Source organism: Nocardiopsis sp. iso_40, assembly GCF_056173285.1.
Map to the genome: position 1 here is coordinate 1,375,233 of NZ_CM149666.1, position 113,823 is coordinate 1,489,055.

106 protein-coding genes (1 of these 106 cut by a window edge) are annotated in these 113,823 nt (G+C 71.5%); 44 read left to right on the plus strand and 62 right to left on the minus strand.

All coding sequences use genetic code 11. The features are described 5' to 3' along the window. On the plus strand, positions 1-736 hold the 3' portion of the coding sequence (locus AC0VYD_RS06045) for a 5-oxoprolinase subunit C family protein (protein ID WP_475478965.1). The gene continues 134 nt to the left of window position 1, outside the view; the window shows 736 of its 870 coding nt (coding positions 135-870); its start codon lies beyond the left edge, outside the window; it ends in the stop codon at positions 734-736. A gap of 331 nt (positions 737-1,067) precedes the next feature. Here AC0VYD_RS06045 and AC0VYD_RS06050 read toward each other — a convergent pair whose 3' ends face one another. Both AC0VYD_RS06050 and AC0VYD_RS06055 read right to left on the minus strand, forming a co-directional pair. After that, on the minus strand, positions 1,068-1,748 hold the full coding sequence (locus AC0VYD_RS06050) for an ABC transporter ATP-binding protein (RefSeq protein WP_475478966.1): 681 nt from the start codon (positions 1,746-1,748) through the stop codon (positions 1,068-1,070). Then, on the minus strand, positions 1,745-2,842 hold the full coding sequence (locus tag AC0VYD_RS06055; RefSeq protein WP_475478967.1) for an ABC transporter permease: 1,098 nt from the start codon (positions 2,840-2,842) through the stop codon (positions 1,745-1,747). Before AC0VYD_RS06055 ends, AC0VYD_RS06050 begins: the two co-directional genes overlap by 4 nt. A gap of 168 nt (positions 2,843-3,010) precedes the next feature. Here AC0VYD_RS06055 and AC0VYD_RS06060 point away from each other — a divergent pair, with 168 nt between their 5' ends. Together AC0VYD_RS06060 and AC0VYD_RS06065 are read left to right on the plus strand one after the other, a co-directional pair. Then, a complete protein-coding gene (locus tag AC0VYD_RS06060; protein WP_475478968.1) occupies positions 3,011-4,246 on the plus strand; it encodes a sensor histidine kinase in 1,236 nt (411 codons plus the stop codon). After that, positions 4,243-4,920 (plus strand): response regulator, encoded by a 678-nt coding sequence (locus AC0VYD_RS06065; RefSeq protein ID WP_475478969.1) that lies wholly within the window; start codon positions 4,243-4,245, stop codon positions 4,918-4,920. Before AC0VYD_RS06060 ends, AC0VYD_RS06065 begins: the two co-directional genes overlap by 4 nt. On the opposite strand, the gene AC0VYD_RS06070 is transcribed toward AC0VYD_RS06065, so the two are convergent. Beyond that, the gene (locus tag AC0VYD_RS06070; RefSeq protein WP_475478970.1) at positions 4,904-5,548 is read right to left on the minus strand and encodes a hypothetical protein; all 645 of its coding nucleotides are present in this window, start codon (positions 5,546-5,548) and stop codon (positions 4,904-4,906) included. The genes AC0VYD_RS06065 and AC0VYD_RS06070 overlap by 17 nt on opposite strands. Before the next feature lie 175 nt (positions 5,549-5,723). Continuing rightward, positions 5,724-6,494, minus strand: coding sequence for an alpha/beta fold hydrolase (locus AC0VYD_RS06075; RefSeq protein WP_475478971.1), 771 nt, complete (start codon positions 6,492-6,494; stop codon positions 5,724-5,726). 57 nt (positions 6,495-6,551) lie between these two features. On the opposite strand from AC0VYD_RS06075, the gene AC0VYD_RS06080 reads away from it, so the two are divergent. Next, entirely contained in the window at positions 6,552-6,902 is a 351-nt protein-coding gene (locus AC0VYD_RS06080; protein WP_452546962.1) for a MerR family transcriptional regulator, read from the plus strand. A gap of 331 nt (positions 6,903-7,233) precedes the next feature. Here AC0VYD_RS06080 and AC0VYD_RS06085 read toward each other — a convergent pair whose 3' ends face one another. The 4 genes from AC0VYD_RS06085 to AC0VYD_RS06100 all read right to left on the minus strand — a co-directional run bounded on the left by AC0VYD_RS06085 (position 7,234) and on the right by AC0VYD_RS06100 (position 12,749). Continuing rightward, complete coding sequence (locus tag AC0VYD_RS06085) at positions 7,234-8,208, minus strand: arsenic resistance protein (protein WP_475478972.1); 975 nt, start codon at positions 8,206-8,208, stop codon at positions 7,234-7,236. Positions 8,209-8,558: 350 nt separating this feature from the next. Continuing rightward, positions 8,559-9,734 (minus strand): glycoside hydrolase family 1 protein, encoded by a 1,176-nt coding sequence (locus AC0VYD_RS06090; RefSeq protein ID WP_475478973.1) that lies wholly within the window; start codon positions 9,732-9,734, stop codon positions 8,559-8,561. A gap of 16 nt (positions 9,735-9,750) precedes the next feature. Next, the gene (locus AC0VYD_RS06095) at positions 9,751-11,997 is read right to left on the minus strand and encodes a glycoside hydrolase family 3 C-terminal domain-containing protein (RefSeq protein WP_475478974.1); all 2,247 of its coding nucleotides are present in this window, start codon (positions 11,995-11,997) and stop codon (positions 9,751-9,753) included. Then, the gene (locus tag AC0VYD_RS06100) at positions 11,994-12,749 is read right to left on the minus strand and encodes a TetR/AcrR family transcriptional regulator (protein WP_475478975.1); all 756 of its coding nucleotides are present in this window, start codon (positions 12,747-12,749) and stop codon (positions 11,994-11,996) included. The genes AC0VYD_RS06095 and AC0VYD_RS06100 overlap by 4 nt, the downstream gene beginning before the upstream one ends. 243 nt (positions 12,750-12,992) lie before the next feature. Here AC0VYD_RS06100 and AC0VYD_RS06105 point away from each other — a divergent pair, with 243 nt between their 5' ends. Genes AC0VYD_RS06105 through AC0VYD_RS06125 form a run of 5 tightly spaced genes read left to right on the plus strand, consistent with a single transcriptional unit; the run spans position 12,993 to position 19,830 of the window. Next, positions 12,993-14,519, plus strand: coding sequence for an ABC transporter substrate-binding protein (locus AC0VYD_RS06105; protein WP_475478976.1), 1,527 nt, complete (start codon positions 12,993-12,995; stop codon positions 14,517-14,519). Positions 14,520-14,524: 5 nt separating this feature from the next. Next, complete coding sequence (locus tag AC0VYD_RS06110) at positions 14,525-15,466, plus strand: ABC transporter permease (RefSeq protein ID WP_475478977.1); 942 nt, start codon at positions 14,525-14,527, stop codon at positions 15,464-15,466. Further along, positions 15,463-17,280, plus strand: coding sequence for an ATP-binding cassette domain-containing protein (locus AC0VYD_RS06115; RefSeq protein ID WP_475478978.1), 1,818 nt, complete (start codon positions 15,463-15,465; stop codon positions 17,278-17,280). The genes AC0VYD_RS06110 and AC0VYD_RS06115 overlap by 4 nt, the downstream gene beginning before the upstream one ends. Continuing rightward, positions 17,277-18,272, plus strand: coding sequence for an ABC transporter ATP-binding protein (locus tag AC0VYD_RS06120; protein WP_475478979.1), 996 nt, complete (start codon positions 17,277-17,279; stop codon positions 18,270-18,272). The genes AC0VYD_RS06115 and AC0VYD_RS06120 overlap by 4 nt, the downstream gene beginning before the upstream one ends. Next, complete coding sequence (locus AC0VYD_RS06125) at positions 18,256-19,830, plus strand: family 20 glycosylhydrolase (protein WP_475478980.1); 1,575 nt, start codon at positions 18,256-18,258, stop codon at positions 19,828-19,830. Before AC0VYD_RS06120 ends, AC0VYD_RS06125 begins: the two co-directional genes overlap by 17 nt. A gap of 133 nt (positions 19,831-19,963) precedes the next feature. Here the strand turns inward: AC0VYD_RS06125 and AC0VYD_RS06130 are convergent, their stop codons facing one another. The 3 genes from AC0VYD_RS06130 to AC0VYD_RS06140 all read right to left on the minus strand — a co-directional run bounded on the left by AC0VYD_RS06130 (position 19,964) and on the right by AC0VYD_RS06140 (position 21,422). Beyond that, complete coding sequence (locus tag AC0VYD_RS06130; protein ID WP_475478981.1) at positions 19,964-20,152, minus strand: DUF397 domain-containing protein; 189 nt, start codon at positions 20,150-20,152, stop codon at positions 19,964-19,966. 222 nt (positions 20,153-20,374) lie between these two features. Further along, on the minus strand, positions 20,375-20,563 hold the full coding sequence (locus AC0VYD_RS06135; protein ID WP_475478982.1) for a DUF397 domain-containing protein: 189 nt from the start codon (positions 20,561-20,563) through the stop codon (positions 20,375-20,377). 10 nt (positions 20,564-20,573) lie between these two features. Further along, entirely contained in the window at positions 20,574-21,422 is an 849-nt protein-coding gene (locus tag AC0VYD_RS06140; RefSeq protein WP_475478983.1) for a helix-turn-helix domain-containing protein, read from the minus strand. 203 nt (positions 21,423-21,625) lie between these two features. Between AC0VYD_RS06140 and AC0VYD_RS06145 the strand changes: the two genes are divergently transcribed. Then, a complete protein-coding gene (locus AC0VYD_RS06145) occupies positions 21,626-21,859 on the plus strand; it encodes a hypothetical protein (RefSeq protein ID WP_191268175.1) in 234 nt (77 codons plus the stop codon). After that, the gene (locus tag AC0VYD_RS06150) at positions 21,859-22,578 is read left to right on the plus strand and encodes a hypothetical protein (protein WP_475478984.1); all 720 of its coding nucleotides are present in this window, start codon (positions 21,859-21,861) and stop codon (positions 22,576-22,578) included. Before AC0VYD_RS06145 ends, AC0VYD_RS06150 begins: the two co-directional genes overlap by 1 nt. Before the next feature lie 126 nt (positions 22,579-22,704). Here the strand turns inward: AC0VYD_RS06150 and AC0VYD_RS06155 are convergent, their stop codons facing one another. Together AC0VYD_RS06155 and AC0VYD_RS06160 are read right to left on the minus strand one after the other, a co-directional pair. Further along, complete coding sequence (locus AC0VYD_RS06155) at positions 22,705-23,577, minus strand: RpnC/YadD family protein (RefSeq protein ID WP_475478985.1); 873 nt, start codon at positions 23,575-23,577, stop codon at positions 22,705-22,707. Positions 23,578-23,749: 172 nt separating this feature from the next. Continuing rightward, positions 23,750-24,604 carry a Rossmann-fold NAD(P)-binding domain-containing protein gene (locus AC0VYD_RS06160; RefSeq protein WP_475478986.1) on the minus strand — a complete coding sequence of 285 codons (855 nt, stop codon included), beginning with the start codon at positions 24,602-24,604 and terminating at the stop codon, positions 23,750-23,752. Between the two features lie 86 nt (positions 24,605-24,690). Here AC0VYD_RS06160 and AC0VYD_RS06165 point away from each other — a divergent pair, with 86 nt between their 5' ends. The 5 genes from AC0VYD_RS06165 to AC0VYD_RS06185 all read left to right on the plus strand — a co-directional run bounded on the left by AC0VYD_RS06165 (position 24,691) and on the right by AC0VYD_RS06185 (position 29,455). Further along, the gene (locus tag AC0VYD_RS06165; RefSeq protein WP_475478987.1) at positions 24,691-25,722 is read left to right on the plus strand and encodes a cupin domain-containing protein; all 1,032 of its coding nucleotides are present in this window, start codon (positions 24,691-24,693) and stop codon (positions 25,720-25,722) included. 40 nt (positions 25,723-25,762) lie between these two features. Next, a complete protein-coding gene (locus tag AC0VYD_RS06170) occupies positions 25,763-26,563 on the plus strand; it encodes a class I SAM-dependent methyltransferase (protein ID WP_475478988.1) in 801 nt (266 codons plus the stop codon). Positions 26,564-26,645: 82 nt separating this feature from the next. Beyond that, on the plus strand, positions 26,646-26,804 hold the full coding sequence (locus tag AC0VYD_RS06175; protein ID WP_452547145.1) for a hypothetical protein: 159 nt from the start codon (positions 26,646-26,648) through the stop codon (positions 26,802-26,804). Positions 26,805-26,952: 148 nt separating this feature from the next. Next, positions 26,953-27,435, plus strand: coding sequence for a DUF1269 domain-containing protein (locus AC0VYD_RS06180; RefSeq protein ID WP_475478989.1), 483 nt, complete (start codon positions 26,953-26,955; stop codon positions 27,433-27,435). Positions 27,436-27,634: 199 nt separating this feature from the next. Beyond that, complete coding sequence (locus AC0VYD_RS06185) at positions 27,635-29,455, plus strand: alkyl/aryl-sulfatase (RefSeq protein WP_475478990.1); 1,821 nt, start codon at positions 27,635-27,637, stop codon at positions 29,453-29,455. A gap of 52 nt (positions 29,456-29,507) precedes the next feature. On the opposite strand, the gene AC0VYD_RS06190 is transcribed toward AC0VYD_RS06185, so the two are convergent. The 4 genes from AC0VYD_RS06190 to AC0VYD_RS06205 all read right to left on the minus strand — a co-directional run bounded on the left by AC0VYD_RS06190 (position 29,508) and on the right by AC0VYD_RS06205 (position 32,604). After that, positions 29,508-30,407: a GlxA family transcriptional regulator gene (locus AC0VYD_RS06190; RefSeq protein ID WP_475478991.1), complete on the minus strand. Its 900-nt coding sequence runs from the start codon at positions 30,405-30,407 to the stop codon at positions 29,508-29,510. 65 nt (positions 30,408-30,472) lie between these two features. Then, positions 30,473-31,081 (minus strand): isochorismatase family protein, encoded by a 609-nt coding sequence (locus tag AC0VYD_RS06195; RefSeq protein ID WP_475478992.1) that lies wholly within the window; start codon positions 31,079-31,081, stop codon positions 30,473-30,475. A gap of 117 nt (positions 31,082-31,198) precedes the next feature. Further along, a complete protein-coding gene (locus AC0VYD_RS06200) occupies positions 31,199-31,648 on the minus strand; it encodes an N-acetyltransferase family protein (protein ID WP_475478993.1) in 450 nt (149 codons plus the stop codon). A gap of 53 nt (positions 31,649-31,701) precedes the next feature. Next, the gene (locus AC0VYD_RS06205) at positions 31,702-32,604 is read right to left on the minus strand and encodes a LysR family transcriptional regulator (RefSeq protein WP_475480201.1); all 903 of its coding nucleotides are present in this window, start codon (positions 32,602-32,604) and stop codon (positions 31,702-31,704) included. A 171-nt stretch (positions 32,605-32,775) separates the two neighbouring features. Between AC0VYD_RS06205 and AC0VYD_RS06210 the strand changes: the two genes are divergently transcribed. From AC0VYD_RS06210 to AC0VYD_RS06220, 3 genes are all read left to right on the plus strand, one after another. Then, positions 32,776-33,783, plus strand: coding sequence for an NADP-dependent oxidoreductase (locus AC0VYD_RS06210; protein WP_475478994.1), 1,008 nt, complete (start codon positions 32,776-32,778; stop codon positions 33,781-33,783). 246 nt (positions 33,784-34,029) lie between these two features. Further along, a complete protein-coding gene (locus tag AC0VYD_RS06215) occupies positions 34,030-34,848 on the plus strand; it encodes an aldo/keto reductase (protein ID WP_475478995.1) in 819 nt (272 codons plus the stop codon). A 378-nt stretch (positions 34,849-35,226) separates the two neighbouring features. After that, the gene (locus tag AC0VYD_RS06220) at positions 35,227-36,114 is read left to right on the plus strand and encodes an alpha/beta fold hydrolase (RefSeq protein ID WP_473036239.1); all 888 of its coding nucleotides are present in this window, start codon (positions 35,227-35,229) and stop codon (positions 36,112-36,114) included. Positions 36,115-36,267: 153 nt separating this feature from the next. Here AC0VYD_RS06220 and AC0VYD_RS06225 read toward each other — a convergent pair whose 3' ends face one another. Next, positions 36,268-36,867 carry an HAD family hydrolase gene (locus AC0VYD_RS06225; protein WP_475478996.1) on the minus strand — a complete coding sequence of 200 codons (600 nt, stop codon included), beginning with the start codon at positions 36,865-36,867 and terminating at the stop codon, positions 36,268-36,270. 324 nt (positions 36,868-37,191) lie between these two features. Here AC0VYD_RS06225 and AC0VYD_RS06230 point away from each other — a divergent pair, with 324 nt between their 5' ends. Both AC0VYD_RS06230 and AC0VYD_RS06235 read left to right on the plus strand, forming a co-directional pair. After that, positions 37,192-38,868, plus strand: a complete 1,677-nt coding sequence (locus AC0VYD_RS06230) for a BCCT family transporter (RefSeq protein ID WP_475478997.1) — start codon at positions 37,192-37,194, stop codon at positions 38,866-38,868. Between the two features lie 70 nt (positions 38,869-38,938). Next, entirely contained in the window at positions 38,939-39,721 is a 783-nt protein-coding gene (locus tag AC0VYD_RS06235; protein ID WP_475478998.1) for a nucleotidyltransferase domain-containing protein, read from the plus strand. 89 nt (positions 39,722-39,810) lie between these two features. On the opposite strand, the gene AC0VYD_RS06240 is transcribed toward AC0VYD_RS06235, so the two are convergent. The 7 genes from AC0VYD_RS06240 to AC0VYD_RS06270 all read right to left on the minus strand — a co-directional run bounded on the left by AC0VYD_RS06240 (position 39,811) and on the right by AC0VYD_RS06270 (position 46,908). Beyond that, a complete protein-coding gene (locus tag AC0VYD_RS06240; RefSeq protein ID WP_475478999.1) occupies positions 39,811-40,782 on the minus strand; it encodes a GNAT family N-acetyltransferase in 972 nt (323 codons plus the stop codon). 285 nt (positions 40,783-41,067) lie between these two features. Continuing rightward, entirely contained in the window at positions 41,068-42,714 is a 1,647-nt protein-coding gene (locus AC0VYD_RS06245) for an OmpA family protein (protein ID WP_475479000.1), read from the minus strand. 130 nt (positions 42,715-42,844) lie between these two features. Continuing rightward, positions 42,845-44,047: a benzoate/H(+) symporter BenE family transporter gene (locus AC0VYD_RS06250; protein WP_475479001.1), complete on the minus strand. Its 1,203-nt coding sequence runs from the start codon at positions 44,045-44,047 to the stop codon at positions 42,845-42,847. Positions 44,048-44,198: 151 nt separating this feature from the next. Beyond that, complete coding sequence (locus AC0VYD_RS06255) at positions 44,199-44,552, minus strand: antibiotic biosynthesis monooxygenase (RefSeq protein WP_473036232.1); 354 nt, start codon at positions 44,550-44,552, stop codon at positions 44,199-44,201. A 54-nt stretch (positions 44,553-44,606) separates the two neighbouring features. Beyond that, a complete protein-coding gene (locus AC0VYD_RS06260; protein WP_475479002.1) occupies positions 44,607-45,455 on the minus strand; it encodes a lysophospholipase in 849 nt (282 codons plus the stop codon). 90 nt (positions 45,456-45,545) lie between these two features. Continuing rightward, positions 45,546-46,367, minus strand: a complete 822-nt coding sequence (locus AC0VYD_RS06265; RefSeq protein ID WP_475479003.1) for an SDR family oxidoreductase — start codon at positions 46,365-46,367, stop codon at positions 45,546-45,548. Between the two features lie 121 nt (positions 46,368-46,488). Continuing rightward, positions 46,489-46,908 (minus strand): hypothetical protein, encoded by a 420-nt coding sequence (locus tag AC0VYD_RS06270; protein WP_452547128.1) that lies wholly within the window; start codon positions 46,906-46,908, stop codon positions 46,489-46,491. Positions 46,909-47,123: 215 nt separating this feature from the next. Here AC0VYD_RS06270 and AC0VYD_RS06275 point away from each other — a divergent pair, with 215 nt between their 5' ends. Continuing rightward, positions 47,124-48,197: an ArsO family NAD(P)H-dependent flavin-containing monooxygenase gene (locus tag AC0VYD_RS06275; protein ID WP_475479004.1), complete on the plus strand. Its 1,074-nt coding sequence runs from the start codon at positions 47,124-47,126 to the stop codon at positions 48,195-48,197. A gap of 180 nt (positions 48,198-48,377) precedes the next feature. Here AC0VYD_RS06275 and AC0VYD_RS06280 read toward each other — a convergent pair whose 3' ends face one another. The 9 genes from AC0VYD_RS06280 to AC0VYD_RS06320 all read right to left on the minus strand — a co-directional run bounded on the left by AC0VYD_RS06280 (position 48,378) and on the right by AC0VYD_RS06320 (position 57,229). Next, the gene (locus AC0VYD_RS06280; protein ID WP_475479005.1) at positions 48,378-48,683 is read right to left on the minus strand and encodes a hypothetical protein; all 306 of its coding nucleotides are present in this window, start codon (positions 48,681-48,683) and stop codon (positions 48,378-48,380) included. A 276-nt stretch (positions 48,684-48,959) separates the two neighbouring features. Next, on the minus strand, positions 48,960-50,147 hold the full coding sequence (locus AC0VYD_RS06285) for an ADP-ribosylglycohydrolase family protein (RefSeq protein ID WP_475479006.1): 1,188 nt from the start codon (positions 50,145-50,147) through the stop codon (positions 48,960-48,962). Between the two features lie 82 nt (positions 50,148-50,229). After that, positions 50,230-51,078 carry an alpha/beta fold hydrolase gene (locus tag AC0VYD_RS06290; protein WP_475479007.1) on the minus strand — a complete coding sequence of 283 codons (849 nt, stop codon included), beginning with the start codon at positions 51,076-51,078 and terminating at the stop codon, positions 50,230-50,232. Between the two features lie 100 nt (positions 51,079-51,178). Continuing rightward, on the minus strand, positions 51,179-52,087 hold the full coding sequence (locus AC0VYD_RS06295) for a F510_1955 family glycosylhydrolase (RefSeq protein WP_475479008.1): 909 nt from the start codon (positions 52,085-52,087) through the stop codon (positions 51,179-51,181). A gap of 86 nt (positions 52,088-52,173) precedes the next feature. Next, positions 52,174-52,851: a DUF305 domain-containing protein gene (locus tag AC0VYD_RS06300; RefSeq protein WP_475479009.1), complete on the minus strand. Its 678-nt coding sequence runs from the start codon at positions 52,849-52,851 to the stop codon at positions 52,174-52,176. Positions 52,852-52,959: 108 nt separating this feature from the next. Next, entirely contained in the window at positions 52,960-53,487 is a 528-nt protein-coding gene (locus tag AC0VYD_RS06305) for a hypothetical protein (RefSeq protein WP_475479010.1), read from the minus strand. 146 nt (positions 53,488-53,633) lie between these two features. After that, positions 53,634-55,286: a glycoside hydrolase family 10-like protein gene (locus AC0VYD_RS06310; RefSeq protein WP_475479011.1), complete on the minus strand. Its 1,653-nt coding sequence runs from the start codon at positions 55,284-55,286 to the stop codon at positions 53,634-53,636. Positions 55,287-55,503: 217 nt separating this feature from the next. Then, a complete protein-coding gene (locus AC0VYD_RS06315; RefSeq protein ID WP_475479012.1) occupies positions 55,504-56,085 on the minus strand; it encodes a type I-E CRISPR-associated protein Cas6/Cse3/CasE in 582 nt (193 codons plus the stop codon). A gap of 139 nt (positions 56,086-56,224) precedes the next feature. Next, positions 56,225-57,229, minus strand: coding sequence for an iron-siderophore ABC transporter substrate-binding protein (locus tag AC0VYD_RS06320; RefSeq protein WP_475479013.1), 1,005 nt, complete (start codon positions 57,227-57,229; stop codon positions 56,225-56,227). A gap of 175 nt (positions 57,230-57,404) precedes the next feature. Here AC0VYD_RS06320 and AC0VYD_RS06325 point away from each other — a divergent pair, with 175 nt between their 5' ends. From AC0VYD_RS06325 to AC0VYD_RS06335, 3 genes are all read left to right on the plus strand, one after another. Next, positions 57,405-58,307 carry a PP2C family protein-serine/threonine phosphatase gene (locus tag AC0VYD_RS06325; RefSeq protein WP_475479014.1) on the plus strand — a complete coding sequence of 301 codons (903 nt, stop codon included), beginning with the start codon at positions 57,405-57,407 and terminating at the stop codon, positions 58,305-58,307. Positions 58,308-58,813: 506 nt separating this feature from the next. Continuing rightward, complete coding sequence (locus tag AC0VYD_RS06330; RefSeq protein WP_475479015.1) at positions 58,814-59,785, plus strand: TauD/TfdA dioxygenase family protein; 972 nt, start codon at positions 58,814-58,816, stop codon at positions 59,783-59,785. A 132-nt stretch (positions 59,786-59,917) separates the two neighbouring features. Further along, positions 59,918-60,310, plus strand: coding sequence for a RidA family protein (locus AC0VYD_RS06335; protein ID WP_475479016.1), 393 nt, complete (start codon positions 59,918-59,920; stop codon positions 60,308-60,310). Between the two features lie 270 nt (positions 60,311-60,580). Here the strand turns inward: AC0VYD_RS06335 and AC0VYD_RS06340 are convergent, their stop codons facing one another. Together AC0VYD_RS06340 and AC0VYD_RS06345 are read right to left on the minus strand one after the other, a co-directional pair. After that, positions 60,581-62,107: a sodium:solute symporter gene (locus AC0VYD_RS06340; protein WP_475479017.1), complete on the minus strand. Its 1,527-nt coding sequence runs from the start codon at positions 62,105-62,107 to the stop codon at positions 60,581-60,583. Positions 62,108-62,203: 96 nt separating this feature from the next. Continuing rightward, positions 62,204-63,382: an anhydro-N-acetylmuramic acid kinase gene (locus AC0VYD_RS06345; RefSeq protein ID WP_475479018.1), complete on the minus strand. Its 1,179-nt coding sequence runs from the start codon at positions 63,380-63,382 to the stop codon at positions 62,204-62,206. Between the two features lie 190 nt (positions 63,383-63,572). Here AC0VYD_RS06345 and argG point away from each other — a divergent pair, with 190 nt between their 5' ends. After that, positions 63,573-65,018 (plus strand): argininosuccinate synthase, encoded by a 1,446-nt coding sequence (gene argG, locus AC0VYD_RS06350; RefSeq protein WP_475479019.1) that lies wholly within the window; start codon positions 63,573-63,575, stop codon positions 65,016-65,018. Between the two features lie 94 nt (positions 65,019-65,112). On the opposite strand, the gene AC0VYD_RS06355 is transcribed toward argG, so the two are convergent. Next, entirely contained in the window at positions 65,113-65,622 is a 510-nt protein-coding gene (locus AC0VYD_RS06355; RefSeq protein WP_475479020.1) for a hypothetical protein, read from the minus strand. Between the two features lie 152 nt (positions 65,623-65,774). On the opposite strand from AC0VYD_RS06355, the gene AC0VYD_RS06360 reads away from it, so the two are divergent. From AC0VYD_RS06360 to katG, 3 genes are all read left to right on the plus strand, one after another. Further along, positions 65,775-66,281 (plus strand): HIT family protein, encoded by a 507-nt coding sequence (locus tag AC0VYD_RS06360; RefSeq protein WP_475479021.1) that lies wholly within the window; start codon positions 65,775-65,777, stop codon positions 66,279-66,281. 87 nt (positions 66,282-66,368) lie between these two features. Then, positions 66,369-66,800, plus strand: a complete 432-nt coding sequence (locus AC0VYD_RS06365) for a Fur family transcriptional regulator (RefSeq protein ID WP_191268135.1) — start codon at positions 66,369-66,371, stop codon at positions 66,798-66,800. A 68-nt stretch (positions 66,801-66,868) separates the two neighbouring features. Further along, a complete protein-coding gene (katG, locus tag AC0VYD_RS06370) occupies positions 66,869-69,091 on the plus strand; it encodes a catalase/peroxidase HPI (RefSeq protein ID WP_475479022.1) in 2,223 nt (740 codons plus the stop codon). 243 nt (positions 69,092-69,334) lie between these two features. Here katG and AC0VYD_RS06375 read toward each other — a convergent pair whose 3' ends face one another. Beyond that, positions 69,335-72,031: a WD40 repeat domain-containing serine/threonine protein kinase gene (locus AC0VYD_RS06375; RefSeq protein ID WP_475479023.1), complete on the minus strand. Its 2,697-nt coding sequence runs from the start codon at positions 72,029-72,031 to the stop codon at positions 69,335-69,337. A 162-nt stretch (positions 72,032-72,193) separates the two neighbouring features. Here AC0VYD_RS06375 and AC0VYD_RS06380 point away from each other — a divergent pair, with 162 nt between their 5' ends. Both AC0VYD_RS06380 and AC0VYD_RS06385 read left to right on the plus strand, forming a co-directional pair. After that, positions 72,194-72,589, plus strand: coding sequence for an ArsR/SmtB family transcription factor (locus AC0VYD_RS06380; protein WP_475479024.1), 396 nt, complete (start codon positions 72,194-72,196; stop codon positions 72,587-72,589). After that, complete coding sequence (locus AC0VYD_RS06385) at positions 72,586-74,505, plus strand: heavy metal translocating P-type ATPase (RefSeq protein WP_475479025.1); 1,920 nt, start codon at positions 72,586-72,588, stop codon at positions 74,503-74,505. Before AC0VYD_RS06380 ends, AC0VYD_RS06385 begins: the two co-directional genes overlap by 4 nt. A gap of 15 nt (positions 74,506-74,520) precedes the next feature. Here AC0VYD_RS06385 and AC0VYD_RS06390 read toward each other — a convergent pair whose 3' ends face one another. The 5 genes from AC0VYD_RS06390 to AC0VYD_RS06410 all read right to left on the minus strand — a co-directional run bounded on the left by AC0VYD_RS06390 (position 74,521) and on the right by AC0VYD_RS06410 (position 79,829). Continuing rightward, the gene (locus tag AC0VYD_RS06390; RefSeq protein ID WP_475479026.1) at positions 74,521-75,666 is read right to left on the minus strand and encodes a hypothetical protein; all 1,146 of its coding nucleotides are present in this window, start codon (positions 75,664-75,666) and stop codon (positions 74,521-74,523) included. Positions 75,667-75,920: 254 nt separating this feature from the next. Continuing rightward, a complete protein-coding gene (locus AC0VYD_RS06395; RefSeq protein ID WP_475479027.1) occupies positions 75,921-76,826 on the minus strand; it encodes a universal stress protein in 906 nt (301 codons plus the stop codon). Positions 76,827-77,033: 207 nt separating this feature from the next. Beyond that, the gene (locus AC0VYD_RS06400) at positions 77,034-77,714 is read right to left on the minus strand and encodes a helix-turn-helix domain-containing protein (RefSeq protein WP_475479028.1); all 681 of its coding nucleotides are present in this window, start codon (positions 77,712-77,714) and stop codon (positions 77,034-77,036) included. Between the two features lie 175 nt (positions 77,715-77,889). Beyond that, a complete protein-coding gene (locus AC0VYD_RS06405) occupies positions 77,890-79,107 on the minus strand; it encodes a DUF418 domain-containing protein (RefSeq protein ID WP_475479029.1) in 1,218 nt (405 codons plus the stop codon). After that, entirely contained in the window at positions 79,104-79,829 is a 726-nt protein-coding gene (locus tag AC0VYD_RS06410) for an NAD(P)-dependent oxidoreductase (protein ID WP_475479030.1), read from the minus strand. Before AC0VYD_RS06410 ends, AC0VYD_RS06405 begins: the two co-directional genes overlap by 4 nt. Positions 79,830-79,985: 156 nt before the next feature. Between AC0VYD_RS06410 and AC0VYD_RS06415 the strand changes: the two genes are divergently transcribed. Continuing rightward, entirely contained in the window at positions 79,986-80,639 is a 654-nt protein-coding gene (locus tag AC0VYD_RS06415) for a TetR/AcrR family transcriptional regulator C-terminal domain-containing protein (protein WP_475479031.1), read from the plus strand. 89 nt (positions 80,640-80,728) lie between these two features. Here AC0VYD_RS06415 and AC0VYD_RS06420 read toward each other — a convergent pair whose 3' ends face one another. Next, positions 80,729-81,511 (minus strand): MBL fold metallo-hydrolase, encoded by a 783-nt coding sequence (locus tag AC0VYD_RS06420; protein WP_475479032.1) that lies wholly within the window; start codon positions 81,509-81,511, stop codon positions 80,729-80,731. 97 nt (positions 81,512-81,608) lie between these two features. On the opposite strand from AC0VYD_RS06420, the gene AC0VYD_RS06425 reads away from it, so the two are divergent. Beyond that, complete coding sequence (locus AC0VYD_RS06425; RefSeq protein WP_475479033.1) at positions 81,609-82,196, plus strand: CGNR zinc finger domain-containing protein; 588 nt, start codon at positions 81,609-81,611, stop codon at positions 82,194-82,196. A gap of 25 nt (positions 82,197-82,221) precedes the next feature. On the opposite strand, the gene AC0VYD_RS06430 is transcribed toward AC0VYD_RS06425, so the two are convergent. The 5 genes from AC0VYD_RS06430 to AC0VYD_RS06450 form a co-directional block, all read right to left on the minus strand. Further along, positions 82,222-83,217, minus strand: a complete 996-nt coding sequence (locus AC0VYD_RS06430) for a sodium:calcium antiporter (RefSeq protein WP_475479034.1) — start codon at positions 83,215-83,217, stop codon at positions 82,222-82,224. Positions 83,218-83,470: 253 nt separating this feature from the next. After that, positions 83,471-83,923 carry a hypothetical protein gene (locus tag AC0VYD_RS06435; RefSeq protein ID WP_475479035.1) on the minus strand — a complete coding sequence of 151 codons (453 nt, stop codon included), beginning with the start codon at positions 83,921-83,923 and terminating at the stop codon, positions 83,471-83,473. Between the two features lie 69 nt (positions 83,924-83,992). After that, the gene (locus tag AC0VYD_RS06440; RefSeq protein ID WP_475479036.1) at positions 83,993-85,030 is read right to left on the minus strand and encodes a hypothetical protein; all 1,038 of its coding nucleotides are present in this window, start codon (positions 85,028-85,030) and stop codon (positions 83,993-83,995) included. Between the two features lie 213 nt (positions 85,031-85,243). After that, the gene (locus tag AC0VYD_RS06445; RefSeq protein ID WP_475479037.1) at positions 85,244-86,062 is read right to left on the minus strand and encodes a PaaX family transcriptional regulator; all 819 of its coding nucleotides are present in this window, start codon (positions 86,060-86,062) and stop codon (positions 85,244-85,246) included. Further along, the gene (locus tag AC0VYD_RS06450) at positions 86,059-86,658 is read right to left on the minus strand and encodes a GNAT family N-acetyltransferase (protein WP_475479038.1); all 600 of its coding nucleotides are present in this window, start codon (positions 86,656-86,658) and stop codon (positions 86,059-86,061) included. Before AC0VYD_RS06450 ends, AC0VYD_RS06445 begins: the two co-directional genes overlap by 4 nt. A 35-nt stretch (positions 86,659-86,693) precedes the next feature. Between AC0VYD_RS06450 and AC0VYD_RS06455 the strand changes: the two genes are divergently transcribed. Beyond that, entirely contained in the window at positions 86,694-87,725 is a 1,032-nt protein-coding gene (locus AC0VYD_RS06455) for an alpha/beta hydrolase family protein (protein ID WP_475479039.1), read from the plus strand. Between the two features lie 49 nt (positions 87,726-87,774). Here AC0VYD_RS06455 and AC0VYD_RS06460 read toward each other — a convergent pair whose 3' ends face one another. The 8 genes from AC0VYD_RS06460 to AC0VYD_RS06495 form a co-directional block, all read right to left on the minus strand. Next, positions 87,775-88,437 (minus strand): SMI1/KNR4 family protein, encoded by a 663-nt coding sequence (locus AC0VYD_RS06460; protein ID WP_475479040.1) that lies wholly within the window; start codon positions 88,435-88,437, stop codon positions 87,775-87,777. Between the two features lie 230 nt (positions 88,438-88,667). Further along, entirely contained in the window at positions 88,668-89,087 is a 420-nt protein-coding gene (locus tag AC0VYD_RS06465) for a hypothetical protein (RefSeq protein ID WP_475479041.1), read from the minus strand. 604 nt (positions 89,088-89,691) lie between these two features. Then, positions 89,692-90,582 (minus strand): alpha/beta fold hydrolase, encoded by an 891-nt coding sequence (locus AC0VYD_RS06470; RefSeq protein ID WP_475479042.1) that lies wholly within the window; start codon positions 90,580-90,582, stop codon positions 89,692-89,694. A 315-nt stretch (positions 90,583-90,897) separates the two neighbouring features. Continuing rightward, positions 90,898-91,269 (minus strand): hypothetical protein, encoded by a 372-nt coding sequence (locus AC0VYD_RS06475; protein WP_475479043.1) that lies wholly within the window; start codon positions 91,267-91,269, stop codon positions 90,898-90,900. Positions 91,270-91,913: 644 nt separating this feature from the next. Continuing rightward, positions 91,914-92,543, minus strand: coding sequence for a hypothetical protein (locus AC0VYD_RS06480; protein ID WP_475479044.1), 630 nt, complete (start codon positions 92,541-92,543; stop codon positions 91,914-91,916). A 2-nt stretch (positions 92,544-92,545) separates the two neighbouring features. Then, positions 92,546-93,073: an RNA polymerase sigma factor gene (locus AC0VYD_RS06485; RefSeq protein WP_475479045.1), complete on the minus strand. Its 528-nt coding sequence runs from the start codon at positions 93,071-93,073 to the stop codon at positions 92,546-92,548. A 113-nt stretch (positions 93,074-93,186) separates the two neighbouring features. Beyond that, positions 93,187-93,954: a hypothetical protein gene (locus AC0VYD_RS06490; protein WP_475479046.1), complete on the minus strand. Its 768-nt coding sequence runs from the start codon at positions 93,952-93,954 to the stop codon at positions 93,187-93,189. A gap of 11 nt (positions 93,955-93,965) precedes the next feature. Further along, the gene (locus tag AC0VYD_RS06495; RefSeq protein ID WP_475479047.1) at positions 93,966-94,538 is read right to left on the minus strand and encodes a hypothetical protein; all 573 of its coding nucleotides are present in this window, start codon (positions 94,536-94,538) and stop codon (positions 93,966-93,968) included. Positions 94,539-95,582: 1,044 nt separating this feature from the next. On the opposite strand from AC0VYD_RS06495, the gene betT reads away from it, so the two are divergent. Next, positions 95,583-97,673 (plus strand): choline BCCT transporter BetT, encoded by a 2,091-nt coding sequence (gene betT, locus AC0VYD_RS06500; protein WP_475480202.1) that lies wholly within the window; start codon positions 95,583-95,585, stop codon positions 97,671-97,673. An 897-nt stretch (positions 97,674-98,570) separates the two neighbouring features. Then, on the plus strand, positions 98,571-99,398 hold the full coding sequence (locus tag AC0VYD_RS06505) for a transposase family protein (protein ID WP_475480203.1): 828 nt from the start codon (positions 98,571-98,573) through the stop codon (positions 99,396-99,398). An 885-nt stretch (positions 99,399-100,283) separates the two neighbouring features. On the opposite strand, the gene AC0VYD_RS06510 is transcribed toward AC0VYD_RS06505, so the two are convergent. From AC0VYD_RS06510 to AC0VYD_RS06520, 3 genes are all read right to left on the minus strand, one after another. Further along, positions 100,284-100,643: an ArsR/SmtB family transcription factor gene (locus AC0VYD_RS06510; RefSeq protein WP_475479048.1), complete on the minus strand. Its 360-nt coding sequence runs from the start codon at positions 100,641-100,643 to the stop codon at positions 100,284-100,286. Positions 100,644-100,667: 24 nt separating this feature from the next. Then, positions 100,668-102,032 carry an MFS transporter gene (locus tag AC0VYD_RS06515; RefSeq protein WP_475479049.1) on the minus strand — a complete coding sequence of 455 codons (1,365 nt, stop codon included), beginning with the start codon at positions 102,030-102,032 and terminating at the stop codon, positions 100,668-100,670. A gap of 808 nt (positions 102,033-102,840) precedes the next feature. Next, positions 102,841-103,515, minus strand: coding sequence for a haloacid dehalogenase type II (locus tag AC0VYD_RS06520; protein ID WP_475479050.1), 675 nt, complete (start codon positions 103,513-103,515; stop codon positions 102,841-102,843). 584 nt (positions 103,516-104,099) lie between these two features. On the opposite strand from AC0VYD_RS06520, the gene AC0VYD_RS06525 reads away from it, so the two are divergent. The 7 genes from AC0VYD_RS06525 to AC0VYD_RS06555 all read left to right on the plus strand — a co-directional run bounded on the left by AC0VYD_RS06525 (position 104,100) and on the right by AC0VYD_RS06555 (position 109,962). After that, complete coding sequence (locus tag AC0VYD_RS06525) at positions 104,100-104,792, plus strand: pyruvate phosphate dikinase (RefSeq protein WP_475479051.1); 693 nt, start codon at positions 104,100-104,102, stop codon at positions 104,790-104,792. Then, entirely contained in the window at positions 104,789-105,685 is an 897-nt protein-coding gene (locus AC0VYD_RS06530; RefSeq protein WP_475479052.1) for a hypothetical protein, read from the plus strand. Before AC0VYD_RS06525 ends, AC0VYD_RS06530 begins: the two co-directional genes overlap by 4 nt. Continuing rightward, complete coding sequence (locus tag AC0VYD_RS06535) at positions 105,678-106,337, plus strand: AAA family ATPase (RefSeq protein WP_475479053.1); 660 nt, start codon at positions 105,678-105,680, stop codon at positions 106,335-106,337. The genes AC0VYD_RS06530 and AC0VYD_RS06535 overlap by 8 nt, the downstream gene beginning before the upstream one ends. After that, a complete protein-coding gene (locus tag AC0VYD_RS06540) occupies positions 106,334-107,365 on the plus strand; it encodes a hypothetical protein (RefSeq protein WP_475479054.1) in 1,032 nt (343 codons plus the stop codon). Before AC0VYD_RS06535 ends, AC0VYD_RS06540 begins: the two co-directional genes overlap by 4 nt. Beyond that, positions 107,362-108,300, plus strand: a complete 939-nt coding sequence (locus AC0VYD_RS06545) for a DUF2797 domain-containing protein (RefSeq protein WP_475479055.1) — start codon at positions 107,362-107,364, stop codon at positions 108,298-108,300. The genes AC0VYD_RS06540 and AC0VYD_RS06545 overlap by 4 nt, the downstream gene beginning before the upstream one ends. A 13-nt stretch (positions 108,301-108,313) precedes the next feature. Then, positions 108,314-108,988 (plus strand): HIT domain protein, encoded by a 675-nt coding sequence (locus AC0VYD_RS06550; RefSeq protein ID WP_475479056.1) that lies wholly within the window; start codon positions 108,314-108,316, stop codon positions 108,986-108,988. A 77-nt stretch (positions 108,989-109,065) separates the two neighbouring features. Then, complete coding sequence (locus AC0VYD_RS06555; protein ID WP_475479057.1) at positions 109,066-109,962, plus strand: phosphotransferase enzyme family protein; 897 nt, start codon at positions 109,066-109,068, stop codon at positions 109,960-109,962. Here AC0VYD_RS06555 and AC0VYD_RS06560 read toward each other — a convergent pair. Then, positions 109,956-110,699: a hypothetical protein gene (locus AC0VYD_RS06560; protein WP_475479058.1), complete on the minus strand. Its 744-nt coding sequence runs from the start codon at positions 110,697-110,699 to the stop codon at positions 109,956-109,958. The two genes, AC0VYD_RS06555 and AC0VYD_RS06560, sit on opposite strands and share 7 nt — an antisense overlap. Before the next feature lie 78 nt (positions 110,700-110,777). Then, positions 110,778-111,278: a hypothetical protein gene (locus tag AC0VYD_RS06565; protein ID WP_475479059.1), complete on the minus strand. Its 501-nt coding sequence runs from the start codon at positions 111,276-111,278 to the stop codon at positions 110,778-110,780. A 1,001-nt stretch (positions 111,279-112,279) separates the two neighbouring features. Here AC0VYD_RS06565 and AC0VYD_RS06570 point away from each other — a divergent pair. After that, entirely contained in the window at positions 112,280-112,573 is a 294-nt protein-coding gene (locus AC0VYD_RS06570) for a hypothetical protein (protein WP_475479060.1), read from the plus strand. The last annotated feature ends 1,250 nt before the right edge of the window (positions 112,574-113,823 follow it).

Below are 113,823 nucleotides of genomic sequence, written 5' to 3' on the forward strand. Positions count from 1 at the left end.
CCTCGCCAACCGGCTCCTGGCCAACCCCCCGGGCGCCGCGGCCCTGGAGGTGACGCTCGGCGGACTGCGGGTCCGGACACACGGCACGGTCACCGTCACGGTGACCGGAGCCCGGGCGTCGGTCCGGGTGGACGGGCGCGGCGCGGCGGTTAACGAGGTCCTGCACCTGCCCGACGGAGCCGAACTCACCCTGGGCGTCCCCGACCGGGGGCTCCGTTCCTACCTGGGCGTACGCGGGGGAGTGGACGCACCGCCCGTGCTGGGATCGCGCAGCACCGACGTGCTCGCCGGACTCGGCCCCGCGCTCCCCGGGGCCGGGGCCGTGCTGCCGGTCGGACCGGCCCCCGCCGCCTTCCCGAACCTGGACCACGCCCCGGTCGGGCCGGTCGGCGGAGACCGGGTGGAGCTGCGGGTCGCACTCGGCCCCCGCGAGGACTGGTTCACCGAACGGGCCCGCACCGCCCTGCTGTCCGGGGACTACGAGGTGACCCCGCGCAGCGACCGGGTGGGCGCCCGCCTGGCCGGACCGGCCCTGGAACGGGCCCGCGAGGGCGAACTCCCCAGCGAGGGCATGGTCGCCGGGTCGCTCCAGGTCCCCCCGGACGGCGAACCGGTGCTGTTCCTCGCCGACCACCCGGTCACCGGCGGCTACCCGGTCATCGCGGTGGTCTGCTCCGCCGACCTGCCCCGGGCCGCCCAGGCCCGCCCGGGGACCCGGATCCGCTTCGTGCTCTGAGCAGGGGCGACCCGGGTACCTGAGCCGGGGCGCTGTTCAGCGGTCCGCGCCGCGCGGGGCCCCGGGGTCGGGGAAGGACTGGTCGGAGCGGTTCCGCCCGCCCCGCAGGCGTGCTCCCCGGCCGTCCCGGGTTTCCGCGGCCCCGGCCGGTTCCCGCCCGGGCGACGGGCGCGCGGAGTCGGAACCGGAGGTGTCACGGGCGGGGAGGTCGGACTCCGGCCGCGCTGCCTGGCACATGGGGCGCTCCAAGGGTCTGGGCTGCCTCCCAGCCTAGCGGGCTGCCCGGAAACGTTGCCGGTGTGAGCCAGGGGGGACGAGCCCGGAACCGGCCTCAGGCGGGCGCCGCGGCGCCCAGGCGGCCGTCGCGCATCTCCAGCACCCGCCCGGCCGCGCCGAGGTGCTCGGTGTCGTGCGTGACCAGCAGCGTCGCCACACCGAACGTTTGTGTCGCCTCCCCGATCAGCTCCATGATCCGCGCGCCCCGGTCGTGGTCCAGCGCCGCCGTCGGCTCGTCCACCAACAGGGCGCTCGGCCGCCCCGCCAGCGCCCGGGCGATGTTCACCCGCTGGCGCTCGCCCCCGGACAGCTGGTGCGGGCGCCGGTGCTCCTTCCCGGAGAGCCCCACCGCGGCCAGGGTCTCCATCGCCGAGGCCCGCGCCTCGCGCACCGGACGGGACCGCATGTGCCCGGTGACCACCAGCTGCTCCACCGCGGTCAGCGAGCTGATCAGGTTCGGCTGCTGGAAGACGATGCCCACCTCGGCCAACCGCAGCCGCGCCGTTTCCCGGGGGCGCAGCCCCAGCGTGTCCGTACCGCCGACGCGCACCGTGCCCGAGTCCGGCCGGATGAGGGTCGCGGCCACCGCCAGCAGGCTCGACTTGCCCGACCCGGACGGGCCGACCACGGCCGTCACCTCCCCGGGGGCCACCCGCACCGACACGCGGTCCAGGGCGGTCACCACCCCGTCGCCGTCGGGGTAGGTCAGGGTCACGTTGCTCAGTTCCAGGCTCATCGGACGCCTCCCAGGGCGGTCAGCGGGTCAACGGAGGTGATGCGGCGCACGGCCAGGACCGCGCCGAGCATGCCCAGCACGACCATGGCGGCGACCGGGCCCAGGGTGGTGGCCGCGGTCAGCGAGAACGGCAGGGCGGAACCGGCCAGGGCGCCCAGCCCCACGCCCGCGGCGCCGCCCGCGGCGGTGCCCAGGAGCAGCACGATCAGTGCCTGGGCGAGGGCGTCGCGCAGCAGGTAGCGGGTGGAGCCGCCGAGCGCCTTGAGGATCGCGACGTCCCCGCTGCGCTGGATCGTCCACACGGTCAGGAACGCCCCGATGACCAGGGCGGAGATCGCGTAGAGGAAACCCTGCATGGCGACCAGGGAACTGTTCTCCGAGGAGAACGAACCGATCGCCCGGAGGCTGCCGGACAGGGTGGTGGAGACGGTGCCCGCCGCCTCGTCCGCGGCACCGGCCGCCTCGTCCGGCCCGACGGAGGAGGCGACCACGTTGGCGATCGGCGCGTCCTCGCCCTCGGCGTGCCGCACCCGGGGGTCGACCTCCTGCCAGGTTCCGATGCCGGTCCACACCGCCGGGGTGTGGCTGTAGTGCTCGGTGGGGGCGAGGGCGTCGACGGTCAGCTCGGTACCGGCGACGGTCACCGTGTCGCCCTCGGTGACGCCGAAGTCCTCGGCGATCTCCTCGCTGACGACCAGACCGCCGTCGGCACCCAGACCCCCGGGCGCCAGGCGGCCGCCGGGGACCACCCCGAACAGCGCGACCGCGGCCCCCTCGCCGCCGTCGAGTTCGATCCGGCTCCGGGTGACGCCGACCGGTTCGGCCCACTCCACCCCCTCGGTGGCGGACCAGGTGTCGAGCTGGGCCCGGGTGACGGTGCTGTCGGCGTAGGACTCCTCGGGGTCGCCGTCACCGGACGTGCCGAAGGCGATGTGGCTGGCGGGCAGGTTCTCGACCGCTGACGTGGACTGGTCGGCCAACCCCGCCGTCAGTCCGGACAGCAGCACGATGAGCAGGGTGATGAGGGCGACGACGGAGCCCATCAGCGCGAACCGCCCCTTGGCGAAGCGGATGTCACGAAGGGCGACGAACACGGCGGCCCTCCTTTCGGTGGACACTCGGTGGATGCGTGCCTCCAGCCTCGTCCGGTCCGGGACCGGCGTCATCGGGCGAACGGAGCGTTCCCGGCCGCGGCTGGGTGGAGAGCGGACTCCATCGAACGGTTGATGACCCGGTCACCCGCACCGTCATAAGCTGCACTGATGCGGTACAGCAGGGGGTGGGCGCCCGAACTGCCCGGTGTGGTGACGGTGCTGCGGGTGCTGCGTCTGCTCCTGCACGCCTGCTTCCTGTTCCTGCTCGGGGTCGGCACCGCCCGGTACGCGCTCACCGGCCCGGCAGCCGCCCACCCGCAGTGGACGCACTGGGCGGTCGGCTGCGGGGCCGTGCTGCTCGGCGCGGTCTACTGCGCCGGGGCGCTGGCCGCCCGGCACGACGTGCACCGGACCCGCTCCCTGGTGTGGCTCGCCGCGGTCACCCTGCTGTGGGCCCTCCTGTCCTGGGCGGCCCCGGACTTCGTGTGGCTGGCCTTCCCGCTGTACTTCCTGCACCTGCACCTGCTGCGCGGGCTCCACTCGGTGGTCGCGGTCGTGGTCATCACCGCCGCCGCGGTCCTGGGCCAGGTCCTGCACGGCGGCGCCCTCACCGCGGGAATGGTCCTCGGGCCGGTGCTCGGGGCGGTGTTCGCGGTGGCCATCGCCGCCGGTTACACGGCGCTGGACCGGGAGAGCGAACGGAGCCGGGAACTCATCGACACCCTCACCCGGACCCGCGACGAACTCGCCGCCGCCCAGCGCCGCACGGGAGTGCTCGACGAACGCGAACGCCTGGCCCGGGAGATCCACGACACCCTCGCCCAGGGCCTGTCCAGCATCGTGCTGCTGTTGCGCACCGCGGAGAGCGCCCTGCCGCAGGACCCCGCTCTCGCGGCCACCCGTGTCGCCGAGGCCAGGGAGAGCGCCTCCGCCAACCTCGCCGAGGCGCGCAGGTTCGTCCGGGACCTGGCCCCGCCCTCGCTGACCGGGGCCAACCTGCCCGACGCCCTGCGGCGGCTGTGCGAACGGGTGGGCCGCACCGGGGACCTCGACTGCCGGTTCCGTACCGACGGGACCCCGACCGAACTCCCCTCCGGCTACGAGGTCGCGCTGCTGCGCGCCGCCCAGGCCAGCCTCGCCAACGTCACCGCGCACGCCCGCGCCACCACCGCCGTGGTCACCCTCGGCTACCTGGGGGAGGAGGTCACCCTGGACGTGTACGACGACGGGGAGGGCTTCGTGCCCGAACGGCTCCGCCCGCGCGAGGACGGCACCGGTTACGGGATCGCCTCACTGCGCGAGCGCGTGGCCGCCCTGGGCGGGGACCTGCAGGTGGAGTCCGCGCCGGGCGAGGGCACCGCGGTGGCCGTCCGACTGCCCCTGACCCCGGAGGAGTCCCGGTGACCGACAGCCCCCTGCGCATCCTGCTGGTGGACGACCACCCCGTGGTGCGCCACGGACTCAAGGCGATGTTCGCCGAACAGCCGGACATGGACGTGGTGGCGGAGGCCGCCGACGGCCGGGCCGCACTGGACGTGCTCACCGGTGCCGGGGGGTCGGGCTCCGGGGGACCGGGCGGCGGCCGGACGGAGGTCGACGTCGTGCTGATGGACCTGCGGATGGGCGCCGGCATGGACGGGGTCACCGCGATCCGGCGCATCACCGAACTCGACTCCCCGCCGCCGGTCCTGGTCCTGACCACCTACGACACCGACGCCGACATCCTCGCCGCGGTCGAGGCGGGCGCCACCGGCTACATGCTCAAGGACGCACCGCCGGACCAGCTGTGCGAGGCGGTGCACGCGGCCGCGCGCGGGCAGACCGCGCTCGCCCCCGACGTCGCGAACCGGCTCATGGCCCGGCTCCGTTCGCCGCACCCGGCGCTGAGCGGACGCGAACTGGAGATCCTCGGCCTGCTGGCCAGGGGGCTGTCCAACCGGGCGATCTCCCGCGAGCTGTTCATCAGCGAGGCCACGGTCAAGACCCACCTGGTGCACGTGTTCGACAAGCTCGGTGTGGACAACCGCACCGCGGCCATCACCACGGCCCTGCAACGCGGCCTCATCCGCGTCGAGTGAACACCGGCCTTCCGTTCCGGGCCTTCGGGCGCAGCCCCAGGCGCCGCAGCTCCAGCGCGGCCAGTTCCGCCACCGCCGTCGGGTCGTTCTCCTGCCAGGCCCCGGCGGGGTCCTCGTGCACCGCCGCCAAGCCGGCGGTGGGGGCGCCGGACAGGGCGCGCAGCGCCAGCAGCCGGGTACGCGCCTCGGGGGACAGCGCGCGGAGCCGCACCGTTGCGGTGGCGCGGACGATCCAGCGGGCGCGGGCGGGCAGCCAGGTGGCGGCGAGCAGGAACAGCGGAAGGGCGGCCACGAGCAGCGGCAGGGTGAGGGCGAGCGTGCCCACGGAGTCCTGGAAGGAGTCCCCCGCGGCGCTGAGGGACTCGCCGGTCCCGCTGAGGCCGGTGAAGGGGGCGGCCAGGGCCTCCCCGGCGAGGGGGACCTGCTGGACGTTCTCGGCGGCGGTGTCCATGTGCTCGGTCAGTCCCGCCCCGGTACTGGACATGAGCTCGCCCGGACGGTTCAGGGACAGGAGGGTCTCGCGCAGGGCCAGGGCCGCGTGGATCCACACGAACGCCCAGACGAGCGCGGCGAGGTCGCAGACGAGTTGGAGGCAGGCGCGGACCGGGGTGTCGGCGTACAGCTTCACGGGGGCTCCCGGGGGTGAGGGGGCTGGGGGGTGATGCCCACCCTTGCCCGTTACCCGTTTCCGCCCGGCGGCACCCGCCCCGGGCCAACCCCGCGGGGGCTTCGGGGAGCGGCGCCGACCCCGCGGGGCCGACGCCGCACAGCGGGCTCGGTGGTGGACGGTCAGGGGCGGTGGCTCAGCCGTGCTGGTCCAGGAAGGAGCGGACCGCCGCCAGCCACGCCTGCGGGGCCTCGGCCGTGATCAGGTGCCCGGACTCCACCTCCACCAGTTCCGCGCCGGGGATGCCCTCGGCCAGTTCCCGCGAGAGCGCCGGGGAGGCCAGCCGGTCCAGGGACGCGGCCACCACCAGGGTGGGCACGGCGATGCCGGCCAGCTCCCCCGTGGTGTCCGAGGCGGCCACCAGGTCCACCTGTTCGGGGGCGCCCTCGGGGACGAAGTCCGCGAGCCAGGCCACCGAGTCCTCCAGTTCGGCCGGGGACATCGCCTCCAGCGCCGGGTCGCCCGCGGCCACCAGGGTGAGGAACCGGGCGAGCAGTTCCCGGTCGCCGTCCAGCAGTTCCCGCCAGATCCGGACCGCCAGGCGCATCCGGTTGTCCGGCCTGGCGAACCCGGCGGTGAGGACCAGTCCGGTGACCCGCTCGGGGTGCCGGGTCGCGGCCCGTACCGCGAGAGCCGTCCCCAGCGAGTAGCCGAGGACGGTGAACCGTTCCACGCCCGCGCCGACGGCGGTGGCGACCAGGGTGTCGGCGACCGTGTCCAGGTCCAGCGGGACGGTGCTGCGCGGGGTGGCCCCCGAACCGGGAAGGTCCGGGGCGACTACGGTGTGGGTGGCGGACAGGTCGGCCATGAGCGGACCGAAGTTGGCCTCGGCCCCGCCACCGCCGCCGTGGGCGAGCAGGAGACCGGGGCCGGAGCCCTTGACCGTGTGGGAGAAGTGTTCAACCATGCGGCGAAGGTAGGCCGTGACACCGGTGTGAAGGTCAAGAGTGAGGTGGGTCACCACATGCTGATCGGGGAGCTTTCGGAGCGCACCGGCGTGAGCCGCAGGCTGCTGCGCTACTACGAGGAACAGGGGCTGTTGGAGTCCGACCGGTCCGCCAACGGCTACCGGGTCTACGCGGAGGACGCCCCGCGCACCGTCCGGCACATCCGCGCCCTCCTGGACATGGGACTGGCCACCCGGACCATCGCCTCGGTCCTGCCGTGCGCGCTCGGGGCGGAGGGTGAGCCGCTGGACCTGGAGATGTGCCCGAGCCTGCTCGCCACCATCCGCCGTGAACTGGCCGAACTGGACGCGCGCATCGACGAGCTCCAACGCAACCGGGGCGCCCTCGCGGAGCAGATCAGCGGCTGATCGGCGGTCTCCCAGCAGGTAGAGCGTTCCCCCGGCCGGGTGTCCCCGGGGGCCCCGGACGCCGGGTAGGACCGGATCCGCCGAGGCGTCGGGCAGGAGGACGTCGTGGGTGCCGCCGCTGATGTTGGCCCTGTGGAGTCCGTCCGGTGCCGGGTAGAAGCGGGTCACGGTCCTGACCTGCGGCGTTCTCGCGATCGCCTTCCGGGTGCCGTCGGCTCCGGGGCACTGTCCTCGTCCGGGTCCCGGAAGCACGCCTCCACCCGACAGCGCGGGTGGTCGACCCCGGGCCCGCAGGAAGACGGGCCCGCAGGAAGCGGCCGGAGGGGCGGGGTCAGGAACGCGGGTCCGTGCCGGACCCGGTATCGCGTACCCGCACGATCTGGCTCAGGGCCGCGAGCAGCGGCAGTTCCAGTAGCGGCCCCGCCACCAGAGCGAGGGCGATGAGCGGGCGGTCCGGGAACGCGGCCACGGCGACCGCCAGCGCCACCGGCGAGTTGCGGGCCACCGAGGTCATGGTGAGGGTGACCCGCTGGTCGGCGGGGAGTTGGAGCAGTCGGCCCGTGCCCGCCGCCACCAGCGGCATGACCAGGAAGAACAGTGCCAGCGGGAGCAACAGCACCACCAGCTCGCCCAGGTGCCCCACCACCGTGCGGGCCTGCCAGGCGAACATCGCGAAGACCGCCGCGTACAGCAGCGGCAGGACCGAGGCGGCCACCACCGGTAGGACCCTCCGGTCCCGCCACCGCGCGCCCCGCCAGCGCCGGGCGCCCCGACGCAGCAGCACGGCGAGAACCACGGGCACCACCAACACCAGCAGGACCGCCTCCGCCAGGGTGCTGGTGTCGACCATCGCGGCCTCGCCGCCGAGCAGCAGCACGTACACCGGCAACAGCAGCAACTGCAGGACCAGGTTCACCGGCAGTACCGCCGCCGCTGCCCCCATGTGCCCGCGCGCCAGCCCGGTGAACACCAGGTACCAGTCGGTGCACGGGGTGACCAGCAGCAGGAGGAGCCCGATGCGCAGGTCGGGGGAGCCGCCCAGCAGCCCGGCCCCCAGGGCCCAGGCGAAGAGGGGGGTGAAGACGAAGTTCAGCACCAGACTGGCGGCGACCACCTTCCGGGCGTCGCGCGCCTGGCGTGCCTGCCCGGCGTCCACCTGCGCGAACACGGCAGCCAGCATCACCACCAGCAGGGGGAGCACCAGGTGTCCCGCGGTCGCGCCCAGCGGCCACAGCAGCCCGGACCCCAGCCCGAGCACGGCGGCCAGCGCCACGAACACGCTCTGGAACTTCTCTGACGTGGACACGCTGTGGCTTCCCGCGGTTTCTCGGACGACGGTCGAACGCCCGCCCACGCTATTCGACGGTGGTCGCCGGGACGCTCTCCGGGGGCTTCGCCGGGCCCGGGGCAGGTTGGGAACAGACGCGGCGGGGCCTGAGTTCGCGCATCGCGGGCACGGCGGAGTGGGAACGGGCCTGTCGCAGTGCCGGAACGGGGGTCTTCGCCGGGGCCGGGCAACGGGGCGGGCAGCACGAAGCCGGCGGGGACGGAGATCCCCCTGATATCGAGTCAACCCCGAACCGGCGGGGGTACGCCAGGGGCGGCCCCGGGCCTGTGGACAACCACCGCCCGGGGCCCTCCGGGGCCGCCCGGGGCTCAGCCCGGCAGCTCACCCCCGCGGGCGAGCTCCCCGTACCAGCGGCCGCTCGGTTTCACGGTGCGCGCGAAGGTCTCCCGGTCCACCCCGACCAGCCCGAACGTGGGCGCCCAGCTGCCCCACTCGTAGTTGTCCAGCAGCGACCAGTGCAGGTAGCCGCGCACCTCCACCCCGTCGGCCATCGCCCGGCCCAGCCCGGCCAGGGCGCCGGTGGTGTACTCGATCCGCTCCTCGTCGGAGGAGGTGGCGATGCCGTTCTCCGTCACGAGGACGGGGACCCCGCCGGTGCGTTCGGCGGTGTGCCGGACGGCCCCTTCGAGGGCCCCCGGGTGGAACTCCCAGCCGGTGATGGTGCGACGGACGCCCGGTTCCGGCTCCCTCGGCCCCTCCGGCCCGACCACGACCCGGGTGTAGGCCTGCACCCCCACGAAGGCGTCGTCCTTCGCGGCGTCCAGGAACTGGTCCTCCCGGGTGTACGCCCACTCCTCGGCGAGGGCGTCGGCGCCGTCCACCGCCTGGAAGTTCTGGTTGGCCACGGTCCACCCGGTGGCCGCACCCGGCAGGTCGGACAGCTCCTCGCTGGCGGCGTGGTGCGCCGCCACCAGCGCCTCGGCGGTCTCCTGGTCCGGCGGCGGCATCGCCCCGGCCACGGCCTCTTTGCGCTCACCCTGACGGAACATGTTGGCCATCATCGCGAGCATGTTCGGCTCGTTGACGGTGCACACCCACGGCACGCCGTCCAGGACCGCCTTGGCCTGGCGCACGTACCGGCGGAACAGGCCGACGCCGTCCGGGCCGGTCCAGCCGCCCGCCGCACGGAACCAGGCGGGCGAGGTGAAGTGGTGCAGGGTCACCACGGGGGTGAGTCCGCGTTCCAGGCACCCCTCGACGATCCGCCGGTAGTGCGCCAGCTCGGCCAGGGAGAAGCGCCCCGGCTCGGGTTCGATCCGGGCCCACTCGATCCCGAACCGGTAGCTGTTCAGCCCCAGGTCCCGGACGATGTCCAGGTCCTCGCGCCACCGGTGGTAGCTGTCGCAGGCGTCGCCGCTGCGCTCGGGCAGGATCGACCCCTCGGCGTTCTCCAGCGCCCAGATGTCGCTGTTGGTGTTGTTGCCCTCGACCTGGTGCCCGGCGGTGGCCGCGCCCCAGAGGAACCCCTCGGGAAGGTTCGTCATCGTGTCGGTCCCCTCCTCAACCGGTGATCTCGCCGCGTTCGACGGCCGCCCGGCGTTTGGCCTCCACGTCGTCCACGAGGAGGTCGAGCATCTCCTCGGTGACCCCGAGGCCGAAGGTCCGCAGCGTGATCAGCGGCAGGGAGTCCGCCATCCGGAGCAGGTCCTCGGGCACGTCCGAGAGCCCGGGGAACGAGGACATCAGCTCCCGCATCACCGGCCCCCCGACGCGGTGGGCGCGCCACTCGCTCACCGTGCAGTACTTGGTCAGCTTCCGTACGTACCGGTCGCCCTCGGTGGTGATCCCGCCGGTGAGCCGGACGTCCCGGGAGGAGGCGCCGACCGAGACGGTGTAGGTGCCCGCGGCCAGGGACCAGCGCTGGTCCCGGGGGTCCCAGACGGACAGGTCGCGTCCGGTCAGCGGGAGCTCGACCCGGGTGCTCTCACCCGGCTCCAGCGCCGCCTTCGCGAAGCCGCGCAGCTCGCGTCGGGGCCGGGTCGGGTGGTCCTGCTCGACGCCGGTGTAGAGCTGGGCCACCTCGCTCCCCGCGCGGTCGCCGGTGTTGGTGACGGTGAACGACACCGTCCACGCGTTCTCCCCGTCCGGGGCCACCTCCAGCTCCGAGTACGCGAAGCTCGTGTAGGTGAGCCCGAACCCGAAGGGGTAGGCGACCGGCACGTCCAGGGTGTCGAAGTGGCGGTAGCCGACGAACACGCCCTCGCCGTGGCGGACCCTGCCGTGCTCACCGGGGAAGTTCAGGTACGTGGCGTGGTCGCTCAGCCGCACCGGGATGGTCTCGGTGAGGCGCCCGGACGGTGCGGCTGTCCCGGTCAGCACGTCCACGACGGCGGCCCCGCCGGCCTGGCCGAGCAGCCAGCCCTCCAGGACGGCGTCGGCCCGGTCCTGCCACTCGGCCACCGAGACCACACCGCCGTTGGAGAGCACGACCACGACCCGCTCGCTGACCTCGCGCACCCTGGCGAGCAGTTCGAGCTGGGGCGCGGGCAGGCCGAGCGTGGTCCGGTCGTAGCCCTCGGACTCGGCGGACTCGGGCAGCCCCAGGAACAGCACGGCGGTGTCCGCCTCGCGGGCGGCCTCGACGGCCTCCTCGGCCAGCGCGGGCTCCTCGGTCCCGTCCAGGGTGAACCCGGCGGCGAACCGCACACCCGCGAGGGCGCCCCCGGAGACGGCGGCCTCGAAGGAGTCCAGGGCGCTGTGCACCTTGGTCGGCACCACGTGGGAGGAGCCGCCGCCCTGGTAGCGGGGGGTGCGGGCGAACTCGCCGACCACGGCCACGGACCGGTCGGCGGCCAGCGGCAGCACGCCGCCGTCGTTCTTCAGCAGCACCAGCGCCTCACGGGCGGCCTCGCGGGCCAGGGCGTCGTGCGCCTCGTGCTCCGGGGAGCGGGTGGTGTCGGTCCGCACCCGGTCCTGGAGCCGTTTCAGCCGCTCCACCACCGTGTCCAGCACGGACTCGTCCAGTTCGCCCCTGCGCACGGCGTCCGCGACGAGCTGGTCGGTGCCGCTGGGCGGCATCTCCAGATCGAGCCCGGCGCGTACCGCGGCGACCCGGTCGAAGACGGCGCCCCAGTCGGAGACCACCACGCCCTCGAACCCCCACTCGCCGCGCAGCAGGTCGGTCAGCAGCCACGGGTTCTGGCTGGTGTAGACCCCGTTGAGCCGGTTGTAGGAGCTCATCACCATGGCGGGCCCGGTGGTGCGGACGACCTCCTCGAAGGCGGGGAGGTAGATCTCGCGCAGGGTGCGCTCGTCCACCTCGGCGCTGACGCGGTGCCGGTCGGTCTCCTGGTTGTTGGCGGCGAAGTGCTTGACGCAGGCGCCGACGCCCTGGGACTGGATGCCCTCCACCAGCGCGGCGGCGATCCGCGCGGTGACGTGGGGGTCCTCGGAGACGTACTCGAAGTTGCGGCCGCACAGGGGCGAACGCTTGATGTTCATGCCGGGGCCGAGGACGACGTCCACCCCCAGCGCGCTGGCCTCGCCGCCCAGGGCCTCGCCGACCCTGCGCACCAGGTCCGGGTTCCAGGTGGAGCCGAGCCCGACGGCGGGCGGGAAGCAGGTGGAGGGGACGCTGCCGCCGATGCCGAGGTGGTCGCCCTCGTCGGGTTGCTGCCGCAGGCCGTGCGGGCCGTCGGCCAGGTGGAGGGGGCGCAGTTCGCCCTCCACCCCGGTGCTGTGCCAGGTGTCGGAGCCGGAGGTGACCGAGGCCTTCACGGCCAGGTCGAGGCGGGGGTGGGTGCTCATCTGGACCTTTCTTGGGTGGGGGCGGTGGTGCTCGCGGGGTCGGCTGGGCCGGTGCTGCTGGTGGTGTCGGCGGCACCGGTCGTGGGGTCGTCTGGGTCGGGCGCGGGCCGTTCCCCCGGGCCCCGGTCCGGGGCGGGGATCCCGAGGTTGCGCAGGAAGGAGACGACCGCGGCCCGCATGTCGACGGCGTCCGGGTCCAGCAGCCACTGGACCTGGAGCCCGTCCAGGAGGGCGAGGAACTGCTGTGCTGCCAGCTCGGGGGAGGGCGCGGGGGCGGGTTCGGTCCGCTCGTCGAGCAGGGCGGCGAACGCGGGCACGAGCAGACCGCGCAGGATCTGGTAGCGGCCGAAGAAGTACTCGTGCGCGGGGTGGGCGGGATCGGTGGCCTCGGCCGACAGGTTGACGTAGAGCGAGACCAGGCCCGGTGTGCCCGTGTTGCGTTCGACGATCCCCACGACGTTGTCGACGAGTTCCCGGGGGGTGAGGCCCTCGTCGAGGACCAGGGGGGCGTCGACCGCGTCGCGCCTGCTCAACACGTGTATGAGGGTCGCCTCCTTGTTGGGGAAGTGGTGGAGCACCCCGGCGTGGGTGAGCCGGGCGTGCGCGGCGATGTCGCGCAGGGACACCGCCCGGTAGCCGGAGCGGGAGAACAGCTCCGTGGCGGAGTCGATGATGCGCTGCCGGGTGCGTTCCCCCTTGCTCATGCGGTTGCCCTGGTTCAGGCGCTGCCGGGCGCGCTCTCTGTCCGTCACGGGACGGTCTCCTAGCGGGTTGTCGCGTGTTCGTGCCACGGGTTCTCGGGTCTCCCGGCGGCCGTGCAGGCCGTGGTGGCTCCGAGATTACGGTCCCGGCCGCCCGTTCTCCCGCTCTTCCTGGATCGGTTTCGGTGTTGTACGGTGACCGACACGAAACTTACCATGTGGTTAATTTGTGGTGCCAGACACACTGACCAATCCCCCGGAGTTTCCTTCGGGCCTTGCTCACCGGAGTGGGACATGCAGACCAAGACCCGCATCAACACAGGTGTGGCCGCCGCGGGCGCGCTCGCGCTCATGCTGACCGGCTGCGCCGGTTCCAGCGCCGACACGGACTCCTCGTCCCTGACGATCGGGACCATGACCGTCCCGCAGAGCCTGGACCCGGCCGAGGCGATGGGCAGTGCCATGCCCTACTTCCAGGCGGTCTACGACACGCTCGTCAAGCGGGAGCCCGACGGCGGCTACACGCCCATGCTGGCCACCGAGTGGACCTACGACGAGTCCCTCACCGAACTCACGCTCACCCTGCGCGACGACGTCACCTTCGACGACGGCACCCCGTTCGACGCCGAGGCGGTCAGGGCCAACCTGGAGCGCTTCCGCGACGGTGGCGGCGGCCAGGCCCAGACCATGGCCCTGTTGGAGGAGGTCGAGGTCGTCGACGCCACCACCGCCGTCCTGCACCTGGAACAGCCCAATCCGGCGATGGTCTTCTACCTCAGCGACGCCGCGGGCCTCATGGCCAACCCGGCCGCCTTCGACGGCGACTCCCTCACCACCGACCCGGACGGCACCGGACCCTACGAACTGGACTCCGGCCGCACCGCCGTCGGCACCACCTGGGTGTACACCCGCGCCGACGGCTACTGGGGCGAGGAACTGCCCTACGACGAGGTCGCCATCAACCTCTTCGACAACGAGAACGCGATCGTCAACGGCGTGCGCACCGGGCAGATCAACGCCGCCCTGCTCCAGGACGTCGACCAGCAGGCGGTCGCCGAATCCGACCCGAAGGTGCGGACCCAGCCCCAGGACATCGACTACCAGGGCATCATCCTGTTCGACCGGGACGGGCACATCTCCCCCGAACTCGCCGAACCCGGGGTCCGCCAGGCCATCAACCACGCCGTGGACCGCGAGACCATGCTCGAACAGCTCCGCAACGGCCAGGGCGAGACCACCAACCAGATCTTCGGCCCCCAGACCGACGCCTACGACCCCGAGCTGGACTCCTACTACGACCACGACCCCGAACGCGCCCGCGAACTCCTCGCCGACGCCGGGTACCCCGACGGCTTCGCCCTCACCCTGCCCCGGATGAGCGAGATCGTCTCCGACCCGCTGGCCACCAGCCTGCAGAGCGACCTCGCCGACGTCGGGATCGACCTGACCTGGGACAACCTCGACTCGGGCAGCGCCCTGAACAGCATCTTCACCGAGCAGGCCTACCCGGGCATGGTCATGAACAACGCCCAGCCCGCCGAGGACTGGGTGACCACGGTCGAACTGGTCCTGCCCGGTACCTTCAACTTCTTCGGCACCACCGACGAGACCGTCCAGGAACTCACCCGCGCCATCCAGACCTCCCCCGAGGGCGAGGCCGCCGACCAGGCGCGCGAACTCAACCGGCACCTGGTCGAACAGGGCTGGTTCGTGCCCTTCTACCGGATGACGTTCCTGCACGTCAGCGACGGCACCGTCGACGTCGAACCCCAGTCCGGCATGGCCGTCCCCGCCCTGTACAACTACGCCCCCGCCGAGTAGGGACCATGCTCTCGTTCATCCTGCGGAGGCTGGGGTCGGGGCTGCTGCTCCTGGTCGTCATCTCCGCCCTCGCCTACCTCCTGCTGTCCCTGCCCGGCACCGACGTGGGCCGCCACGTCCTGGGCCCCGCAGCCCCGCAGCAGGCCGTCGACGCGCACAACGCGGAGCTCGGACTCGACCGGCCGGTCGCCGTGCGCTACCTCGACTGGCTCACCTCCGCTCTCCAGGGCGACCTGGGCCGGTCCTGGTTCACCAGCGAGGACGTCTCCCGTGCCCTGGCCAACCGGCTCCCGGTCACGGTCAGCCTGATGGTCGGGGTCACCCTCGTCACCGCGGCGGCCTCCTTCGTCCTCGGCGTGTGGGCGGGGGTGCGCCGGGGCGCCGTGGACCGGGTGGTGCAGACGGTCGGCGTGCTCGGCTACGCCCTGCCCGGCTTCCTCGTCACCCTGGTCCTCGTGCTGGTGTTCGCGGTCCGGCTCGGCTGGTTCCCCGCCGTCGGCTACACGCCCCTGAGCCAGTCCCCGGGCGGCTGGCTCGCCACCGTCACCCTGCCGGTCCTGTCGCTGTCCGTCGCCGGTGTCGCCGGCGTCTCCCAGCAGGTGCGCAGCTCCGTCATCGAGGTGATGGGCCGCGACTACGTGCGCACCCTGCGCTCCCGGGGGCTGCCCCCCTCCCGCGTGGTCTTCCGCCACGTGCTGCGCAGCGCGGCCACCCCGGGCCTGACCGTCCTCGGCATGCAGTTCGTCGGCCTGCTCGGCGGCGCGGTGATCGTGGAGCAGATCTTCGGCCTCCCCGGCATCGGCGCGATGACCGTCCAGTACACGACCCGAGGGGACATCCCCGTGATCATGGGCGTGGTCATGGTGACCGTCGTCGGGGTCATCCTCACCAACCTGCTCGTGGACGTCCTCGTCGGCTGGCTCAACCCGAAAGCGAGGGTCTTGTGAGCTCCCCCGTCACACCAGACGCGGCCGACAGGGCCGCCGCGCAGCCGGAGCACCGGCCGGAGGCGGCCGTGCCTCCGGGTCCGGGACGCCGGTCGGCTACGGTCCGGCGCTTCCTCACCAGCCCCCAGGCACTGGGCTCCTCCCTGGTCCTGGCCGCCGTCGTCACCCTGGTCGTGTTCGCCCCGCTGTTCACGGCGCACGCCCCGACCACCGCCGACCTCGAGGACGCCTTCGGACCGCCCGGCGGCGGCCACCTGCTCGGCTTCGACTCCTCCGGGCGCGACGTGTGGTCCAGGCTGCTGTACGGCGGCCGCAACACCCTGGGCGGCGCCCTCCTCGCGGTGGCCGTGGCCCTGGCCGTGGGCGTGCCGAGCGGACTGGCCGCCGGGTACTACGGCGGCTGGTTCGACTCCCTGTCCAACTGGTGGGTCAACCTGGTCATGGCGCTGCCCGCCATGGTCGTCCTGCTGGCCACCCGCGCCGTCCTGGGCACCGACGTGTGGGTGCTCATGATCGTGCTCGGCGTCCTGGTCGCCCCCGCCTTCTACCGGCTGGTGCGCGGCGCCGTCGCCGCGATGCGCGGCGAACTGTACGTGGACGCGGCGCGGGTGTTCGGCCTGCGCGACTCGCGGATCATCGCCCGCCACGTCCTCGTCGTCGTGCGCGCCCCCGTCATCATCCAGGGCGCCCTGGTCGCCGGAATGGCCATCGGCCTCCAAGCCGGGCTGGAGTTCCTCGGCATCGGCAGCGGCGACCTGCCCACCTGGGGCGCCATGCTCAACGAGGCCTTCACCAACATCCAGCGCGCGCCCCTGTTCATGCTGTGGCCCGGACTCGCGCTGGGCCTGACCAGCGCCGCCCTGGTCCTGCTCGCCGCCTCCCTGCGCGACGTCCTGGAGGACCGGGGCACCGCACCCGCCACCGGGCGCAGGGCCCGCAGAGGCGGCGCCGACGCCCCCACCACCCTGGACAGCGCTGGCGAACGCGCCGACCTGCTGTCCGTCCGCGACCTCGCGGTCACCTACACCCTCGCCGACGGCGGCTCCCGGGAGGTCGTGCACGGCGTCGACCTGGACGTGCGCCGGGGCGAGGTCCTGGGCCTGGTGGGGGAGTCCGGTTCGGGCAAGACGCAGACCGCCTTCTCCGTGCTCGGCCTCCTGCCCGAGGGCGGCCGCGTGTCCAGGGGCAGCGTCCTGCTCGACGGCACCGAGGTGGTGGGTTCGACGGACAGGGCCCTGCGGAACCTGCGCGGGGACACCGTCGCCTACGTCCCCCAGGAACCCATGAGCAACCTGGACCCCGCCTTCACCATCGGCGACCACCTCACCGAACCGCTGCGGGTCAAGCTCGGACTCTCCCGCGCCCAGGCCCGCGAACGCGCCCTGGACCTGCTCCGGCAGGTGGAGATCCCCGACCCCGAACGCACCTTCCGCAGCCACCCGCACCAGATCTCCGGCGGCATGGCGCAGCGGGTGCTCATCGCCGGAGCGGTCTCCTGCGACCCCGACCTGCTCGTCGCCGACGAACCCACCACCGCCCTGGACGTCACGGTGCAGGCCGAGGTGCTGGCCCTGCTGCGCCGCCTCCAGGCCGAACGCGGCATGGGTGTGCTGCTGGTGACGCACAACCTCGGCGTGGTCGCCGACCTGTGCGACCGGGTCGCGGTGATGCGCGACGGCCGGATCGTGGAGACCGGCACCACCGAGCAGATCCTGAGCGACCCCAGGGAGGACTACACCCGGGGGCTGCTCGACGCGGTACTCGACGACACCCCGGCCCGAGCGCCGTGGCAGCCCCGGGAGGCGGCCCAGTGACCGATCCGAACAGCCCGCGCGACCCGAACCCCGCCCACGGTTCCGGCCTCGGCCACGCCAACGGCCCCGCCCACGACCCCGAACCCGACCACGACCCGGGCACCGCGGCCGGAGGGCACGGCGGCACCGGCGGGACCGGCGGCACCGGCGGCACCGGACCGAAACCGCTCCTGGACGTGCGCGACCTGCGGGTCTCCTTCCCCGGAAAGGGGTGGCGGGCACCCCGCACCGAGGTGCTCAGGGGCGTGTCCCTGGACATCCGCCCCGGCGAGACCCTCGGCCTGGTGGGGGAGTCCGGTTCGGGCAAGTCCACCATCGGCCGCGCCGTCCTCGGCCTGGTGCCCGCCTCCGGCGGCAGCATCAGCTTCGACGGCGAACGCGTCGACGGGGCGTCCCGGCGCCGACGGCGCGAGCTCAGCCGGCACATCCAGGTGGTCTTCCAGGACCCCTACACCTCCCTCAACCCGTCCCTGCTCGTCGGCGACACCCTCGCCGAACCCCTCCTCGCCCACGGGGTGCCCGCCGCCGAGGCCCGCACCCGGGTGGCCGACCTGCTCGACCGGGTGGCCCTGCCCCGTGACGCCGTGCACCGGCTGCCCCGCGAGTTCTCCGGCGGCCAGCGCCAGCGGGTGGCCATCGCCCGGGCACTGGCGATCGCGCCCCGGCTGATCGTGTGCGACGAACCCGTCTCCGCCCTGGACCTGACCACCCAGCGCACCGTCATGGACCTGCTGCTGGACATCCAGGAGCGGACCGGGACGGCCTACCTGTTCGTCTCGCACGACCTGTCGGTGGTGCGGGCGCTCAGCCACCGGGTCGCGGTCATCCACCAGGGACGGATCGTCGAGTACGGCGGCGCCGACCGGGTCACCACCGACCCCGAACACCCCTACACCCAGCGGCTGCTGCTGTCCGCCCCGGTCGCCGACCCGGGCCGCCAGAGCGAGCGCCGCGCCGAGTACGAGAGGCGTTTCCATGCCCGAGCACACTGAGCGGGGCCTGGTGCCCGCGGCCGCCCTGGCCGAGACCGGCGCGGCGGTCCGGATCGGGACCGGCGGGCGGCTGACCCTGTCCGGTGCCGTCCCCGACGCCGCCGACTGGTTCGCCTGGGCGGCCGGGCGCCTGCACGGCCTGCGGGTGGAGCCCGTCCACGGGGAGGCGGACGTGGCGGTCTGCACGGAGGCCGATCTCTCGGAGTTCGCCTCGGTCGCTCCGGCCACCGGGGTGGACCCGCGTCCCGAACCGGGGGCCGACGAACGCCACCGGTTGGAGGTCGCCCAGGGCCGGGTCCTGGTCTCCTCGGCCGGTGCCGAGGGGGCCTTCCGCGGCCTGACCAGCCTCGTCCAGACGCTCAGCGTGGACGGCGAGGGGAACGTGTGGGCGCCGCGGGGCGTGGTCGTCGACGGGCCCCGGTACGCCTGGCGGAGCCTGTCCCTGGACGTGGTCCGCCACTACTTCACCCCGGAGGAGGTGCGGCGGGTCATCGACCTGATGGCGCTGTACAAGTTCAACGCCCTGCACCTGCACCTGACCGACAGCGAGGGCTGGCGGCTGGAGTCACGGGCCTGGCCGGAACTGACCAGGCCCGGCCCGGACGGCGTCCGCGAGTACTACACCCGGGAGGAGTTCGCCGGTCTCGTCGCCCACGCCGCCCGCTGCCACGTCACGGTGGTGCCGGAGGTGGACCTGCCGGGGCACATCCGGTGGGCCTTCGACGCCTACCCCGAGTTGGCGGGCGGGGTCGAGTACCCGCACCCCCGGCTGCGGTACCTGCACCCGGGCTCCGAGGTCGCACGCCGGTTCGCCGGGGACGTCATCGCCGAGTTCGCCGAGGCCGCGCCGGGGCCGTTCCTGCACCTGGGCGGCGACGAGCCGTTCGGGATGGGCCACGAGGACTACGTGGAGTTCGTCCGCCTCACCCACCAGTGGGTTCGCGAACAGGGCAAACGCGCGGTGGGCTGGCAGGAGACCGCCCGCGCCGGGGCCCTGGGCGCGGACGACGTCCTCCAGTACTGGATCGGTGCTCCCGACGAGTTCGACCCCGAGGCGGTCAAGCGGACGGTCCCCGAGGAGTTCCACCCGCTGGTGGAGCAGGCCGCCGAGACCTTCCGGATCTCACCCGGCGACGTTCCGGCCGCCGCCGAGAAGGGCGTGCCGGTGCTGCTGTCGCCCAACTCCCGCCTCTACCTGGACCGGCCCTACGCCGACGGGTGCGCCGACCCCGCCCAGGAGGGCGACCGGGACCGGTTGGGGCTGACCGCCTACCCGCCGATCACCGTCCAGGAGAGTTTTGCCTGGGACCCCGCGGAGGCCGCGCGGGAGGCGGCCCCCGGCACGGTGATCGCCGGGGTGGAGGCGGCGGTCTGGGGGGAGACCGTCACCGGTTTCGGTGACCTGGCGTTCCTGCTGCTGCCGCGGTTGCCCGGGGTGGCGGAGAAGGCCTGGACCCAGCAGCGGACCGGGTGGGCGGACCACCGCGCACGCTTGAACGGCCACGAGTCGCTGTGGGAGGCACTCGGGTTCGCCAACCATTTCCGTCCCGCCACCTGAACCGGAGCTGACCAGAGGGAGCGCCCAGGGGAGTTGTCCACAGGTCAGGGCGTGGGGGTGGCGGCTCAGGTGCGGGCACGGTTGACTCGATATCGGGGGAGTTCGGTTTCCGTCCGCTTCGTGCTGCCCGGTGTCAGCGGGTAGCGGCCCGAAGGAGCGAGATCCACTCGGTTCCGGGGAAGGCGAGGTGTCCGGCCTGCTGGTTCTGGCTGTCCCGGACAGCGGCGCCCCGGGGGAGGTCGGAGACCTCGACACAGTTCTCAGTACGCGCCCCGGAGTAACTGCTCTTGCGGAACTTCAGGTCAGGTGTGTGGGTTCGCATGTGGGCCGTCCTTCGCCGGGAGTGGGTCCACCTGGTGGTGTACACGCGAAGGGAGCCGACGAACCGTCTTCGGGACGGCCGCCACTGGCCAGGAGCTGTCACGTGCCGCGCCGGTTCGGAGCTGAGCACGGCACTTCCCGCCCCGCACACGCCCGGGTACAGTGCTCGTGGGAATGAGTAGGAGGGAGCCCTCGCTGGCGCGGGGGCTCCTTTCCTGTGTGCCTACGATCGCGCGGTGCGCAGCAGTGCGACCCATTCCGGCCCGGGGAACGGCAGGTGACCGCGTTCGGGGTGTTTGGAGTCGCGGACCACAGCGCCCCCGGGAGCGTCGGCTACGGCTACACAGTTGCTTCGGTCGCTGTAGCTGGACGTGCGGAATTCGAGGGCGTCGAAGCTGGGAATGAGGTTCACGGTTGCTCTTTCAAGGCGCTTTGGCTGTCTCGCGCAGGTAGGCGACGCTCGCATCGACGTCGAGGGACCTGCTCACGAGGTGGTTGAAAAGGTTCCGGTAGCGGATTACTTCGTCTGATTCCTCCAGGAAAAGCCCGTCCTGGTCCATTTCGAGGTACACCACGGGGTCGGCCGCGGCGAAGTCCATCAGCACGAAGCTGCCCTTCGCGCCAGCGTGGATGCCCGCACTGAACGGGACCACCTGGATCGTGACGCCGTCACCGTTGTCCGCCATGTCGGCCAGGTGTGAGGCCTGTTCACGACACACATCGGGGTTGGCTCTCAGCCGCTCGATGGCACCGGCGTCGATCACCGCCCAGAGCTCAGGGCTGTTCTGGCCGGTGAGGATCTCCTGGCGGCGTAGCCGGGCGTCGACCACCCGCTGGATGTCGATGGGGTCGCGGACAAGGTTCGCTGACCTGGTCAACAGCTCCACGTACCCCGGGGTCTGCAGAAGGCCTGGAATGATCATCGGCTCGTATGTGCTGATCGCCGTGGCCTCAGACTCCAGGACGGGGAACTCGTCCGGGAAGACATCGCTGTACTTCGTCCACCAGCCCTTCTTGCCCGCTTGGCGGGTGATCGCGAACAGGGCCTCACGGCGCTGGTTGTCGGTCAGGCCGTAGACGTCGAGCAGCGCCCGTACCTCGACCACGCTGGGCCGGAGCCTGACGCCGGTCTCGATGTTCGAGACCTTGCCGACGCTCCATTCGGTAGCGGAGGCGGCATCGTCCAAGGTCATACGAGCAGCCAGCCGGAGACGGCGCAGCTCTTCCGAGAGCCGACGTCTGCGGACGCTGAGGCGTGGTGTGTCAGGCATGAGCTCTCTCTCGGATGGTGTCTCTCAGGATGTTACGGCTGGTCGGCGATTCGGGCATCCGGATACAGACAGCATGAAATCCTCATGCTCTGTCTCTTCTGAAAACTTGCATCTATTGAAACCCTGAGGATTTCATGGTTTTCTGAGCTTACTCATTCCCAAGCCGGACCTCCCATCCGGCATCTGAGCACCAGGAGACCGCTATGGCGCGATACCTGCACCCGTCCGCTCTGGTGGCCGTCCACCACCTCGCCGCCGAGGCGGTGCGCTTCCGGCGCCCTCGTCGCGCGCGGCGGGTCCGCTCCTACGCACCCGTCTTGATCCCCCCGATCCCCCGCCCCCGGCGGCCCCTGGACCACCACCCCCGGGTGGCCCCCAGCACCATGGCTGTCCTGGGGCGGGTCCTCGAAGGCCTCTACCGGCTGGAGGCGTTCTGATGATCGACATCCGGACCGAGGACTTCCTCGACACCCTCGATGACGCCCTCGCCTTCCCCGCCCCTCCCGATTCCGCAGGCCCCACCGCCCCTGCCGACTCCACCGATCCGGACCGGCGTTCGGAGCTCATGAAGCTCATCGAACTGCGCACCGCCGGGGTCAGGGAGGTGATCCGGCGACTCCGCGCAGGCGACCTGGACATGGACGGCGCGGTCAGCTCCCTGGAACGACTCAGCGAGGGGCGACCGGTGAGGAGCCGCCCCGAGCCCCGGATGACCCGCTTCTGCGACATCAGGGAGCTCCCCACCCCCGAAGCGCTCCGCGGCTGGGCCGACGCCCACGGGACCCCGGTCCGCCTCCTGGGCAGGGACGTCCACGGCCGGAAGGTCTACGGCGCCACCCGGGGCCCGACCACCCGCGTCGCCCGTGGTCCGGCCACAGAACCCCCGGGCAGGACCCCCGGTTGGCGCTCCCCGCTGGAACGAGCTCCAGAAGACCCCTGGGCCACGGCCGACCGCGTCCTCGACGAGCTCGTGGCCGGCCGCTGGATCCTCAGCATCGAGGGCGAACCCGCCGCACAGGAGTACGTGGCCTACCGCCCGGTCGGCTGGGTGGGTGAGGGCAACCCGCACGAACGCCTCCGCGCCCCCACCCGGGAAGCCCTGATCGACGCCCTGGCCGCCCGGGCCCACCAGAGCCGACGACCGGTCTCCGACTGAAACCGGCCCCGCTCCTGTCAACGTCAGGAGCGGGGCCGTCTGCCGGACATGCTTTGCCGAAGGCCGTCCCGGCCCCCGGTCAGCGGGTGCGGAGCTTCTGCGCGGCGCCGCACCGGTATCCGGGCGTCAGTCGAAGAGGTCTTCCGGACGGTCGGCCGTGACGGCCATCGGGATCCACTTCTCCAGCGTTTCCAGGTCTGTGCAGGACTCGATGCGCTCACGGGTCGCCTCAGAGAGGGAGAATCCGCGCGCCTGGAGGATCGAGACCACGTTCCGGGTGGCTTCGGTGATCCGGCCTTCTTCGCGGCCCTTCTCCTCACCGATACCGACGTACTCGCGGGCGAAGTCGCTCTGCCACTGGTAGGTTTCCACGGCCATCATGCCCTCCAGCTCCTTCCGGGCGGCCTCGTTGAGACCGGCCAGTACGTAGTCATAATAGAACGCCCTGTTCTTGCTCGCCGTGGCATCCAGGGCTTCCAACACGGCTTCCAGGGTGCGAGTGTCGGCGTCGCCGTGCGCGCGTGCTGACAGCACCGCCAGCTCGGGGAGTGCCCGCGCCTGTCCGTGGTCCACGATCAGTGGCATCTTGGCGGGTCCGATGGTCAGCGGAGCCAGATCGAACCCCGGGTGTCCGGTCCGGATCGGTGTGGCGCACCAGCGTGCGAGTGCCTCGGACGGACACAGCACCACCAATACGGTGGGGCATTCCAGCCTGAGACGCAGGATGGACAGGTAGGCGGGCCAGGTCAGCCGCTTTTCCTGGTCGTATCCGTTTTGGCGCTCGACCACGATCGCCAGAACCTGCTGGGGGCCGTCGCGAAGCAGGACGGCGCCGTCGCTGTTGAGCTCCCTGGGATCACAGTTGGTCAGCACCGAGCTGGTGTTGACCGCCTCGGTGTGGTGCGGGACGTCGAAACCCAGGGATTCCAACAGGGCGGGGGCCACGGCGGGCTGGTTCTGCACCAGCCTGAGCGGGATCTCGTGTTCTCGACCGGGCACAGGGGTTTCCTCGTGATGTGTTCGGTTCCCGGCGGCGACCCGGTTCGTCCAGGTCACGCGGGGGAGGGGCACAGGGGGATCATGTCGTGTCCTCCACCGCCATGTGGGGGTTTTCCGGAGATCCGCAGGCGTCCCGGCCCGGCCGGACCGGGGCACCCGCACGGGGTGTCGGTCAACCGTGCGCCCACACCCCCGTCCCGGCGGCCCGTGCCGCGTACTCCTCGAACGCGGTCGCCGGGCGGCCCAGGGCCCGCGGGACCCCGTCGGCGGGCTTGACGTTGCGCCCGTCGAGGATCTCCTCGCACAGCGCCACCAGCCCCCGGGCCAGCTCCTCGGGTGCGCCCTCGGCCACGGCCCCGGCGACGAACTCCTCCGGCGCCACCCGCACGAACCCCACGGTGCGGCCGGCCGCCTCGCCCAGCACCCTCCCGGCCTCGGTGAAGGTCAGCGCCCGCGGCCCGGTCAGCTCGTACAGCTCACCGGCGTGCCCCTCCTCGGTGAGCACCCGGACGGCGATCTCGGCCACGTCGTCCAGGTCCACGAACGGCTCGGGCACGTCCTCCACGGGCAGGGCCAGGGCGCCCGCGCGGACCGCGCCCAGGAAGAAGCCCTCGGAGTAGTTCTGCGCGAAGAAGGAGCAGCGCAGCACGGTCAGGTCCGGGAAGACCGACCGGACCTGAGCCTCCGCGCGCTGGGCCTCCGGCTCCCCGCGCCCGGACAGCAGCGCCATCCGGCGCACCCCGTTCGCGGCGGCCCGTGCCGCGAACGCCGCGACGGTGTCCGCGGCCCCGGGGAAGGCCAGGTCGGGGTGGTAGCAGAGGTAGACGGAGTCGGCCCCCGCCAGGACGCCGTCCCAGGTGTCGGGCGAGTGCCAGTCGAAGCGCGGGGTGCCCGTCTCCAAGTGGCCCGACCGGGAGCCGACCCGGTGGTCGACCCCCCGCTCCGCCAGCAGTCGGGTGACGCGGCCGCCGGTCAGGCCGGTGCCGCCGGTGACGAGGACTCGTTGTGTGCTGCTGTTCGTATCCATGCCTCAAGTACAGCGGGGAACGGCTGGACGGGACATGGTTCATCTGCTGGATTCCATAAGAGAACGTCTGAAAGTAGGCTGGGGACATGGATCCTCTGGTTCGCCTCCTCGACGGCCCCCGGGCCCGGGGCGCCTTCACCCTGCGCACGGTGATGAGTCCGCCCTGGTCGATCGACGTCCGCGAGGGGGCGGCCCTGGACATGCTGGTGGCGGCCTCCGGTTCCCTGTGGCTGACCACCGGGGCCGAGACGGTCGAGGCCGGGCCCGGCGACGTGGTCCTGGTCCGCGGCCCGGAACCCTACGTGCTCTCCGACCGTCCCGGCAGGACCCCCGCCATCACCATCGAACCCGGGCAGCGCTGCGTGTCCGAGGACGGCCAAGAACTCCACGTCAGCATGTGCCACGGGGTCGGGACCTGGGGAAACGACCCCGACGGCACCGACAGCGCCATCATCGGCTCCTACGGGGACACCGGTGAGGTCGGCCGTCTGGCCCTGGCCGCGCTGCCCCCGCTGGCGGTGCTGCGCGCCGGAGCCGTCGACCCGGCACTCGTCTCCCTGCTGACCAGGGAGGTGACCAGCGAACGGGTGGCGCAGAGCTCCCTCAACGACCGCCTCCTCGACTGCCTCCTGGTCATGGCGGTCCGCGCCTGGCTGGAGTCGCACCCCGACACCGCACCGAACTGGCTGAGCGCGCGCAACGACCCGGTCGTCGCACGCGCCCTGGACCTGGTGCACGAACACCCCGACCGCCCCTGGACCCTGGAGTCCCTGGCCCGGGAGTGCGCGGTCTCCCGGGCCACCCTGGCCGCCCGCTTCCAACCGGCGGTGGGCAGCCCGCCCATGACCTACCTGCGCACCTGGCGGCTGACGCTCGCCTGCGACCTGCTCGTCGACGAACCGTCCCTGGGCCTGGAACGGCTGGCCGCGCGGGTGGGGTACGGGAGCGCGTTCGCGTTCAGCACCGCCTTCAAGAAACACGCGGGCACGAGCCCCTCCGAGTACCGCAGGACCAGGGGAGGGGGCGGCCCGGGCCTCGGTCCGCCGGTCCCCGCGACCCGGGCCCCCTCGCCGCCGGTCCCGGCGCCCCCGCCCCCCGTGCCCGCGGCCCGGGGTTGAGGGTGCGTATCCTGTCCACCCCACCGCGGAGAGGACCCCGTTGAGCGACCGCACCCAGGCCTTCACCGGCCTCACCGACAACTACCGTGCCTTCCGCCCCGGATACCCCGAGCAGATCCTGGAGACCCTGCGCGGCCACGTCCGGGACGGCGCCACCGATGCCTGGCCCGAGCCCTGGCTCCTGCTCGACGTCGGCGCCGGAACCGGCATCTCCACCCGTGCCCTGCGCGCGGCCTTCGGCCCCGGCCCCCGTGTGGTCGGCGTCGAACCCGGGCACGACATGCGCGACACCGCCGACACCGACGAGACCGGTGCGGACGGCGCCGACGGGGTCGAGTACGTGGACGCCCGGGCCGAGGGCGTCCCCTTCCCGGACGCCGGCGCGGCCCTCGTCCTCACCGCCCAGGCCGTCCACTGGTTCGACCGGCCCGCCTTCTACGCCGAGTCCGTCCGCCTCCTGGCCCCGGGCGGCACACTCGCCGTGCTCAACAACAACCGCGACCTCGCCGGGAGCGCGTTCATCGACGAGCACGAGAGCTTCCTGGAGCGGTACAGCCCCGGTTACGACCGCTACTACCGCACCTACGACCTGGTCGGTGAGCTGTCCGCCGTCCGGGGCCTGACCGGTGCCGAGGAGCACTCCCTGCCCTGGGTCCGGGCGCTCACCACCGACGAGTACCTGGGCATGGCGATGTCCTCCAGCAGGACGGCGGCCGCCGCCCGGGAGATCGGGCAGGACCGCACCCGCGCGGAACTCCGGGCCATCGCCGACCGCCACTTCCCCGACGGGCGGGTCGAGATCCCCTACACCACCCAGCTGGTGCTGGCCCGGCGCGTGTGAGGCACACCCCCGGGTAGGAACCGGAGGGAAGCCGAGACCCGTGCACTCGTGCACCCGTGATCCGCGAACCCGGGAGGCCCGCGTGGAACTCGGACCGCTCGCCCACCTGGTGGTCGCGTCTGCCGTCCTGGCCTGGGGGTACGTCCTGTACCGGCTGGTCCGCCGCCAGAGGCGCCGCGAACAGGACCCCGACGGGCCCGACTCCGACCCGAGGCCCGGCGGTCCGCTCCGCGACTGGTAAGGCGGCCCCGCTGAGACCGCGCCCGGGGATTTTGCGTGATCAGTGCCCCGCAGTGGCCTTCGCCGTAACCGCTCCCGGGAAGGCTTCCGCGGAGCGGCCCCGCGCTCGGCGGGCCGGGCAGGAAACGACGACGGGGGAACACACACCCATGGCGCAGCTGATCGTACTCGGGGTGGCCGACCGCGACACCGCCGAGAAGGCTCTCGACATCGCCGCAGACCTGAGCAAACAGGAGCTCCTCCAGCTGGAGGACGCCGCCTACGCCTACAAGGACGACAAGGGGCGTCCCCGCATCCACCAGACCGTCAACCTCGCCGGTTACGGCGCCGCGGGCGGCGCCCTGTGGGGCACGCTCATCGGTCTGCTGTTCCTGAACCCGCTCCTGGGCCTGGCCGTCGGCGCGGGTGCGGGCGCGATCGCGGGCAGGCTCAGCGACGTCGGTATCGACGACGACATGATCAGGAAGATCGGCGCCGAACTCCAGCAGGACCGGGCCGCGGTCTTCCTGCTCGCGGACGACGCCACCATCGACCGTGTCGTCGACGCCTTCAGGCCGCTGGAGCCCACGGTCATCCAGACCAACCTCTCCAAGGACAACGAGCGGGAACTCGTCGAGGCCCTGCGGGCCTGAGACCCGGGTTCCGAGCCCTCACACGCCGCCGGTGCGGCCACCCGCACCGGCGGCTCCGCGTTTCCCGGGGCGGGTGGCGCCGTCCGCCTTGGCGAACAACTGGTCCGGGCGTTGCACCCCGCTGAACCCTCCGCCGTGATCATGGGACGTGCGCTCGGACCCGGCCCGCCGGCCAGCGTCGACTCGACGAGGAGAAGTGATGACCGGTAACGGAGCAGAACACTCCGGCAGCTCCGAAAGCACCGACAGCACCGACTTCGCCAACGCGGACCGCGGTCTGATCGCCCGACTCGAACCCGGCCAGATCAGGGACGAGAACGGCCGGGTGGTGTGGGACGCGGACGCCTACGGATTCCTCGACCAAGAGTGCCCCGACACCGCCAACCCGAGCCTGTGGCGGCAGTCCCGGCTGTGCGCCAGGCAGGGGCTGTTCGAGGTCACCGAGGGGATCTACCAGATCAGGGGCCTGGACCTGTCGAACATGACCCTGGTGGAGGGTGACCAGGGGGTCCTGGTCATCGACCCGCTGGTCTCGGCCGAACCCGCGCGCGCGGGGCTGGAGCTGTACCGGGAGCACCGGGGCGACCGCCCGGTCACCGGGGTGGTCTACTCGCACTCGCACGTCGACCACTTCGGCGGGGTCGGCGGTGTCACCGACGGCATGGTGCCGATCCTCGCCCCGGCCGGGTTCATGGAGCACGCGGTCGCGGAGAACGTGCACGCCGGTCCCGCGATGGCCCGCCGCAGCCTGTTCCACACCGGTTCCCACCTGGAGCCCGGGCCGCGGGGGCAGATCGGTGTGGGGCTGGGCCAGACCAGCTCCACCGGGACGGTCACCCTGATCGCCCCCAACCGCGACATCACCCGCACCGGCCAGGAGGAGGTGGTGGACGGGGTGCGGATCGTCTTCCAGATGACCCCGGGGACCGAGGCGCCCACCGAGACGAACTTCTACTTCCCCGAGCACCGCGCCCTGTGCATGGCGGAGAACGCCACCCACAACCTGCACAACCTGCTCACCCTGCGCGGGGCCCCGGTCCGGGACGCCCGGATGTGGTCGCGCTACCTCGACGAGGCCGTGGAGCTCTTCGCGCACGAGTCCGACGTGCTGTTCGCCTCCCACCACTGGCCGACCTGGGGGACCCAGAACCTCGTCGCCTACCTGCGCCAGCAGCGGGACCTCTACGCCTACCTGCACGACCAGACCCTGCGCCTGATCAACCAGGGGCTGGTGGCGGCGGAGATCGCCGAACACCTCCAGATACCGCCCGGGCTGGCGGGGGAGTGGCACACCCACGGCTACCACGGTTCGGTCAGCCACAACGTCAAGGCGATCTACCAGCGTTACATGGGCTGGTTCGACGGCAACCCGGCCCATCTGTGGGAACACCCCCCGCAGGAGGCGGCCCGCAGGTACGTCGACTGCATGGGCGGCGTCGACGAGGTGGTGCGCAGGGCGGACGAGTACCGCGGCCACGGTGACCTGCGGTTCGCGGCCACGCTGCTCAACCACGCGGTGTTCGCGGAGCCGGAGCACGGCCGGGCCAGGGCGGCCCTGGCCGGGGTGTACGAGCGGTTGGGGTTCGGCGCGGAGAACGGCACCTGGCGCAACTCCTACCTCCAGGGCGCCGCGGAGTTGCGGCGCGGCAAACCGGACCTGCCGTCCGACCTGGGCTCGGGGGTGGCGGCGGCGCTGTCGGTGGGGCAGCTCTTCGAGTCCGTGGCGATCCGGATCAACGGCCCCAAGGCGTGGGAGGAGTGCTTCGTCATCGACTGGGTGTTCGCCGACCTGGACACCACCTACCGGACGACGCTGTCCAACGGGGCGCTCACCACCAGGGAGAAGCCGCGCCGGGGCGAACCCCAGTTGACCATCACCCTGAACAAGTTCCGGCTGCTGCGGCTGCTGGCGGGCAAGGGCACCGAGGGGATGGGGTTCGCGGGCGACCGGGCGCTGCTGGACCGGCTGCTCGACCTGGTGGACCGGCCCGACCCGACCTTCGACGTCGTGACCCCCTGACCGCCGCCCCGCGGGACGTGGCGGGCTCCGGGCCGGGGCCGGTGCGCGGGCGTCAGCTCCGGGTGCGCAGGCGGCGGAGCATACGGGCGTCCTGGAAACCCGCGGCCCGGGCCGCGGACTCCACCGTCCACCCCGCACCGATCAGCTGTTCGGCGCGCTCCACCCGCAACCGCTGCTGGTACCGCAGCGGGGTCAGCCCGGTGGCCGAGGTGAACGCCCGGGTGAGGGTGCGCTCGCTGACCCCCGCCGAGGCGGCGAGTTCGGACAGGCGCAGCGGTTCGGCGAACCGGGCGTCGATGGTGTCCTGCACCCGGTGCACCACGTCCACGGGATGGCTCCGGTACCGCAGCATGGCGCTGGCCTGGGGCTCGTCGCCGTTGCGGCGGGCGTAGACCACCATCTCCCGGGCCGCCGACGCCGCCACGGACGGGCCGTGCCACCGGGTGACCAGGTGCAGGGCCAGGTCGATACCGCTGGCGATACCCGCGGAGGTCACCACCCGGTCGTCGGACACGTGCAGCACGTCCGGCACGACCCGGGCCCGCGGGTACCGGCGGGCCAGCTCGTCCTGGAGGGAGTGGTGGGTGGTGCACCGGCGCCCGTCCAACAGCCCGGCCAGCGCCAGGGCGAAGGCCCCCGAGCACACGCTCGCCACCGTGCCCCCGGCCGCGTGGTGGGCGGCCAGCGCCCCGGCCTGTCCCGGGCTGACGGGCGGGGCGGGGCCGTCGGTCCGCCACCCGGGGACCAGGACCAGGTCGTCCGGGCCCAGCCGGGGCCACTCCGCGGCGGCCCGCAGGCTGATCCCCTGGGCGGTGGGAACCTCGGGCAGGTCCGCGACGTGGTGGAGCTCCACCGGACGGCCCAGACCGGACAGGGTGGAGAACACCTGCGCCGGACCGGCCAGGTCCAGCAGGTGCAGCCCGGGCAACAGCAGAAAGACGATCTTGCGCACGATCCGGTCAGTCTAGCCCGGACGTCCGGGCCGGTCGGGGGAGCGCGCCGGTCGGCCCGCCCCGCTCAAGTGGTCCCCGCGACGATCGCGTCCACCGTGCGCACGGTCGCGAAGCGGCCGGACAGGGCGTAGACGGTGCGGGTGACGACGTCCCGGGGCAGGAGGGTGCCGGGGTCGTCGAGGACCTCCTGGAGCGGTCGGCCGGGCGGCGACCCCGGCGCCTCAAGGGGTTCGGTGGCGGTCGCGTCCACCGCGAACACCATGGCGAACCCCAGCTCCGACCCCATACGGGTGGTGGTCTCGCAGCACTGTTCGGTGCGTACCCCGCAGACGGTGACCTCCCCGATCCCCCACCCCGTGAGCAGGCGCTGCAGGTCGGTGCCGGTGAAGGCGCTGTGCGCTGTCTTGGTCAGCACCGGCTCGCCGTCCACGGGGGACAGCCCGGGCATCGGCTCCACGAACCCGCGCTCGGGGTCGAACACCGTGCCGCTGCCGGGCTCGGTGTGCAGCACCCACACGAGGCGGTCGCCCCGGTCGCGGAAGTGGTCGACCAGGCGGCCGATCGGCCCGGCGACCCCGGGGTCGGAGGCGGCCCGCCAGCTCTCGCGCTGGAGGAAGGACCGTTGTGCGTCGACGACCAGGAGTGCCCTGCCGGTGCCGGAATCAGTTCTCATACTCCGAACCCTCCCAGCGGGCCGCGCCCCGTACCAGGCACGATCCCGGCCCCGACCGGACGGATCCGGTCACGGTGCCGGGCGGGCGCCGACCCCGGGACCGGCGCCCGCGGCCGCTCAGCCCAGCCTCTTCTTGAAGCCGACGTGGCTGGCCTCGTAGCCCAGCCGTTCGTAGAAGCGGTGCGCGTCCTTGCGCTTGGCGTCCGAGGTCAGCTGGATCATCACGCAGCCGCGTTTCCCGGCCTCGCGTTCGGCCCACTCCAACAGTTCGCTGCCCAGCCCGCCTCCGCGCTCGTCGGCGTGCACCCGGACCCCCTCCACCTGTGCGCGGGCGGCGCCCCGGCGGGACAGGCCCGGGACGAGGGTGAGCTGGAGGGTGCCGACCACCCTGCCGTCGCGGCGGGCCACGGCCAGGTACTGGTGGGGGTCGGCGTCGATGGCCTCGAAGGCCTCCAGGTAACGGGACAGGTCGTCGGGGGTCTCCCGCTGGGCGCCGAGGGGGTCGTCGGCCAGCAGGGCGACGATCGCCGCCACGTCCGTCCTCAGCGCGCGTTCGATGATGAGCATGCGTTCAACCTAGCGAGACGGACGCCCGGGCGCGGCCCGGTTCGGCCTCCGGGTCACCAGTGGCGGGCGGCCCGGGTCAGCAAGGAACGGACCTGCTCCAGGTGCGGGTTCTCGTCCACCCCGGGGCGCCGGGCCAGGTACACCGTGTTGAACGGCGGGTCCTCCGGTTCCAGCAGGGCGACCAGGCTCCCGTCGAGCAGGGCCTCCTGGCACAGGTAGCGCGGCAGCACGGTCGCACCCGCCCCACCCGCCACGGCGGCCATCACCGAGCGCAGGTCGGGAACGGTGAGCGCCGGGGCGACGGTCAGCCGCACCCCGAACACGTGCCGCCAGTAACGGCGGGCGATGGGCAGGTCGTCGGCGTAGGCCACCAGGGGGACCCCGCACAGGGCGGCGCAGCCCTGGCGCCGGACCCGGTCGAGCCCGACCCGCTCCGCCCAGGAGGGCCCCGTGACCAGGACGAACTCCTCGTCCATCAGCGGTTCGGCGAGCACCGTCCGGCCCCGGGGGCGGACCGTGGACAGCACCAGGTCGTGCCGCCCCGCCCGCAGCCCCTCCAACAGTTCGTCGGCCAGCCCCGTGTGTACGCGCAGCCGCAGGTCCTGGTCGGCGACCATCGGGGACAGGGCGGGCAGGACACGCTCGCCGAGCAGTTCGGCCGGGCCCGCCAACCGCAGCGGTGCGGGCGGCAGGGCGGAGGAGCCGGGGGCGTTGTGGATCGCCACCCGCTCCAGGTCGTCGAGTGGCCCCGAAACCCGGGCGGCGAGGTCGTTCGCGTCGGCGGTCGGCGCCACACCGCGGGGGAGGCGCTCGAAGAGCTCGTGCCCCAGACGGCGCTCCAGCGCACGGATCTGGGTGGTCACAGTGGGCTGTGAGAGGCGCAACAACTGGGCCGCGGCCGTGAAGGAACCGGAACGGTGCACGGCCAGGAAGGTGCGGAGCAGCTGGAGGTCCAGGGGACCGTCCGCCGCGGGCGCCGCCTCGGAGGAGACCGAACTATTGGAAATCTTATAGGTCACCTCGCCGATTCTATTGGTCGTCGTATGTCATCCGGGTCTAGTGTCGTGAACGCGTGGTCGTACCGGACCCGGTCCCACGAAATCGCTTTCAGGGGGAGTGCTCCAACCATGCCCGTTTCCAAGGAAGTCCACCTCGTCGCCCGGCCCGTCGGAGAGCCCAGGCCCGAGGACTTCTCCGTGGTAGAGACCACCGTCGCCGACCCCGGCCCGGGCCAGATCCTGGTCCGCAACGACTGGATGTCGGTCGACCCCTACATGCGCGGCCGCATGAACGACGTGAAGTCCTACGTACCGCCCTTCGAACTCGGCGAGGTCATGGAGGGCGGCGCGGTCGGCACCGTCGTCGCCTCCGAGAGCCCCGAGGTCCCCGTCGGCGCCAGCGTCCTGCACTTCCAGGGCTGGCGCCAGTACGCGCTCATGGACGCGGAGCGGGCCAAGGTCGTCGACACCGACGCCGCGCCCGCCCAGGCCTACCTCGGTGCGCTCGGCATGGTCGGCCTCACCGCCTACGCGGGCCTGACCGCCGTCGCCGGGCTCAAGGAGGGCGACGTGGTGTTCGTCTCCGGCGCCGCGGGCGCGGTCGGCAGCCTCGCGGGCCAGATCGCCAAGCAGCTCGGCGCCTCGAAGGTGGTCGGCTCCGCCGGCGGCCCCGAGAAGAAGCGCCGCCTGGTGGAGGAGTTCGGCTACGACGCCGCCATCGACTACCGCGAGGGCGACCTCGAGGGCCAGCTCGCCGAGGCCGCCCCCGAGGGCATCGACGTCTACTTCGACAACGTCGGCGGGGACCACCTGCGCGCCGCCATCCAGGGCATGCGCGTCCACGGCCGCGCCGCGCTGTGCGGGGCCATCTCGTCCTACAACGACACCGAGCCCGCGCCCGGCCCGGACAACCTCGGGCTGCTGGTCGGCAAGCGCGTCAAGCTCCAGGGCTTCCTCGTGGGAGACCACGGCGACCTGGCCCCCGAGTACCAGAAGAACGCCGCCCGGTGGCTGGCCGAGGGCAGCCTGCGCACCGAGGAGACCGTGGTCGAGGGGATCGACAACGCGGTCGACGCGTTCCTCGGCATGATGCGCGGCGCCAACACCGGCAAGATGCTGGTGCGCCTGCCCGCCTGAGGGCCCGGTCCCGCGGGGGGCTCCGTGACCACCCGGAGCCCCCCGCGGCCCGCCAGGGCGCCCGGAGCCCGTCACGGCACCCGACCCGGGCTCCTCCGCGGTTCTCCCGGTTTGCCTGGAGTGCACTCCAGGTCGTCATCATGGGGTCCGGAACGGCCCCGGCACACCCGCCGCGGCACGGCCACCGCCGAGGCACGGCCACAGCCACGGCCGCGGCGCACCCGCAACCTTCGAAAGGCACCCCTTTTGCAGCACGTCACGCTGAACAACGGCCTCACCATGCCGCAGCTCGGTTTCGGTGTCTGGCAGGTCCCCGACGACGAGGCCCACAGCGCCGTCACGACCGCCCTCGAGGTCGGCTACCGCAGCATCGACACCGCCCGGATCTACGACAACGAGAAGGGCACCGGCCGTGCCATCGCCGAGTCCGGCGTGGCCCGTGAGGACATCTTCCTCACCACCAAGCTGTGGAACGACGACCAGGGCTACGACAGGGCCCTGAAGGCCTTCGACGCCAGCCTGGAGCGCCTGGGCACCGACTACGTGGACCTGTACCTGATCCACTGGCCGACCCCCGAGCGCGACACCTACGTCGACACCTGGAAGGCGCTGGAGCGCATCCACGCGGAGGGCCGGGCCAGGGCCATCGGCGTGTCCAACTTCACCGCCGGCACCCTGAAGCGCCTGGTCGCCGAGACCGAGGTCGTGCCCGCGATCAACCAGATCGAGCTGCACCCCTACTTCGCGCAGAGCGGGATGCGCGCGGCCGACAGCGCCGAGGGCGTGCTGACCGAGGCCTGGAGCCCGCTGGGCCAGGGCAAGGGCCTGCTGGAGGACCCCGTGCTGGCCGAACTCGGCACCAAGCACGGCAAGTCCGCCGCCCAGGTCGTGCTGCGCTGGCACCTGCAGCTCGGCAACGTCGTCATCCCCAAGTCCGTGACCCCGTCGCGGATCCGGGAGAACTTCGACGTGTTCGACTTCGAGCTCACCGCCGAGGACATGGAGCGGATCGGCTCGCTGGACCGCGGCGGCCGCATCGGCCCGGACCCCGACACGCTCAACTAGTCCTCGCACGGGGCGGCCGGGCGGCGCGGCGGCGGCCCGCCAGGCGGTCCTTCGTCTCCGGGCCCGTCGAGCACTGCTCGGCGGGCCCTTCGGCTGCGCGAACACGCCTGAGGCCGGATCCGGTCGGGGTAAACCCCGCTGGGGCGAATGGCCGCTTCCGGTCGGGATCATCAACTCCCACCCCGGGGAGAACACGCGCAACAGGGGGGCCTCGGACGGAGGGTAGGAACCCGTCGTACGCGGCTGGTCGGCGACACCAGGACGGGGACCCCGGTCCCGGGGTGGCGAGAGGTCGGACAGAGGCGTACAGTCCTCTCTGGTGCGCCGGGGAAGTTCACGCGGCGGACACCACATCTCTCTCTAGGCGAAATCAGATCCATGACCGTCGTCCCCCTCCGCGCCGCGCGTGTCTACCGCTCCGAAACAGCCGAGCGGTCCGTGCACGCCTGGTGTCACAGAGCCCTCAGCCAGTGGCCCGAACTCGGGCCCCTTCCTCCCGTGCAGACCCGGCTGGGCCCCACACAGGCCTTCCGCGCCTCGGGCGGGACCGGCACCCCGGTCCTGGTCCTGTCGGGCACCAACTTCAACGCCGCCACCACGGTTCCCGCGGCCCGCGCGCTCGCCGCGGAGCGGCCGGTGCTGCTGGTCGACCCTCCGGGGCAGCCGGGACTGAGCTGTAGCCAGCGGACCTCCGGTTCCCGGATCGGGGCCTACGGTGAGTGGCTCGACGAACTGCTGCCCCGGATCACCGACGAGCCGGTCATCGTCCTGGGCCACTCCCGGGGCGCGGCGATCGCGCTGTCCTCGACCCCGAACCCGCTCGTCGCCGGGATGCTGCTGCTCAACCCCGCCGGGTTGACCGCGGCCGGAGTCAGCTCGGAGTCGATGCGCGTCACCCTGCCGTGGATGCTCCACCCCAACGAGCAGACCAGCAACCGGCTCATAGAGTTCCTCAGCGGACCGTCCACGGACACCGGCTGCGCGGAGCACCGGTCCGAGGCGGAGTGGCTGACCCTGGTCTCGCGCCACTGCCGCACCCACTCGACGCCGACCCCGCTGCAGGCGGAGTCCTTCCTGGCCTGGGCCGGAACCCCGGTCCGGGTGGCCACCGGTTCACACGACCCGTTCTTCTCACCCGCCCGTCTGCACGGCCCGGCCCGCCGGTTCCTCGACACGGGTGTGCACACCATCGAAGGGGCCGGGCACCTGTCCCTGTACGAGCAGCCCGAGAAGGTGGCCGAACTCCTCCGCGAGCTCGACGCCTGAGTCCTGCCCGGCCCGCCCGGGCCGCCGGACGAGCAGCCACCGGTGACGGCCCAACGGCCGTCACCGGACCGCGTTCGGCAGGGGCCGGTCCTCCGTGTTCCGAGGGACCGGGGACCGGACGCCCGTGGTCCCGGTGCCCGCGGGAGCGGATCCTCAGGGGCGGCCCAGCGCCCGGCGCAGCTCCGGCACCGAGGTGAACACGTGCCCCCGGAGTCCGAGCGCCCGGGCGGCCTCGACGTTGGACCGGTTGTCGTCCACGAACAGCACGTCCCCGGCCGGGGCGCCCATGCGCTCCAGGCACCACCGGTAGGCGTCCGCCTCCGGTTTGGCGTGCCCGATCCGGCAGGAGAGCCCCAGCACCGGAAACAGCTCCAGTACCCGCGCGTGGCGCTCCTCGAAGCGGGCGGCCAGTTCCGGGGGGATGTTCGAGAGCAGCCCGAGCGGGACCTCCGCGTCGGCGAGCTCCGAAACCAGCTCCACCGAGTCCTCGTTCACCCGTGACCAGCTCTCCAGGTCCAGGGAGACGAGCCGCTCGACCTGCTCCGGCGACAAGGCGGTGCCGAGCAGTTCGCCCACCGCCCTCCAGTAGGCGGGCCCGTCCAGGTCGCCTCGGTCGTAGTCCCGGCGCGGCGCCCAGTAGGCGGTCCAGAAGGCGTCGCGGCCGTGTCCGGAGTACTCCACCATCGCCTCGCGGACCGTCGGTGACTGGTCCATGGCGACCACACCGAACATGTCGAACAGCACAGCGTCCAAGAAGGGCTCCCGGGGGTCGAACGGCGGTCTTCGGTCGGGGTGCGAATGGGCTCCTTCCCCGCACATCCGTCACGAACCCCCGTGCCCGGAGGGGCGCTCCGAACGCGCGTGCTTTTTATCATGCTCTTTGGTCTTTGAGTGGTTTCGGGATGCTTTTTCATTTTTCTGTCTAATGTCCGGAGAAAATGGTTCTGGTGTCCGTGCAACGGCAAGGGGGAGGGGGAAAAGCCCTTTCCGGTGCGTATCCTTGCCCGAGGCAGGCAGCGGGGTGGAAGGGTCGGCCCACGTTGTCGGACAAAACCGGTAAACCAGAAAGTAGTCGGCATGTTCGCAAAGCTGGCACACAAGTTGGGATTGGAAACCAATCCGGCGATCTTCTTCATATCGGCCGCACTGACCGTCCTTTTCGTCGTGTGCGCCATCGCCTTCACCGGCACGGTGGACCTGGTCTTCGGCGCCACCTCGGGCTGGATCCTGTCCCGACTGGGCTGGCTCTACATCCTCGGCGTGACGACCTTCCTCATCTTCCTGATCTGGATCTCGCTCAGCAGGTTCGGGCACGTCCGCCTCGGTCCACCGGGCAGCAAACCCGAGTACAGCAACTTCACCTGGTTCTGCATGCTGTTCGCGGCCGGTATCGGCAGCATCCTCATGTTCTGGGGCGTGGCCGAACCGATCAGCCACTTCGCCGAACCGCCGCAGGGCAACGTCGAACCCGGGTCGGTCCAGGCCGCGGAACAGGCCATGGGGTTCACGCTCTACCACTTCGGGCTGCACACCTGGACGATCTTCTGCCTGCCGGCCCTGGCCTTCGCCTACTTCGTCTACCGCAAGGGCCTGCCCTTCCGGGTCAGCTCGATCTTCTTCCCCTTTCTCGGGGAGCGGATCAACAGCCCCTTCGGCCGGCTCATCGACATCTTCGCGGTGCTGGGCACCCTGTTCGGTGTGGCGGTGACCATCGGACTGGGCACCATGCAGATCAACAGCGGGCTCAACACGCTGTTCGGGATCGAGGAGAGCCGCCTCACCCAGATCATCCTCATCTCCGTCATCACCCTGATCGCGGTGATCTCCGTGGTCACCGGGCTGGACACCGGGATCAAGTGGCTCTCCTCGATCAACATCGTGATGGCGGTCGGACTGCTCCTCTTCGTGTTCTTCGCCGGGTCCTCCCTGTTCCTGCTCAACGGCGTCATCGAGACCACCGGTATCTACCTGGAGTGGCTGGTCCCGCTCGCGTTCTGGAACGACACGTTCGGGAACACGGGGTGGCAGGGCACCTGGACGGTCTTCTACTGGGCGTGGACCATCACCTGGTCGCCGTTCGTGGGGATCTTCATCGCCCGCATCTCCAAGGGGCGCACCATCCGGGAGTTCGTCGTGGGGGTGCTGGGGCTGCCGACCGCGTTCAGCATCGTCTGGTTCAGCGTGTTCGGGCTCTCCTCCTTCGACATCGAGATGAACCAGGGCGGCGGCCTGGTCGAGGAGGTCGTGGAGCAGGGGGACATCCCCGGAGCGCTCTTCGCCTTCCTGACCCACTACCCGCTGACGACCCTGCTCTCGGTGATAGCCATCGTCATCGTGGTCGTCTTCTTCACCACCTCCTCGGACTCGGCGTCCCTGGTGGTGGACATGCTCTGCTCCGGCACGGCGGACTCCCCGACCCGCCAGCGGGTGTTCTGGGGCATCACCGAGGGGGTGGTCGCCGCCACGGTCCTCACGGCGTCCGGCGAGGGGGGCCTCGACGCGCTGCAACAGACGATCATCGTGTTCGGACTGCCGTTCTTCGTGATCGGCTTCTTCATGATGGCCGCGCTGGTGAAGTCCCTCCAGGCGGAGTTCGCCGAGGGTTCCGGTGTCCAACGGCAGCGCAGGGCGCCCCTGGCTGCGCGGTCCCGGAAGATGCGGCGCGACCAGCAGCGCGAGAGCGGAGGCGGTTCGAACGGCGCCGAGGGCGGCACCAACGGGGGCGGTAGCCGGGGGAGCGGAGGTCCCGCCTGACCGCGGTCCTGGAACCGGCACTGAGGAGGCACGGGGCGGAGGGGGAACCGGGCGGGGGCACCATGGAGGCATGACCCACACCGACGGCCGTGCCGACTCCGACGAACGCTTCCTCTCCGCCACCGCCGACCGGCTCGCAGCCCTCCCCGGGGTCGAGGCGGTCTCCCTCGGCGGTTCGCGGGCCCAGGGCACCCACCGGCCGGACAGCGACTGGGATTTCGTCCTCTACCACCGGGGCACCGCGGGCGGGTTCGACCCCCGGGCGCTGCGGGAGACCGGACGGGAGGGCGGGGTCCCGGAGACCGGCGGCCGGAACGAGGGCGTGTTCGACGGCGGCGCCCGGCTGCGGATCGACGGCCGGGCCGTGGACGTCCACTACCGCGACCTCGACGCGGTCGAACACGAACTGGCCGAGGCCGAACTGGGCCGGTTCCGGATCGAACCGCTCATGTTCCACCTGGTGGGCGTCCCCACCTACCTGGTCGTCGCCGAACTCGCCGTCGGCCGGGTCCTGGCCGGTGACCTTCCCCGGCCCGGCTACCCGGACGCGCTCCGCCGGAGCGCCCCGCCCCTCTGGCGCGGGCTCGCCTCGGCCAACCTCGCCTGCGCCGAACACGACCACGCGCCGTACGGACGGGTGGCCCAGTGCGCGGGGCTGCTCGCCCAGGCAGCCTCGCAGACCGCGCACGCCGTACTGGCCGCCCGCGGCGAGTGGGCGACCAGCGACAGGACCCTGCTCGCCAGGGCCGGTCTGGAGGAGGTGGACCTCGCGGTCGCCGGGATGACCGCCGACCCCCAGGACCTCCTCGCCGCGGTCGCCGAGACCGGGCGGATCATCGCCGGGGCCCGGTAGCGCCGAACGGTGCCTCTACGGAGCCGACGGCACTGCCGAGCCCACCCGCGGGCGGGGGCGTCCCTGCGCCCCCGCCCGCGCGTGCGCCGCTACTTCGTCCAGGTCATGTTCATCACGGCGCTGACGGTGTCGTAGCCCGCCCGGGTGAACGCCTCGGCCATCGGTACGTTGCCGACGTCCGTGGTGGCCCGGACGTTGGCGACACCCTCTTCGGCCAGTACCCGGGTGCCCTCGGCGAGCAGGTCGTCGATGTAGCCGTTGCCGCGGTGCTCGGGCAGCACCGCGATGTAGGCGATGATCGGGTGGTAGGCGTTGCGGGCGGGGATGACGAAGCCCACCGGCTCGCCGTCGGGGAGCGTCGCCACCCGCCACCAGGACCGGGGCGTCGTGTAGTTGGCGAACTCGTCGGCGAAGTTGGCCGCGGCGACCTCCTCGGCGGACTTGCCGTCGAGGTCGGCGCGGTCGTGGGCGTCCAGGGTCCCCTCCAGGGCGCGGGCCATGAGGCCGAGGATGTCCTCGGTGCCCTCGATCCCGCGGAATCGCAGGCGCCCGCTCGGCCGGGGGACCGGGTACCCGGCGAACCACTCGTAGCGCAGGCGCTCGACGAGCGGGACGCCGCCCACCCGCTCGACCGCGTGCACACGGTCCTCCACCGTGCGCCGGGCCGCCTCGTCCTCGCGCCAGTCGGCGGGGACGAAACGCAGGTACTCGGGCGGGGGAGTGCCCTGGGGGACCGGGGCGCCCTCCGGGAAGAGGTCCTCGTTCGCTGTGCGCAGCAGGTGTTCGGCCACGCCGACACGGTCCACGTCGCGGGCGCTGTCGTCCACGTCGAGGACGTCCAGCAGGAAGGGGGCGTCGTCCTGGTCGCGGCACCACCAGGACAGGCGGGCCAGGAGCCGGTCGCCGTCGAGGGCCACCCACATCCAGGAGGGGCGGCGGCGACCCTTGGCGAGGTCGTCGGCGAACTCGGGGTTCTGCACGTAGGGCAGCCGGTTGAAGAGCTCCAGCTCTTCGGGGCCGGTGAGGGGACGGACGGTCAGGGCGTTCGGAAGAACGGTCAAGGCAGCACCTTCGGTGTGTGCGCCCGCCGTCGCCGGGGTCAGCGGTGGTCGCTGACCCGGGAGGACACGGACGCGGTGATCACGGGGAACATCGGATGTGCCTCCTCTCTGGTCTCCGCCGCGCCGGGGGTCGGACGCGGCCCCAGCATTTATAGCGCCGGGGCGTCCGTTCCCGCAAGCCCTTTACCGCGGGGGATCTGGAGACAGCGGGCCGCCCGGGCGCCCCGCCGGGCCGACGGGTGCCGACCGCCCAGGGGCCGGCAGCCGTCGGATGACCGCCCTGCGTCAGCCGGTGACCGCCACACCCTCCATCGTCGGCAGGTCGGTGATGTTCACGTCGACCGCACCGTCGCCCGGCAAGGGGACCAGGGCGTAGTACTCGCGGGGTCGGCCCGGTTCCAGGTCGTCGGACCGGGAGGTCCTGCCGGCGGACGGACTGCACGCGCACCACGGCTTACCCGTGCCGTTCACGGACTCGACACGCAGCGGAGACGCCGTGCGCTCGCTCGCCGGGTCGGTCAGCCAGACCCCGAAAGCCGCGCGGTAGCGGTACTCGGTCCAGTTGTCGATGGCGCTCAGCATCGGAAAATCGGTCTCCTCGCTCTCACCCTCGCCGTTCTCGAAGGCGGACGCCTCGTAGCTGATCATCGCCACGCCGTCCGCCACCCGGCGCAGTTCGGTCAGCGCGACCTCGTAGTCCTGATCGGGCGAGATCCCGGAGAAGGAGGAGGCCGGCTCTCCTTCGACCGGTTCCCCTTCGGGCTCCCCGCTCTCCTCGCCGCCCGAGCCCTCCGAGGTTCCCGAAGGCAGGGAGACCGGCATGGTCAGCGTGACCCGCCGGTTGCGGGACCGGCCCTCCTCGGAGTCGTTGCTCGCGATGGGCTCGTCCGCGCCCCGGCCCTCGGTCCGCAGGTCCACGTCCACCTCCACCAGGTCGGTGAGCGCGTCGCGGACGCTCTCGGCCCGCTCCTCGGAGAGGGGGTCGTTGATGCTGTCGTCGCCGCTGGAGTCGGTGTGCCCCACCACGGTCACCTCGCCCGGGTCGGCGGCGTCGATGGTGGAGGCCGCGCGCTCCAGGACGGTGTTGGCCTCCTCGGTGAGTGCGGATTCGTTGAGCTCGAAGAGCACGTCCGCGGACAGGTGCGTCTCGGTCCGCTCGCCGTCGTCGACCACGGACTCCTCGGGGGAGTCGATCACGGTCTCCAGCGGCGCCGACTCCGGCTCGGCCTCCGGGTGGGCGTCCGGCGTCATGTAGTCCAGTCCGGCGGGGGCCCCGTCCTGGACCGGCACGTCGAGGAACGGCAGGCTCAGGTGCGTGACGACGGTCAGCGCGTCGACGTCCTCCGGGGGCGCGGCCAGCACCGCGTACAGCGACCACGTCTCGCCGACGTCGAGGGCGGGGCTCTCGATGTCGTCCTCGTTGCTGCACAGGCAGCTGCGGTCGGGCAGGTGGTAGGGCTTGTGCAGGCTGTGCCCGGACGGGTCGAGCCAGGAGATCCCGCTGAAGTGCCCGGGCGGGTACTCCCCGGCTTCGTATCCCAGCTCACCGTGGCCGTTGGGCAGGTGGGCCTGGATCTGCTCGTAGTCGTCGCCGAGGTTGGTCACCTCCATCCGGGCCACCATGTGCTCCTCGTCGACCCGGTGCAGGGAGACCTCGGCCGTGCCCTCCGGAAGGACCCAGGTGTCCACGGCGCGGGTGGTCACCGGTCCGAGGGCCGCGGCGGCCTCCTCCGCCTGTCCGTCGGAGGTCTCCTCGTCCGGCGGGTCGCCTCCACCGTCGTCGGTACCGAACAGACCGCAGGCCGTCGTCAGGCTCAGGGCCGCGGCCGCCGCGATCACGCCGAGGGGGCGCTGGCGCGCGGCGGTACCCGGGCCGGACCGTGCGGTGCGGTTTCCGGAGGGGGCTGGTTCAGGGGCGGGCGACAGGTGCACTTCCGACTCCTTGAGGGATGGTTCGCTCTACGGGGTGGGATGAGTCGGCCAAGCGTTTGGTTTGGGTCGTTCGGAGCGCGGAGCCGTGGAGCCGAGGGGGCGCGGAGTGCACGGGTGACGCGACGGCCCCTCACCCCCGGCCGTCTCCGTCCTCGGCACGGCGCGGGCGGGTCACCAGCAGGGTGAGGGTCCCGGCGAGCAGGCCCCAGAAGGCCGACCCCACCCCGAACAGGGTGAACCCGGAGGCCGTCGCCAGGAACGTCACCACCGCGGCCTCCCGGGATCCCTCCTCGGAGACCGCCGAGGCCAGCGAACCGCCGATCGTGCCCAGCAGCCCCAGCCCGGCGATCGCCAGCACCAGCGTCGACGGCAGTGTGGCCAGCAGCGACGCCACGGTCGCGCCGAACAACCCCACGCACAGGTAGAAGACACCCGCCCAGACCCCGGCGAGGTAGCGGCGCTCCCGGTCCGGGTGGGCCTGCGGGCCGGTGCAGATCGCCGCGGTGATCGCGGCCAGGTTCATCCCGTAGCAGCCGAACGGGGCCAGGACCAGGTTGGTCGCCCCGGTCCACCCGATCACCGGGGAGATCGGCACCCGGTAGCCGTCGCCGCGCAGTACCGCCACCCCCGGCAGGTTCTGCGAGGCCATCGTCACCACGAACAGCGGCAGGCCGACACTGACCAGTACCGGCAGGGAGAACTCGGGGACGACGAACACGGGCGCGGCCAGGGCGGGTTCCACCGACCCCAACCGCAGGGAGCCCTGTGCGGCCGCCACCAGGCCGCCGGCGAGCAGGGAGAGCAGGACCGCGTACCGGGGGAGCCACCGACGACACAGCAGGTACACCGTGAACATCGCGAACACCACCGCGAAGTCGCCCTCCATGCTGGTGAACAGCCCGATCCCGAACTGCAGCAGCACCCCCGCCAGCAACCCCGCGGCCAGCGGTACCGGGATGCGGTCCATCACCCGCTCGAACCACCCCGTCACCCCGCTCAGCGTGATGAGCGCGGCCGAGAACAGGAAGGCGCCCACGGCCTGGGCCATGGTCACCCCGTCCAGCCCGACCGCCAGCAGGGCGGCCCCCGGCGTGGACCAGGCGGTCACCACCGGGGCCCGGTAACGCAGGGACAGGCCCACGCAGGTCACGGCCATGCCCACGCCCAGCGCGAGCATCCACGAGGCGATCTCCCCGGGGGAGGCTCCGGCGGCCTCGGCGGCGGTGAACACGATCGCGGCCGAGCTCGTCACCCCGACCAGGACGGCGATGAGCCCGGCGGTCACGGCCGACAGGGGAAAGGCGTGCCGCGCACGCCGGGCGAGCGTTCTCATAACGAACCATCCTGTCGTCCCACCACCGAGCTCCGGCAACCGGGTGGGGCCACCGGGCACGGGGGCGAAAACCGGTGGCTCCGGGCCCGCGCCCGCCGCCCGCCCTCCCGGCCGGTCACACGTACCGGCCGGGAGGGGAGGGCGACCGGGTTCAGCTCCGGGCGGTGACGTGCTGGACGACCTCGAAGCCCCAGATCTCGCTGTTGCTCGCCGCCGGACCGCCGTGCCCGCCGGAGGCGTGGCCGTCCTTCTTCGCGTCGGCCGCGGCCTGGGCGTGGCCCTTCTGGAAGGCCCGGCCGTTCACCCAGTTCTGGAAGTCCTCCTCGGACCGCCAGCGGGTGTACACCAGGTACTTGTCGGTGCCCTCGACGGGGCGCAGGAGCTGGAACTCCTCGAACCCCTCCTGGTCCTCCACCAGTCCCGCGCGCTTGGCGAAACGCTCCTCCAGCGTGGACCCCTCGCCCTCGGGGACGGTCAGGACGTTGAACTTGACGACACTGGTCACGCGTGTACCTCCGGTCGGTCGGATGCCTTGCTGAGGCCAACCTAAGGGACCAGCTCAGGCGCCGGTCACCCGATCCACCCACTCGACCAGCTCACCGACGACCTCCGCTCGGTTGGTCTCGTTGAGCACCTCGTGCCGCGCGCCCGGGTAGGTGCGGTACACGAGGTCGGTGACGCCCGCTTCGCGATAGCGCTCGACCAGCGCGTCGCTGAACTCCAACCGGTGGTTGAGCGGGTCGTGGTCCCCGACCAGGACGTACACGGGCAGGTCGCCCCGCAGCCCCGAGGGGTCCGTGAGCGGGCCGAAGGCCGCGGCGGCCAACCCCGTCAGCCCGTCCTCGTCCAGCGCGAACCCGCACAGGGGATCGGCGACGTACAGGTCGACCTGCTCCTCGTCGCGGCTGATCCAGTCCGCTCTGGTCCGGACCGGCTGGAAGGGGGCGTTGAACACCTCGTCGAGGTCGGTGGTGCCCGGCGGGACCGAGCCCAGGAACAGGTCCGCGGCGGTGGTGCCGCTGAGCGCCGCCCCGGTGAGCAGGTCGGCGTGTTCGAGCAGGTACTGCTGGGTGGCGAAGGAACCCAGGCTGTGCCCGATCAGTACCAGGGGCAGGCCGGGGTGGCGCTCGCGCAGGATCCGGGAGAGCGCGGCCATGTCGGCGACCAGCAGGTTCCAGCCGTCCGCGCCCAGGTGGCCGGGCGCGGCGTGCATGGTGGCTCCGTGGCCCCGGTGGTCGTTGGCGTACACCGCGTACCCGCGCTCGTTGAGTGCCCGGGCCAGGGGAGCGTAACGCAGGGCGTGCTCGCCCATGCCGTGTGCCAGTTGCACGATTGCGCGCGGCGGGCCGTCGGGCTGCCACTCGTGGACGTGCACGGTGAGGCCGTCGCTGCTGTCGAAGGTGAACATCGCTCTCCCGGGAATGGATGACGGGGCTGCGGGCTCAGGGGTGCGGGAAGCCCGCCGTGTCACTGATTGTGCCCTGGGGTCATTCCCGCGTCATCCCAGGCCGTGCTTGCGGGCCACGATCCGCAGCATCGCGGCGCGGGGCAGCAGACGGCGCAGCGCGAACACGAGCGGGGCGTTGCTGCCCACGGCGTACAGCGGCCGCGGCCGCCTCGCCCCGATCGCCCCGACCACGGTCGCGGCCACCCGCTCCGCCGAGATCCCCCTGGCCTCGTTGGCGTTGAGCGCGTTCACCATGGTCCGGTACTCCTCCCGGAACGGGGAGTCCTCACCCACGTACTGGGTGCGGCGCTCACTGATCCCGGTGTTGATCGAACCCGGCTCCACCGTCGTCACGCCCACCCCGAACGGCGACACCTCGCGCCGCGCGGCGTCCGCGAACCCCTTCATCGCCGCCTTGGCGGCCACGTACGAGGAGCGGTACGCCAGCGGGAAACTCGCCAGCATCGAGCCCACCATGACCACGCGCCCGTACCCGCGCGAGCGCATCCCCGGCAGGACCAGCTGGGTGAGGCGGACCGCGCCGAACACGTTGAGCCGGAACAGCCGCTCCACCGCCGCCATCGGCAGTTCCTCGATCGGGCCGTTCTGGCTCTCGCCCGCGTTGTTGACCAGGACGTCCACCTCGCCGGCGGCTCTGGCGCACGCCTCCACGGACTCGTAGTCGGTCAGGTCCAGGGGCAGGTACTCGACCCCCGGGACCGGCTCGGCGACCGTCGCGGGGTCGCGGCTGGTTCCGAACACGCGGTAGCCGCGGCCGACCAGTGCCGCGGCCACCGCCGCCCCGATGCCGGAGGAGGCACCGGTGACGAGCGCCGTACGACGGGAGGGGGACGAGGGGGTGGCAGGGGGCACGGGGAACCCTTCGGGTCGGAGGGGGCGAGGCGCGCACCACACTAGTTGACCACCGTTCAACAGGACCGCTCCGGGAACCCCGCACCGGCACCGGCCCCGCCCGGGCGCGAGGGAGCGTGCGTCAGTCCCGCTCGCAGCCCTCCAGGACCAGGGAGAGCCCGGCGCCGAGCAGCCACAGGTCCTTGGACAGGGGCAGGCCGTCCGGGGTGGGGGCCAGGCTCCGGGGCTTGTGCATCCCGGGTGTGCGCAGGTAGAGGCCGAGCAGGCCGGCGGCGAAGGCGCTCAGCCCCGCACCGGCGAGCCTGCTCGGCACGAGCGGCACCAGCAGAGCGGTGCCCAGGGCGATCTCCCCGGCGGACAGGAGCCTGGTGAAGGTGGCCGGGTCGACCTTGTCCAGGAACGGGTACGTACCGACCGCCATCCCGTGCAGTCCCATCGCGGTGTCCTCGTCGGCGCCCCGCTTGTCCAGTCCCGAGTTGAGGATGGAGGCGCCGGTGGCGATGCGCAGGGCCAGCTGGTGCGGTCTGAAGGGCGGCTTCATACGGACTCCAAGGCGGATCGACAACGGACTGTAGCTATGGGTGTTCAGAATGCTACTCACAGTTTGTCTGTTGGGTCCGTCACGACCTGCCGGTGTCCGCTCTCGCCCGGCCCCCCGGTCGCTGGGGACGGCACGTCGTCGACACTGGGAAGCCGACCCCGACGCCGCACCAGTCACGCAGCCGTCGGCCGACTCCTACACCCCGGAGGGAACACGTGGTCGCATCCGCTGACGCCGAGACCGACGTCGTCGTGATCGGAGGCGGCCCGGCGGGGCTGGCCACCGGCTACCACCTGGCACGCGCGCAGGCCGACTACGTCATCCTCGACGGGCAGGGGGCGCCGGGCGGCTTCTGGGACCGGGCCTGGAGCAACTACTGGGACTCCCTGCGGTTGATCTCCCCCGCCGAGCACAGCTCCCTGCCGGGCTGGCGGATGCCGGGCGAGCCGGGGCAGGAGCTCCCCTCGGCGCGGCACGTCGCCGACTACCTGGCCGCGTACGAGAGCCGCTACGAGCTGCCGGTGCGCCGCCCGGTGACCGTGACCGGGGTGCGCCGCGCAGACGGGGCGCTGGAGGTGGTCGGCTCCACGGGCACGTGGCGCGCCCGGCACGTGGTCAGCGCGACCGGGACCTGGCGCCGCCCGTACACTCCCGACCACCCCGGACGGCACCTCTTCGAGGGCCGACAGCTGCACACGGCCGACTACCGCGGCCCGGAGGAGTTCGCCGGGCAGCGGGTGACGGTCGTGGGCGGCGGCAACTCCGCGGCCCAGCTCCTCGCGGACCTCTCGGAGGTCGCCCGCACCACGTGGGTCGCCCGGCGCCCGGTCAGGTTCATGCCCGACGACGTGGACGGCCGCGTGCTGTTCGACGCGGACACACAACGCGCCCTGGGCGGGAGAGCGGGCCGGGGCGCCGCGTCCCTGGGCGACATCGTCATGGTGCCCAGTGTGCGCCGGGCGCGGGACAGGGGAGTCCTCACGGCGCTGCCGATGTTCGAGCGGCTCACCCGGACCGGCGTGGCCTGGGCCGACGGCAGCGAAATGGAGACCGACGCGGTCCTGTGGTGTACCGGGTTCCGTCCGGCCCTGGACCACCTGGCCCCGCTGGAGCCGTTCGACGCGGACGGCCGGATCCCGGTCGACGGGAACCGCAGCGTCCGGGAGCCGCGGCTGCACCTGATCGGTTACGGGGACTGGACCGGGGCCGCGTCCGACACGCTGGTCGGTGCGGGCCGCACCGCCGAGGACGCGGTCGCCCGCATCGTCGAGGACCTGTGGACGGGTTAGTCGGCCCACGGGGTTCTCGGGTGCGCGGGAGGGCCGTGGAGCGCGGCGCGGAACCGGCGGTAGCGGCCCCCGCCTGACTGCCCGCACCGGCGGGGGCAGCTGGTTTTCCCGCCGGCCGCTCCCGGACCGGTCCGACTCCGGTCCGGTCACGCCGTCAGCACACGGTGGCACCCACCGGGCTCAGCCCTGTCCACCGAGGCGGTCGCGGACCTCGTCCGTGGCGGCTCCCATAGGGTCCTCCGCGATGCCGCCGAGGTCCTGTGCCTGCTCCTGGAACCCCTGCGCCGCTTCGGTCGCACCGCCCAGACCCTCCTCGGCGAAGGCCTGGCCCTGCGCCCCGAGGTCCTGGCCCGCCCCCTCAAGGCCGTTGAAAGCCGACTCCGCCCCGCCGCCCACCTGGTCCAGGGTGCCGCTCACCCCGTCCGACACCTGCTCCGCGGTATCGCCGAACAGGCCCTTGAACCAATCGATTATTTCGCTGATCATCGCGTTTCGTTCCTTCCGTGGGCGCACTGCGCCTGGGTTGACGCGCCTGGGTTGACGGGGACTCCCTACCCAGGCGGGGTAAGCGCCGTGTAAGGGATTCCGGGAATACACGAGGATCCCACACGCGGGCGGAAGGGACGGGGCGCAGGTGTCCGTCGGCACGGGTGGGAGTGCAACACACGGGAGGGATCGCGGGAGCCGACCCGACCGGCGTCCTCCTCCCGCACCTGGCCGTCCCACCGGGACTCGTTGCGGACCTCCGCCCCGGCCCCGGGCTCAACCGGAACAGGACGGAGCCCAGGACTCGTGCACCCCGCCGTGGTCCAGAGCGGCGGGGGGACACGGGCCGTACTCCAGCGCGGCGTCGGCGGCCAGCCCGAGCACCCGGTCCCGCACCTCCAACTGGGACTGCCAGTGCCCGGGGAAGGCGTGCACCCCGTACCGGGCGCCGATCAGGTTCCCGCACAGGGCCCCGATGGTGTCGCTGTCCCCGGAGTGGTTGACCGCCAGCCGCAGGCCGTACCGCCCGGCCTCGGGGAGCCCCCGGGAGCCCGGGGTGGTGTCCGGGACGGTGAGGTCCTCGGCGCGCAGTGCCACGCACACCGCCACCGCCAGGGCCTCCTCCGAGGTCCACCCGTCACCGAGTCCGGCCAGGTCCCAGGCGTCCGGGACGCCCCGGGCGGCCACCGAGGCTGCCGAGTCCAGCGCCCGTGAGACCTCCCCGTGGCCCCGCCTGTCCTCCAGCAGGCCTCGGGCCCGGGCCAGGGACCCGGGCATCTCCCCACCGCGGACCAGACCCCATACCGTGGCGGCGAACACTCCCGCGGCGAGTTGGGCCGTGCGGTGCCCGTGCGTCAGCGCGGCCACCTGCTCCGCCAGTTCGAAGGCGTACTCGGCGCTAACCGTCCCGAACCCGCACGGGGCCGTCCGGACCACGGCGGCGCACCCCTTCGAGTTGTTGACCGGCTCCGCCACGGTGCCCAGGGGCAGCCCGGGCTCGTTCCGGGCGGCGGCCTTGCGCAGGGCGGCCACGGTGGCGGCCCCGTAACCGCGCGGGGTGTGCAGCGGGCCGGGACCGTTCCGCGGGCCCGCCGGAGCCGCCGGGTCCGCGGGGGACGGCCCGGACGGTGCCGGGGCGGTGTCGGGGCCGCTCCCGTGGATCCGCGCCCACCCCAGGTAGGCCATCTGGACCATGCCCACGGCGGCCCCGCCGATGCCCTTGTCCCGGGCCCGGACCGAGGCCCGCACCAGGGCGTCGGAGGTGAGCAGGGTCAGTTGGGTCTCGTCGGTGATCGCCCCGACCCCGTAGGAGCCCTCGGCGTACTCGGTGAGGCCCCTCCCGCCGTACCGTTCGTGGATCTGGTCGAGCCCGAGCCCTTCGACGGGGGCTCCGAGCGCGTCGCCGATGGCGCCGCCCAACAGGCAGCCGGACAGGCGGTCGGGAAGGGGTGAGGGGGTGCGCATTGCAGGATGTTAGGTGGCTTCTGTGCCGCTTACAAGCCTTGCCCGGCAGGGCTTCGCGGCTGCGGAAGCGGACGCGCCGCGCTCAGGGCTCGGAGAGGAAGGCGTCCAGGGCATCGAGCCACGCCTCGCCCCGGTCCAGGTGCGCCATGTGCCCCGCGCCCTCCAGGACCACCGCCCGGGCTCCCGGCAGGAACCCGGCCGCGCGTTCGGCGAAGGAGGCCGGGAAGACCATGTCCTGGCGGCCGTGCAGGAACAGCAGGGGAGCGGCGAGCCCGCGCAGCCGTTCGGGCCCCTCCGGCGGCCGGGGCGAGTCCAGGGAACCCGCTCGGAACGCCTCCAGCCACTCGCCCGACCAGGAGACGCGGTCCAGCAGGGCCAGGTAGCCGGGGACCCGCTCCGGTGTGTGGACGTTGGCCGGAGCGCCGGCGACGGCGGCCTCCCGGACCAGTGCGGGGCCGGTCAGGTGGGAGCCGGACCACACTCCGGCCTCGGCGGCGCGCAGGGCGGTGCGTTCGGGCCACGGCCCGAAGTCGGCGTCGGTGACCGGCCACAGGCTGCTCGACGCGACCACGGTCCGGCGCACCCGTTCGGGCGCCGCCAGCAGGACGCGCTGGGCGATCTGCCCTCCGGTGGAGAACCCGAGCAGGTCGAAGCGGTCCAGGCCGAGCCGGTCGGCGAGGACGACCAGGTCCGCGGCGGCGGCTTCGAAGGAGTAGCCGTCGGGGCCCAGACCCCGCGTCGACCGGCCGCAGCCCCGCAGGTCCGGGAGGAGGACCGGGCGCCCCAACCGGTCCAGGGGCTGGCGCAGGTAGCTGTGGTCCCAGTCGGGGCCGCCGTGCACCACGAGCAGCGGCGTACCGTCGGGCGGCCCGAGGGACGAGCAGAACAGGCTGACGTCGGGGTGCTCCCGGACGGTGACGAACTCTCCCATCCCCCGAGTCTCGCAGAGCCCCGGCCGCCCCGGGCCGACCCGCCAGCACCCCTTCAGCGGGACTCCCGCGGGGCCCTCCGGAGGGCCCCGCGGGCCGCCCTCACCAGGCGTCGAAGGTCGCCCCCAGGTCGGTGGAGCGGGCCACGTGCCGGTCGGCGACCACGATCACCTGGTCCTCGTCGGCGTGCAGCGCCTCCGGGCTGCCGGGAAGTTCTCCGGTGCGCTCCCAGGTGGCGCCGGCGTTCTCGCTCCGGTGCACACCGCCGTCCACCGCGACCCCGAACACCGTCTCGCCCCCGGGCACCCAGTCGACCAGCGCCAGCGGGGGAGCCTGCGCCACCGCCTCGAAACCGGCCCCGCCGTCGGTCGAGCGCACCGGGCCCCGGTCGGTGACGGCCACGACGGTCCCGCCGTCGTCGGACACCGCCAGGTCGAAGGCCGCCACCTCCGGGTCCAGGTCCGTCCAGGTGGTGCCGTCCCCGGTGGCGCGGAGCGTGCCGTCGAAGCCGACCACCAGGTCGTCCCCGGAGGCCAGCGCGTGGAAGTCGGACTCGCCCGCGAGTGACAGGGCCTCCCAGTTCCGGCCGCCGTCACGGGTCTCGATCAGCCCGACCGGGTCTGGCATGTCGGTGTCGCCCCCGGGGTGGCCGCTGGCCAGGTAGTGGCCGGGGCCCCGCACGGTGAAGCCCATGAGGTCGATCATGGGGCCCACCCGGGCCGGTACCGTCGCCTCCCGGGTTCGCCGCTCGGGGGCGGGGACCGTGTACAGGCCCGAGTGCGAGGCCACCAGGACCTCCCCGGAGCCGGGGTCGACACCGACCCCGTGCACGTGCCCGGTCTCCTCGGGCAGGGCGACCCCCAGGCTGTTCGGCGCACCGTCCCCGCCCCGGGCTCCGGCCTGTGCCTGCACACCTGCCTCCGGTTCCGCGCACGCCGTGGTGACGGCGAGCAGCCCCGCCGCGGTCAGCGCGGTGAGGGTTCGGGTGTGTGTTCGTTCTCCGTTGCGCATGGATCTTCTCCGGCCTCTCGGTTTCCACTCCGGTTCCACAGGTGGCGGGGCCGGCGCCCGCGGTACACGGGCGCCGCCCCCGGGCCTCAGTGCTCCGAGTGTCCGTTCTCGGCGGTGCCGCCGTCCGACTCCCCGGCTTCGGGGGTCGCGGAGGCCGGGTCCCCTCCCGGCTCCCCGGCGCCGAGCATCCCGTTCATCAGCTCGATCTCGCTCTCCTGGGCGGCGATGATCTCCTCGGCCAGTGCGAGCGCCTCGGGGTCGACCCCCTCGTCGAGCTCGGTGCGGGCCATGTCCACCGCGCCCTCGTGGTGCAGGACCATGTACTCCAGGAACAGGGTGTCGAAGCCCTCCCCCTCGGCGGTCTCCAGTTCGGACATCTGCTCCTCGGAGAGCATCCCGGCCATCCCGGAGTGGTCCGTGCCGTCCCCCGTCCCGGCGCCCCACGCGTCGAGCAGTGCCTCCATCTGCTCGATCTCCGGGCCCTGGGCGTCGCGGATCTCCTCCGACAGGGCAAGGACCTCCTCGCCCGCCCGGGACCCGGCGAGGTCGGCCATCGTCACGGCCTGCTCGTGGTGGGGGATCATCATCCGCGCGAACTCCACGTCCGCCTCGTTGAACCCGGCGGTCCGCTCCTCGCCGTCGGACGTGGTGGTCGGGGCGTCCCCGCCGTCGTTTCCGCAGGCCGCCGCGAACAGGGCGGTGGCGACGGCGGCCGCGATCGCGGTCAGGATCCGCCTGTTCGGGGCATGTTCGGTTGAGGTCATGGCGACCGTGTTTCCTCTCTGGACTCCTTGCCGCGCGGAGTCCGGCTCCGGCGCGGTACTGGCGGTGCGCGGGCGCGGAGCCGACGGGTAGTCGGCCCGCGCGGGCATCTAGACGCGCAGCACCTGCAGGCGGGCCAGGGAGGGCTTGGCCGGCCCGGGGAGAGGGGACCGCACGGAGCGCAGGGCCGGGTCCGCCGGGTCCACGGGGACGACGGGCCAGCGGGTGAAGGCGACGGCGCCGACCCCCAGCAGTACGGCGGTGAAGGCGGCCAGGGCCAGGCACGCGGAGGTCGGGTCCAGTTCGGGGAGCTGGACCCGGTCCTCCCACACCGCGGAGTGCGCCCCGGCCGGGGCCGTGTGGTCGGCCGCGGGAGCGCGGGCGGCCTCCGGGGCGTGACCGGACGCGTGCGTTTCGGCGGAGCCCGCCCCGTGGCCGCCGTGACCGGAAGCAGGCGGCGCGTGCGGCGCCGCCGTGGGTTCGGCGAGCCCGCCGTACGCGCCGACCGAGGCGTGGGCCTCGTGTTGGAGGTGGCCCAGGGTGTGCATGGCGCCGAACCCGAGCAGCAGCGCGGTGAGCAGCAGGATGCGCGCCCAGGCGGATCCCGTGCGGCTGCGGTGCGGCCGGGACGGTGACATGCAGCCAGGGTACCCCTACCCCGAAGGGGTACCGATCCGGTCCCGCCGGAGGACGCCGAGGAGGCCCGGCAGCGGGAGCAGCGGTGACGGGACATGGTCCGTCACCGCTGCTCAGCGTAGCGGTACCGGCGGAAGGGCCCCGTGCGTCAGGGCCGGTGGACCGGTCGGCTGGCCCGGCTCTCGTGGTGGAGCCGGTGCAGCGCGGTCACGTAGTACGTGGTGTCGCCGCCGTCGGGCGCGGTGAAGGTCGCGGAGCCGTCGCCGTCGGCGCGCACGGTGCCGAGCATGGCGCGGGGGTCCTCGATGCCGCACCTGGCGTCGTCCCGGTCGGGCCGGCCGTCGAAGGCGTACACCGCGTAGTAGGCGGGCGCCTCTCCGGGCCCGGGGGCGATGTCCAGTTCGGTGCCCTCCGCGCCGCTCCGGGCGCTCACCCGCGGCGGTGCGGGCACGGTTCCGCCCAGGTCCTCCTTAACCGGTACGAGAGCGGGGCTGGAGTAGTGGTCCTCGACCAGGACCCCCATGGCCTCCCGCGCGTTGGTGCGCAGCGAGGTCGCGCTGAAGTAGACGTCGCCCAGGACCCCGGGGTGGTCGCGGTTGAGGTCCAGGTGGCGGGAGAGCTCCTTCGGGTCGGACCAGGCGCCCTCGTTGCCGACCTTGTAGGCGGCCTGCCCGATGTACAGGTGCGTGCCGGTGCCCGCGACCACCTCCGCCCACCAGGGGACCAGGACCGAGTAGTCCGCGACGGGCAGACCGATCTCCCAGTAGACCTGCGGGTTGATGTAGTCGAGCCAGCCCTCCCGCACCCACCTGCGGCTGTCGGCGTACTGGTTGTCGTAGGACTGCGAGCCGTTGGTGTCGGAGCCCTCGGGGTCGGTGCTGGAGTTGCGCCAGATCCCGAACGGGCTGATGCCGAACTTCACGTGCGGTTTGGCGGCCTTTACCGCCTCGCTCATCTCCCGCACCATGAGGTCGACGTTGTTGCGCCGCCAGTCCCCGACGTCGTCGAACTCGTCCCCGTGCTCGGCGTAGGTGTCCTGGTCCGGGAGCTCGACGCCCGCCACCGGATACGGGTAGAAGTAGTCGTCGAAGTGCACCCCGTCCAGGTCGTAGTTCTCGACCGAGTGCATCATCGCCTCGATCACGAACTCGCGGGCCTCGGGGATCCCCGGGTCGTAGTAGAGCTTGCCGCCGTACTCGAACACCCAGTCGGGGTTCTGCCGGGCGGGGTGGTCCTCGACCAGGGCGCCGGGGTCGTCGTGCATGGCCACCCGGTACGGGTTGTACCAGGCGTGGAACTCCAGGTTCCGGGCGTGGGCCTCCTCGACCGCGAACTCCAGCGGGTCGTACCCGGGGTCGCCGCCCTGTTCACCGGTGAGCCACTCGGACCAGGGTTCGTGCGGTGACGGCCAGAAGGCGTCGGCGGTCGGCCTGATCTGCACGAACACGGCGTTGAGGCCGTTGGCGACGGCCTCGTCGTACAGGTCGGCCAGATCGGCCTGCTGCTCCTCGGGGCTCTGACCCTGTTCGGTGGGCCAGTCGATGTTGTACACCCCGGCGATCCACTGCGCCCGCATCTGGTGCTTGGGCGGGGCCTGGGCGTCGGTCTCGCAGGGGGCGCGGCCCTCCGGCGCGGGTTCCGCCGCGGCCTGCGGCGCGTGGAGCAGGGCCGCGGTCAGCGCGGCGGCCAGGGCCCCGCCGAACAGGGTTCCGCCGAACAGGGCGGTGCGGGAGACGGGTTCGCGGGCGGTGCGGGGGAACGGGGCCGGGGGCTCGGATCGTGGCCGGTGCGGGTACGCCAAGGTTGCTCCTTCAGGCTTGCGTCGCCGGTGAAGGGACCGGGAAGGCGCCGGGGCGCTCCTCCCGAGGCCCGGATACGACGGTCAGCTCGGGCTTAGCAGAGAACCTTCATGATTTACCCGCTGAACGCAACACTCCTACCCGAGGTTGAGCCAGATGGGTGAAATGGGAGCCCTTTTAATCAAAATCCCTTTTGTTGTGGATTTTCGAGAGTGCCTTCTACCATTCCTCCGCGGCGTCGTCCAGAGGAGAGGTGAGCAGCAGCCCGGCCCCGGTCGCGGTCCCCGCTCCGATGCCGCGCAGCGAGATCTCCTGGAGCGCCTCACTGTCCTGGACGACCGCCTCGCCGATGAAGTGGTAGCGGGCGGGCCGACCGCCCAGGCGCTTCCACTTCGCCGAGGTGACGTGCACGGCCTCCGCCAGCTTGGTGTCCAGCCACGCCTCGAACTCGGACTCGGGCAGGGCGGTCTTCTTCTTGCCGCGCGGGCGTTCCCCCTCGGCGGCGGGTTCCGCCTCGCGCTGCCCGGTGGGCGCCGTGACGAGCTCCCAGCGGATGGTCTCGCCCTCCGGGTGCCGGGGCATCGGCAGGATCGCGGCCGAGACCGCACCGGGGATCTTGCCCCAGGCCGGAGCGGTGTCGGAGCTGATCACCAGGGTGGTCGGGGAGGTGCGCGTCCACAGCACACGGGCGTCGGAGTCGGGGTCGGGGTCGAGGGCCCTGCGCACGGCCCGCCCCATGACGGCCCACTGCTCCATGCCGGCGCTGCGCTTGGGGTCGAGTTTGACGCGGGACAGGTACAAGGAGGTCCGATCTGGGTCGTCCCGCCGGGGCGGGGAAGGTGTGCTGGCACGGATCACCGGGGTGCCCGGAGCCGTGGTGGGCTTCTCACTGTACGGGGGGGCGGACCCCTGTTCAGCCCCCTCAGCGCCGCCCCGGGTCCTACCCCTGGGACAGGGCGTCGTCGATCCGGGGCACCAGGTGGTCCAGCGCGTAGGGAACGGACAGCACGGAGTTGTAGGTGACCGCGCCGCGCTCGTCCAGGGTGGTCGTGACCACGGCGTCCTCACGCACCACGTCGAGGGTGTCGAACACGCTGGCGCCCTCGGTGATGTCGAAGTCCTCGTCCTCGCTCATCACCAGGAGGAGGTCGCCGTCGAGCAGGTCCACCCGCTCCGTCGACAGTTCCACGAAGAAGTCGTCCCCGTCGTCCCGCTCGGCGATCGCCTCGGGGACCTCGAAGCCGAGCGAGAGGAGGAACCGGCCCCGGGCGTCGCCGGGCAGGTAGGCGCCGTACCTGCCGTCGTAGGGGAGTACGGCGGTCCCGGTCAGCCCGGCGAAGCCCGGGTACTCGGCGCGCGTCCGCTCCAGGAGTTCGTCGGTGGCCTCGTTGAGTTCGGCGCCCTCCTCCGGGCGGCCGAGCGCGGCGGCGATCACCTCCGTCGCCTCCTGCCGGGGAACGGTGTAGGCGGCGGACCCGGCCGGGCGGGCGATCACGGGGGCGATCTGGGAGAGGTTCTCGTAGACCTTCTCGTCGAAACCGGCGGAGATCCCGATGATGAGGTCGGGGGCGAGGCTGGCGATCTGCTCGATGTTGGGTTCGGAGTCCGAGTCGATCCGGGTCAGCTCGGCGTCCTTCACCAACTCGTCGGTCCACGGGCCGAGGCCGGACTCGTAGAAGACGTAGCCGGTGTTGCCGACCGGGACGACCCCCAGGGCCAGGACCGGGTCGGCGTCGGTCACCCCGAGGGTGACGACGCGCTCGGGCTCCTCCTCGACGGTCGTGCTGCCGAACTCGTGCTCGATCGTCACGGGGAAGGCGCCCTCCTCCGCCTGCGGTGCCGAGGAGGCCCCGGACGGGTCGCCGTCCGCGGTGCCGCAGGCGGTGAGCGGCAGGAGGAGGAGTACGGCGCAGGCGAGTGCACGCGGGGCGGAACCGGGGGACATGGGACTCCGTTCAACTAAGGTTAGGCACGCCTATATTAACGCTCGCCTCGCGGGCCACACCCCCGGCCCCCGGCTGCGGGCGCTCCGGGTACGGGTGTGCCGAGCAGTACGCGGAGCGCATGGCCCGGGGACCATGTCCTTCCCCGCCGCGGGGCGTTCTGGAAGAATCCCGCAGATGAGCCGGATCCCGAGTTGTGTCGCGTGCGAGGGGACGGTCGCCCCCGACGGCCACTGCTGGGACTGCGGTGCGGACCAACCGGACTTCCGGCTGCGCACGGAGGCCACCGGGGTGAACGGTGCCGCGGGGGTCAGCGACCGCGGATCGCGGCGCGGGGTCAACGCTGATGCCATGGCTCTCACCGGCACGGGTGAGTGGACGGTCGGGGTGGTCTGCGACGGGGTGTCGATGTCGCCGCGGGCCGAACGCGCCGCACAGCTCGCGGCCGAGGTCGGCGGGAGCGCCCTGGCCGAGCGGTTGGCCGCCGGGGATCTCCCCGAAACCGCGCTGGGCCGTTCCGCCGCACGCGCCCGCCGGGCCGTCGAGGCGCTGGCCGGAGCCGAACCCACCGCCCCCGCCTGCACCTACGTGGCCGGCGCCGTCGGGCCGGAGGGGCTCTGGGTCGCCTGGGTCGGGGACAGCCGCGCCTACTGGCTGCCGGACCGGGGTCCGGGCCTGCCGCTGACGGAGGACCACACGGGCGGGGCCGGTGCGATCTCGGAGTGGCTGGGCGCCGACGCGGAGCCGACCGCCCCGGGTGTGCGTTCCCTGCGGCCCCCGGGGCCGGGGGCGCTGCTGCTGTGCACCGACGGCCTGACCCGCTACCTGACCGGCGCCCAGGACCCCCGGACCGCGGCGCCCGCCCCGCCGCTCCGCGACGGTCTCCTGCCCGCGGCCCGCGCCCTGGTCGGATACGCCCTGGACCAGGGCGGACACGACAACGTCACCGCCCTCCTCCTGCCGTTCGGCCCCCCGGGGGACCGGCAGGCCCCACCGGGCGGGAGACCCCCTGCCGGACCGGCTTCCGGAGCCCGGACGGTTGACAGACAGCGCCCGGGTACCCCACGCTCGCAGGTATGAGAACCCCCTTGTTGAACCGCTCGACCGCTCGCCGGTCCGCCTCGGTCGACAGGGCACGCCGCGGGACGCCGGGCCTCATCCTGCGCCGCGGCCGCCTGGGTTCTCCGCCTCGCCGCTGAGCCGCCGGCGGGTACCGGCGATGCGCCGGACCCCCTCCTGAGCCGTGCTCCCGGCGCTGGGGCCCTCACCTCCGATGCGTCGCTCCGCCTCCGCCGCCAGGCGACGACCAGTGCTATCCACGCCTGCTCTCCACACCCGAGTCCGGCTCCGGTGTGACCGTCGGCAGCCCGACGCACCTCGTCGTCCGCGCCCCCTCCTGCGGCCCGCCCCGTCACCGGGACGCTCGGCTCGCGCAGCGCTCGCACGGTCTCCCGGGCCCTCAGCGCCCGATCCCGTTCGGCCCCGGCCGTCCCGTCCGCTCCCGGACCCGGTTTCGCGAGCCCGGAACCCGTGTCCCTGGACCACCGAACCCTTTGCCGCCGCTTCCGACCCGAAGGACAGAGAACATGAACCCGACCCTGAGCCCGAGAGCCGCCTCCGGGGCCGCCGAGGCCACCCGGCCCGCGAACCCCGCCCTCCGGGGGAGCGCCGCCGTCGACACCGCCCTGGTCGAGGGGCCGCGCACGCTGCGCAGGCTCCCCGAGGGCGAGGAGCCCCGCCCCTACGAGCTGTTCGAGGTCCGTCCGCTGGGCTCCCTCATCGGGGCGGAGATCCACGGGATCGACCTGCGGGAGGAGATCGACGAGGAGCTGCGCGCCGAGCTCAACCGCGCACTGCTGGAGTTCAAGGTGATCTTCTTCCGCGACCAGCCCATCGACTCCGCGCGCCAGCAGGAGATCGCCCGGCTGTGGGGCGAGCTGGAGACCAACCCCTTCATCGACCAGGGCGACGACGCCCACATCGCCCGGTTCGCCAAGGGCGAGGCGCCGCCCAGCTACGAGAACGTCTGGCACACCGACGTCACCTGGCGGGAGGCGCCCGCCCTCGGCGCCGTCCTGCGCCTGGTGGAGGTCCCGCCGGTCGGCGGCGACACCATGTGGGCGGACATGGCCGCCGCCTACGACAACCTGCCCGAGGACGTCAAGGAGCGCATCGAGGGGCGCACCGCCGTACACGACGTGATCCCCGGCTTCTCCCGCTTCCTGGACGAGGAGCGGCTGCTGGAGTGGCAGGACCGGTTCCCGCCGGTCGAGCACCCCGTCGTGCGGACCCATCCCGAGACCGGCCGCAGGACGCTGTTCGTCAACGTCTCCTTCACCACCCGGATCGTCGGCATGGACGAGGCGGAGAGCGACGAACTGCTGCGCTTCCTCTTCCAGCAGGCGCACACCCCCGAGTTCCAGGTGCGTTTCCGGTGGGAGCGGGACTCGGTCGCGTTCTGGGACAACCGCGCCACCCAGCACTACGCGGTGAACGACTACCACCCGCACCCGCGGGTGGCCGAGCGCGTCGCGATCGTCGGCGACCGGCCCTTCTGACCGGTCCCGGTGCCCGCCAGGCCCCCGGAACCGCTTCCGGGGGGCCTGGTCCCGGCCGCCGTCCTTGACCTCAAGCGAAGTTGAGGTTTTACGGTGGGGTCCGCCCAGTGACCAGCACCGGAAGGACCGGCCATGCGACGCACCACGGTCAACCCCTGGACCTACCCGGAGGGCATGGACCAGGGGATCCTCATCGAAGGACACCAGCGCCTGCTCTTCGTCAGCGGGCAGTGCTCGGTCTCGGAGACGGGGGAGTCCCTGTACCCGGGTGACCTGCGCGCCCAGACGGCGAAGGCGCTGGACAACGTCGAGGCGGTACTCCGCCAGGCGGGGATGGGCCTCGGGAACATCGTGCGGATGAACACCTACGTCACCGACGTGGAGTCCTTCTTCGCCGAGGCGGGGGAGATGATGGCGGAGCGCCTGGAGGCCTTCGACGTCCGCCCGCCGGGGGTCTGCGCCGAGATCACCCGGCTCGGCCGCCCCGAACTGCTCGTTGAGCTGGAGGCCTTCGCCGCCGACTGACCCCGGGTCCGCAACCACCACTGCCCGACGCCCGAACCCTCACCCGGCCCCGGATCCGCTCCGGGGCCGGGCGGGGTTCTCCGCTCCCGGAGCCCTTGCCCGAACCCTCACCCGCTCCGGCCGAAGCCCCCTTCCTCCCCGGCTCCCCGGACCGGGCGCAGGGTCAGGGTGACGGCGAGGGCGGTCAGCGCTTCCCCTGAGGGCCGTGGGAAAAGGCGTTGTGGTCCCGCGGAACCTCTCCGGGGGGACGGGACGCCCCGGTCAGTACGCCTAGGTCTCCTCACCGCTCCGGTCGGGTTCGCGGTCGGGGGCGCCGACGTCCTCGGGCGTAGCGGCGTCCGCCGCGGGGGAGTCCTCGGGGTGGCGGCGGGACAGCAGGTAGCCCAGTCCGAGCACGATGCCGGTGCCGATCGCCGTGTACCAGGTGAACCCGATCAGCCCCGGCTGGAACAGGAACAGCCAGGACATGGTCGCCACCGCGACGGTGAAGGCGGCGATCGCGTCCGCCTGTCGTGCCCTGCGTACCCACAGCCCCAGCAGGAACGCGCCGAGCAGACCACCGTAGGTCAGGCTGGCCACGGACAGGCCCAGTTCCACCACCGGGCTGTCCGTACCGGTGAACAGCGCCGCCGCGGCGATGAACACCAGCCCCCAGCCGAGGGTGAACAGTCGGCTCAGCCGCAGCGCCTGCGCGTCGGAGAGCCTGCGGCGGGAGAACTGTTCGTACAGGTCGGCCATGGTCGAGGAGGACAGCGCGGACAGGGACGAGGACAGGGTGCTCATCGCCGCCGCGATGACCCCGGCGAGCAGGAGCCCCGCCAGGCCCGGGGGCATCGCCTCCACCACGAACACCGGGAAGAGTTCGTCGGAGTTGTTCAGGCCCAACTGGTCGACCGTGGCTCCCTGGAAGTACGAGTACAGCGCCAGGCCCAGGGTGAGGAACAGGGCGAACTGGAGGAACACCACGAGACCGCTGACGACGACCGCCTTCTGGGCGTCGCGCAGGCTCCGGCAGCTCAGCAGCCGCTGCACGACGATCTGGTCGGCGCCGTGCGAGGCGGTGGAGAGCAGGGCGCCGCCCAGGACGGCGGTGACCGTGGCGTAGGGGGCCGAGACCGGGTTAGAGGTGAAGTCGAGGAACCGGGTCTTCCCGGCGTCCGCGGCGACCGCCAGGAAGTTCACGTCGAGGCTGCCGGCGATCACGGTCAGCGCGACCGCGCCGCCGACGCAGTACAGGCCCATCTGCAGCACGTCCACCCAGACCACGGCCCGGATCCCGCCGGCCAGGGTGTAGACGATCGTGACGGCGCCCATGACCGCGACGATCGCGAAGTAGGAGACCCCAGCCCCGAGCGAGTCGAGGATGATCTTCATCGGGACGGCCGCCGCGAACAGCCGCACCCCGTCGGCCAGTACCCGGGTGAACAGGAAGGTGACCGAGGCGGTGCTCTGCATACCCCGGCCGAAGCGCAGACCCAGGTAGGTGTAGGCGGTGGTCATCTCGCCCCGGTAGTAGCGGGGCAGGAGCAGGAAGGCCACGGCCACGCGCCCGATCAGGTAGCCGATCGCCACCTGGAGGAAGGTGATGTCCCCCAGGTAGGCCACTCCGGGGACGCTGATCACGGTCAGGGCGCTGGTCTCGGTGGCCACCACCGAGAGGCACACCGCCCACCAGGGGAGTTGTCTGCTGCCGAGGAAGTAGTCCCTGACGTTGCGCTGGCGGCCGGACAGCCTCAGGCCCAGCCAGGCCGAGGCCGCCAGGTACACCGCGATGACGACGAGGTCGATGGTCTGCACGTGCGCGACTCCCGGGGCTGGTCGGCGGGTGGGGGGATCGGGGGCTGGTGCCCGGGGCTCCGGCGGCGGAGGCGGCCGGTGGTCCGGGCGGGACGGTCAGGAACCCGGGTCGTCCACGTACAGGCGCCGGGGGACGGCGGAGGCGGGTTCGGGTAGGCGCAGCGGCGCGGTGCCCGGGGTGATGCGCCCGGCGACCGGGGCTCTGCGGGCACCGGTGCAGTCCGGGACGGACCCGGCGAGCCCGTGCCAGCCGAGGAAGCCGATCAGTGCGAACAGGTAGGCCTCCTTGGCGTCGCCGTCCAGGCCGAGCCGCTCGGAGGAACCGACCCGGGCGGGGGCGAGCCGGGCGGCGAGCCGTTCCATCAGTACGGGGTTGCGGACGCCCCCGCCGGAGGCGACCACCTCTGCCACCCCGAAGGGGCGCAGGGCGTCGGCGACGGTCACGGCGGTGAGCTCCACGAGGGTGGCGAGCAGGTCCCCGTCCGGGGGCCTTTCCCCGGGGCCCAGGGCCGCCCGCAGGTACTCGGCGCCGAACAGTTCCAACCCGGTGGTCTTGGGCGGGGGCAGCCGGTAGTAGGGCTCGGCGAGCAGGCGCTCCAGGAGCGCGGGGTCGGGGCGGCCGGTGCGGGCGAGGGCGCCGTCCGCGTCGAGGTCCGCCCTCCCGCCGGTCACCAGGCGCACGGCGGCGTCGATCAGGGCGTTGGCGGGTCCGGTGTCGAACGCGCTCGGCGGCTCTCCGCTCCGCACCACCGTCACGTTCGCGATCCCGCCGAGGTTCAGTGCCGCGGTCGGCTCCGTGCGGTCGCCGAGCAGCAGCAGGTCCAGGGTGCTCGCCAGCGGGGCGCCCCGGCCGCCGGCGGCCACGTCGGCCGACCGCAGGTCCGACAGCACGGGGAGGCCGGTGGCCTCGGTGATCCAGGCGGGTTGGCCGAGCTGGAGGGTCCCGTGCACGGTGCCGCCCTCAGCCCAGTGGAAGAGGGTCTGGCCGTGGGAGGCGACCAGGTCGGCCCGCCCGCCGGTGAACTCCTCGATCCCGTTGCGCGCCGCCGCGGCGAACTCCTGGCCGATCCGGGTGTCCAGCCGGCAGACGGCCTCCAGGGTGGTCGGAGCCGGGGGCAGCGCCGAGCGGATCTGTTCCCGCAGCTCGGCGGGGTAGGGGCGGGTGAGGTGCCCCAGCGGGGCCAGCCGGACCGCGTCACCCTCCTGGCGGAGGCGGGCGGCGGCGACGTCGATCCCGTCCGCCGAGGTCCCGGAGGACAGGCCGATGACGATCATGGGGCTCCTACGTCAGGGGACTCACCGTGTATCAGCGGTATACCGGTCGTCACGGCCGCGTCAATCCCCCGAACGCCCTCTCTCCGGCCGGATGCCGGGGCGGTCGCCCGGGCGGGGGCTCCCGGGCGGCCAGGGCCCCTGGCCGGAGCACCAGTTTGCATGTTCATACATTTACGTGCATACTTTTTGCATGTCCAAGGTGCTCACTTCCCTGCCTGTCGGTGAACGTGTCGGAATCGCCTTCTCCGGAGGCCTCGACACGTCCGTAGCGGTCGCGTGGATGCGCGAGAAGGGCGCTGTCCCCTGCGCCTACACCGCCGACATCGGCCAGTACGACGAACCCGACATCGCCTCGGTGCCGGGCCGTGCCACCGACTACGGCGCGGAGTTCGGGCGCCTGGTCGACTGCCGCGAGGCCCTGGTGGAGGAGGGGCTCGCCGCCCTCGCCTGCGGGGCGTTCCACATCCGCTCCGGCGGTCGCGTCTACTTCAACACCACCCCGATCGGCCGTGCCGTCACCGGTACCCTGCTGGTCCGGGCCATGCTCGAGGACGGCGTCCAGATCTGGGGCGACGGCTCCACCTACAAGGGCAACGACATCGAGCGGTTCTACCGCTACGGGCTGCTCGCCAACCCCTCCCTGCGCATCTACAAGCCGTGGCTCGACGCCGACTTCGTCACCGAGCTCGGCGGCCGCAAGGAGATGTCGGAGTGGCTGCAGAACCGGGACCTGCCCTACCGCGACAGCACCGAGAAGGCCTACTCCACCGACGCCAACATCTGGGGTGCCACCCACGAGGCCAAGGCCCTCGAACACCTCGACACCGGCATCGAGATCGTCGACCCGATCATGGGCGTGCGGTTCTGGGACCCCGAGGTCGAGATCGCCGCCGAGGACGTGACGATCGGTTTCGAGAAGGGCCGCCCGGTCACCCTCAACGGCAAGTCCTTCGCCAACTCCGTCGAGCTGGTCCTGGCGGCGAACGCCATCGGCGGCCGCCACGGCATGGGCATGTCCGACCAGATCGAGAACCGGGTCATCGAGGCCAAGAGCCGCGGCATCTACGAGGCCCCCGGCATGGCGCTGCTGTTCGCCGCCTACGAGCGGCTGGTCAACGCCATCCACAACGAGGACACCCTGGCCACCTACCACAACGAGGGCCGTCGCCTGGGCCGCCTGATGTACGAGGGCCGCTGGCTGGAGCCCCAGGCCCTCATGCAGCGCGAGGCCCTGCAGCGCTGGGTGGGCACCGCGGTCACCGGCGAGGTGACCCTGCGGCTGCGGCGCGGTGACGACTACTCGATCATGGACACCACCGGCCCGGCGTTCAGCTACCACCCGGACAAGCTGTCCATGGAGCGCACCGAGGACTCCGCCTTCGGCCCCAGCGACCGGATCGGCCAGCTCACCATGCGCAACCTGGACATCGCCGACTCCCGAGCCAAGCTGGAGGAGTACTCCGCCCTGGGCATGGTCGGCGACACGCACCCGACGACCATCGGTGCGGCCCAGGCGGCCTCGACCGGCCTGATCGGCGCGATGCCCGAGGGCGGCGCCGAGACGATCGCCTCCCGCGGTCAGGGCTCCGAGGACGACCTGCTCGACTACGCCGCCATCGAGTCCGGCACCGACTAGGCGCCGACCTCCGCCGCGGCCCCGCGCCGCCGAACCGTATCCGCCCCGCCCTGGTCCGCCAGGGCGGGGCGGACGCGTGTCCGAGGGCGCCCGTTCAGGCGGGAGCGGTGGCCTCGATCGCGCCCCAGGAAAGCTCGTCCAGGTACGGTTCGACCATCGCGGCCTCGGCCAGCAGGGTCTCGGTGGCCGGGTCGCCCATCTGCTCGCGCAGCTCCTGGTGGTGCTCGCGGACGGAGGCGTAGAGCAGCCCCCACGCCTCGCCCCCGTCCGGGAGGTCGTGACGTGCCCCGGGAACGAGACCGGCCGCGCGCAGCGGCTCCGCCCTGGCCGACCCGCCGTCCGTCCCCAGGCCCTCGGCCGGTTCGGTCGCCGTGAACAGCAGACGGCCGACAGGCCGCAGCCCAGGTCGACCGGCGTGGCTCCGGGTGCGGGTCGCAAGGCCGCGACGATGAGGCCGAGCAGGCGCCACGGGCAGCCGCTGGAGGGCGCCACCTCGGCGGGGTACTGGCTCCCCCCAGGCCTTCGCCCACAGGTCCCTGAGCAACGGGTTTTCGTGCTGGGCCCGGAACTGGTCGTCGAAGGCCTGCGGGCTCGTGTTCTCCACGCGGGCCCTCCCCGGTGCGGTCGGCGCCGAGTCTGGCGCGCGCCCGGCCCCGGGACCAGCGACCTTGGTAGGGGTCGGCTCCTACTGACTAACCTGTGTCCCCGACCGCCGTGCACCCGCGGAACCGTGCACGCGAGGACAGGAGGGCCTGTGTGAAACGGCGTCCCATGGACATCGGGGCCTACACCGAGCGGACCCGCAACGGGCCGTGTTTCGTCTGCGCCCTCCTCTCCGGTGAACCCGGCTTCGACCACGAGGTGTTGTTCGAGGACGACGACCACGTCGCCTTCTTCGACCGCTACCCCACGCTCCCCGGGCGCGCCTTGGTGGCCCCCAAGTCCCACGTGGAACACGTCGTCCGGGACCTGGACGAGGCCGCCTACACCCGGACCATGCTTGTGGTCCGGGAGGTGGCGCTCGCAGTCGAGGAGGTCTTCGGGGCCGAGCGCACCTACCTGCTCTCCCTCGGCAGCCAGCAGGGAAACTCCCACCTGCACTGGCACATCGCGGCTCTGCCGCCCGGAGTCCCCTACGAGCAGCAGCAGTTCCACGCGCTGATGACGGAGAACGGCGTCCTGGAGGTCGATCCGGCACGGGTCGCGGCCGAGGCGGACCGCGTCCGCGCGGCCGTCCGCGCCCGCGGACGGCTCAGCGCCTGACCCGGACGGGGTCGACACCACTCCCGGGATACATCTGACCGACTCCATAATTTGACTCATTCCAGAAAACAGGGCAGACTGCTGAGCATGGCAACCTCTTCGGATTTCGAGCAAATGCTGCGCGAGTCCGCTCTGAGGGTGACGAGCCCTCGGTTGGCTGTGCTCTCCGTTGTGCACAGGAACCCACACGCGGACACGGAGTCGATCATCGACCTCGTGCGCGGGGAGTTGGGCGCGGTGTCCGTCCAGGCCGTGTACGACGTACTCAAGGCGCTGACCGGCGCCGGGCTGGTACGGCGCATCCAACCGCAGGGCTCGGTGGCCCGCTACGAAACGCGGGTCGGAGACAACCATCACCACGTCGTGTGCCGGTCCTGCGGTGCCATAGCGGACGTCGACTGCGCCGTCGGCCACGCACCGTGCCTGACCGCGTCCACCGACCACGGTTTCGCGATCGACGAGGCCGAGGTCGTCTACTGGGGCCTGTGCGCCGACTGCTCCGGCAGCCACAGCTCCTGAACCACATACCTCCTGAACCACACAGCCCCGGAACCGCAAGGTTCACCCCTTCCCTGTTAAGGAAGTCGATGTCTGAGAACAACGAGGTCGTTGCACCCACCCCGCCGCAGGCCGGCGGCTGCCCGGTCGCACACGGCGACCAGACCCCGCACCCCACCCTGGGCGACGGCAACCGAGCCTGGTGGCCCAACCAGCTCAACCTGAAGATCCTTGCCAAGAACACGCCCGTGTCGAACCCGCTCGGTGAGGGCTTCGACTACGCGAAGGCCTTCGAGGCGCTGGACCTGGACGCGGTGAAGGCGGACATCGCCGCTCTCCTGACGGACTCCCAGGACTGGTGGCCGGCGGACTTCGGGCACTACGGCCCGCTCATGATCCGCATGGCCTGGCACAGCGCCGGCACCTACCGCTCGCACGACGGCCGCGGCGGCGGCAGCGCCGGTCAGCAGCGCTTCGCCCCGCTGAACAGCTGGCCCGACAACGGCAACCTGGACAAGGCCCGCCGTCTGCTCTGGCCCGTGAAGAAGAAGTACGGCCAGAACATCTCCTGGGCGGACCTGTTCATCCTCACCGGCAACGTCGCCCTCGAGTCGATGGGCTTCGAGACCTTCGGCTTCGGCGGCGGCCGTGAGGACGTCTGGGAGCCGGAGGCCGACGTCTACTGGGGCCCCGAGACCACCTGGCTCGACGACCAGCGCTACAGCGGGGACCGTGACCTCGAGAAGCCGCTGGCCGCCGTCCAGATGGGCCTCATCTACGTCAACCCGGAGGGCCCCAACGGCAACCCGGACCCGCTGGCCGCCGCCCGCGACATCCGTGAGACGTTCGGCCGCATGGGCATGAACGACGAGGAGACCGTCGCGCTCATCGCCGGCGGCCACACCTTCGGCAAGACCCACGGTGCCGCCCCGGACAGCAACGTCGAGGCCGAGCCCGAGCGCGCCGGCCTGGAGATGCAGGGCCTGGGCTGGAAGAACAACCACGGCACCGGCAAGGCCGGCGACACCATCACCTCCGGCCTGGAGGTCACCTGGACCACCACTCCCGCCCAGTGGAGCGAGGGCTTCTTCAAGAACCTCTTCGAGTTCGAGTACGAGCTCACCAAGAGCCCGGCCGGCGCCAACCAGTGGGTCGCCAAGGACGCCGAGGAGATCATCCCCGACGCCCACGTCCCCGGCAAGAAGCACAAGCCGACCATGCTCACCACCGACCTGTCGCTGCGCGTCGACCCGGTCTACGAGCAGATCTCGCGCCGCTTCTACGAGGACCACCAGGCCTTCAAGGACGCCTTCGCCCGCGCCTGGTTCAAGCTGACCCACCGCGACATGGGCCCGAAGGTCCGCTACCTCGGCTCCGAGGTCCCGGCCGAGGACCTCATCTGGCAGGACCCGCTGCCCGCCCGGGAGGGCGAGGTCATCGGTGACGCGGAGATCGCCGCCCTGAAGGCGCGGATCGCCGGGTCCGACCTGTCCGTCGCCCAGCTGGTGTCCACCGCCTGGGCCTCGGCCTCGACCTACCGCGACAGCGACAAGCGCGGCGGCGCCAACGGCGCGCGCATCCGCCTCGCCCCGCAGATCGACTGGGAGGTCAACAACCCGGCCGAGCTGCGCGGCGTGCTCGCCGAGCTGGAGGGCATCGCCAAGGAGTTCAACGCCTCCTCGGAGAAGAAGGTCTCCCTCGCCGACCTGATCGTCCTCGCCGGCGGTGTCGGTGTGGAGCAGGCGGCCAAGGCCGCCGGCCAGGACGTCACCGTCCCGTTCACCCCGGGCCGCGTGGACGCCGCCGAGGAGCACACCGACGTCGACCAGTTCGCCTACCTGGAGCCGGTCGCGGACGGTTTCCGCAACTACTACGGCAAGGACAACCGCCTTCCCGCCGAGTACCTGCTGCTGGACCGCGCGAACCTGATCGGCCTCAGCGCCCCGGAGACCACCGTCCTGGTGGGCGGCCTGCGCGTGCTGGGCGCCAACTTCGACAACTCGGACCTGGGTGTCTTCACCGACAAGCCGGGCGCGCTGACGAACGACTTCTTCGTCAACCTGCTCGACCTGGGCACCAACTGGTTCCCGACCGGTGAGACCTCCGAGACCTCGGAGACCTTCGTCGCCAAGGACGACTCCGGCGCGGTCAAGTGGACCGGCAGCCGCGTCGACCTGGTGTTCGGCTCCAACTCCGAGCTGCGCGCCGTGGCCGAGGTGTACGCCTGCGACGACGCCAAGGAGAAGTTCGTCCAGGACTTCGTCGCCGCGTGGAACAAGGTCATGAACGCCGACCGGTTCGACCTGGTCTAGTTCACGGACCGGGTCCCGCCCCGGGCTCCCGGAGCTCCCAGGGCGTCGACCCCCGGTTTCCCGTCATCCGGAACCGGCCCGACCTGCACAGGTCGGGCCGGTTCTGCTGTGTCCGGTGCCGCGGCCGCCAGTCGACACGCACCCACCGCTCCGGTCCGGTGAACTGTGCGCGCAGGCGGTCAGGGCGGTGGTGTCGTTCCCCTCGTCCTGTCGGCGGCGCAGAGCCGGGCGGCTCAGGCGGTCTCAGGACTGGTCGGTCGGGAGCGCGAACCCGGTGGCGGTCTCCAGGTCCCCGTCCAGGAGGGTGAGCGAGTCCGGGCCCCCTCCGGCGAGCGGGTGCGCCGCGACCAGGACGCCCCCGCCGGAGGGCGGTGTCTGTGCGGCCCGGTACTGGACCGTGTCGGTCCACTGCTCGTCCAGCGTCTCCCCGTTCCGGTCCCACCTGCGCAGGAAGCCGTGGAACCGGCTCACGTGGCCCGCGGCGACGATCGTGTCGCCGTCGTCGGCGACGGACAGCGACGTGATCCACGGGTTCACCTCCGGGTCCAGCTCGGGGTGGCCCCCGGAGTTGTCGAACGTCACCTCGAAGCTCTCCGGCCCCGCCTGCGACCAGGGTTCCCACAGCAGGAGGTGCTCGTAGGAGGCGGTGGCGACGAGACCGTCGGTGACCGCCATCGGTCCGGAGAGGCTGCCCGACCACTCCCGTAGTTCGGGGACACCGGGCACGGGCTCCCCCGTGGCCGCGCTCCACACCGCGAGCCCGGAGGTCAGCGCCGCGATCAGCAACTCCCCGTCCGGTGAGGTGCCCAGGTTCTGCACGCTCCCCTGGAGGCCCTCCCCGTCCTCCGGGACCTCCCTGCTGTAGAGCTGCTCCCCGGTACGCGTCTCGTAGGCGGTCACCCGGTGCCTCCCCGGCCCGGACACCAGGCCGGTCCCCACGAACAGCGTCTCCGCGTCGGGGGAGAGCGCCAGGGGAGCGCCGCTGCGGAACGCCTCGGGAAGCCTGACGTGGTGCTCCTCGTCCTCCTCGAGGTCCCAGACCACGACCGTGGACTCGGAGCCGGAGGAGTGGCCTCCGTCCTGGACGGCCAGCGCGGTTCCGCCCCGGTCCGTCACGAGCTTCGAACGGCCCAGGGAACGGGAGTCCGCGTCGACCAACTGCTCGGTCGGTCCGGACTCGTCCGTCTCGTACAGGTGCACACCCGCACTGGACAGGACGGCGAAGCGGTCCCCGTCCAGGAAGGCGACCTCCTGGATCTCGGCGGGCTCGGCCGGCTCGGGGGCCGTTGAGGTGCCCGGGTCGCGGGCGGGTGCCGGTGACTCCTCCTCGGTTCCCCGCCCGTCGGCCCCGGTGGCGCCGGGCGCGTCCTCGGCGTCCCCCAGGTTCAGCACGACGACCAGAGCCACCAGCAGGGACAGTACGGAGATCGCGGCGCCCCAGGCCGCCCCGGCGGAGGAACGGCGCGGTTCCGGGGCCCGTTTCACCACACGGTGGGCGTCGGGCACCGCCGAGGGGGCGTTACGGGCCGGAGCCGGGGCGCCCCGCCCTGCGGTCGCCGACGGGGCCGATCGTTCGGCCGCCTGCGGGCCGTCGGTTCCCCGCCGGCCGCGGTGTCCTTCGCCCGTGTCGGACCGTTCGGGTTCCGGGTGCCCCGCGGACGGTTTCGCGGTCCCCCCGGGGGAGCGGCGCCCTCCCGTCTCCTCGGTTCCCCCAGACCTCCGGGACCCGCCGGATCCTCCGGTCCGCCTGGCCCAGGCGGGGAGTTCGGGCTGTTCGCCGCTCTCACCTCGCCGGGCCCCTGTGGGCTTCGCGGCTGCGGGGGAGTCCTCGCTTCCCCGGGGCTCCTCGGCTCCGGGGGTTCCCCCGTCCCTCCGGGACCCCTCCTTCTCCCGGGGACTCGCGGCTCCGTGCGACCCCTCAGGGCCATCGGTCCCGGTGGGTCTCCCGTCCTGGGCAGGTTCTTCCGCAGCTCCGGGAGCCCGGGGCTCCGGTTCCTCCGAGGCGTCCTCCTCCGCGAGGACCCGCGTGGGCAGCATCCGGGTCGCTGTGACCGTGTGCAGGACCCTGGTGGCGACGGCTTGGGGCAGCCATTCGGTGGGGTCGTCGTCGCCTCGGGGCAGTGCGGTGCCGGCCAGTTCGGTCAGTACCGTTCCCGGTGCGGGGCGGTTGCCGGGGTCCTTGGCCAGGCAGGCGGTGACCAGGGGTCGGATCTCCTCCGGTACCCCGTCCAGGTCGGGTTCCTCGTTGACGACCCGGTAGAGCAGGGCGGGGGCGCTTCCGGTGCCGAAGGGCTGGCGGCCGGTGGCGGCGAACAGCAGCACGCCGCCGAGGGCGAACAGGTCGCTGCTCGGGCCCAGGTGGGCTCCGGTGGCCTGTTCGGGTGACATGTAGGCGGGGGTGCCCAGGGTCTGCCCGGTGCGGGTCAGGGCTGTGGCGTCGGTGGCGCGGGCGATGCCGAAGTCGATGACCTGGGGTCCGCGCGGGGAGAGCAGGACGTTGGCGGGTTTGAGGTCGCGGTGGACCAGCCCCACCGAGTGGATGGCCGTCAGTGCCTCGGCCAGGCCGGCGGCCAGGGCGCGCAGCGAGTGCTCGGGGAAGGGTCCGCTCTCGCGTACCGCTTCGTGCAGGGCCGGTCCGGGGACGTACTCGGTGGCCAGCCACGGGCGCGGGCCGTCGGTGTCGGCGGCCAGGACCCGGGCGGTGTAGGGGCCGCGCACCCGTCGGGCGAGGTCGGCCTCGCCGGTGAACCGGGCGCGGAACTCCCGGTCCTCGGCGTACTCGGTCCGGATGGCCTTGACCGCGGCCAGGTCGTCCCCGTCCCCGTCGGTGCGGTCGACGGCGACCGCGAGGAAGACCACGCCCATACCGCCCGAGCCGATCCGGCGCAGCAGCCGGTAGGGCCCGAGCTCGCGGGGATCGTCGGGGTGCAGGGGTTTCATGGGCCGTTTCCGCTTACGAGGGGATTCAAGGGGAGGGTAGCGGATGTGCGGCTTCCGGTGCCTGTCGGCCTTACCCCGAGCGCGGCCGACAGGGTGTGCGCCTAACGGGCGGCGTCCACCTCGGGGTTGGCAGCCGGCCGCAGGTGAACTTAGTATCTGCGTATGAGCGCAGGTACGCATGAATGCAGTCTTGATGAGAACAGCCCCTACGTCGAGTACGCCGTGGAGATCCTCACCCTGCTGGCCGACGCCACCCGGGTGCGGATCATCCTGGCCCTGCGCGGGGGCGAGCTGTCGGTGAACGAGCTGGCCGAACGCCTGGACAGGCCCGGCCCAGCGATCTCCCAGCACCTGGCCAAGCTCCGTATGGGCCGTGTCGTGTCCTACCGCCGCGAGGGCAACCGGATGTACTACAGCCTGGCCAACGAACACGCCCGCAAGCTGGTCGCCGACGCCGTCTTCCAGGCCGAACACGCCCTGGAGGTCGAGCCCGCCCACCACCGGGCCCGGGCCGCGGACCCGGAGCGCGCCGGCCGGGCCCAGGGCGGCCACCCGTGACCACGACCCCGACCGCGCCCGCCGCCCGGACCCGGGACCACCTGGCCCGGCCGCCCTCGCTGCTGGCCACCGGCGTCCGGCTCGCCGAGGTGCGCTGGGCCGCCGCCGCACTGGCCCTGTTCCTGGCCGGCTGGGCCGCCCAACTCCTGGACGCCCCCGCCTGGCTGTGGTGGGGCCTGTACCTGACCTGCTACGCCACCGGCGGATGGGAGTCGGCCCTGTCCGGTCTGCGCGCCCTCAGGCAACGCACCCTGGACGTGGACCTGCTGATGATCGTCGCCGCCGTCGCCGCCGCCTCCATCGGCCAGGTCTTCGACGGGGCCCTGCTCATCGTCATCTTCGCCACCTCCGGCGCCCTGGAGGCCGTGGTCGCCCAACGCACGGCCGACTCCGTGAACGCCCTGCTGAACCTGGCCCCGGAACGCGCCGTACGACTCCACCGGACCCCGGACGGTGAACACGAGGAGGTCGTGGAGACCTCCCGGCTCCGGGTCGGCGACACCGTCCTGGTCCGCCCGGGCGAACGCGTGGGCGCCGACGGCACCGTCACCGAGGGCTTCAGCGAGGTCGACCAGCAGGCGATCACCGGTGAGTCGGTGCCCGTTCCGCGCCGTGTCGGCGAGGGGGTGCTCTCGGGCACGATCAACGGCACCGGAGCCCTGCGCGTCCGTGTGGACCGGCCGGCGGGGGAGTCGGTCATCGCCCGGATCGTGACCCTGGTCGAGGAGGCCTCGGCCACCAAGGCCCGCACCCAGCTGTTCATCGAGAGGATCGAGCAGCGCTACTCCGCCCTGGTGGTGGCGGCCACCCTGCTGGTGCTCGGTATCCCCCTGCTGTTCCTGGGGCACGACTTCGAGGCCGCGCTGCTCCGCGCGATCGTTTTCATGATCGTGGCCTCCCCGTGCGCGGTGGTGCTGTCCACGATGCCGCCGCTGCTGGCCTCGATCGCCAACGCCGGACGCCACGGCGTCCTGGTCAAGTCCGCCACCGTCATGGAACAGATCGGCCGCGTCGACCTGGTGGCCTTCGACAAGACCGGCACACTCACCCGGGGCGAACCCCGGGTCACCGGGGTGGAACCCGAACCGGGGCACACAGCCGACCAGGTCCTGGCCCCGGCCGCGGCAGCCGAGCGCGACAGCGAACACCCCCTGGCCCGCGCCATCCGGGCCCACGCCGAACACCAGGGGGTCGCCGTGCCGTCCCGGGTGGAGGACTTCGAGTCCCTGCCGGGCACCGGGGTGAGCGCGACGGTGGACGGCTTCCGGGTCCGGGTCGAACGCGCCCCCGCCGACGCCGAGGGCCCGGCGAGCACCCGGGTCCTCGTCTGGGTCGACGGGCGTGCGCGGGGCCGGATCACCCTGGCCGACGCCCTGCGCCCCGAGGCCGCCCGGACGGCGGCCGAGGTGGGCGCGCTCACCGCCCAGCCGGTACACCTGCTCACCGGGGACAACGCCGCCACCGCCGCACACGTGGCCCGGGCCGCCGGTGTCGACCGCGTGCACGCCGATCTCCTCCCCCAGGACAAGGCCGCGCTGGTCAGGGAGAAGGAGGACGCGGGTACCCGGGTGCTCCTGGTGGGTGACGGCGTCAACGACGCCCCCGCTATGGCCGCGGCCACCACCGGCGTGGCCATGGGCCGTCGCGGCTCCGACCTGGCGCTGGACACCGCCGACGCCGTCGTGGTGCGCGACGACCTGTCGACCCTGCCCCGGCTGATCAGCCTGTCCCGCCGGGCCCGCCGGTTCGTGGTCGCGAACCTGTGCATCGCGGGCACCTTCATCGTGGTGCTGGTGACCTGGGACCTGGTGGGAACACTGCCACTGGCGCTGGCCGTGGCCGGACACGAGGGGTCCACCGTCGTCGTCGCCCTCAACGGCCTCCGGCTGCTACGCGAACGCGCCTGGACACGGTGAACCGGGTGGTGGACGTCAGAGCTCGCCCCGGGGCACGTCCAGCCCGGCGCCCAGTTCGACTGCGGCCAGGGTCAGCTCGACCAGTTCCTCCTCCAACGGTTCCAGGGATGCGGCGTCCACGAAGACGCGCAGCGCCCCGGGGACGTGGGTGTACAGGGCCCGCCGTACCAGTGGCAGGCCCGCCCGGTCCCGGAGGGTGGCGACGCTGCCCGGGTCGGTGTGCTCCTGCACCGCCCCGAGGGCCACCGCCGTGTTCCACGCGTCCAGCAGCAGGTCGGGGCGTACGGCTTCGGCCAGGGCTGCCGCGCCGGAGGTGGCGGCCAGGGCCCGCCGGGCGGTGTCCTGGTCCAGACCCCAGGCGGCCAGGACCTCTCCGGTGGGCCGGTGCGCGGCGGACACGTCCTCGGCGGTGTCGATGACGACCGCGTCGCCGGTGTTCCAGGCGTAGAAGGGCAGCAGGCGGGGCAGGTCGAGCACGGAGGCGTCGAAGGGCGTCCCCGGCTCGGCGGTGAAGCAGGCCGAGCGCCGTGCCCCCTGGCCGGTGTTGCCGGTCAGGCTCGGCAGGTCGTCGTGTTCGACCAGGTTGGGGACCATCGTCAGGGTGCGCACGCCGCGTTCGCGCAGCAGGCGCAGCAGCGCCCGGTCGTCGGGTTCCCCCGGGTCGGCTCCGCCGTTGTTTCCTGGGCCCATCTGTTGGGCGATTTCCGCGGTCAGGGCGCTGGGCATCGCCAGGGCCAGTGAGGGCATGTAGGGGTTGATCACCGGTACCGCGCTGATTCCGGAGAAGACCGCCATCCGGGCGAGAACGGCGGTGCGCGAGCCCCATTCGACGAAGAAGGACAGGGCCGTGTCCGGGTGCAGGCGACAGCACTCCAGCGCGGAGGCGGGAAGGTCCTTGGCCGGCAGGACGTCGTCCTGGAGGAGGAGGTGGTGGGTGCTGCGGTCCGGGGTGGCGCGGGAGAGCGCGGCGGCCGCGGTCCGCAGCGAACTCGGCGGCGCGTCGGGGCGGGGGTCGAAGACCGCCTCGGCCCCGGGGAGGGAGAGTCCGGCCAGGACGCGTTCGGCCTCGGAGGAGCGGGAGGGATGCGCCATGACCGTGGCGGTGAGGGAGAGGGGCGGTTCTCCCGAGCCGGATTCTTCGGAATTCTGCGCAAAATCCATTACCTGACTTTATCGGGCTGGACCGCCGGAGGGACAGCGGTTCCGCCGGACCGGGCCGGGCCGTTCGGACACCACGGTCGCCCCGCCCCGGCGGAACCGGGCTCGGCGGAAGGAAATACCCGACCGGCGAGAAACACCTTTACCACCTGCGTTCAGAACGGCCGCTTCCGTTTTCCCGAACCACCCTTGGAACGGCGGGCGGGCCCGGGGCGCTCACCTCGGCCCGCCTCCGGGCGCCTGCGGACGTTCCCCGGTCAGCTGCGGGGCGCGCGTACCACCACGACCGGGCACGGGCTGTGCGAGATCACGTTCCGGCTCACCGAACCCAGCAGCATTCCGGCGAAACCGCCCCGCCCGTGGGACCCCACGACCATCAGGTCGCAGTCCCGGGCCTCGGCGCACAGGACCTCCACCGGATGGCCGACCCTCACCACCTCCTCCACCCGTACCTGCGGGTGCCGGGCGCGCGCGTCCGCGACCGACTCCGCCAGCGCCTGGCGGGCGGAGCCCTCGGCCGCGGACTCCTCTGTCTCCCCGTCATCGTCGGGCCTGGTCCAGGTCGGCTCCTCGAGTGCCCCGAAACGCCACCAGGGGGCCTCCCTGCGCACCGTCACCGCGCGCAGCGCCGCTCCGCGCAGTTCGGCCTCGGAGAACGCCCACTCGGCGGCGGTCCTCGCGGTAGCCGACCCGTCGGCACCGACGATGACCCGGCCGTTGGCGGGGCCCGGTTCCCGGTCGGGAACGACGACCACGGGACACGAGGCCGAGACGAGCAGTTCCAGGGCCGTGGAATCCGGAAGGACCGCGTCCATCGCGGTCATGCGGTGGGCACCGAGGACCAGGGTGTGCGCCTTCTGGCTCTCGCTCAGCAGAACCGGTTCGGGGTCCGCCGTGACGTGCACCGCTTCGACTGACAGCCCCGGAACCCGTTCCAGCGCCCGTTCGCGCGCCTCGTCCACCACGCGCCGCGCGAATTCTTGCACGTCGAACCCGGGCAGGCCGCGCGGGACGGAGTGGTAGTTCGGCCAGTCGAAGGCGTACACGACGCGCAGCCGCAGCCCCCGCCTCCGAGCGTCCTCCGCAGCCCAGTCGAGAGCCCGTCCGCTCTCCGGTGATCCGTTGACCGCCACCACGACTGGTGCGGTCGTCTTCTGGTCCATGGTTTCTCCCCACCGGTTGTTCTCACCCGTGTGTCACCTGTGTAAGGGCCCGGGTACGTGCTCCGGGAGCGGACGCCACGGGTGCGCGGTACCGGCCCCGGCAGACCTCCACTGGACCGGGCCCCTTCCGTGCTCATACCCGCTGACGGTCCGCCACGCGCCACCGGCGCAGGAACTCTGACCTGCGACCACGCGCCCGTCACCCGGTCACCCGGAGGTCCGGCCGCTCACCTCGCGCCCGCTGACCCTGTCCGGGACGACCCGGACGAAGAGGTCGCGGTCGCCTCCCGCCCACGGCCGGACACGGGCGCCGGAGCGGAGCGCGGCCGCCTCGGCCTCGTCGGTGACCGCTTCGGCACGACCGGCCAGGAGGACGCTCCACCCCTCACTCGTCGCGCCGTCGACCCGGTCGACCTCGAAGGCGGCCTCCCCCGGGAGGTGCTCGGCGATCTTCCCGTGGTCCCCGGTGCGAAACACCACGGCACCGTCCCGGACGAGGTAGTTCACCGGGAGGATGGTCGGCGCCGATTCGCCCTCGGGGACGAAGCCGATCCGCCCTACACCTCCCGGGCCGATGAGTTCCATGCACCTGCCGGGGGAGAGCGCGTGCGTCTCCGGGAGCGGCGCCGCCGTGGTCGCCGCACCCGGAGGCAGGTCGGTGTCCGTGCCCAGCAGGTAGCCCTGGCTGGTGTTCAGCGCACGGGCGAGCCGGTACAGCGACTCCCTGGGCATCCGTGGCGCGTGCTCCTCCAGATAGGCCACGTATCCCGGATCCATGTCGGCCGAATCCGCGACCTCCTCCCGGGTCAGCCCGAGTTCCTTCCTGCGCGCCGCGGCCCTGCGTCCGAGGTCGCTTCCTCCGTGCCCGACACCGCCATCGCGTCCCACGGAACGCCTCCCTTCCTGGTCAGGAGGGGATTCCGCCCCCCGTACTGTCCCCACCCGCACTCCTACCCGTATCCGTGCGTGGTGGCACGGGCCGTCGGCAGGAGAGAAGGCGGCCCGCACGGTGCCCTCGTCTCCTTCCACCCGGTAACGGCTCCTCGGCCGGGGCCGCCCGTTCTCAGGAGGCGACGGGAGCCCCGCGGGGGCGCCTGTCGCGGTGGACGAGGGCGCGCAGCAGCCGTTCCGCGGGGCCGGGCCTGCCCGCGTGGTCCAGGACTGCCGCGAGGACCAGGGTGAACAGCCACACGGCCACCGCCACGAGTACGGCCTGCCACTGCGCCAGGGCACCGCCGAGCCCGAGTCCCCACGCGCACAGCAGCGGCGCGAAGAGCACCGACTGCAGCAGGTAGCCGGACAGGGACCGCCTGCCCAGGGCGCTGAGGGCCCGCACGGGGCCCCGGTGGGTCCGCGCCGCCGACAGGCGCGCCGCGAGGAGGGCGATCAGCGCCACGTAGCCGAACGCCGCGAACAGCCCGGTGAGGCCGTTGAACATGAGCGGCGTCCACACCGGGACGTCCCATGCTCCGTGCTGCACGAGCACGGAGGGGACCGCGCCGAGCCACCCCGCGGTGACGCCGGTGACCGCCACGACCGTCAGCAACGGCCGGTGCCGCTCGGGGGACTCCAGGATCCGGTGCCGGGCGCAGAGGATCGCGGTGAGGACGGCCACCGGTACGACGAGCCCCAGCACGCCCTGGCCGACCGTCAGGAGCAGCCACATCCGGAGCCGGGGCAGGACCGAGTCGGTGTAGGGGGTGAGGGCTGCGAACTGCGGCACCGCCCCCTCGGACACCGCGGCACCCGTCGCCGGGGCGGCCGCCCCGGCGGCCAGTGCGAGCACGGAGAGGAGCCCGAGCAGACCACCGAGCACCAGGGCCCACACGGCCAGGGTCCGGTTCGACCGGCGCAGGAACAGCCCGACCACGACGAGACCGATCAGCCCGTAGGCGCCGAGTACGTCCCCGTGCCACAGCAGCGCGGCGTGCACCGCGCCGAAGGCGAGCAGCCACAGGTGCCGCGACTGGAGGGACCGGCGTGCGTCCGCCTCGTCCCGGCCGACCGTGCGCCGTCTGGTGTAGGCCTGCCAGATGCCGTAGCCGAAGAGGAAGGCGAACAGCGGGTAGCTCCGCCCGTCCACGGCGACGATCGAGACGCTCTGCCAGAGGGCGTCGGGCCCCGTGGCGTCGGCACGGTGGGCGGAGACCGCTGAGGTCGGCGCGCCGTAGAGGTACCAGGACACGTTGGCCAACGCGATGAACAGGAGCATGATCCCGCGGGCGAGGTCGGGCGCGAGGGCGCGTTCCCCCGGCAGGGGGGAGTGGTCGTGGCCGGTCATGGTCCGGTCGCTCCCCGCTCCGCTTCGGTGGCGTGGGCCAGGGCACTGGGGGAGCGGCGGCCGACGATCGCCGGCGCCTCGTGCACGAGTGTGTCGTCGGTGAGCGCCTCGACCATGAACAGCGCGAAGTCCACCCGCCGGGTCAGGTTGCTGGCCAGGACCGGGTCCCCGACGTGGCGGCTCCACACGGGCAGCCCCTGGCTCTCGCCCTCCTCGAGGTCGCTGCCCCGGACGACGGTCCACCGCCGGTCGCTGGCGAAGATCCGTCGGCACGCCTCCACCTGGTCGTTCACGTCGACAGCGCGCACCAGACGGGCCAGCGGGGTGATGATCCGCATCGCCAGCCTGAGCTTCCAGGAGTACCGGTCCCCGCCGTCCCGGCTGATGTGCCAGCCGCAGGAGAAGACCAGGCGAGCGTCGGGCTCGGCGTGGTCGAGTACCGCCTGGGCGGTACCGGACGAGTACTGCTGCACCCCCCAGGGCACGAGCACGGTCAGCACCCCGTCGCATCCGGCCACGGCCCGCCGGATCACCTCAGGATCGTTGGTGGGGCCGGGGACGACGGTGATCCGGTCGGCGAACTCGGAGAGTTTGGGGACGCTGCGTTCGCGGCAGACGCCGACGACCTCCAGCCCCCGGTCGAGTGCGTGGCGCACCATGTACCGCCCGAGTTTGCCCGAGGCCCCGATGACGCAGATCCTTCGCACCGGTGTCGTACCCATGTTCCGGCCCTCCTTCTCGCCCTGCTGAACTTACGGTGTAAGTAACGATAGACTTACCTTGTAAGTAAGACAAGTGCCGGAGGAGGACGAATCATGGGCGGGCGCGGTACCGGACGGCGCACGCGGGCAGGTCGGGAGCCCCTGAGCAGAGCACGCGTGATTCGCGCCGCGATGGAACTGGCGGACGGGAAAGGAGAGCCGGGGGTCACGATGCGGGCGGTCGCCGCCCGGTTGGGCGTCGAGGCGATGTCGCTCTACAACCACGTGGCCGACCGGGGGGACCTCCTGGACGGGATGGTCGACGCGGTGTTCGCCGAGATCGACCTGCCGGCGCCGGGGGCGGACTGGAGGCAGGACATGCGCGACCGTGCCGTCTCGGCGCGCACGGCCCTTCGCCGCCACCCCTGGGCGGTCGGCCTGATGGACTCCCGCAAGAAACCCGGTCCGGCGACCCTGCGCCACCACGACGCCGTCCTGGGAGCCCTGAGGTCCGGAGGCTTCTCCGCCGCCGCGGCGGCCCGGGCCGTCTCGGTGATCGACAGCTACCTCTACGGGTTCGTCCTGCAGGAGCTGAGCCTGCCCTTCACCGAGCAGGAGGGGCCGAACGAGCTCGCGGACGGCATCCTGGGCGGCCTGCCTGCCGACACCTATCCGCACCTGGCCGCGGTCATCAGCGAGCACGCCTTCGGGCAGGGGTACGACTACGACGGGGAGTTCGGGTCCGGGCTCACCCTGATCCTCGACGCACTGCGCCCCGACGGGGGGTGGGCGCACTCCCGGCCCGGTGCGGAGGGCGACCGGCCGTCATAGTCGCCGGACACGGGCGGGGCGGCCCCTGGGGTGCCCCGCCCGTGTCCGGGGCGCGGTGCCGGGAGGGCGGGGTAGGGGATCACTGCTGGTCAGCCGTGCTGTCCCCAGTCCAGAAGGTCGGCCAGGCCAGCTGCGGTGAAGGCGGTGGTCAGTTCCCCGGTGCCCTCGGTGAAGTGGGTCCAGCTGTCGTGGTGGACGGGGACCACGCGGCGGGCTCCCAGGATCCGGGCGGCCTCGGCGGCCTGGGCGCTGTCGAGGACGAGGGGCTGGCCTCCGAAGAGGGCGGGGAACCGCGGGGCTCCCGCGAACAACAGGGCCGTGTCCACCGGGGCGAAGCGCTCGGCGACCTGCTCGACCAGTTCGAGCGAGGCGTTGTCGCCGCTGACGTAGACCGTGGGAAGGCCCTCACCGGTCAGGACGAAGCCCACGACCTGGCCGGTGAACGGTTCGACGTCCTCGCGCGCGCCGGGCCCGTGCAGGGCCGGGACCGCGGTGACGGTGACCGTACCGCCGCCGGGCCGCTCCAACTCGACGGCCTCCCAGTCGGCCAGTCCTCTGGCGCCCCCGCCGAGGCGCCGCCCGCCACCGGTGGTCGTCAGGGTGAGGGGGACCTCGGGGAGCAGGGCGCGCCCGGCGTTGTCGAGGTTGTCGGCGTGCTCGTCGTGGGAGAGCAGGACCACGTCGACGCGACCGAGGTCGGCTGGTGCGCCGGCCGAGGGCGCGGTCTTGGTCAGTGTCGGGCCGCCAGGCGTCTCGTAGTCTCCCGGGCCGTCGAAGGTCGGGTCGGTCAGGAAACGCAGCCCGCCGTACTCGAAGAGGGCGGTGGGGCCGCCGAAGACGCGGACGGGGAACTGTTCGGTTGCGACGGACATGCATACACCTCACGGATGGAAGTAAATCAACCGTGATGAACGGTAGCTGTCTCTCACGGATGGCGCAAGTTGTACCATGAGATGCATGGACGAGACCGTGACCGAAGAACTAGACCTGCCGCCTGCGCCGGGCGCGGAGCAGTACCCCTCCCTCGCCCTCGCCAACAGCGTCGTCGCACTGCCCGGCGGACGTCTCGTGGACCTCCTCGCGACCCCCGCCGAGACCAACCGGTGGATGACCGAGCGCGGTCTGGCCCCGGTGGACGCCGGAATGCAGGAGATGTGCGCTGCACAACTGCACGTGCTGCGCGAACACCTCAGATCCCTGTTCGCCTCACACGTCGCCGGACTCCCCGCCCGCCCCACCGCCCTGACGGCCGTCAACGACGCGCTCACCAGGGTGCCCACCGCCCCCCTGCTGCAGTGGGACGAGCGCAACGGCCCCTACCGCGCGACGCCCCACCCCACCGGTGAGATCGTCGACCACGCCCTGGCAAGCCTCGCCGCCGATGCCGCCGACCTGTTGGCCGGTCCCGACGCCGGGCGCCTGACCGCCTGCGGCTCCGCCCCCTGCAACCGTTACCTGCTGCGCCACGGCCGCCGTCACTGGTGTTCCACCCGCTGCGGAGACCGGGCCCGTGCCGCGCGCGCCTACGCCCGCCGCGCCCACCCCGACGAGGCCTGACCGTCCCGTGGCGCGGCCCGCGCGTTCACCCGAGGGAGACCAGCACGGCCACCCCGACCGCGTAGAAGCCGAGCAGGGCGATGCCCTCGAACCCGATGCCGGACTCCTGTCGGCGTATCAGCCCCGCCGCGACCAGCAGGTTGAGCACGATGCCCAGGCCGATGAGCAGCACCACCCGGGCGTCCATCGCGCTGTAGAGGGACCCCTCCCGGTAGGCGACGTCGGAGGCGGACAGGAAGAGCATGTCGAAGCCGTTGCCGCCGATGATGTCCCCGAGCGCCAGGTGCAGCGCGCGGATGCGGATGGCGTACAGCACCGTCACCAGCTCGGGCAGGGAGGTGACCACGCTGGTGATCAGCGCTCCGACCAGGCCGCTCGACATCCCCGTCCGCTCGGCCAGCGACAGTCCGGCCTCGCCCACGACGTAGCCGGTGACGGCCACCAGGCAGGCGAGCGCCGCGAACTTCGCCCACATCCCCCCGAGCGACTCGTCGCTGTCGAGGGAGGCCGGGTCCGGTTCGTCGGCCTGTGTGTAACGGGTGTGCTCCACCTGCCACATGGGTTTGGAGCGGACCTTCTGGGAGAGCCACAGCCAGTACAGGTAACAGGCCACGAGGACCAGTGATGCGGGGTGGATGCCCAGGAGGCTGAACTGCGGCCCCATCCCGGCCACCAGCACCACGCCGAACATGATGGAGAGCCCGATCGGGGCGAGGAGGTTGGGCAGGGATGCGGCGGCGTGCTCCAGGTTCGCGCGCCGGTAGAACATGTCCGCCAACGCGATGAACACCGTCTGGGCGGCGATCCCGCCCAGGGCGTTGTTCATGGCGAAGGAGGCGTCGCCGTGGGCGGCCCCGACGAGGCTGGTGATCAGGCCGGGCAGTGAGGTCACCGCGCCGACCAGGACGATGCCCGCCAGGGTCTCGCCCATGCCGGTGCGGTCGGCGAGCCGGTCGACCAGCCGGGTGAACGGGCCGCCGCCGATGACGAGGGTCAGCGCCGCGGCCGAGATCGCTGCCACGTCCCACAACAACGGTCGCCCTCCTGGCCTCGCCGGTCCGGACCACGCCCTCGCGGGGCGATACCTTCGGCCACCCTACGCACACGGCGTCCGCCCGGCCCGTCACCGCACCACCGGAACCCCCACCACATCCCCGAACCGGTGTGGCGCACCGTCGCCGCGCAGATACGCGCGCTCGCGGACGACGCCGCGGATGCGGCCGAGCGGTGACACCGGGGCCGTCCCCGCCAACGGCCGGCCGGTGCGGCCGGGGTCAGTGGGTCCGGCCCGCGAAGGTGACGGTGCGGGAGCCGGCGCCGCCTGTTTCGTCCTCCAGGGTGAGGGTGTAGACCCACCACCGGCCCGACCCCGGCGACGGACAGGAGTCCGCGACGCCCGTGGCCAGCCCCGCCGGCAGTGAGACCTCCTCCCCGTTCCGCCCGGCCAGGGCGGAGGGGCCGGACTCCAGGGGCGGCACGGCGTGGCGGCAGGCCGAGGACAGGCTCAGGTCCAGCGGCCCGTCCGTCCCGTTGACGACCTCCACCCCCCACGTGACCCTCTCCTGTCCGTCGACCTCCTCGTGGGAGATGCCCAGGAGTTGGAGCCTGATCCCGTCGCCGTACTCGAAGGACCGGTTCGCCGGTACGAGCAGGTGTCTGGCGACCAGGACGAGGACGACGAAGAGGATCACGAGAGTGAGCGCGATCCTCGGCGCGAATCTTCGCAAGGTGCCCTCCAGGGGGTCGGTGGGGCGAAGAGGGGGCGGGGCGTGCCGGATGCGACTACCGGAAGCCGACTACGCCCCGGTCTGGGCGGAGAGCGGGATCTCCAGCTTCCGGCAGGCGCGGACGTACTCGTACTCCGAGCTCAACTCCCACTGGACCCAGGCCGAGAAATTCTGGATGGTCGTCCCGGCCAACCGCAGGGCACGGGCCGCGAGTTCCGTCTCGCCCGCGAAGTAGAGCGCGGAGCCGAACTCGTGCGCGGTCTCCTGCCTGGTGGGGTGGTCGTTGTCCCCGGACAGCCACAGGTCCGCGGCGTCGGTGATCTCCGACCGCACCCCGTGGTCGGTGAGGTACTCCTGGCGCAGGGAGTTGAGGTCGCCGACGGTCACCACGTCGTCCTCCCGCTCCCGCTGCAGCATCATGAACCGTTCCACGTGCGCCCGCGGCACCATCTCCAGCAGCGGGTCGCCCTTGCGGGCGTGCGCGGCGGCCTGCCGGGCGAAGGCGAACATCTCCTCGTGGGAGCCCTCCCATTTGTGGCACAGGATCTGGAGACGGGACTGGTGGCTCGCGAAGTGCCACGGATCGCGCTCGACGATCCGGTCCCACAGGACGTCGAGGTCCTCCCGGGGCATCCCGATTCCCAGGCCGAACCACTGCAGGTGGTTCACCGCGTCCGGCTGCTCCGGGGCCGCGTTGGCCGCGTACACCAGGTACTCGTAGGCCGGGGGGAGCATGGCGTGGAACTCCTCGAAGCGCTCCCGGCCCACGTCCTTGGCCCAGGCTCCGGTCCGGACCTCCCACGCCGCGCGGATCCGCGTCAACCCGGTCAGGAGGGCGAGGTCGGGATCGGGCTCCTCGCTCTTGCCCAGTCCGTCCTCGAGCCTGTTCAGGAAGGGTATGCACTCCATCCCCAGGACATCGACGCGCAGGGCGCGCAGGTCCGGGTCCGGGGTCTTGAGCAGCATGACCGCTGTCTCCAGGTCACCCGAGCGGACGACGGGGAGCTTCGCCGCCAGGTCCTGGTCCCGCCAGGCGCGTCCCGTGGTGACACCCGCCTTTCTGACGACGCGTTGTTCGTGCATGTAGATGAGTTTGGTGAGCACCATGGTGTTTTTCTAGCGGTTCGGGGTGCACGGTGGGCGTTTTGTCGGCATCAACTATGAAACGGTTTCCCCGGCGCTCCCGCGGCCACGGCGGGCGCGCGGGGTAGCGCCCCCGGGTGCCCTGGCGGCCTCACGCGGCGACCGCCCCCTGTCACCCCGCCCGCGCTGTGCCACCGACACTGTGCGACCGAACCGGGCAGAGGGCCTTCCGGTGTCCTAGTCCTCCCCCTGGAAGCCCGGCCACCCCTGGTAGACCCCTCCGTCGGGGGTTCGGGACACGAGCGTCCGCCACACGGAGCGCCACCTCTGCCTGATCCGGGCGGGGGGCCAGGGGGCCGGGCGCAATCCGGGAGGGATGAGGGGATCCTGCCTCATCGCCTTCTCCAGAGCGTCCGCGAGCCGCAGTTGCAGCACCCTGGCCCGGGTGGCCTCCGCCTCACGTGAGGCCGTGGCGACACGGTCGATCAGTTCCTCCAGGGGCCGGTAGCCGTCGATGACGGGGGCCGCGGGCCACAGCAGTTCGGTCACTTCGAGGGGGTCGGTGACGCCGCGTACCTCCACCCGCCCGGCTTCGGCGTGGACGAGGTGGTTCGCGGCGCCGTCGTCGAGCATCGCCAGGAGGTCGTGAGGACTCAGGTAAAGCCCCGTGGACACGGGGGCGGCGCCCAGTTCGGTGAGGCGGCGCCGCAGAGCGTCGCGCTGTGCACGCTCCGACTCCGGCAGGCTGACCGCTGTCAATCGCCATATCCCGTCCCAGGGGTCCCGGCCGGTGTCCTGCTGCTCGGCGAGTACGAGAGCCGCCCGGTCCCGCTCCAGCCGGGCCCGCCCGCTCTCGGTGAGCCGCACGGTTCCGCGCCGCCCCCGCCCGCTCTGGAGGACCTCGCCCGCGCCGACCATCCGGCGCAGGGCCAGTCGTACCGGTTGGTCGGCCAACGCTGCCGTGTTCGCGGTGTCCAGGACGACGTCGAGCCCCACCTCGCCCGTCATGGGCAGGCAGGCCTCGATGACGGTGCGCGGTGCGAGGACGTCACTCATACCGGACCCCCTCCGCTGATCCGGCGCCGCAGGGTGGTGTAGGCGCCGAACCCGTAGAAACCGCTCAGGAGCCCCAGCGCTCCCGTGGCCACGGGCTCGAACCCGACGCGTCGGTACAGGGCCTCCGCGCGGGGGTTGGTGTCCACCACCGACAGTTCGACGGTGTGGAGGCCGTGCCGCGGGGCGTACGCGTCGACGGCCTCCAGCAGACGTGAACCGATTCCCAGCCCCCGGTGCTCGTGGGAGACACAGATCCCGTCGAGCACGAGTGCCCCTTCCTCCGCACGGTGCTCCAGCAGTCCGAGGGCGAGGAGCGCCCGTGCGGCGGCCCACGGGCCGAGTCGCTTTCCCGTCGCGGGCCACGCGGGGTCGAACGCGCCCCGCCCGCCGTGTCGGAGGCCGCACACGCCGATCACCGTGCCGCCGCTCCTCGCCGTGATCACGCGGTCAGGGCGCATAGCGGCGGTGACGAACCCCCTGCCCGCCCCGTCGTCGGCGAACGCGGGTTTCAGTTTCCGCTGGAACGCCTCCCAGTACAACCCGCCCACGCGTGCGCGCTCGTCCTCGTCGAATCCCGGGCGTATGACGATCTCCATGTCCATGGACCAAAAGTATCATGTAATCTACGATCGTGAACAGAAAGAAATATTTTCCGGGGTTGCGTCGTCTCCTGGGCGTACCGGCCCTCCTGCTCCTCGTGCTTCTCCTGGTCAGCGCGTGCACGGCCGTCGTGGGCAACCACTACCGGCTCGACGAGAGAACGGTGGGCGTTCCGGTGCCCGGCGGGGAGGTCGAGGCGGTCATCGCGTCACCGGACTCCGGAGCGGTTCGGGGGACGGTGGTGTTCGTGCACGGAGACGGCCCCGTCGACGCCACCCACGGCGGCCTCTACCGGCCGTGGTGGGAGGCGGCCGCCGAAGCCGGTTACGCCACGGTCTCCTGGAGCAAACCGGGCATCGGGGGCTCCACCGGTAACTGGCTGGACCAGGACATGGACGACCGCGCCGCCGAGGTATCGGCGGTGATCGACTGGCTCCTCGAACAGCCGCAGCCGGAGCCCGGGCGCATCGGGCTCTGGGGGGCCAGCCAGGCCGGATGGGTCGTGCCGAAGGTCGTCGCGGAGCGCGAGGACGTCGACTTCGTCGTAGCGGTCTCCCCGGCCGTCAACTGGCTGCGTCAGGGCCGCCACCACCTTCTGTCCGAACTCGGCCGCTCCGGTGCGGACCGGGCCGAACGGGAGAGAGCCATAGCGGACAGCGACCGGACCAGAGAACTCCTGGCGGCCGGAGCCGAGTACGAGACCTACCGTGCGGGCACGACCGACCCGCGGCCCATGGAGCCGGCGCGCTGGGGTTTCGCACTCCGCAACTTCCGTGCCGACGCGACCGCTGACCTGGAGGCCGTGTCCGCCAAGAGGGTCCCCGTCCTCCTCATGGTCGGTGACCACGACCTCAACGTCGACGTGGACGAGACCACACGCGTCTACACCCGGATCCTCGGCCCACACGTCCGTGTCGAACGCTTCGACGCCGCCCATTCGATGGCCCGCCCGGCGGTGGAGGGGTCCGCCTCCCTGGGCCTGCTGACCGCCGTCCTCTGGCCCCGTGCGCTCTTCGCCCCCGAGGTGCTCGACGGTTACCGTTCCTTCGTCGAACAGCGGTGACTTCGGAGAACCCGGCTTCAGGACGTGTCGCCCGCACGGCCGGGCACCCTCAGTCGGCGGTCTCGCACCTGATGACCCATTCGAGGTACCAGTCCGCGAATCCGACTCTCGCGTGCGGCGTGCCGAGGGGGCGGTAGCCGCCGTCGGCCGAGAAGCCGTCGACCCACACGCCGCCGCGTTCGGGGCCCGTCACGACGAGCCAGAGGCAGTGGCCGCAGCCCTCGTGGCTCAGGCACACCGCTCCGTCGGAAGACGCCTCGAAGAGTTCGTCGTCGGCGTCCCGCCACACGCGGTACGCGGCCTCGAACGCCTCCCGGGTCGCGAAGCCGGACCGCGTCGGCTCCCGGTCCTCGTGCTCGGCCAGGCGCCGCGCCCGTTCCTCGGAGGTGGGAAAGGCGACCGTCAGGGCCTCGTGCCGCGTCTCGCCGCCCACGTCGGTCCACTCCCACCCCGTACCTGTTCGGTGCAGGGTGCTGAGCCCGTACCCCGGCCCGGCACCGCCGGCGCCGACCTCGAGAAGGAAGCCGCGGTAGTCCTCGGGCAGCGAGACGCCCCACTGCTTCTCCGCCTCGGCGACCTCCGGTTCCGACAGCGGAGCGGCGAGCCGGAAGTGGTGGCCCGTCCCTCCGTACCGGTCCCAGGCCCCGAGGACGTCCCGGGTCCGGTCGGTACGGGCCAGGGCCTCGACTCGCTCACGGACACCGTTCCACATCGTCGTCTCCATGAGTCGGAGCGTAGGCCAGGGGACGGCCCCGGCCGAGGCCCGGGCCTCGGCCGGGGCCGAATGCAGTGCCGTACCGGGTGGCGGTGACACGCGTCCGGAGCAGTATTCGGACCGCGTGTCACCGCGTTGCGGAGAAATGTTTTTGCAGTGCTAGTTCAACTTTGCACTACTGATCCGAATCGAGGTTCGGGAGGAGGTGCCCTGGTCCGGGTCCAGTGTCAGCACGTCACCCGGTAACTGGGGCTGACGGCGGTGATCTTGTTGCTGAGACGGAAGACGGAACGGTAGTTGTGGTTTCCGGTGCCGCCGCAGTTGGTCGAAAGGGTGCGGCTGGTCGAGCTCATCTGGGCGCTCGACCTGGTGTTCCACCCGTACCACTGGTGGCGCTGGAGGGCGAAGACCCACTGGGACCCGTGGGAGCAGCCGGAGTAGGAGGCCTTGACGCTCGTGCCCGACTTGTAGGGCTTCCTGGGGCCCGAGCAGGAGGAGCTCGCTTCCACCGCCTCGGTCAGGGCGCCCCACTGCTCCTCGTCCAGCTGGACCTCCACCGGCCCCTGGGTCCGGGCCGCCTGCTGCCCGGGGGCGGAGGCCTCCGTGGTGGCGTAGGCCGCGGGAGCCTGCAGGAGAGTCGCAGCCATGCACACGGCACCAAGGGTCGCCAGAGTACGGCCGAATCGAACCTTCATTGAATTCCCCCTTTGTCGTTGACTGGAAGAGTTTTTCGTTCTCTTCTCCATTGGTCAAGGAGGTTGATTGGCCGAACCTGGCCAGGTTCCAGGGTCGTTATCGGGCTTCTGGTTGGACGATGTCATTCCTGGCTGCAAGGGGGAGTGGGAGAAATAAAAATGAATTGAGCGGGGGAACAGGACTCTGGTAGTGAGGCGCGGACTCCCTCCCCGGCTGCGTGGGGGACCCGTCCCGCTCGGCCTGTCGCCGGGAGGGCGCCTGCCAGGGACGGCACGTCTGTCGCGGCGCGGGTGCCTACCGGCCCACGCCCGCCCTGCGCGCCAACGCGGTCGCGCCTGCCCGGGCGGGAGAGGACTCCGGTGCGAACGCCAGCCCGTGCACCATCGGGGCGGGAGTGCTCGAAAGCGTCCTCGCCGGCGTCCGGAGGTGCTCCACACCCCCGGACGGGGACACTCCCGCCCCCACCTGATGCCGTAGGGTCCGGACCCCTGGACAGTCAGCGGGTACACGTACCCGGAAGACCGCCGGGGACGGCGGGTCATCGGTGTTCTCCGGTCATGCCCCGGGTCGGGCGGGCACGAGATCCAGGATGATGCGGGCGAGTTCCCCAGGTCTGGCCATGGGCACGTTGTGGTGGGTGTGCATCTCCACGAGCGCCCGTTCCGGGCGCGCGGCGGTGAGGGCTCGCACCTCGTCCCGGCGCGCGGCATAGAACCCCTGGTCGGGGAGCACGATCGTGAGCGGACAGGTGAGGCGTTCGTAGACGTCGATGCTGGGGTAGACGGCGGCGTCCGGGGCGGGCGCGCTGATCACGGTGATCTGTTCGGGGGTGGGACGCCGCAGCCACCTGTGGTGCTCCCTGGTGAAGGAGCGTTCCAGCACGCTGCGCACCAGGCCGGGGCGGCAGTCCCGGTTGAGCCAGTCGTCCGGGGCGTCCCGCACGCACTGCTCGACGTACTCGCGGGCCTGGTCGGGGGCGGCGGACCAGCCGTAGCGGAACTGGGTACGGATCTGTTCCCGCGCCTCGGGCGTGGTCCACCGTTCCTGTTCCCGCACGGCCTCGTCACGGGTGTTCAGGACGAGTCCGTCGACGACGCACACCGCGGCGGGCCGGACCAGGCCGCTGGCGGCCGCGGCGGTGACGGCGTAACCCCCCAGGGAGTGCCCGACCAGGACGGGACGCTCCCAGCCCAGGGCCCGGGAGACACCGGCGAGATCCCGCCAGTACTGTTCCGCGCTGTGGGACTCGGCTTCGGTCCGACCGTGCCCCCGCAGGTCGACGGCGACGACTCGGCAGTGGTCGGTCAGGTGAGCCGCCACGTCGGCCCACGCGGCCGCGTTGTGCCCGCTGCCGTGGACGAGGAGGACCGGGGCGCCGGTGCCGCCGAAGTCCAGCGCGGCCAAGGTGTCGCGTCCCAGGTCCAGTCTGATCTCTCGGGTCTGCACCGGACCATCCTGGGTTCGGCGCGTCCTTACGCGCAACCGTGTTTCCCGGTCCGCCCGGGCCCGTATCCGCGCGGTGGACCCGCAGGAGGACGACGTCGGACTGAAGGTGTACGTTCCCCGGACGCGAGGACCACAGGGCCTACCGTCGACGCAGGCGTACGCGCCCCGGACAGCGTCGAACCCCGGAATTCCACAAGGACGAAGGTGCCCCGTTCCACCAGTCACCATGTGAAACGGGGCTCGTGTCCGCGGGCAGCGGGAAGCCGGACGGGAAGGACTTCTGGCTGTCCGGCGGATCCCTGCGTCGCCGGGAAACTAGCAGTGCCTGGTGATGGTGTGGACGGATTCGCCTAGCCCCTTGGAGAACAGCTTGCTGCCCTTCCCCGTGGGTACACGCCAGCAGACAGTGCGCTCTCCCCCGTTGACCTGGTAAATCTGAACGGTGACGTACCGCACGTCGCTGCAGTGGTTGTTGTAGTAAATCCGGGTGCTGGTGTTTCCGTTTTCCCAGGAGAAGTTGAGGTTGCCCGAATCCCACTCGCAGGAGAAGGACTTTCTCTCCACCGCAGCCGTCTCCACCGAGGTCTCCGAGGAAGTGCTGGCGAATGCGGATCCTCCGCCGAAGAACCCGGACAGCACGAGTGCCCCGGCAGCCCCGGCGACGGACAGGCCCTTGATGATCTTCATTTTTTCTCCGACGGTCCGAGTGTCCCCTGTGGCAGGCCCTGCCGACACGTCTCCTGGAAGCGAAACGGTGACGGCAGTGCCCGGGAGGCTTCGTGTCCGCCCCCACGCTTTGGACCTGTCGGCAGACAACCACATTGGTCAATTTCGTTCAATGGTTGATCATTTGCGCAGTGTCGGAGTTTGGCAAATGTTTACCATCAAGAAAGGTGTGCGCCATTATCGCGTATTTCGTCAGGGCGGATCATGGTTTCGGATCTTGGGTGCTCCCATGAACGTGATTTGCGGCAGACCAGAATGCGTGGCTTCCCAGAATTGCCTGGTTTGGTCGAACTCATGCCCTGCTGCCGCCTTGTTTCGTGGCGGGTTCGGGCTGGGCTCCGGAGCGTCTCGGCACCGCCTTCCCCCACCCGGCCCCGGCTCCGTCATGGAGAAGCGGCGGTTCGTCTCCGTGGCGCGCCCCTGCCGGTCGGTCCAGGCGGTGCGGACGGTCCTCGCCACGGCTGCCCGGCCATGCATCGGAGGGGCGGCCGATGCGCGGGTCGGTCCGGTCCTGTCGACCCCGGAGCCGGTCCGTGAGCACTACGGCGGTCAGAGCGTCATCGCGTGGACCCGCTGCCCGTGGCCTCCCTGGAGCACCTCCGCCCTCACCCGCCGGTGTCGTCGGTGTCGCGCCACTCCGGAGGGCACTCGGTCCGCTCGGCCTCGGGCAGGCTCTCCACGATCAGGGCCCTCTCCTCGGCGATCCGGTCGCCCTCGTAGATCTCGGCCGGACGTGAGACGAGCTGCGGAACCACGATCAGGACGTCCGTGCCGGACGTGAGCGCGTCCTCCGGGTCGACGTGGGCGGGGTCCAGGACGGTCGTCCGCACCGTCGACTCCCCGGATTCGGGCTTGATCCACCCCTGGACGTCGAGCGTCAACGTGACGCTGTTCGGCTCCTCGCCCTCCTCGACGGAGGTGATCTCACCCTCGACGATCATCCGCGCGCAGGAGACGGCCTCCGGCAGGGTCTGCCCCTGGCCCGCACCGCCGGTTTCCCGCCCTCCGGGGGCCGCGGTCTCCGCGTCCTCCGACACGTTGACGGCCACCACACCGGTGGCCACGGCGGCCACCGCCACGAGAGCGGCGGCCACGAGCGGTCGGCGAGGGCGCCTCCTGGCAGTCGCGACGGCACGGGCGCCGCCGCGGCCCGGGTCGCGGCCCGCCTCGTCACCTATCAGCTTGAGGGCCCGGCGCAACCGCTGCTCCTCCGGCCCTTCGCGGGAATCGGCCATGGTCACTCCACCTCCGTGTCGCCCAGCTTCGAGCGCATCGCGCCCACAGCCGTGTGCAGCCTGCTCTTGACGGTGCCTTCGGGGATCTCCAGGACGGCCGCGATGTCGCGCACCGTCAGGTCGGCGTAGAAGCGCAGCGCCAGGATCTGCCGTTGCGCCGCGGGCAACTCGTCCAGGCAGTCGGCCACGGTCAGGGCGAGAACGCGCTCCTCCTCGCCACCGGTCGTCGTGGGGTGTCTGGACCAGCGCGTGGCCAGACGTTCGCGGAGGCCGTCCTCCCGGGTCCTGCCCCGGTGCCAGTCCGCGGCGACCCGGGAGGCCACGACGGCCAGCCAGGCCAACGGCCGACGGATCGGGGCTGTGTCCGAACGGGCACCGTGCTGGAGGAGTTTCAGACGGACCTCCTGGACCCCGTCGTCCAGGTCGTTCCAGGGCACCCCTCCCAGAGCGAGTACGGCACGGATCCTGGCCGTGCCCTCCTCGCCCGCCGCGACGTCCTCGGTTCTCCGTGCTCCACGGAATCCCGCCATATCCTGGTCCTCTCTTCTCCTGCTATGACGGAACCGGCTCTCGGAACGTTCATCGCGTCGGCGGACACGAAGGCGGGCAGGGCCGCCCGGCCCTGCCCGCCCACCGTCTCCGGTCAGTCACACGGCTGGTCCGGCACCGCTTCGGCCGCGAACGCTGTGGCCTGGGGCGAGGCCGAGTCCAGCGCCCGGACCAGGGCGTCACCGCCCTGCCCCGCCAACCGGTCTTCCAGCGAGTCCGCGGAACCGTGTGCGGCGGCGGAGGAGCGCTGGGTCTCCGCACTGTCGTGGACCCGCCCCTCCAGCTCGCCCCGACCGATCACCCCGTCGTCGAAGGGAACCTCGGACCCCTCACCGAGTCCACGCCATCCCGCGGGGGAGGGCGCGTCACCGGGAGAGCACCGGGCCTCCTCCCACACCATCGCCATGACGTACCGGTGGCCCGACTCGACACGGGGGCGGTCGGCCATCGCCATCGCCGTGCGGTTGTCGACGTCCCCGTCGCTGAACACGTACCCGAGCGCGGAGTAGGTCCAGGTGTCCGGGGCGGGAGGGGCGCCGTCCCGCGACCACAGCACACTCTCCACGTCGAGGGCGAGTTCCCTGCCGATGAGTCCCTCGCCCCGTGCGACCTCCTGTTCGGTGGGCGGGATCTCCTCCTCCGCGGCCACGGAGACCACGACGACGTGGTCGGCGTAGGTGACCCAGTCCGAAGCCGTCTCGCTGGGCAGGTGGTCGACGCCGTGCACCAGGACGACCTCCTGCTCCGCCTGCTCTGCCTGTTCCGCCGGTGCCCCGGCCCCGAGGCTCACACCGACGGCGACGGCGGCCACGCCCGCGGCGGCCACCGCGGACGCGAGTGTCTTGAACGCGCGTTTCCTCACGAAGGCCTCCCTCAGTACGTGGCGTTGATGTTGTCGGTGTTGTTGCTCCCGAGTCCCGTTCCGCGGCCCACGGGGACGACCATGCAGCCCAGCCGGGAATCGGTTCGGCTCAGCTGGGGAGAGGAGACGTCCCCGTGCTGCAGGCCGACGGCGTGCCCGGTCTCGTGGCAGGTGAGACCGTAGGTGTAGTACCCGTTGCCGCGAATACGGATGTACTGCTGGTCGCACGCCACGGGGTCGTCGTTCACCGCGTCGTTGCACCAGGTCATGCCGTCAGAACTGGAGGGAATACCCGTGGAACCCTCCTGGTAGACGACGTCCGTCTCGCCGCTTCCTGAGAACACCGGCGACGAGTCGTAGTAGATGCGCAGGTCAGTGGGTGCGTACTCGTTGTTCATCACGGATCGGACATTGTTCCGGTCCGGGGATTCCAACTCGTACTCGCCGTTGCTGTCCATGTAGTAGTAGACGTTTCGGTTGTCCGTCTGACACGGAAAATGGTTGACGCCCGGCGACTGGTTGTAGCAGGAGCTGGAGGTGTTCGCGGTGGGGAACATGTTGTCGGTCACCGCGGCCCAGGCCACACCCGCCGCTCCCAGGGATCCGGCGAGCACGAGCGAAAAGATGATCGCCAGGGCACGTCTCGATGAGGTTTCTCCGTTTTTCTGCACAGTGTCCTTTCGGTCCACGCTTCGGTCCGAGCGGGTCTTCGGAGTTCCTCCGAATCCCCGGATCGGGAAGGTCGGAGCAGGGGTTCACCCCCACGTCTGCGCTCAGGACACGACTCCGGAACACCGGTGCCACCGCGCCCAGGGGAAAGCGGATGACGTCGCAGGGGTTTGTGCACGGTCGGCCTGAGGCTCGGGGAATGAACCTGCGATAGGATAAATACTCGCCAACGTGAACACAAGCTTTATTTATCCCAAAAAGCGCAATCCTGAATCGGGTCTTCGTTCGCTCATATTTCCCCGCGGGGGCGCATCTCCGCGCACGCCTTCGCGCACGGCTGTCGCGAACTCGGACAAGAGGTGTGTTGTCCGGGGCCGCGGGATGACCAGCGCTCCGATGGGGCGGCGGCCCCGGAGCTGGTGACCCGGTCCGGTTACCGGTCCGCGAACCCGATCCCCGCGTCCGGCGTGCCGAGGAGGGCTGCCCCCGTGCCGACCGTCCTGGCTGGCCGTTCCGCGGGTCCCGGACCCTGCCTCCCGGCACGCGGGGTGAGGTCGGCCGGGACCCGGCGGGGCCCGCCCGGCCTCGGCGCGGCACGTGTCGCCTAGTCGCATGACCAGGGACGACGCGCCACGCCGCCGCGCGTGGGTTACGGGCCCGGTGACGGACGATCGGTGAGGATGGCGCCGTGGACTACCTGAGTCCCATGGTTCGCTTCCCGTCGGCCTCGCGGCGCAGGAACGGCACCTGGGCGGGCGCCGGACAGGGCCGTGCGGTCCGCGTCGAGGCCGCGTGCCCCCGAGCGCGGTGCCCGGCCGCGGTCGCGGAAGGCCCCCGGCCCCCTCCTCGGCACCGCCGCCCGCGGGAAGCCACTACCGGCACCGCAGGAACGAGAGGTGAGATCGGTGGCCACCGATGACGGAGGACGGGATCGCCAGGACGGCGCGGCGAATCCGGAGATGCCGGCGGACCTGGAGAGGGAGGAGCCCGGGCGGAGCCAGCTCAAACCGGCCGTGTTCTTCGGCTCCGCGATCCTGATCCTCGCGCTCTCGATCTGGGCGATCATCACTCCGACGGGAGCCGAGTACGTCATCGGCACCGTCGTGGGCTGGATCAGCCGGGTGTTCGGTTGGTACTACTTCCTCGCCGCCACCCTGTACCTGGGGTTCGTGGTGTTCGTCGCGGTCTCCCGGTACGGCACCATCAAGCTCGGTCCCCAGCACTCCCGGCCGGACTACGGGGTGTTCGCGTGGGCCGCCATGCTGTTCGCGGCGGGGATCGGCATCGATCTGATGTTCTTCTCCGTGGCCGGGCCGGTCACCCACTACCTGGCCCCTCCCGAGGGCGACGCGCAGACCGTCGAGGCGGCTCGGCAGGGCGTGGTGTGGACGCTCTTCCACTACGGCATCACCGGGTGGGCGATGTACGCGCTGATGGGCATGGCCCTCGGCTACTTCTCGTTCCGCTACCACCTCCCCCTGGCCATCCGCTCGGCCCTGTACCCGTTGATCGGCAGGCGCATCCACGGCCGCATCGGTGACGCGGTCGACCTGGCGGCCATCATCGGCACGATCTTCGGCATCTCCGTGTCGCTGGGCATCGGCGTCGTCCAGCTCAACTACGGGCTGAACTTCCTCTTCGGCATCCCCGAGGGAACGGCGGCGCAGATCGGCCTGATCGTCGTCGCCGTGCTGGTGGCCACGGTGTCGGCCGTGGCGGGTGTCGACCGGGGTATCCGGCGGCTGTCGGAGCTCAACGTCGTGCTCGCCATCGTCCTGATGCTCTACGTGCTGGTCTTCGAGAACCCCGTCCAGCTGCTCAACGCCCTCGTGCTGAACATCGGCGACTACGTCAGCCGGTTCCCCTCGATGACGCTGAACACCTTCGCCTACGATCCGCCGGTCGACTGGCTCAACGACTGGACGCTGTTCTTCTGGGCCTGGTGGGTCGCCTGGGCGCCCTTCGTCGGGCTCTTCCTGGCCAGGATCTCGCGCGGTCGCACCATCCGGCAGTTCGTGACGGCGACCCTGGTGGTCCCGCTGCTGTACACGCTGACGTTCCTGTCGGTCTTCGGCAACAGCGCCCTGAGTGTCGTGCGCCAGGGCAACGCGGCGTTCGGAGAGCTCGCCATGAACGAACCCGAACGGGGTTTCTACACACTGCTCACGCAGTACCCGGGCGTGCTGTTCAGCGCCGGACTCGCGACGGTCGTCGGACTGCTCCTCTACGTCACCTCGGCCGACTCCGGTGCGCTGGTGATGGGCAACCTCAGCTCCTACCTGCCGACACCGACCACCGACGCACCGGCGTGGCTGCGCGTCTTCTGGTCGGCGGCGACCGGCCTGCTCACCCTCGCCATGCTCCTGGTCGGCGGGTTGGACGCGCTGACCAGCGCGACCATCATCATGGGGCTGCCGTTCTCGTTCGTGATGCTCCTGATCATCTGGGGCCTGTACAAGGCGCTGAGGGTCGAGAGGTTCCGGCAGGACGCGTTCCGGACGACCCTGTCGTCCTCGCTGTCGGACCGGACCGCGGTCGACCGCCGGGGTGCGGAGCGCAACTGGCGCCAGCGGATCGCGAGGGCGGTGAACTTCCCCGGCAAGCGTGCGGCCACCAGGTTCGTCCGGGAGGTGTGCCGCCCCGCCTTCGAGGACGTCGCCGAAGGGTTGCGCGAACAGGGCGCGGAGGCGTCGGTGACCGAGGGGGTCGACAAGGAGGTCGGGATCCCGCACCTGGACCTGCGGGTGCCGATGGGTTCCGAGGAGGAGTTCACCTACCGGGTGTGGCCGATCGTGGTCCCCACCCCGGCGTTCGCCATGCGCTCGCTCGCCGAGCACGACAACTACGTGCGCTTCGAGGTCTACCTCACCGAGGGCAGCCAGGGCTACGACGTGATGGGCTACACCAAGGAGCAGCTCATCGGGAACATCCTCGACGAGTACGAGCGGCACCTGGAGTTCCTGCGCCTGCACCGGGAGGCGCAGGCCCGCTCGGCCATGCCCGACCACGGGCCCGGTACGGCCGACGTCCAGGCCGAGGACGGGACGTGAGGCCGTTTCCGCGTCCGACCGCGCCGTGGCAGGAGGAGGCCGGGGGCTCGTCTCCCGGGGCCGGCCCGCGGTAGCGGACCGGTGGGCGGGCGGTGCCGGCGGGGGCCGGTGAGCGGCCGGAGGGACTGACGGGTCAGGCCTGCGGCCGCTCGTCCTGCCACAGCCACGGGGCCCGTGCGCTGGTCCGTGCGTCCTGGCGCCCGGGTGTGCGTGACCGGGCACCCGCGAAGCGCCTCTCGCCGTCACCGAACGGGACGAGTTCCTCGCCCCGCACGGTGTCATCCGAGGCCGTCCCGTAGGGATCCGAACCATGATGATTCCGCCTCCTGCCAGGCAGGAGGCGGAATCATCATGGTTTCGGAAGCCACGTAAGACCCGCCTTTTTTATTTAAATTTCAATAATCAAAAAGACGCGAACTCCTGCGCTTCCGCCGAGCCCATCCCGTAGGCCGCGCCGTCTTCCGTCTTTGCTCCACGCGTCACATCGCCCCCTGGTTCCAGGGGGCGGCTTCGCGCCGCCGCTCCCGAAAACCAACACGTGACAGGGCGAATGGAAACACATGTCCACTACTTCCCTTGTGTTCGTGTTTAGCGTTTCTTGGTGCTGAAGTTTTCTGTTGATTCTCGTTGCTGGCGTCCCGGTCTTGTTTTCGGTCTGTGTGTAATTTAATTCCCCCTTCTCTTGGCTGCCTTTCCGTGTCCCCCGCTGTTACGGTTCTGTTGATCACGGGTTCGCTCTCGGGGCCGGCCAGTGAGGTGATCCCAGCGAGTTTGAGGTGGGAGGAAAACGGCAATCCGGACCCTGGAGGAGGAATGGCCGTTCAGCAGACATAGACGTGGAGCCCCAGGTAGAAGGCGAGGTGTCGAATCTTGCCGGGCTACCGTGAAAGGCTCCACGTGGTCACCTATCGTGCCATCCTCGACGTCCCCAGGGAAGCCGTTCTCTTCCTGGCCCGCCTCCTGGCCGCCGAACGCACACTGCGCGGCACCCGCAAGGGCACCCGTGCCCTGACCTGCTACCACCAGGCGATCATGGTCCTGCGCCACTTCCGCGAGGGGACCGACCCCGCCACTTTGGCCCGCGACCACGGCATCGGCCGATCCACCGGCTACCGCTACATCGACGAAGCCACCGATGTCCTGGCCGACCAGGCCCCGGACCTGCACCACACCCTCCAGCAGGCTCACCAGGCGGGCGTGCCCCACCTGGTACTCGACGGGAAAGTGATCGGCACCGACCGCTGCCTGGCCAAGACGATGAGCGTCAAAGGAAAGAGCATCGACCTGTGGTACTCGGGAAAGGCCCGACACCACGGAGGCAACGTCCAAGGCATCATGGAACCGGACGGGTTCCCCCTCTTCCTCAGCGATGTCGAGCCCGGATCAGTGAACGACCTGCCCGCGGCCCGCTCCCACGTGCTCGGCGCGCTCTACGCCTTCGCGGCCAAAGGTCTGTCCACGCTGGCTGATCTGGGGTACGAGGGTGCCGGAATCGTCGTCCTCACCCCCGTCAAGCAGCCGAGCCAGGGGCCACCACTGGCTTTGGACGACCGCACCCTCAACAAGCTCCAACGGGGTTCGCGCTGTCTGGGCGAGCGCGGGCTCGCACTGCTCACCCAGCGGTGGCGGCTGCTCCAGCACATCACCGCCAGCCCCAGCAAGATCGGGGATATCGCCAAAGCCGCCCTTGTCCTCACGCACTTCGAACACGGGCGCCTGGAATGAAACTCGCTGGGATCACCGCAGTGGGTGAGTCGTCAAGAGTGGGGCTATGACGGGCGCTCAGCCTGGGCCCAAGGAGCCCGGACCCCCTGGGCCTCGTGCGTCATGGGAACGGGAGGCCGTGGATTTCGTCGAGTTGTCTGAGGCGGACACGTATTTCACGCGCTGAACTGCCCCGCATGGTGTGGACCAGTATGTTGAGAAAATCCTTGGCCATCAGTGGGCTGCCGCAGCATTCCCAGCAGCAGTACCACCAGCGAGGATAGAGGTGGTCGTCCCACGGGGGGCGCCTGGGGTCACGGGCGTATTGCTCCCATCTGGGGAGCGCCTCGTTGATGATCCCTGGCCACAGCTGCGGGTGGCGGTGTTCGGCTCGTCGGATCTCGGCCATCGTCTTGGACGACAGGCCTTTGAGCGCTGGTGCTTTTCTTTGTCCTCTGCGCGCTCGGGGGTGGTTCTCTGCGCGCAGGAGTCCCGGCCGCCTACGCGGCATGGGCCTTTCTGTCGATGAACATGCCCCGTATCATCCCATAGCGCTTATGCGGCAGCCAGCTCTGGTCCGCGTGGTGTTCTTACTCAGGTCAGTGGACTTGGTCGGCGCTGCCCCGCACCGGGGTCGCTGGAGGCTCTTGGTGTGTGCCGGGATCGCCTTCCGTCACTCACGGCAGGACGACGCGCTACACCGGTGAATCTATGGCTGGCTGGTCATGGGAAGGTTCGGCCCGCCCGAGTCACAAGTGCCGCCACTTGCCCTCAGCGCTGACCAACCACGCCCCCCGTCATCTTGGCCCAGGCCGAGGCCGGTTCCAAGACCAACGGGAACCGCCACTTTCACCCGTTTCTGCACGACCTGGCCCCGGCCGGGGCCGTCGTCACCTTGCTCACGGTTCAAGAATGCGGGGGCTCGCCCGTGACCTGGTGGTCGGCGAAGTTCAACGCCTCCAGAACCAGGCGCCGCAGGTGGCCGTCGGGCATGGAGTAGACGATGTGGCGGCTCTGGCGCCGGGAGACCACCAGACCGGCCAAGCGGAGTTTGGCCAGGTGCTGACTGACCGAAGTGCGTGAGGCGTCGGTGTTCTGACTCAGAGTGGTGACGTCGGCGTCGCCTTGGGCCAGGGTCCACAACAGGTGGAGCCGGGTGGGCTCGGCCAGCATCTGAAAGACCGAAGCGGCCACGGAGAGCTGTTCACCCTTGGGAGCGTCTCTGTGGAAGAGGCTCTGGTCCAGGTCCCTGTCATTGCTGCTCACCCCCACATCCTAGGCGTCGAGGCGTCACGAGCTGTCACTGATGTCTCGGGCGCGGGGCCAACGCGGATGCAGCTCGTCGACGACGAATTCGTGCCGGTGGCGGTAGCCGGACCCCACCTGCTCGGCGTCCGCCAGGTGCGGATGGTCCGGTCCAGGCTCGGTGTGCACGTGGGTGAGCGGGCCCGGCTCGCCCGTCCGCCACAGGTGGACCGCGACGACCGAGGCGGCCAGGGCCAACATCGAGAAGACCAACAGCGTGGTGGGGACCCCGACAAAGACGCCCAGCCAACCGGCCGCGGGGTAGGTGAGCAGGAAGCAGGCGTGTGAGAGCGAGAAGTGCGCGGCGAACAGCGCAGGCCGATCTCCTCGTGCGCAGGAGCGGCGCAACAGACGTGCTGCGGGGGTCAGCACCAAGGAGGTGCCCGCTCCGAGCAGCACCCAGGAGGTCAACAGCAGCGGCCACAGCAGCCCTTCAGGTGCCAGGGCGGTTGCTGTTGCGGTGCCGCCCAGTGCCGCGGCCAGGACGAAACCGGCGGGCAGCATCACCGTGCGATCGCTCACCCGGTCCAGCACTCGCGGCAGAACCAGGGCGATGATCATCGATCCGCCTCCGAAGAAGCCCAGAGCGATGGCCACCTCCTGCTCTCCCCGGCCCAGGGTCTCGCGCACGATCACGATCGTGTTCACCAAGACGACAGCCGTGGCCGCGGCCACCGCCATGTCCAGCGCCAGCAGGGCCCGCAGACGAGGAGTCCCGGCGAAGATGCGTGTCCCCAGTGTGGTGGCACGCCAGAAACCCTCCTTGCTTCGCTGCGCGGAAGGCCGGGGCAGAGTGGTCGAGAGCACCAGCAAGGCCGAGGCGCAAAACCCGATGACAGTCCCGGTGAACAGGCCCTGGTAGGTGGTCGCCACCAGTAGCGCGGCCGCGAGCGCGGGGCTGAACAGGTTCTCCAGGTCATAGGCGAGCCGGGACAGCGACAGCGCCCGGGTGTACTCGCGCTCGCCAGGCAACACATCGGGGATGGTGGCCTGGAAGACGGGGGTGAAAGCGGCGGACGCGCACTGCAGGATCAGGATGAGCGCGTAGACCTGCCAGATGGCGTCGACGAAGGGCAGACACAGTGCGGCGCCGGCGCGTACCAGGTCCGAGCCCACCAGGAACGCTCGGCGAGGCAGGCGGGAGGCCAGGGCTCCGACCATCGGGCCCACGCTGACATAGGCGACCATCTTGATGGTCAAAGCGGTGCCCAGGACCGAACCGGCGCTGGGCCCGGCCAGGTCGTAGGCGAGCAGGGACAGCGCGACCGTGGCCAGGCCGGTTCCCACCAGGGCGATCACCTGTGCCGAGAACAGTCTTCGGTAGGCACGGTTACGGAGGACTTCGAGCACACCTGCACCTTCCACTCGAACGAGCTATGTGGAGGATTCAGAGTACATATGAGTGCGCAGATGTGCACATGATGACTTATTGGCGATCCGCCTGGAGGGTGTGTCCGGTGCCAGCGGGGTCTGAGGTGGTGGCGTTCGACCGGGAGAACGTGGCCCGAAGGGGTTGTGGGTGCGCAGGTGAGGGCGGTCCTGTCTGAGTCGGACTCTTTCACCCAGGACGACTGACAGGCGGTGTTCCCGGACGTGGCCGAGCCAGTGGACGAAGCCGCCGTTGTGCCGTCGCGCGGGGCTGTGCCCGTGACGGGGCCGGTGGGCGCGTGGGCGGCCCGGCGGGCCCCCGGGGTGCCCGGAGCGGGCGCGGCGGTGTGGGGCCGGGTTCGCCCCCGCCCTTGTTGGCGGGGGCGAATAGGGTTTGAGGTGGGTTTTCCCGGCCCGATGGGAGTGCTTCGGCTGAGGTCGTACTGAAGAGCACATATGGAGTACACATGGCCCCGAAACACCGCGAGGCTCTAGTTCGAGGTCCTCATGCACCCTGTCTGACATGGGGCGCCTCCACCGCCGGAGGCGGTCGCCTCCACCGATCAACCGGCAACCGGCACGGAATCGGTCCCCGAGGTGCGGACAGCCGCTGACTTCGACTGCCTGTGCGGGGTTGTGACTGCCCGTGGTGCGGTCGGCGGAGAGCAGGGCGTGGCTACCTGACAGCTCTGGAAAAGAAACCGGGCGGGACAGGCACTGTTCGTGTTCGCCCCTGACATGACACACGCCAGAGCTCCAGCACATCCGAAACGAAACCACTGTGTGGAACTCAGCCGGAGGAGAGTTGCAGCAAGCGTTCGACAACCTGGACAAGATCGGTGCCACTCACGTCGGGTGCTGTGAAGACGTCGCCGTAGCGGCCTTCCAATCGCTCACACCAACCGGCGATACAGCCAGCGCGCTTGGCTCCATGGCAGTCCCAGGCGTGCACCGCGACCAGCGCCATGTCGCCCGGTGACGTTCCGAGTTCGCTGGCTGCCACCCGGTAGATGGACGGAGCGGGTTTCCAGATACCGGCCCTTTCCGCGGTGATCACCCGGTCCACGTAGCGCGCCAAGCCCGCTCGTTCCAGGAAGCGAACTGTGTTCTCGGCGCTGCCGACGGTCAGGCAGCCGACCCTCACTCCGGCTTCGGACAGTCGGCGCAGCGCCGGTTCCGCGTCGGGATAGGCGGGCAGGTGGCCGAACCCCTCCAGTACGTGGTTGATGTCCTCCTCAGCGGCGGTGTGGCCGGTGTCGGTGCGCAACGCTTGCCGTGCCACCGACTCGAACGAGGCGAAGTCCCCGGCGAGGGTCAGTGCCATCGCGTCGCGCTGGAAACGCATGAACCACGGCTCCAGCAGCCTTGCCGGTTGGCCGATCTCCTCCAGCCGTGTGCGGAGCGGATCCAGGTTCAGCAGGGTTTCGAGAACATCGAAAGCAACGGCGTGCGGGCGAACGGTCATGAGAGCTCCCATGGTCGGCGATTCCCCCTGTGCCCGACTCAAGTAGGACGAACGGGAACGAAGCTAACAAAGTGACAAGGAGTGCAGGCACGGGCGGCAACCACGATGACGATGATCAACCACGGCCTCCACGCCCAAAGCGCGGGTTTCAGAGCCGACCGGTGCAGACACCGGGCTTTTACCCTCGGCTGTAAACCGTCTGTCCAGAAGTTCTGTGCGTAACCCTAGGTTGAGATTCCGCAGCAACCGTGTGTGGACACGGGTCCCGCCGCAGATCGGATCGAGGACGGAAGAGGCTGTCCACCCACCCGGCGGGTCTTGATCAGTATCGACCTACCAGCGTGTTCGCCCAAGCCCTCGCCATCGTGTCTCGTGCCAGGTGCGAAGTACGTGGGACGTGCCACTGCGGTGTGTGCCGGGATCGCCTCCCGTCACTCACGATGGAGCCGCTGACCCACGTCGGTGAATCCATGACTGACTGGTCATGGGATGGCCCCTCTGGGCTGGCCAGAGTGGGGGCATGGACGGATTCATCGAAGCGGTCTTCAGCCTGACGATCCGCGTTGAGAGCAGGTGGCGCCTTGGTGGCTGACCTGCTCTCTCAGCGGTTGGACCCCGACATGTGGGGTCACAAGGCGGCGCGGCTGAGCCAGGTCGCTGACCTCGGGCTCCCCGTGCCGCCGGGGCTCTGCCTCAGTGCTGCTGCTCTGGCGCACGGAACCAGCGAAGCGATCGCCTCACTCCGCACGTGGTTGGAGCTCTACCGGCCCCGCCGAGTCGTGGTGCGCACCAGCTCGACCCTGGAGGACGGGCTGGAGCGCGCACATGCTGGGCGATCGGTGTCGCTGCTCAACTGTCCACCCGACGCCTCCGCGCTGGCCCGGGTCATCGACCAAGATCTCCTCTCACAGGAGGAGCTGGAGGCCGTCCCGAGCGGGTGCGTTCTGGTCCAGGAACAGGCTGAAGCTTCCCTGTACGGTGTGGCCTTCCTCAGCCAGGACCGCCTGCTGGTCGAAGCATCCCCGTACCCGGACGGAGCCACCGCCGGGATGCCGTTGCGTATGCGAGCTCGGCGTGACGCCCGCCGGTTCAGGGCATCGACCGGCCCCGAGCAGATCCCGAGCCTCGCTCTCACCGCGCAGCTCCACCCCCTGTGCCAACAGCTCAGCGCCCACTTCGGGTTCGACGTCGACGTGGAGTGGGCCTGGAACGGCGCGACCGTCCTGGTGCTCCAGGTACGCCCGATCACGCGTGCTGCCCTGGAGTGGGCCTCATGAGCGACTGGGACAAGATCGAGGCCGTCAACGCCCTCGAAGCCCACGGGCTGCTGCGTGTACCGATCCGTGTCGTGCGGCGACCGCACCAGATGAGTACTCGGGCCCTGCGCGACAGCTTCAGCGAGCACCGACTCCTGGTGCTGCGCACCGCGGCCACCTCCGAGGAACGGAACCTGCCTCGCCTGGTCGGAGCCACACCCGCAGCCGCGGCGAAGTGGATCATTGATCTCGCTCCGGGGCTGTCTGTACTGGTGCAGCCCTATGAGCAGGTGCTCTTCTCCGTTGAACTCGCGGTCTACGAGTCAGTGGTGGTGGCCGAGATCGTTCCCGGAATCTGGGAGCTGGACAGCCGCCTGACCCCCGCCGTCCTGGTGGTGAAGGACGATGGCCTCGAACTCACCATCCCGGACACCCATCTCCAGGCGGCTCGCTTCCACGACCCCCGCCACGGAACCCGACAACGACCGGCCCGCGTTGATGACTGGCAGATCGCCACCCTCGTGGCGTGGGTTCGTGAACACCGCCGCCACCTGACAGCCCTTTTCGACGATCTGGGCCAGCCGTTCGGTCTCAAGCTGCACCACTCCAGCCGCTACGGACTCTCCGCCCAGAACATCCGCAGCAGTGTGCCCGAACCCGACACCTGGCAACGGGACACCCCCGCACCTCCGATCAACACGGCCCCGCTCTCCTCAACCGAGGCACCCCTACCTGAGGGCCCCGTTCTGCTCGACGTGTCCGTCGCCCGTGAGGAGCACACCCGCCTGGCCGCGTTCATCGACCGACTCCACCAGACCGGAACCCGAGAGGTGTACCTGCGCTCAGGGCTGCTCTCGCACCTGGCCATCAACCTTCGCGAAGCCGGAATCACCGTCAGGAGCGCCCATGACTGAGTTCTGGACCATCGAGGGCATCGACGGAGCGGGCAAGAGCCACCTACTGTCCCGCCTGACCACCGCCACCTCCCAGGTCACCGCCCTGAGCAAGGACGATCCGCCCCACACCGGGAACACATGGCTGGACCGGCGCCTTGCCCTCATGCACGACCTCACCTGGGGTTACGACCACGCCGAACCGGTCTGGGACTACCCGGCGCACTACTGGCTGCACTCCCTCGCGGCCTGGTACACGCTCTTCCACCACACCCACGTGGCACCCGCACTCGACCGGGACCGGCCGGTGGTGGTCGACGGCTGGTACTTCAAACACCAGGCCCGCATGACCCTCTCCGGCGACGAACGCCTTGTGTCCCAGGCCCAAGCCGTGTTCTCCGCCCTGCCACAGCCCGACCGGATCGTCCTGCTCACCACCCCGGCGGAGGTGGCCACCACCCGTAGGGCCAGAACCTCCAAACCTTCCGAACACGGCGCCTTCACCACCAAGCGAGCCACGACCTCTTTGGCTGACTTCACCGACTACCAGACCCGTACCGCCCGCGCCCTGGAGGAACTGCTCGACGCACACCCGGCACCCGTGCACACCCTGCCGAGCACCGCCGACGAAACGGACCTCCTGCCCCTCCTGCACGGAGAGGTCAACGCGTGAACACCACCGCGACCAGCCCCGTCCTGGCCAGCGAACACACCATGGGCGATCGCCTCCCGGAGTATGTCCTCCCCAAGATCCCCCTGGACCTGCTCACCGCCGCCCGTGGCCGGGCATGGGTCTACCCCAACCGCTCCCTGAGCTTCCTCGTCGGCGGCGACAAACGCGTGGGCAAACGCTTCAACTGGCGCCGCCCCTACTTCACCCTCGCCGACGGGGTCCTGCACTGTGTGGTCCCTCCCGGCCAGGACTACACCCACCACTACGCGGAGCTTCTACGCGCGGCCTGCGCCATGACGGACCTACCGGCCGAGATCACCATCGAGCAGCCCGTCCCCGGACAGGGGCTGGCGTTCGTCGACCACTGGCTCCCACGAAACCTGCCCGCACACGACCTGGCGATCCTCGGCTACGTCGAACCCCTCCTCACCCGGCCACCCGCCTCCAGCACCGGCTGGGACCACCGCCCCGGCTTCGGCTGGCGCACCGCGCGCATCGGCCACTCCACCGCACTCCTGCTGGGATGCGAGTTCAGCTTCTGGGGTGACCTCGCCGGTGACCTGGTCACCGCCCTGATCACCCGCGGCCACACCTCGGGCGTGCTCTACGTCGGCAAACTCGGCGGCCTCCAGCCCGACATGGAACCCAACACCGTCATCGTCACCGGCACCACCACCCAGGTGGAGGGCCGCCCTCTCTCCTGGAGGAGCGCTCTGGACCTCGACCCCGCACTGCCCGGGCTGCGCGACCGGGCCCGGCACATCACGGTCCCCAGCGTCCTGGACGAAACCCGCACCTGGCTCGAGCAACACCGTGCACACTTCGACGTGGTGGACCCCGAGATCGGCCACATGGCCCTCGCCGCCACCACCGCCCAGGTGCCCTTCGACTACCTGCACATCGTCACCGACAACCTCAACGGCACCCACGACCACGGACTGTACGCCGAACGCAGTACCCCGGTCGCCACCCGGCGCCGCCGCTGCCTGCACCACATCGAAACGATCCTGCACCGGAGCCTGGCATGAACCCGACCGCACCCGTCACCCTTCTCGGCCTGGACTGGAGCGACCCCGACACCCCGCGCCTGCGCACCACCGACCCCGACCACCCCGAAAGCAGCCTGCTCCACCCCCTCCTGGGCGAGCACGCCTTCCGCGTCGACGGCGAGCAACGGCGCTGCATCGGCTGGTTCGACCTCACCGGAGCCGAGGGCAGGCACGTGCGCTGCCGCACCGACGAGGTCGTCACCCGGGGCAAACAGTGCCGACGCTGCCAGTACAAGGAGGGGTTCATCGCCGCCCACCAGGCCCACCGCACCCCCGACGCGCTGCCCGAGAACATCCGCGACTACCTCCGGCAGCCGCACTGGCTCTACCTCGACGTCTTCGCCAACGGCACGACCAAGGTCGGCACCGCCGCCGACTCACGCCGCCGCAGCCGACTGGCCGAGCAGGGACCCGTCGCTGCCCTCTACCTGGCCCGTACCGAGGACGGGGCCACGGTCCGCACCCTGGAGTCCGCCGTCTCCCAGCACTTCGCGCTGCCCCAACAAGTCCAAACCCGCCGTAAGGTCCTGGGCCTGCAGAACAGCATCGACACCACCGCCCTCATCACGAAGCTGACCGACCTCGCATCCCAGGTCACCCCCTACCTGAATAAGATCGGCGACGAACAGCCCGGCACCGAAGTGCTCGCCGCCCCCGAACCCTGGATACGGCCCGCCTGCTCCACCGCCGTCTTCGAATCCGCCCCCGTGCTCGCCCACCCCGACGACCTCACCCAGGGCACCCACCGGCTGCACATCACCGGGGCCGCCGGCCCCGTCGCCGTGTTCTCCACCGAACCCGAACCGGGACCCGACGCGCCCCGCCACTGCGCCGACCTGAGCAGGCTCATCGGCCGATCCCTCGCCCCGGCCACCGCCGAGGACGCTCCCACCGGCGCGCCCACCCTGTTCTGACCCGGAGGACCCCGTGCACGAGAGCACCCTGAGCGAGATCTGTACCTTCTGCTGCGAGGTGGAAGGCGGCGACGACTCCAACCTCTTCTACGACCTGGGCCTGGCCCGGACCCGCACCGACTACGTGCTCATGGAGAGCGAACACTTCGTCGTCATGCCCTTCATCGGCGCACTCACCGACTGGTACCTGCTCATCGTCTCCAAGCGCCACACCCTCTCCGTGGGCTGGCTGGACGAGGACGAACACACCGACCTGCGCACCCTCATCCCACAGGTCACCAGCCTCATCCGAGAGCGCAGCGGCCTGGACAGCCTCGTCTTCGAACACGGCAGCCTCGACTTCCGCGACAAAGGCGGTGCCTGCTACGACCACACCCACATCCACGTCGTGGCCACCGACCACGACCACCGGCGCTTCCTCGACCACATCCCGACACCCGTCACCATGCGACCCTGCACGGACTGGATCAGCGCCTCCCGCCGCCTGGTCGAGGAGGAACAACGCTCCTACCTCGCCCTGGGCACACCCGGCCAGGACTGGATCGGCACCGCCACCGGAGCGCCCTCCCAGTTCTTCCGCCGCTGCCTGGCCACCTGGATGGGCGCCGAAGAAGGGGAGTGGGACTGGCTCACCTTCCCCCAGACCGACCGGGTCCACCGCATGAGCACGGCCCTCAGCACCAGGTGACCCGTCTCGCCCCCTCACCACGGGATGCTCCGCTCGAACACGGGGCGGGCGCGCGGCCCCGGCATAGGCTGGGGCCCGTGGCCCACACCGAGGACTTCACCGAGCGCGCCCTACGAGCCGTCCACACCGCCGCCCAGGCCCTGGGCGCCCCCGAGACGTCGGCTCACGATGGGCCCGAACTGATCCGCATGGGGGAGCGCGCGGTGTTCCGCCTGCGCGACGGAGCCGTCATCGCCCGGGTCGAACGCTCCGAGGCCAGATGGGCGGAGGCCGACCGGGAGGTGCGGGCCGCCCGATGGCTGGCCGCAAAGGGCCTGCCGGTGAGCCTCCCCCTGCCCGGCGAACAACCCGTTCTGGCCGAAGACACCGCCGTCACGCTCTGGGAGGGGGGCCAAGGGGAGTGGACCGTCCCCCGGGAGTTGGCCAAGCTCCTACACGCGCTGCACGGCCTCATCCCGCCGCCCGAACTCGATCTCCCCGACCTGGAACCCTTCGACCGTGTGGCCGAACGCATCGACACCGCCCCCGGGCTCAGCCCCACCCAACGCGACCAACTACGTCAGACCCATCGCGACCTGGCTACTCTGATCCCGACCACCAAGCCGGTACTGGGCATCCACGTCATCCACGGCGACGCCAACATCGGCAACGTCCTGGCCACCCCGAACGGGGTCGTGCTCTTCGACCTGGACGGCATCTGCTGGGGCCCACCAGAGTGGGACCTGGTCCTGACCGCCCTCTACCGGGACCTGGGCTGGCACAGCGAAGCCGAGTACGCCGACTTCTGCGAGGCCTACGGGTTCGACGTCACCGCCTGGGAGGGCTACCCCCTCTACAAGCAGACCCGGGAACTGCGCATGACCACCTGGCTTGCCCAAAAACGCGGAGAGAGTCCCGAGATCGACGCCGAGATCGACCGGCGCATCAGCGACCTGGCCGACCCGCGACGCCCACGGGAGTGGAACCCCTACTGAGCAGCCGACACCACGGCCCGAGCCTGGTTCAGGAACCGGTCCGCCATCGGCTGCCCACGGTAGGGCCGCACACTCCGGGCGAACGCGTCGAGGTAGCCCACGCACCGGGCCGAGGACGTCGCCCGCACCTGTGGCAGCACCACGGAGCCCAGATGGCAGGCCTCCTCGACCTCGCCCTGCCCCAGCACGGCAGCCGCCAACACCAGACGGGTGAAGACCCGGCTGCGCGAGTACTCCTCCCCGACCGAGGACGCCAGGCTCTGCTCCGCCAACCGCCGCGCCACATGGGCATGGCCCAGATCGCGATGGCAGTGGGCGACCTCGTCGGAGTACTCCGCATGGTCGAAGTAGCCGATCCACTCCGGATCGGACCCCGGGTCACGTCGACCGAAAGCCCGCTCTGCCTCGCTCATCGCCTGGAAACACGCGGACTTGTCCTGTCCGAAGGCGTGGGCACGCGCCTCCATCATCAGGAACTGCGCCCGCATGGTCTGTGTCGCCCGCTCCCCGGCACCGGCCAACGCCGCCCGGGCCAGATCCCGCGCCTCGGCGTGCGCACCGACGTAATTGGCCTGGTGACTCATCGCCGAGAGCACGCTTGCCCCGAGCAGCCGGTCGCCCGCATGCGCGGCCAGGTCCAGAGCCTGAACAAAGTAGCGGCGGGCGGCACCGTTGCGCTGGGCGTCGTAGGACATCCACGCCAGCGAGAGCACGAACTCCGCGGACACCGCGAACATAGTCCGGCCGGCCTTCTCCGCATGGGACTTCCGAAGCAGCGGAACCACCGTGCCGTTGAGGTAGTGCACCGCCGCCGCTCACGCGTTGTCACCGCCGAAGCGGTTGTCCAATGCGGAGAACGTCGCTGACGCGCTGCGGATCGCCGCGACCGGACCCTCTGCCAGGTGAGCCTCGGCCCCACCGGAGGCGGGCCCTGACACCAACCAGGAAAGCACCGCGGAACTGACCGCCGAGGCCGGTGGCTGCTCCTTCACCCCCGGGATGTCCTCCACGTCCACACCGGCCACCTGTCCCAGGACTTCGGCGGTCTTCTGCGGGGAGCCGTTCAGGGCAAGGCCCAGCTCCGGTGGGACGCGCTCCATCACGGGGGAGGGAATCTCGTACCCGTGCGTGATGCCCTCGATCACCCGTCGGACGGTCTCATGCTTCCGTAGCTCCTGCTGGCCGCTCAGGACCCGGGAGACCATCGTCTGGGACAGGTCGCACATCCGCGCGATGGCGTCCTGGGCCAGGTCGGTGTGCCGGAGCAAGAGGCGGATCAGCGCGTTGGCGTCCCCTTCGGCTGCGGCCCGCCGCACCTGGGGGTTGCGCCAGAACCGCGCGGGAACACAGGAGCAGTCGCCACTGTCTCGGCAACGACCACAGTTTCCGCAGAACACGGGGGTGCCTTCCACTAGAAACCTCGGGGCGGGTAGGTGGCACAGAAGACTACGGGCGCCAGCTCCAGCTCCACCATGACCGGCTTGTCATGACCACCATGCCCGCACCGTCATGGGGATGTCAGCGGTTTCTCCGGACAGTGGCCCTATGACCCCAGCGACAACGTCCGAGACCGGCCCAGTGGTGGCGAGGAGCCCACACCGCACCCGCAGCGGGCCCGCACCCAGTACCGACCCCGGCGGACACTGTGATTCACCGCCGCTTTCGAGGACAGAACCCGATTCCTCCGAAGCGGGCGACCACAACCTTGCCAGGGGCGCTGTGAGATCTCCGCGCGGCTCGAACGAGTTCGGGCCGTTGTTGCCCCAGCCCAGGGCCGATGACGTGGTCGGGCACGGCTACACGGCCTTCCAGGTGGTGCGGTTGGCGGTGTGGGTGGCGCGGGAGTGTCGGTGGGTGAACGGCATGGACATGGTCCACCGAGCCGAGACCGCCTGGGAAGCGATCACCGAGCACCTGCACCTGGTCGCGGCCCGTCCGCAGGAGACCGAGCTGATCGCCATCGGGTGGAAGGCAATGAAGGCCCAGCACTACCAGGACCTCAAAGCCCACGGGCTGGGCGGTAAGGACAAGGCCCTGGTCTCCAGGGCGTTCCTGCGCTACTGGACCAGCGCCTCAGCACCCGCTCACTCCCACGAGGACCTGCTCGTGGACCGCATCGCCCTGGCCCAGATCTGGGCAGCCCTCACTCCGGCCCACCGCCAAGTGCTGACCGCGCTGGCCGAACACGACGACCGCCGCCGAGCCGAGCGCGCGGTGAACATGGACACGGCGGCTTTCACCCGGACCTTGGGCCGAGCCAGACGGGCGTTCTTCGCCCTGTGGCACGAGGGAGAAACCCCCTCGAAGATGTGGGGCTATGACCGGCCCCGGGGCGCGCCACCAGAACGTGATGTACCTGGTGAGGCTCCGCAAGCAGCGCGCCCTGAAACGCAAGGCCGCAGGCACGGTGCCCCTCCAGGGGCATCGCCCGCCCAAGGAGTTGGGGGTGCCCAACAGCGAGCTCCTGGCCCGCTTCGAGGGAGGGGAGACCTACGCCTCTCTGGCCCGGGAACTCAGCGTCAACGCGGACCTCATCAGGGCCCGCGTGAACAAAGCCCGCGCTGAAAAGGGACTGTCCTCTGACGGTCGGGCGGTATCGGCGCTTTTCTGAGAGATTCCGCCTCCTCTTTTCGTATGGGGTTGAAGAACCTCGCTCACCCAAGCGAACATCAACCAGCCCTAAGGGAACAGCTCATTCCTTGCGGGCTTTAGGGGCTTTTGTGCCCTTTGTGTGGTGTGGGCGGGAAGCGCAGTTCCGGGCGGCGTACAACCCCGGGGCCATTGACACCCGACCAGGCCACACCTTGATGGAGAACGAAAAAGAAAGTGGAGGCGCCCCGACACGGTGCTACCAACACCGAGCCGGGGCCTAATCCCCACCTGGAATCAGCAGGAGGAGATCGTGGAAAAGCATAGCGGGCAGCATCGCAAGCGCCGACAAGGCTGGGGCGAGCACCTGCGTTGGGTGCTGGGGGTGGTGCTCGCCGCCGTGTTCTGCAGTCCGACCGGGCAGAGCACTCGACCGGCGATTGAGGTGCGTCAACCGCTGCCGGCACGGCGTCCGACCCCAGGCTGTGAACCTGGCCTGGGGCGGCGTGCGGGCCAGGTAGGGGTGAAGGTTCCTTGGCCCCGTGCTGGGGAAGCACGCACGGGCACGCACCTAGCCGGGCCGCCGCCCCACCAGCGGGAGTTGTACACGGGACGGCGTGGGTGGTGCGAGGACGATGACGGAGTGCGCGGGGTGCGCCTGTACCTGTCCGTGCACGAGAAGAACCAGCACGCCCGGCGTCGTACGAAGGCGGTGCCACCCACACCTCGCCAAGAGGGCTCAGCTCCCGAGCCCATGGGGGCGGGCGGTGGTGAGGCGCCCTTGGACATGAGCGACCTGGCCGCAGTGGTGCGTCAGTGGCAGGCACTGCGGCAACCCGTGGCCTGACCTCGCACAGAAGGATCCAGGGCTGTTCCCTTCCAGGGGTGGCCCTGTTTCAATGCCCTGGTTCGCCTGCACCGGGCTGGTAGGGGTATGGGGTCTGTCGGGGTCTTCGACCGAGGCGGTTGTGGTCTAAGCGGGGCCTGACTGGTTCATCGTTGTTTGCATTCGATTCTCTGAAAAGCATTATATGGACAAAGATATGTTCTCAGGTGTGAGGAATCGCGGCGCGGAGCGAGTGTGAGGCCTCGGATTCTCCTGGTGCGGTGCGGTGCGGTGCGTGTGCGCGAAGGCGTGCTGTTCGACTCCGGTATGGTGCGGTGGATCGAGCGAGGGATAAAGGAATGATCGGTGAATCAGAGGAAGCCATTCCTGTGCCTTCCCTCTCTCCTGGGGGTGGGGAGGGGGTGAAAACAGGGGCTCCTGTGACT

Coding starts and splice junctions, on each gene's coding strand:
- AC0VYD_RS06050 (WP_475478966.1), bottom strand. CDS start 1,748: ATGAGCCTGGAACTGAGCAACGTGACCCTGACCTACCCCGACGGCGAC.
- AC0VYD_RS06060 (WP_475478968.1), top strand. CDS start 3,011: ATGCGGTACAGCAGGGGGTGGGCGCCCGAACTGCCCGGTGTGGTGACG.
- AC0VYD_RS06075 (WP_475478971.1), bottom strand. CDS start 6,494: ATGGTTGAACACTTCTCCCACACGGTCAAGGGCTCCGGCCCCGGTCTC.
- AC0VYD_RS06080 (WP_452546962.1), top strand. CDS start 6,552: ATGCTGATCGGGGAGCTTTCGGAGCGCACCGGCGTGAGCCGCAGGCTG.
- AC0VYD_RS06090 (WP_475478973.1), bottom strand. CDS start 9,734: ATGACGAACCTTCCCGAGGGGTTCCTCTGGGGCGCGGCCACCGCCGGG.
- AC0VYD_RS06095 (WP_475478974.1), bottom strand. CDS start 11,997: ATGAGCACCCACCCCCGCCTCGACCTGGCCGTGAAGGCCTCGGTCACC.
- AC0VYD_RS06105 (WP_475478976.1), top strand. CDS start 12,993: ATGCAGACCAAGACCCGCATCAACACAGGTGTGGCCGCCGCGGGCGCG.
- AC0VYD_RS06110 (WP_475478977.1), top strand. CDS start 14,525: ATGCTCTCGTTCATCCTGCGGAGGCTGGGGTCGGGGCTGCTGCTCCTG.
- AC0VYD_RS06125 (WP_475478980.1), top strand. CDS start 18,256: ATGCCCGAGCACACTGAGCGGGGCCTGGTGCCCGCGGCCGCCCTGGCC.
- AC0VYD_RS06130 (WP_475478981.1), bottom strand. CDS start 20,152: ATGCGAACCCACACACCTGACCTGAAGTTCCGCAAGAGCAGTTACTCC.
- AC0VYD_RS06140 (WP_475478983.1), bottom strand. CDS start 21,422: ATGCCTGACACACCACGCCTCAGCGTCCGCAGACGTCGGCTCTCGGAA.
- AC0VYD_RS06145 (WP_191268175.1), top strand. CDS start 21,626: ATGGCGCGATACCTGCACCCGTCCGCTCTGGTGGCCGTCCACCACCTC.
- AC0VYD_RS06150 (WP_475478984.1), top strand. CDS start 21,859: ATGATCGACATCCGGACCGAGGACTTCCTCGACACCCTCGATGACGCC.
- AC0VYD_RS06160 (WP_475478986.1), bottom strand. CDS start 24,604: ATGGATACGAACAGCAGCACACAACGAGTCCTCGTCACCGGCGGCACC.
- AC0VYD_RS06165 (WP_475478987.1), top strand. CDS start 24,691: ATGGATCCTCTGGTTCGCCTCCTCGACGGCCCCCGGGCCCGGGGCGCC.
- AC0VYD_RS06180 (WP_475478989.1), top strand. CDS start 26,953: ATGGCGCAGCTGATCGTACTCGGGGTGGCCGACCGCGACACCGCCGAG.
- AC0VYD_RS06185 (WP_475478990.1), top strand. CDS start 27,635: ATGACCGGTAACGGAGCAGAACACTCCGGCAGCTCCGAAAGCACCGAC.
- AC0VYD_RS06195 (WP_475478992.1), bottom strand. CDS start 31,081: ATGAGAACTGATTCCGGCACCGGCAGGGCACTCCTGGTCGTCGACGCA.
- AC0VYD_RS06200 (WP_475478993.1), bottom strand. CDS start 31,648: ATGCTCATCATCGAACGCGCGCTGAGGACGGACGTGGCGGCGATCGTC.
- AC0VYD_RS06210 (WP_475478994.1), top strand. CDS start 32,776: ATGCCCGTTTCCAAGGAAGTCCACCTCGTCGCCCGGCCCGTCGGAGAG.
- AC0VYD_RS06220 (WP_473036239.1), top strand. CDS start 35,227: ATGACCGTCGTCCCCCTCCGCGCCGCGCGTGTCTACCGCTCCGAAACA.
- AC0VYD_RS06230 (WP_475478997.1), top strand. CDS start 37,192: ATGTTCGCAAAGCTGGCACACAAGTTGGGATTGGAAACCAATCCGGCG.
- AC0VYD_RS06235 (WP_475478998.1), top strand. CDS start 38,939: ATGACCCACACCGACGGCCGTGCCGACTCCGACGAACGCTTCCTCTCC.
- AC0VYD_RS06250 (WP_475479001.1), bottom strand. CDS start 44,047: ATGAGAACGCTCGCCCGGCGTGCGCGGCACGCCTTTCCCCTGTCGGCC.
- AC0VYD_RS06260 (WP_475479002.1), bottom strand. CDS start 45,455: ATGTTCACCTTCGACAGCAGCGACGGCCTCACCGTGCACGTCCACGAG.
- AC0VYD_RS06270 (WP_452547128.1), bottom strand. CDS start 46,908: ATGAAGCCGCCCTTCAGACCGCACCAGCTGGCCCTGCGCATCGCCACC.
- AC0VYD_RS06280 (WP_475479005.1), bottom strand. CDS start 48,683: ATGATCAGCGAAATAATCGATTGGTTCAAGGGCCTGTTCGGCGATACC.
- AC0VYD_RS06285 (WP_475479006.1), bottom strand. CDS start 50,147: ATGCGCACCCCCTCACCCCTTCCCGACCGCCTGTCCGGCTGCCTGTTG.
- AC0VYD_RS06290 (WP_475479007.1), bottom strand. CDS start 51,078: ATGGGAGAGTTCGTCACCGTCCGGGAGCACCCCGACGTCAGCCTGTTC.
- AC0VYD_RS06295 (WP_475479008.1), bottom strand. CDS start 52,087: ATGCGCAACGGAGAACGAACACACACCCGAACCCTCACCGCGCTGACC.
- AC0VYD_RS06300 (WP_475479009.1), bottom strand. CDS start 52,851: ATGACCTCAACCGAACATGCCCCGAACAGGCGGATCCTGACCGCGATC.
- AC0VYD_RS06305 (WP_475479010.1), bottom strand. CDS start 53,487: ATGTCACCGTCCCGGCCGCACCGCAGCCGCACGGGATCCGCCTGGGCG.
- AC0VYD_RS06320 (WP_475479013.1), bottom strand. CDS start 57,229: ATGTCCCCCGGTTCCGCCCCGCGTGCACTCGCCTGCGCCGTACTCCTC.
- AC0VYD_RS06325 (WP_475479014.1), top strand. CDS start 57,405: ATGAGCCGGATCCCGAGTTGTGTCGCGTGCGAGGGGACGGTCGCCCCC.
- AC0VYD_RS06330 (WP_475479015.1), top strand. CDS start 58,814: ATGAACCCGACCCTGAGCCCGAGAGCCGCCTCCGGGGCCGCCGAGGCC.
- AC0VYD_RS06335 (WP_475479016.1), top strand. CDS start 59,918: ATGCGACGCACCACGGTCAACCCCTGGACCTACCCGGAGGGCATGGAC.
- AC0VYD_RS06345 (WP_475479018.1), bottom strand. CDS start 63,382: ATGATCGTCATCGGCCTGTCCTCCGGGACCTCGGCGGACGGGATCGAC.
- argG (WP_475479019.1), top strand. CDS start 63,573: ATGTCCAAGGTGCTCACTTCCCTGCCTGTCGGTGAACGTGTCGGAATC.
- AC0VYD_RS06365 (WP_191268135.1), top strand. CDS start 66,369: ATGGCAACCTCTTCGGATTTCGAGCAAATGCTGCGCGAGTCCGCTCTG.
- katG (WP_475479022.1), top strand. CDS start 66,869: ATGTCTGAGAACAACGAGGTCGTTGCACCCACCCCGCCGCAGGCCGGC.
- AC0VYD_RS06375 (WP_475479023.1), bottom strand. CDS start 72,031: ATGAAACCCCTGCACCCCGACGATCCCCGCGAGCTCGGGCCCTACCGG.
- AC0VYD_RS06380 (WP_475479024.1), top strand. CDS start 72,194: ATGAGCGCAGGTACGCATGAATGCAGTCTTGATGAGAACAGCCCCTAC.
- AC0VYD_RS06390 (WP_475479026.1), bottom strand. CDS start 75,666: ATGGATTTTGCGCAGAATTCCGAAGAATCCGGCTCGGGAGAACCGCCC.
- AC0VYD_RS06395 (WP_475479027.1), bottom strand. CDS start 76,826: ATGGACCAGAAGACGACCGCACCAGTCGTGGTGGCGGTCAACGGATCA.
- AC0VYD_RS06405 (WP_475479029.1), bottom strand. CDS start 79,107: ATGACCGGCCACGACCACTCCCCCCTGCCGGGGGAACGCGCCCTCGCG.
- AC0VYD_RS06410 (WP_475479030.1), bottom strand. CDS start 79,829: ATGGGTACGACACCGGTGCGAAGGATCTGCGTCATCGGGGCCTCGGGC.
- AC0VYD_RS06420 (WP_475479032.1), bottom strand. CDS start 81,511: ATGTCCGTCGCAACCGAACAGTTCCCCGTCCGCGTCTTCGGCGGCCCC.
- AC0VYD_RS06440 (WP_475479036.1), bottom strand. CDS start 85,030: ATGGTGCTCACCAAACTCATCTACATGCACGAACAACGCGTCGTCAGA.
- AC0VYD_RS06445 (WP_475479037.1), bottom strand. CDS start 86,062: ATGAGTGACGTCCTCGCACCGCGCACCGTCATCGAGGCCTGCCTGCCC.
- AC0VYD_RS06450 (WP_475479038.1), bottom strand. CDS start 86,658: ATGGAGATCGTCATACGCCCGGGATTCGACGAGGACGAGCGCGCACGC.
- AC0VYD_RS06460 (WP_475479040.1), bottom strand. CDS start 88,437: ATGTGGAACGGTGTCCGTGAGCGAGTCGAGGCCCTGGCCCGTACCGAC.
- AC0VYD_RS06465 (WP_475479041.1), bottom strand. CDS start 89,087: ATGGCTGCGACTCTCCTGCAGGCTCCCGCGGCCTACGCCACCACGGAG.
- AC0VYD_RS06475 (WP_475479043.1), bottom strand. CDS start 91,269: ATGAAGATCATCAAGGGCCTGTCCGTCGCCGGGGCTGCCGGGGCACTC.
- AC0VYD_RS06480 (WP_475479044.1), bottom strand. CDS start 92,543: ATGGCCGATTCCCGCGAAGGGCCGGAGGAGCAGCGGTTGCGCCGGGCC.
- AC0VYD_RS06485 (WP_475479045.1), bottom strand. CDS start 93,073: ATGGCGGGATTCCGTGGAGCACGGAGAACCGAGGACGTCGCGGCGGGC.
- betT (WP_475480202.1), top strand. CDS start 95,583: ATGCCGGCGGACCTGGAGAGGGAGGAGCCCGGGCGGAGCCAGCTCAAA.
- AC0VYD_RS06520 (WP_475479050.1), bottom strand. CDS start 103,515: ATGACCGTTCGCCCGCACGCCGTTGCTTTCGATGTTCTCGAAACCCTG.
- AC0VYD_RS06530 (WP_475479052.1), top strand. CDS start 104,789: ATGAGCGACTGGGACAAGATCGAGGCCGTCAACGCCCTCGAAGCCCAC.
- AC0VYD_RS06535 (WP_475479053.1), top strand. CDS start 105,678: ATGACTGAGTTCTGGACCATCGAGGGCATCGACGGAGCGGGCAAGAGC.
- AC0VYD_RS06545 (WP_475479055.1), top strand. CDS start 107,362: ATGAACCCGACCGCACCCGTCACCCTTCTCGGCCTGGACTGGAGCGAC.
- AC0VYD_RS06560 (WP_475479058.1), bottom strand. CDS start 110,699: ATGTTCGCGGTGTCCGCGGAGTTCGTGCTCTCGCTGGCGTGGATGTCC.
- AC0VYD_RS06570 (WP_475479060.1), top strand. CDS start 112,280: ATGACCGGCCCCGGGGCGCGCCACCAGAACGTGATGTACCTGGTGAGG.